The 97,371-nt window shown below is 44.7% G+C and carries 79 protein-coding genes, 1 pseudogene and 1 riboswitch; of the genes and pseudogenes, 51 read left to right on the top strand and 29 right to left on the bottom strand.

The window, feature by feature from the left end; genetic code table 11:
- The 3 genes from ACHUFN_RS16910 to ACHUFN_RS16900 all read left to right on the top strand — a co-directional run.
- On the top strand, nt 1-1,269 hold a 1,269-nt coding region (locus ACHUFN_RS16910; RefSeq protein WP_394223738.1), incomplete at its 5' end, for an Ig-like domain-containing domain.
- A gap of 18 nt (nt 1,270-1,287) precedes the next feature.
- Nucleotides 1,288-1,728 (top strand): hypothetical protein, encoded by a 441-nt coding sequence (locus tag ACHUFN_RS16905; protein ID WP_394223737.1) that lies wholly within the window; start codon nt 1,288-1,290, stop codon nt 1,726-1,728.
- 4 nt (nt 1,729-1,732) lie between these two features.
- Nucleotides 1,733-2,611, top strand: coding sequence for a hypothetical protein (locus ACHUFN_RS16900; RefSeq protein WP_394223736.1), 879 nt, complete (start codon nt 1,733-1,735; stop codon nt 2,609-2,611).
- Between the two features lie 96 nt (nt 2,612-2,707).
- Here ACHUFN_RS16900 and ACHUFN_RS16895 read toward each other — a convergent pair.
- Nucleotides 2,708-2,926, bottom strand: a pseudogene (locus ACHUFN_RS16895) (IS481 family transposase); the annotation flags it as partial.
- Between the two features lie 86 nt (nt 2,927-3,012).
- On the opposite strand from ACHUFN_RS16895, the gene ACHUFN_RS16890 reads away from it, so the two are divergent.
- Both ACHUFN_RS16890 and ccoG (ACHUFN_RS16885) read left to right on the top strand, forming a co-directional pair.
- Complete coding sequence (locus ACHUFN_RS16890) at nt 3,013-4,410, top strand: aminotransferase-like domain-containing protein (protein WP_394223735.1); 1,398 nt, start codon at nt 3,013-3,015, stop codon at nt 4,408-4,410.
- 165 nt (nt 4,411-4,575) lie between these two features.
- Nucleotides 4,576-5,949, top strand: a complete 1,374-nt coding sequence (gene ccoG, locus ACHUFN_RS16885) for a cytochrome c oxidase accessory protein CcoG (RefSeq protein ID WP_394223733.1) — start codon at nt 4,576-4,578, stop codon at nt 5,947-5,949.
- Nucleotides 5,950-5,956: 7 nt separating this feature from the next.
- Here the strand turns inward: ccoG (ACHUFN_RS16885) and ACHUFN_RS16880 are convergent, their stop codons facing one another.
- From ACHUFN_RS16880 to ACHUFN_RS16870, 3 genes are all read right to left on the bottom strand, one after another.
- Nucleotides 5,957-6,967: a hypothetical protein gene (locus ACHUFN_RS16880; protein WP_394223731.1), complete on the bottom strand. Its 1,011-nt coding sequence runs from the start codon at nt 6,965-6,967 to the stop codon at nt 5,957-5,959.
- Nucleotides 6,968-7,124: 157 nt separating this feature from the next.
- The gene (gene cysG / locus ACHUFN_RS16875; RefSeq protein WP_394223729.1) at nt 7,125-8,510 is read right to left on the bottom strand and encodes a siroheme synthase CysG; all 1,386 of its coding nucleotides are present in this window, start codon (nt 8,508-8,510) and stop codon (nt 7,125-7,127) included.
- 129 nt (nt 8,511-8,639) lie between these two features.
- Nucleotides 8,640-10,451 (bottom strand): DEAD/DEAH box helicase, encoded by a 1,812-nt coding sequence (locus tag ACHUFN_RS16870; RefSeq protein ID WP_394223727.1) that lies wholly within the window; start codon nt 10,449-10,451, stop codon nt 8,640-8,642.
- A gap of 306 nt (nt 10,452-10,757) precedes the next feature.
- Here ACHUFN_RS16870 and prsT point away from each other — a divergent pair, with 306 nt between their 5' ends.
- Nucleotides 10,758-13,532 (top strand): XrtA/PEP-CTERM system TPR-repeat protein PrsT, encoded by a 2,775-nt coding sequence (gene prsT / locus ACHUFN_RS16865; RefSeq protein WP_394223725.1) that lies wholly within the window; start codon nt 10,758-10,760, stop codon nt 13,530-13,532.
- A gap of 143 nt (nt 13,533-13,675) precedes the next feature.
- Here the strand turns inward: prsT and ACHUFN_RS16860 are convergent, their stop codons facing one another.
- Both ACHUFN_RS16860 and ACHUFN_RS16855 read right to left on the bottom strand, forming a co-directional pair.
- Entirely contained in the window at nt 13,676-15,598 is a 1,923-nt protein-coding gene (locus ACHUFN_RS16860) for a hypothetical protein (RefSeq protein WP_394223723.1), read from the bottom strand.
- A 222-nt stretch (nt 15,599-15,820) separates the two neighbouring features.
- A complete protein-coding gene (locus ACHUFN_RS16855; protein ID WP_394223721.1) occupies nt 15,821-16,651 on the bottom strand; it encodes an ion transporter in 831 nt (276 codons plus the stop codon).
- A gap of 208 nt (nt 16,652-16,859) precedes the next feature.
- Here ACHUFN_RS16855 and ACHUFN_RS16850 point away from each other — a divergent pair, with 208 nt between their 5' ends.
- A complete protein-coding gene (locus tag ACHUFN_RS16850) occupies nt 16,860-17,012 on the top strand; it encodes a hypothetical protein (RefSeq protein WP_394223720.1) in 153 nt (50 codons plus the stop codon).
- Nucleotides 17,013-17,121: 109 nt separating this feature from the next.
- Here ACHUFN_RS16850 and tolC read toward each other — a convergent pair whose 3' ends face one another.
- Nucleotides 17,122-18,495 (bottom strand): outer membrane channel protein TolC, encoded by a 1,374-nt coding sequence (gene tolC / locus ACHUFN_RS16845; protein ID WP_394223718.1) that lies wholly within the window; start codon nt 18,493-18,495, stop codon nt 17,122-17,124.
- Between the two features lie 295 nt (nt 18,496-18,790).
- Here tolC and nudF point away from each other — a divergent pair, with 295 nt between their 5' ends.
- From nudF to parE, 5 genes are all read left to right on the top strand, one after another.
- Nucleotides 18,791-19,417, top strand: coding sequence for an ADP-ribose diphosphatase (gene nudF, locus ACHUFN_RS16840; protein WP_394223716.1), 627 nt, complete (start codon nt 18,791-18,793; stop codon nt 19,415-19,417).
- Nucleotides 19,414-19,854 (top strand): DUF1249 domain-containing protein, encoded by a 441-nt coding sequence (locus ACHUFN_RS16835; protein ID WP_394223714.1) that lies wholly within the window; start codon nt 19,414-19,416, stop codon nt 19,852-19,854. Before nudF ends, ACHUFN_RS16835 begins: the two co-directional genes overlap by 4 nt.
- The gene (locus ACHUFN_RS16830; protein ID WP_394223712.1) at nt 19,851-20,714 is read left to right on the top strand and encodes a metallophosphoesterase; all 864 of its coding nucleotides are present in this window, start codon (nt 19,851-19,853) and stop codon (nt 20,712-20,714) included. Before ACHUFN_RS16835 ends, ACHUFN_RS16830 begins: the two co-directional genes overlap by 4 nt.
- Nucleotides 20,715-20,805: 91 nt before the next feature.
- The gene (locus tag ACHUFN_RS16825; protein WP_394223711.1) at nt 20,806-21,387 is read left to right on the top strand and encodes a YqiA/YcfP family alpha/beta fold hydrolase; all 582 of its coding nucleotides are present in this window, start codon (nt 20,806-20,808) and stop codon (nt 21,385-21,387) included.
- Nucleotides 21,388-21,505: 118 nt separating this feature from the next.
- Nucleotides 21,506-23,401, top strand: a complete 1,896-nt coding sequence (gene parE, locus ACHUFN_RS16820; protein ID WP_394223709.1) for a DNA topoisomerase IV subunit B — start codon at nt 21,506-21,508, stop codon at nt 23,399-23,401.
- 91 nt (nt 23,402-23,492) lie between these two features.
- Here the strand turns inward: parE and ACHUFN_RS16815 are convergent, their stop codons facing one another.
- On the bottom strand, nt 23,493-24,170 hold the full coding sequence (locus ACHUFN_RS16815; RefSeq protein ID WP_394223707.1) for a hypothetical protein: 678 nt from the start codon (nt 24,168-24,170) through the stop codon (nt 23,493-23,495).
- Nucleotides 24,171-24,415: 245 nt separating this feature from the next.
- Here ACHUFN_RS16815 and ACHUFN_RS16810 point away from each other — a divergent pair, with 245 nt between their 5' ends.
- Nucleotides 24,416-25,738, top strand: coding sequence for a YfiM family lipoprotein (locus ACHUFN_RS16810; RefSeq protein WP_394223705.1), 1,323 nt, complete (start codon nt 24,416-24,418; stop codon nt 25,736-25,738).
- A 93-nt stretch (nt 25,739-25,831) separates the two neighbouring features.
- Here ACHUFN_RS16810 and ACHUFN_RS16805 read toward each other — a convergent pair whose 3' ends face one another.
- Complete coding sequence (locus tag ACHUFN_RS16805) at nt 25,832-26,164, bottom strand: hypothetical protein (protein ID WP_394223703.1); 333 nt, start codon at nt 26,162-26,164, stop codon at nt 25,832-25,834.
- A 243-nt stretch (nt 26,165-26,407) separates the two neighbouring features.
- Between ACHUFN_RS16805 and ACHUFN_RS16800 the strand changes: the two genes are divergently transcribed.
- Nucleotides 26,408-26,599, top strand: coding sequence for a hypothetical protein (locus ACHUFN_RS16800; protein ID WP_394223702.1), 192 nt, complete (start codon nt 26,408-26,410; stop codon nt 26,597-26,599).
- 1 nt (nt 26,600) lies between these two features.
- On the opposite strand, the gene epmB is transcribed toward ACHUFN_RS16800, so the two are convergent.
- Complete coding sequence (gene epmB / locus ACHUFN_RS16795) at nt 26,601-27,626, bottom strand: EF-P beta-lysylation protein EpmB (protein ID WP_394223700.1); 1,026 nt, start codon at nt 27,624-27,626, stop codon at nt 26,601-26,603.
- A 36-nt stretch (nt 27,627-27,662) separates the two neighbouring features.
- On the opposite strand from epmB, the gene efp reads away from it, so the two are divergent.
- The 5 genes from efp (at nt 27,663) to ACHUFN_RS16770 (ending at nt 33,367) form a co-directional block, all read left to right on the top strand.
- Nucleotides 27,663-28,232 (top strand): elongation factor P, encoded by a 570-nt coding sequence (efp, locus tag ACHUFN_RS16790; RefSeq protein WP_014975647.1) that lies wholly within the window; start codon nt 27,663-27,665, stop codon nt 28,230-28,232.
- A gap of 94 nt (nt 28,233-28,326) precedes the next feature.
- Nucleotides 28,327-29,295 carry an elongation factor P--(R)-beta-lysine ligase gene (gene epmA, locus ACHUFN_RS16785; RefSeq protein ID WP_394223698.1) on the top strand — a complete coding sequence of 323 codons (969 nt, stop codon included), beginning with the start codon at nt 28,327-28,329 and terminating at the stop codon, nt 29,293-29,295.
- 200 nt (nt 29,296-29,495) lie between these two features.
- Nucleotides 29,496-31,997 carry a TonB-dependent receptor gene (locus tag ACHUFN_RS16780; protein ID WP_394223696.1) on the top strand — a complete coding sequence of 834 codons (2,502 nt, stop codon included), beginning with the start codon at nt 29,496-29,498 and terminating at the stop codon, nt 31,995-31,997.
- Nucleotides 31,998-32,099: 102 nt separating this feature from the next.
- Nucleotides 32,100-32,723: a gamma-glutamylcyclotransferase gene (locus ACHUFN_RS16775; protein WP_394223694.1), complete on the top strand. Its 624-nt coding sequence runs from the start codon at nt 32,100-32,102 to the stop codon at nt 32,721-32,723.
- A gap of 119 nt (nt 32,724-32,842) precedes the next feature.
- Nucleotides 32,843-33,367 (top strand): GNAT family N-acetyltransferase, encoded by a 525-nt coding sequence (locus ACHUFN_RS16770; protein WP_394223693.1) that lies wholly within the window; start codon nt 32,843-32,845, stop codon nt 33,365-33,367.
- Between the two features lie 48 nt (nt 33,368-33,415).
- Here the strand turns inward: ACHUFN_RS16770 and ACHUFN_RS16765 are convergent, their stop codons facing one another.
- Complete coding sequence (locus ACHUFN_RS16765; protein ID WP_394223692.1) at nt 33,416-34,024, bottom strand: peptidylprolyl isomerase; 609 nt, start codon at nt 34,022-34,024, stop codon at nt 33,416-33,418.
- Between the two features lie 49 nt (nt 34,025-34,073).
- Nucleotides 34,074-35,306 (bottom strand): methyltransferase, encoded by a 1,233-nt coding sequence (locus ACHUFN_RS16760; protein ID WP_394223691.1) that lies wholly within the window; start codon nt 35,304-35,306, stop codon nt 34,074-34,076.
- 232 nt (nt 35,307-35,538) lie between these two features.
- Here ACHUFN_RS16760 and ACHUFN_RS16755 point away from each other — a divergent pair, with 232 nt between their 5' ends.
- The 4 genes from ACHUFN_RS16755 to ACHUFN_RS16740 all read left to right on the top strand — a co-directional run bounded on the left by ACHUFN_RS16755 (nt 35,539) and on the right by ACHUFN_RS16740 (nt 38,500).
- The gene (locus tag ACHUFN_RS16755; protein ID WP_394223689.1) at nt 35,539-36,621 is read left to right on the top strand and encodes a hypothetical protein; all 1,083 of its coding nucleotides are present in this window, start codon (nt 35,539-35,541) and stop codon (nt 36,619-36,621) included.
- 138 nt (nt 36,622-36,759) lie between these two features.
- On the top strand, nt 36,760-37,401 hold the full coding sequence (locus ACHUFN_RS16750) for an alpha-ketoglutarate-dependent dioxygenase AlkB family protein (RefSeq protein WP_394223687.1): 642 nt from the start codon (nt 36,760-36,762) through the stop codon (nt 37,399-37,401).
- Nucleotides 37,402-37,405: 4 nt separating this feature from the next.
- Nucleotides 37,406-37,726: a BolA family protein gene (locus ACHUFN_RS16745; protein WP_394223686.1), complete on the top strand. Its 321-nt coding sequence runs from the start codon at nt 37,406-37,408 to the stop codon at nt 37,724-37,726.
- A gap of 174 nt (nt 37,727-37,900) precedes the next feature.
- Nucleotides 37,901-38,500 (top strand): nucleotidyltransferase family protein, encoded by a 600-nt coding sequence (locus ACHUFN_RS16740; RefSeq protein ID WP_394223745.1) that lies wholly within the window; start codon nt 37,901-37,903, stop codon nt 38,498-38,500.
- A gap of 31 nt (nt 38,501-38,531) precedes the next feature.
- Here the strand turns inward: ACHUFN_RS16740 and ACHUFN_RS16735 are convergent, their stop codons facing one another.
- Both ACHUFN_RS16735 and ACHUFN_RS16730 read right to left on the bottom strand, forming a co-directional pair.
- Complete coding sequence (locus ACHUFN_RS16735; protein WP_394223685.1) at nt 38,532-39,872, bottom strand: nitrate- and nitrite sensing domain-containing protein; 1,341 nt, start codon at nt 39,870-39,872, stop codon at nt 38,532-38,534.
- A gap of 316 nt (nt 39,873-40,188) precedes the next feature.
- A complete protein-coding gene (locus ACHUFN_RS16730) occupies nt 40,189-40,476 on the bottom strand; it encodes a hypothetical protein (RefSeq protein ID WP_394223684.1) in 288 nt (95 codons plus the stop codon).
- A gap of 394 nt (nt 40,477-40,870) precedes the next feature.
- On the opposite strand from ACHUFN_RS16730, the gene ACHUFN_RS16725 reads away from it, so the two are divergent.
- The 13 genes from ACHUFN_RS16725 (at nt 40,871) to ACHUFN_RS16665 (ending at nt 60,995) form a co-directional block, all read left to right on the top strand.
- Complete coding sequence (locus tag ACHUFN_RS16725) at nt 40,871-42,436, top strand: SulP family inorganic anion transporter (RefSeq protein ID WP_394223682.1); 1,566 nt, start codon at nt 40,871-40,873, stop codon at nt 42,434-42,436.
- A 336-nt stretch (nt 42,437-42,772) separates the two neighbouring features.
- Complete coding sequence (gene nirB / locus ACHUFN_RS16720; protein WP_394223681.1) at nt 42,773-45,322, top strand: nitrite reductase large subunit NirB; 2,550 nt, start codon at nt 42,773-42,775, stop codon at nt 45,320-45,322.
- A gap of 35 nt (nt 45,323-45,357) precedes the next feature.
- The gene (nirD, locus tag ACHUFN_RS16715; RefSeq protein WP_394223680.1) at nt 45,358-45,744 is read left to right on the top strand and encodes a nitrite reductase small subunit NirD; all 387 of its coding nucleotides are present in this window, start codon (nt 45,358-45,360) and stop codon (nt 45,742-45,744) included.
- 75 nt (nt 45,745-45,819) lie between these two features.
- Nucleotides 45,820-48,648, top strand: a complete 2,829-nt coding sequence (locus ACHUFN_RS16710) for a nitrate reductase (RefSeq protein WP_463424086.1) — start codon at nt 45,820-45,822, stop codon at nt 48,646-48,648.
- Nucleotides 48,649-48,660: 12 nt separating this feature from the next.
- Nucleotides 48,661-49,746, top strand: coding sequence for a uroporphyrinogen-III C-methyltransferase (gene cobA, locus ACHUFN_RS16705; RefSeq protein ID WP_394223677.1), 1,086 nt, complete (start codon nt 48,661-48,663; stop codon nt 49,744-49,746).
- Nucleotides 49,730-50,716, top strand: a complete 987-nt coding sequence (locus tag ACHUFN_RS16700; protein ID WP_394223675.1) for a glycosyl transferase family protein — start codon at nt 49,730-49,732, stop codon at nt 50,714-50,716. Before cobA ends, ACHUFN_RS16700 begins: the two co-directional genes overlap by 17 nt.
- 197 nt (nt 50,717-50,913) lie before the next feature.
- A complete protein-coding gene (locus ACHUFN_RS16695) occupies nt 50,914-52,434 on the top strand; it encodes a bifunctional metallophosphatase/5'-nucleotidase (RefSeq protein WP_394223674.1) in 1,521 nt (506 codons plus the stop codon).
- A gap of 1 nt (nt 52,435) precedes the next feature.
- Entirely contained in the window at nt 52,436-54,034 is a 1,599-nt protein-coding gene (locus tag ACHUFN_RS16690; protein WP_394223673.1) for a diguanylate cyclase, read from the top strand.
- 274 nt (nt 54,035-54,308) lie between these two features.
- Nucleotides 54,309-55,625: a methyl-accepting chemotaxis protein gene (locus ACHUFN_RS16685; RefSeq protein WP_394223743.1), complete on the top strand. Its 1,317-nt coding sequence runs from the start codon at nt 54,309-54,311 to the stop codon at nt 55,623-55,625.
- A gap of 606 nt (nt 55,626-56,231) precedes the next feature.
- The gene (locus tag ACHUFN_RS16680) at nt 56,232-57,641 is read left to right on the top strand and encodes a CmpA/NrtA family ABC transporter substrate-binding protein (RefSeq protein WP_394223672.1); all 1,410 of its coding nucleotides are present in this window, start codon (nt 56,232-56,234) and stop codon (nt 57,639-57,641) included.
- A gap of 86 nt (nt 57,642-57,727) precedes the next feature.
- A complete protein-coding gene (locus ACHUFN_RS16675) occupies nt 57,728-58,723 on the top strand; it encodes an ABC transporter permease (RefSeq protein WP_394223670.1) in 996 nt (331 codons plus the stop codon).
- 16 nt (nt 58,724-58,739) lie between these two features.
- The gene (locus tag ACHUFN_RS16670) at nt 58,740-59,645 is read left to right on the top strand and encodes an ABC transporter ATP-binding protein (RefSeq protein WP_394223668.1); all 906 of its coding nucleotides are present in this window, start codon (nt 58,740-58,742) and stop codon (nt 59,643-59,645) included.
- Nucleotides 59,646-59,774: 129 nt separating this feature from the next.
- Nucleotides 59,775-60,995 (top strand): alginate export family protein, encoded by a 1,221-nt coding sequence (locus tag ACHUFN_RS16665; protein WP_394223666.1) that lies wholly within the window; start codon nt 59,775-59,777, stop codon nt 60,993-60,995.
- Between the two features lie 51 nt (nt 60,996-61,046).
- Here the strand turns inward: ACHUFN_RS16665 and ACHUFN_RS16660 are convergent, their stop codons facing one another.
- The 5 genes from ACHUFN_RS16660 to ccoG (ACHUFN_RS16640) all read right to left on the bottom strand — a co-directional run bounded on the left by ACHUFN_RS16660 (nt 61,047) and on the right by ccoG (ACHUFN_RS16640) (nt 67,746).
- Nucleotides 61,047-61,637, bottom strand: a complete 591-nt coding sequence (locus ACHUFN_RS16660; RefSeq protein WP_394223664.1) for an HD domain-containing protein — start codon at nt 61,635-61,637, stop codon at nt 61,047-61,049.
- A 75-nt stretch (nt 61,638-61,712) separates the two neighbouring features.
- Nucleotides 61,713-62,345, bottom strand: a complete 633-nt coding sequence (locus tag ACHUFN_RS16655) for a thiol:disulfide interchange protein DsbA/DsbL (protein ID WP_394223663.1) — start codon at nt 62,343-62,345, stop codon at nt 61,713-61,715.
- 568 nt (nt 62,346-62,913) lie between these two features.
- Nucleotides 62,914-64,836, bottom strand: coding sequence for a TonB-dependent receptor plug domain-containing protein (locus ACHUFN_RS16650; protein ID WP_394223661.1), 1,923 nt, complete (start codon nt 64,834-64,836; stop codon nt 62,914-62,916).
- Between the two features lie 72 nt (nt 64,837-64,908).
- Nucleotides 64,909-65,139, bottom strand: a riboswitch (cobalamin riboswitch).
- Nucleotides 65,140-65,335: 196 nt separating this feature from the next.
- Complete coding sequence (locus ACHUFN_RS16645) at nt 65,336-66,319, bottom strand: serine/threonine protein kinase (protein ID WP_394223660.1); 984 nt, start codon at nt 66,317-66,319, stop codon at nt 65,336-65,338.
- Nucleotides 66,316-67,746 (bottom strand): cytochrome c oxidase accessory protein CcoG, encoded by a 1,431-nt coding sequence (ccoG, locus tag ACHUFN_RS16640; RefSeq protein ID WP_394223658.1) that lies wholly within the window; start codon nt 67,744-67,746, stop codon nt 66,316-66,318. The genes ACHUFN_RS16645 and ccoG (ACHUFN_RS16640) overlap by 4 nt, the downstream gene beginning before the upstream one ends.
- Nucleotides 67,747-68,173: 427 nt before the next feature.
- Here ccoG (ACHUFN_RS16640) and ACHUFN_RS16635 point away from each other — a divergent pair, with 427 nt between their 5' ends.
- On the top strand, nt 68,174-68,539 hold the full coding sequence (locus ACHUFN_RS16635; protein ID WP_394223657.1) for a hypothetical protein: 366 nt from the start codon (nt 68,174-68,176) through the stop codon (nt 68,537-68,539).
- 104 nt (nt 68,540-68,643) lie between these two features.
- The gene (locus ACHUFN_RS16630; protein WP_394223656.1) at nt 68,644-69,189 is read left to right on the top strand and encodes a DUF3016 domain-containing protein; all 546 of its coding nucleotides are present in this window, start codon (nt 68,644-68,646) and stop codon (nt 69,187-69,189) included.
- A 104-nt stretch (nt 69,190-69,293) separates the two neighbouring features.
- Here the strand turns inward: ACHUFN_RS16630 and ACHUFN_RS16625 are convergent, their stop codons facing one another.
- Complete coding sequence (locus ACHUFN_RS16625) at nt 69,294-71,054, bottom strand: acyl-CoA dehydrogenase family protein (RefSeq protein ID WP_394223654.1); 1,761 nt, start codon at nt 71,052-71,054, stop codon at nt 69,294-69,296.
- 251 nt (nt 71,055-71,305) lie between these two features.
- Here ACHUFN_RS16625 and ACHUFN_RS16620 point away from each other — a divergent pair, with 251 nt between their 5' ends.
- Both ACHUFN_RS16620 and ACHUFN_RS16615 read left to right on the top strand, forming a co-directional pair.
- Complete coding sequence (locus ACHUFN_RS16620) at nt 71,306-72,121, top strand: SDR family NAD(P)-dependent oxidoreductase (protein WP_394223652.1); 816 nt, start codon at nt 71,306-71,308, stop codon at nt 72,119-72,121.
- An 87-nt stretch (nt 72,122-72,208) separates the two neighbouring features.
- The gene (locus ACHUFN_RS16615; protein ID WP_394223650.1) at nt 72,209-73,084 is read left to right on the top strand and encodes an amidohydrolase family protein; all 876 of its coding nucleotides are present in this window, start codon (nt 72,209-72,211) and stop codon (nt 73,082-73,084) included.
- A 79-nt stretch (nt 73,085-73,163) separates the two neighbouring features.
- Here the strand turns inward: ACHUFN_RS16615 and ACHUFN_RS16610 are convergent, their stop codons facing one another.
- The 3 genes from ACHUFN_RS16610 to ACHUFN_RS16600 form a co-directional block, all read right to left on the bottom strand.
- The gene (locus ACHUFN_RS16610; protein WP_394223648.1) at nt 73,164-74,348 is read right to left on the bottom strand and encodes a mandelate racemase/muconate lactonizing enzyme family protein; all 1,185 of its coding nucleotides are present in this window, start codon (nt 74,346-74,348) and stop codon (nt 73,164-73,166) included.
- A gap of 49 nt (nt 74,349-74,397) precedes the next feature.
- On the bottom strand, nt 74,398-75,165 hold the full coding sequence (locus tag ACHUFN_RS16605) for a class II aldolase/adducin family protein (protein WP_394223646.1): 768 nt from the start codon (nt 75,163-75,165) through the stop codon (nt 74,398-74,400).
- Nucleotides 75,166-75,230: 65 nt separating this feature from the next.
- On the bottom strand, nt 75,231-75,656 hold the full coding sequence (locus ACHUFN_RS16600; protein WP_394223645.1) for an NUDIX hydrolase: 426 nt from the start codon (nt 75,654-75,656) through the stop codon (nt 75,231-75,233).
- 348 nt (nt 75,657-76,004) lie between these two features.
- Here ACHUFN_RS16600 and ACHUFN_RS16595 point away from each other — a divergent pair, with 348 nt between their 5' ends.
- The 5 genes from ACHUFN_RS16595 (at nt 76,005) to ACHUFN_RS16575 (ending at nt 84,062) form a co-directional block, all read left to right on the top strand.
- Nucleotides 76,005-77,054 carry an efflux RND transporter periplasmic adaptor subunit gene (locus ACHUFN_RS16595; protein ID WP_394223643.1) on the top strand — a complete coding sequence of 350 codons (1,050 nt, stop codon included), beginning with the start codon at nt 76,005-76,007 and terminating at the stop codon, nt 77,052-77,054.
- Nucleotides 77,055-77,067: 13 nt separating this feature from the next.
- A complete protein-coding gene (locus ACHUFN_RS16590) occupies nt 77,068-80,175 on the top strand; it encodes an efflux RND transporter permease subunit (protein WP_394223641.1) in 3,108 nt (1,035 codons plus the stop codon).
- Nucleotides 80,176-80,679: 504 nt separating this feature from the next.
- The gene (locus ACHUFN_RS16585) at nt 80,680-81,084 is read left to right on the top strand and encodes a type 2 periplasmic-binding domain-containing protein (RefSeq protein WP_394223639.1); all 405 of its coding nucleotides are present in this window, start codon (nt 80,680-80,682) and stop codon (nt 81,082-81,084) included.
- Nucleotides 81,085-81,120: 36 nt separating this feature from the next.
- Nucleotides 81,121-82,302: a topoisomerase IV gene (locus tag ACHUFN_RS16580; RefSeq protein ID WP_394223637.1), complete on the top strand. Its 1,182-nt coding sequence runs from the start codon at nt 81,121-81,123 to the stop codon at nt 82,300-82,302.
- A 140-nt stretch (nt 82,303-82,442) separates the two neighbouring features.
- A complete protein-coding gene (locus ACHUFN_RS16575) occupies nt 82,443-84,062 on the top strand; it encodes a methyl-accepting chemotaxis protein (RefSeq protein ID WP_394223635.1) in 1,620 nt (539 codons plus the stop codon).
- A gap of 187 nt (nt 84,063-84,249) precedes the next feature.
- On the opposite strand, the gene rpoD is transcribed toward ACHUFN_RS16575, so the two are convergent.
- The 4 genes from rpoD to rpsU all read right to left on the bottom strand — a co-directional run bounded on the left by rpoD (nt 84,250) and on the right by rpsU (nt 89,319).
- On the bottom strand, nt 84,250-86,082 hold the full coding sequence (rpoD, locus tag ACHUFN_RS16570) for an RNA polymerase sigma factor RpoD (RefSeq protein WP_394223633.1): 1,833 nt from the start codon (nt 86,080-86,082) through the stop codon (nt 84,250-84,252).
- Between the two features lie 433 nt (nt 86,083-86,515).
- Nucleotides 86,516-88,294, bottom strand: coding sequence for a DNA primase (gene dnaG / locus ACHUFN_RS16565; protein WP_394223631.1), 1,779 nt, complete (start codon nt 88,292-88,294; stop codon nt 86,516-86,518).
- A 194-nt stretch (nt 88,295-88,488) separates the two neighbouring features.
- Nucleotides 88,489-88,935, bottom strand: a complete 447-nt coding sequence (locus ACHUFN_RS16560) for a GatB/YqeY domain-containing protein (RefSeq protein WP_394223629.1) — start codon at nt 88,933-88,935, stop codon at nt 88,489-88,491.
- 168 nt (nt 88,936-89,103) lie between these two features.
- Nucleotides 89,104-89,319 carry a 30S ribosomal protein S21 gene (gene rpsU, locus ACHUFN_RS16555; RefSeq protein WP_012517258.1) on the bottom strand — a complete coding sequence of 72 codons (216 nt, stop codon included), beginning with the start codon at nt 89,317-89,319 and terminating at the stop codon, nt 89,104-89,106.
- 505 nt (nt 89,320-89,824) lie between these two features.
- On the opposite strand from rpsU, the gene tsaD reads away from it, so the two are divergent.
- Entirely contained in the window at nt 89,825-90,850 is a 1,026-nt protein-coding gene (gene tsaD / locus ACHUFN_RS16550; protein WP_394223626.1) for a tRNA (adenosine(37)-N6)-threonylcarbamoyltransferase complex transferase subunit TsaD, read from the top strand.
- Nucleotides 90,851-91,004: 154 nt separating this feature from the next.
- Nucleotides 91,005-92,291: an alkaline phosphatase family protein gene (locus tag ACHUFN_RS16545; RefSeq protein ID WP_394223624.1), complete on the top strand. Its 1,287-nt coding sequence runs from the start codon at nt 91,005-91,007 to the stop codon at nt 92,289-92,291.
- Here ACHUFN_RS16545 and plsY read toward each other — a convergent pair.
- Nucleotides 92,281-92,883, bottom strand: a complete 603-nt coding sequence (gene plsY / locus ACHUFN_RS16540) for a glycerol-3-phosphate 1-O-acyltransferase PlsY (RefSeq protein ID WP_394223622.1) — start codon at nt 92,881-92,883, stop codon at nt 92,281-92,283. The two genes, ACHUFN_RS16545 and plsY, sit on opposite strands and share 11 nt — an antisense overlap.
- Nucleotides 92,884-93,086: 203 nt before the next feature.
- Between plsY and folB the strand changes: the two genes are divergently transcribed.
- From folB to ACHUFN_RS16520, 4 genes are all read left to right on the top strand, one after another.
- Entirely contained in the window at nt 93,087-93,440 is a 354-nt protein-coding gene (gene folB, locus ACHUFN_RS16535) for a dihydroneopterin aldolase (RefSeq protein WP_394223741.1), read from the top strand.
- The gene (gene folK / locus ACHUFN_RS16530; protein ID WP_394223620.1) at nt 93,440-93,934 is read left to right on the top strand and encodes a 2-amino-4-hydroxy-6-hydroxymethyldihydropteridine diphosphokinase; all 495 of its coding nucleotides are present in this window, start codon (nt 93,440-93,442) and stop codon (nt 93,932-93,934) included. Before folB ends, folK begins: the two co-directional genes overlap by 1 nt.
- Nucleotides 93,935-93,942: 8 nt before the next feature.
- Nucleotides 93,943-94,743, top strand: coding sequence for an undecaprenyl-diphosphate phosphatase (locus ACHUFN_RS16525; RefSeq protein ID WP_394223618.1), 801 nt, complete (start codon nt 93,943-93,945; stop codon nt 94,741-94,743).
- Nucleotides 94,744-94,882: 139 nt separating this feature from the next.
- The gene (locus ACHUFN_RS16520; RefSeq protein WP_394223616.1) at nt 94,883-95,254 is read left to right on the top strand and encodes a histidine triad nucleotide-binding protein; all 372 of its coding nucleotides are present in this window, start codon (nt 94,883-94,885) and stop codon (nt 95,252-95,254) included.
- Nucleotides 95,255-95,317: 63 nt separating this feature from the next.
- On the opposite strand, the gene ACHUFN_RS16515 is transcribed toward ACHUFN_RS16520, so the two are convergent.
- A complete protein-coding gene (locus ACHUFN_RS16515) occupies nt 95,318-97,012 on the bottom strand; it encodes a dipeptidyl-peptidase 3 family protein (protein WP_394223614.1) in 1,695 nt (564 codons plus the stop codon).
- Between the last annotated feature and the right edge of the window lie 359 nt (nt 97,013-97,371).

Below are 97,371 nucleotides of genomic sequence, written 5' to 3'. Positions count from 1 at the left end.
GGCTTAACCGATGTGGCGGTAAATGCCCGAGTGAGAGTGAAGTTTAATGAAGCGGTAAATCATTTATCATTGGGTGGCATTACCCTGATTCATAACGGTGAGCAGATTGCGGTAAGTCGTACACTGGACAGCTCACATACGCTGGTAACGCTCACACCTGTGACCCTGCTTCCAGCAGGTGAGACACTAAGCCTGAATGTAAGCGGTGTGAAAGACCTAGCCGATAACGTGCAGGTAGAAGACGTCAATATCAACTTCACCACAGAGTTGGGTATCGACACACAAACCGGTTCATTGATAAGCTACAGCCCGAATAATGGTGCAAAGGACGTGGCATTAAATGCGGCGTTTACGGCAGACTTCAGTGAGCGTATTGACCCGACATCACTGACCAGTGAGTCATTCAGGTTGTATAACAATACGGAAAGGCGTAATGAAGCTGCGACACTGAGCTTAAGTGCAGACGGTAAGCGCGTGACGTTAACCCCAGATGCATTGTTAGAAGAGGGGCATCATTATTACGTGTATATCAGTTGGGGTACCTACCTGAAGGATATCGCAGGTAATAACGTGGGCAGTTATCATCAGTATACGTTTACGGCTGGTGACGTTGAAGACGCACAGGCGCCGAGTGTGTTATCAAACAACCTGTCGCAAGGGCTCACAGATGTACCAATAAATGCCCCGGTGAGACTGCTTCTGAATGAATCACTGGCGGCACACTGTGTGAATGAAGAGACGGTATCGCTTCACAGTAGTACAGGTGCAGTAGCGGGCAGCGTGACGCTGAGCAGCGACCGCCGAACGATTACGTTTACGCCGGATGCCTATCTGGTGGCGGGTGAAAACTATGAGTTGGTTGTTGCGGGCGTGTGTGATGTCGCGGGTAATGCCGTGGCAGAGTACCGCTTGGCGTTTACCACTGAAAACACGGGTGCAGTAGATAATTCTTACCCAACCCTTACATCTATGACACCAGCACATGGCTCACAAGACAACGCAGTCAATGCACCTATCGATATGACCTTCAGTGAGCCACTTGATATTAGAAATATCGCGTCTAATCATTCAGGTGGTGAGATTAGAATTTATTCGGGGTCAAATTATTTCGACGGTATTTTTTCATTCAATGGTAATGTTGTTACCTTCACGCCGACCAATCCTTTGCCGCAAGATACGCAAATTACGATTAATTTGCGATATATTAAAGACCGCGTTGGTAACTCATATTGTTGCAGAAGTTATTCTTTCACAACGCAAACCTTGTAAGTAGTTTAAGGAAAGGTAATGAAAACAAAGAAGCCTAGCGTCATAGTATTAAGTGTAGGTGTTGTAGCTATAGCGGTACTGGGTTACCTGTTTTTCAGCGAAAAGAGCGAAAAGAGCGACCATAGCGAAAATACGAATTCACTTACTGGTAATGAACTACTTGATGAACAAATCAAAGACCAAGAGAAAGACAGTAATATCGTAGATGTTACTGTTGAGTCTCCTGATTATCGTCCGAAAGTTGCAAAACAAAATACGAGAGATAGAACTGAGACGAACAATGCTAATGTCGATGAAACACTACAGGAATCTGAAGAAAAGCTTGCAGCGGCTATTATTTCCTTCAACGATGTACTAGATGATCCAACGGCACAAAGAGAAATAATAGAACAAAACAAAGAAGCACGTGAAGCAAAGAAAAAGGCGATTTTGCAGAAGCTAAAAAATGGAGACTTATAGTAGCATGAAGTTCCTGGTACTTTTTTTAAGTATTTTGCTTGGATATAGTGGTTTAGCTAGAGCAAATGACACAAGCGCATTAAATGCAAAAATAATCCCTACCCCAGAGGTTTATAGTGACTTTTTAATAGAGCCTTGGAAACCGAACGCACCCAGTGTAATTGTTTTTAAAGATCCCAATTGTGGTTATTGTATTCGTGCACTCAAGGCGCTAGATAAATACAAAGACTACAATGTCTTTATGTTTTGGTCTCCAATTTTGGGCGATTATAGTGACAAACGTGTTGCAGCTATTATGGAGTGTGATGATCCGATTAGTCAGGGAGTTTTTGATGACGTTATTACTCGCACGCCAATTGAATGCAAAAGTTCGGATGCACTCAATCTCAGACATACTAGGTTGCAAAAACTGAATAAAGAAATTGTTCAAAATTACAACCCTCAGTCGGTGCCTTCTTATTATTTCGGCGGGCAAAAAGTATATTTGAGCTCGTTGAAAAAGTTTAAGCAACAGCTCACCAATGGTATTACACCAGTACAACTGGATTGGACCCGTTATGAGACATTACGTTTAAAGCAGAGTGGAAACCAAGGGCTGGCTAACGCCATTTTATTTGTATCTGATGAGTTGTCTTCTAACAAGAGTCTTATTGCTTCACTTGAAAATGACTTTCGCTACAACTGGCATCTTGCAAAGAGTACTTGTAAAAACAAAGATTGTTCAAAAGACGAAGAATCAAATCGTTCGGCGGAGCTGAGACTCCTAATGGATGTACCTGAGGGTGCTCAAATTGCGCTAGTGATCGATGGTATGGTTATTCAAACAGAACGTCTTAACCAATATCTAAGCAACGATTCAATTAATGCAATCAACGTGCTTTAGTTAATCAATACTAGCTCACACTCGAGCTTACGGTTGCCCGGTTTTTCAGATGCCGCTGTAAGATTAGATTTGAGCTAGGTTGTTCTTGGCCCTAGTCTATTTGCCATCGATTAAAGTTTCCTGTGGCGTTCTGCCACAGCACATTTGCCCTGATGAGTTTATTCATAGTTCTAATGACCAAGCCTTCGTCTAGGACTTTCTGCAACAATTCCAGCGAATCATAAATTTTTTTGCGGAGTGTGACTTGATAAAACACTTGAGAATGGTTTTGTAGAAGTGTTCAAATATTCTATTTGTCTGTGAATGATGTGCTTTTTTTTCCTGAGGTCGATATCGTTTTTTATAACAGAATGATTCGGTCGTTGTTATACTCTGGTGGTAAGAAAACATCGGAGTGATACGTGGCTAAGTACGAGCTTTTAGCACGCCAAATCAAAGAGCAGATTGAACGCGGCGTTTGGATAGAAAATGAAAAGCTACCGTCGCTTCGAAAACAAGCTGAGCAAACAGGATTTAGCTTGATGACGGTGCTGCACGCCTACCAGATGCTGGAAAGCCAGGGCCTAGTTAGTTCGCAAGAGCGTTCGGGCTTTCTGGTGACAGCGAAGGCTAATGGTGTCTCAAAAGAGCGTGTGCAAGCCACAGACGCAGTAAGCGTAAATGACTTTGTTTATGAAGTTTTACAAGCCTCCCGTGATCCTCACATGTTCAGTTTGGGGTTTGCTTACCCCGACCCGGGCCTTTATCCAAGGCAGCATTTAAACAAATCTATTGCTGCTGCCGCACAGCGAATATCTTTAACAAGTGCTATGGATAATTTACCGCCAGGTAACCTTGAGCTAAGAAAAATTATTGCCAAGCGATACGCCGCAAAAGGCATAAACATTTCACCTGACGAAATCATTATTACCGCCGGTGCTCTCGAGGCTTTGAACTTAAGTTTGCAGGCCTGTACCATGCCTGGCGACTGGGTAGTGATTGAATCGCCTGTATTTTATGGCACATTGCAAGCGTTACAGCGATTAGGGCTCAAAGCCATTACCGTGACCGTATCGGCTGAAAACGGGTTAGATTTAGCCGCGGTTGAGAGGGCATTTAAAAACCATGACGTAAAGGCGTGCTGGTTAATGAGTAACTTTCAAAACCCTGTAGGGTACTCGCTGAGTGATATTGAAAAGCAGAAAGTGGCAGCGCTACTGAGTAAGTATGAAGTTGCGTTAATCGAAGACGACGTTTACGCAGAGCTATACACAGAAAAACGCGCGCCACTGCCTATTAAGCACTTCATGGAAGAAAGTAACAGTATGCTGTGTTCTTCGTTTTCAAAGTCGTTAGTAGCAGGGTACAGAATAGGATGGGTAGCTGCGGGAAAACGTGCCCTTGATATTCAAAAGCAACAAATTATGAGCACCCTTGCTACTAGCGCCCCCATACAGCTTGCATTGGTAGATTACTTATCGACAAAGAATTATGAGCTGCACTTAAAGCAACTTAGAAAAAAGCTTGTTTCGCGTAAAAGGGCAATGACAGCATTTCTTAACGATATTTTCGAAGGGGTAGCTACCATCCATGCGCACAAAGGAGGGTACTTTCTGTGGGTTGAGTGTCAGCATTCAATCGACACTATGGTGATCTATAAAGAAGCATTGCGTCTGCATATCACCATTGCTCCGGGTAAACTGTTTAGTCTAACCGATGAGTTTAATCATTGTTTTCGCCTAAATGCGTCTTTTGAACTCAATGATGCCAAGTGTAATCAGCTGCGAAAGTTAGCGCTTTTCATTAAAAGCATATCTTAAGTTGCGTCGCACATAACCTATACAACAAACTCGTTTTTGTGCTGCTTACTCTCTTTGCTGAACCTCAAAAGCATGACAACTGATCTATAAAGAAATCCCCAATCTGTTTCTACTCTTATGGCTTTGAAATCATACCATTAGCGCAAAATTTTTCGGAGAAAGCTAATGACTGCAGTCAAAGTTAGGCAAGAAGACATCATTGCTTGCACGCCCGTAGACAATAACAAAATCTATATCCGCGAGGAAACGGGGCACTTTCAAAAAATACGCCGTTACTTGAATGTAATGTTGGTTGCCCTTTTTGTTGCGCTGCCTTTTCTGCAATATCAAGGGCAGCAAGCCATTTTGTTTGATGTTGGGCGCCAAACGCTGACGTTGTTTAAGTGGGTGTTGTATCCGCAAGATCTCATGATTTTTGCGCTGCTTTTTATATTGGCTGCCTTTGTTTTGTTTTTAGTGACCCGTCACTTTGGTCGGGTGTGGTGTGGCTTCACCTGCCCTCAAACGGTGTGGACGCTAGCATTTAATTGGATAGAACGGCGTATTGAAGGCACGCATAATCAAAGTAAAGCCCTAGATAAGCAGCCTAATTCACTGCAAAAAGTAAGAGTGAAAATCTTAAAGCATGGTGCGTGGTTGTCTGTAAGTACTGTTACAGCGCTGGTTTTCATGTCGTACTTTTATCCAGCAACACGCCTGTATGGAGAATTTTTTACTTTCACAGCCCCTGCGCTAATATCAGGCTGGACAATATTTTTTGCCGTATGCACCTATGCAAATGCGGGCTGGCTTAGGGAAAAAATGTGTACCCATATGTGCCCATACTCACGTTTTCAAGCTGCAATGTTTGACAACAGTACGTCGCTTGTTACTTACAACGACACGCGAGGAGAGCGTCGTGGCCCAAGAAAACGCTTTTCTCAGCACAAAGAGCTGGGTGACTGTGTTGACTGCAACCTATGTGTTCAGGTGTGCCCTGCGGGCATCGATATTCGCGACGGCATTCAGTACGAATGCATAAACTGTGGATTGTGTATCGACGCGTGCGATAAGGTAATGACCAAGTTTGGTTACGCACAAAAACTCATTAACTATACCCGCGCTGGTAAGAGCGCAGGGCGCAAGTTTACCAATTACTTATATGGTGCTGCCATAGTTGCCATTTTACTAGCGATGGTTGGTTGGGCGTTAGACAGGCAAGACTTTGAGGCCTCAATTAGTCGTGATAGAAATTCACTCTACAGAGAAAACATTGACGGACATATTGAGAATACCTATACGCTTACGGTGCTTAATAAAACGCGTGTTTTCAAAACTTATGACATTGGGCTTATTGGCACTTCTGATATGCGCATACTTAACGCATCGAGTATTCGGGTAGCGCCAGGTGAAAAACGGATTGTACCTTTTTCTGTAGAAGCCCTTACACTTTCTAATATTCCGATGCGGTCACTTAGATTTGAAGTAATCGACAGGGAGAATGGGAGCGCAATTGAAAGTGAAGTTACGTTTTATTCTGGACAAAGCGCGCGAATGTAGCTGACTATCACCTTACAATTTCTACTTGGTACCGACCTGTTGCGATATAGCGCTCTGTGTCTTCTGACACTTGGCCAAAAGGAATAAGCGCAGGGCCAGTTGGGTCATAGAGTATGTAGGTGTCGCCCTCGTGCTCTATCGTTGTGTCATCGGCCTTGGCGGTTAAGCCAATGCCAAGGAGAGCATGGTTTGGCAGAAAAACAATGATCATTTTTGTAGAGGGTAGGAATGCCCTTACCATTGAAGAGGCAAGTACTGCTTTGCTATCACAGTCCCCTAAATTTTGCGTAAGCACGGTAACTGGAGGGGCGTAACCTGAACCGTTGCTCACCACTCTATCTTCTATCGTGTCGTAGGGAATACTTTGAAGCCAACTTAAAAGTAATGAAAAATATGCGCGGTAGTCTGAGTCCGATTGTACTTTTTCGTAAAAGGCTTGCGACGCTGCGACTAACGGCTTTACCGACTCTGACACGTACCTTACATGGTCAGGCTTTATGGCTTGTTGGTTGAATAGGGTAGTAAAACGAGTGAAGTAATGATCGTGCAGATACTTATCGTACTCACGCTGCTGCACTGCTTGCAAGTTATCAAGAATCTCTTCAACAACGTCTTCATTGGCCCCGCGTACGTTGATATCAATTGAATCTCGCTTAGGGGTAATCTTTACGCGGGCATCTTTAGGGTTAACTTTTTTAGCTTCTTCCATAAGCGCGACTGTAACGTAACGCTGCGCTATTTTAGGTTTGTAATTGGCTTGTCTTTTGGGGGCTTTTTTTATTGCACTTTTTGGTAGTTCGAAAGAGATAGACTGACGGGCATTATCGCTATCTAGCCATTCGTAGCTGAATTGAGTACCTGTTTCGGTTTTTACTTTCTTGTATTTAAGCTGTTCGCTTTGTGCTACTGGCGATAAAAGACAACTTGAAAGCAGCAGAAGTACGCCAGTTGCGCTCGCTTTATAATTCAAGCAAACGTCAGATAAAAAGGTTTTTTTGCACAGAGCTTTTTCAAACACTGGGTAGTGCACCGTACTCTACAAACTTGTCATGCTATTGAGTATGCGCGCCTAATCGTAAAAAACAAGGGTGAGGGATAGTTCGATAGGAGATAGCCCAAGAAGAGAGAGTTTAGTTGAAACAATTTTCAAGAAATACGTAGGCAATTAACGCCGCCTATTCTTGAAACCTGCTTAACTCATTGTGAAGGCTCACTACGCTACCTACAATAATAAGTGTAGGAGGCTGAAGCTGTGCTTTCTCTTGTTTAGCAACAATGTTTTCAAGGGTGCCGGTTAGCACCTGTTGCTTTTCTGTGGTGGCAGACTGAACCAACGCGATAGGCGTGCTGGCATCTAGTCCATGCTCAATCATCTTCTCACAAATGATTGGCAAACCCGTTAGCCCCATATAAAACACTGCAGTTTGGCCTTTTTGGGCAAGGGCTGGCCAGTTAAGATCGATAGTGCCATTTTTTAAGTGGCCGGTAGCAAACACGACCGACTGTGCGTGGTCTCTGTGAGTAAGCGGAATTCCCGCATAGCTTGATGCGCCGCTTGCAGCAGTAATGCCCGGCACCACTTGAAAGTCGATACCGTGTTTAATCAGCGTTTGAATTTCTTCGCCGCCTCGGCCAAAAATAAACGGGTCGCCGCCTTTTAAGCGCACAACACGATTGCCTTTCTTAGCCTCGTCAACCATTAGCTGGTTAATGTCGTCCTGAGGAAGCGTGTGATTGCTTTTGGCTTTGCCTACGTAGATTTTCTCTGCGTCGCGGCGCACAAGTTCAAGAATTTGAGGGGAAACCAAGCGGTCGTATACCACTACATCAGCTTTTTGCATTAGTCGAAGCGCGCGGAAGGTAAGTAGGTCAGGGTCGCCCGGGCCTGCGCCAACCAAATACACCTGACCTTCAACTTTTTTATCTTCAGCTGCCGCTTGTAGTGCAAGTTCAAAGGCGTCGTCGGCTTTTTTGTCTTGTCCTTTTTCCACCATTTCAGCAATGTCGCCGTCCAGTACGTCTTCCCAGAAGTAGCGTCTAGCGGTAACTCCGCTAAGTGTTTGCTTTACTTTTTCACGGAATTTTTCAGAAAATGCGCCAAGTCGACTTAAATTCGCAGGCAAAACCGTTTCTAACTTTTGACGTAAATAGCGCAGTAACACTGGCGCTACGCCACCACTGCTCATGGCAATAACAATGGGCGAGCGGTCAACAATAGAGGGGGTAATGAATTGGCATAGAGGCGTGTTGTCCACCACATTTACCAATACCTTGTTAGCGCGAGCAAGATCGTGAATATGCTGGTTAACATCACCCTTATCGGTGGCAATAAATACCATATCTTTTTGGGTGAGGTCGCTATTTTCGAACTCACGCTCAATAAGTGTTACTTTCTCGTTCTGGGCAAGCTGCTTTACGGTATCGCAAACCCAAGGCGCCACTACGGTAATGGTGGCAGGCGTCTTCATAATTAGCTCTAGCTTACGGGCTGCCACTTCACCTGCACCTACAATAAGTACGTGTAGTTTTCTGGCATCTAGAAATAACGGAAAGTAATCCATAAAGGTTTTCTTAGCTTCAAATACAAAAAAAGAACTGACACTATTTTGCGCCAATTCTTTTTAATTAGAAAACAACGAAAACAGCCTTCATATTGCAATTAGTTATATAAAGGCTGAATGTATTGCTATTTAGTTCTTACGCTTACGGTTTTCGCGATCTCCGCGATTGCCTCGGTCATCGCGGTTGCCGCGATTACCTCGGTCTTCACGATTTCCGCGAGGCGCTCTGTCGCCACGGTTACCGCGGTCACCACGCCCCTTAGGTGGTGGTGTGTCAGACCATTCGCGAATGTTCAAGCGTTGGCCAGCAACACGGGTGCCTTGTAGCGTATCGCGGGTTTCCTTAGGCATGCCTTCAGGAAGGTCAACCGTACTGAAGTTGTCATAAATTTCGATAGCGCCAATGTGCTTCGAGTTAATGTTAGCTTCGTTAGCAATAGCGCCTACGATATTGCCAGGCTTAGCGCCGTGAACGTGCCCTACCTCAATGCGGAAGCGCTGCATGCCTTCTTCAGGCTTACGGTTTCCACGTGGTACTTTTGGCTTTCTTTCGCGGCCATCACGAGAGTTTCTATCACGGCTATCGCGCTGTGGCTTACTATTGATATCAGGACGATCTGATTCTTTAAGAATTAGCGGCTCATCGCCTTGAGCAATTTTAAGAAGCGCTGCCATTAATACTTCTGGAGACGCTTCGTTCTCTTCCTTAATCATCTCAACAATAGGCATTAGTGATTCAATGCTATCGTCTTGGGTTGCTTCAGCAACCGATTGCTTAAAGCGGCTTAAACGGGTTTCGTTAATTTCGCTAATTGAAGGAATTGGCATTGCTTCAATAGGCTGCTTAGTCGTTTTCTCGATAGAGAACAACAAGCGCTTTTCACGGTGAGAGATAAATAGAATCGCATCACCTTGTCGACCCGCACGACCTGTACGACCGATACGGTGCACGTAAGACTCGCTGTCGTAAGGGATATCGTAGTTAATAACGTGGCTTACACGCTCAACGTCAAGGCCACGAGCAACTACGTCGGTAGCAACAAGAATGTCGATTTGACCTTGCTTAAGCTTTTCAACGGTACGCTCACGGGCTGCCTGAGGAATATCACCGTTTAGCGGCTCTACGTCGTAACCACGAGCAGATAGCTTGTCAGCCAGTTCAACCGTTGCCGTTTTAGTACGTACGAAAATAATCATACCGTCGAACACTTCCACTTCCATGATGCGCGTAAGCGCTTCAAGCTTGTGGTGAGGTGCAATTTGGCAGTAACGCTGGCGAATAGTGCTAGCAGTGCTTACCTTAGACGCAATTTTAACGTGCTTAGGATCTTTTAAATAACGCTGAGTAATTTTCTTAATTGGGCCAGGCATGGTTGCCGAGAACAGCGCAGTTTGACGCTCTTCTGGTGCGTGGCTAAGAATAAGTTCAACGTCGTCAATAAAGCCCATGCGAAGCATTTCATCAGCTTCGTCTAGCACTAGAAACTTAAGTTCGCTTAGGTCTAGTGTTTTGCGCTTAATATGGTCGATGATACGGCCTGGTGTACCTACAACAACTTGCACGCCACGCTTAAGCTGGCGAATTTGGTTGTCGTACGACTGACCGCCGTATACTGGAAGTACTTTAATTTTTTGACTAAAGCTCGCATAAACCTGAAACGCCTCTGCAACCTGTATAGCTAGTTCACGGGTTGGGGCCAATACCAGTAATTGCGGCTTACGTTGCTCAGGATCGATGTTTGCCAACATAGGCAGGGCAAACGCAGCGGTTTTTCCTGTCCCTGTCTGTGCCTGACCGAGTAAATCGTGCCCTTCAAGCAACAGAGGAATACTCTCTGCTTGAATTGGAGACGGCTTCTCGTAGCCAACTTTTTCAAGGGCTTGTAAGATAGGTTCTGGTAAATTGAGGTCTTTAAATGTCATGTCGACAGTTGTGGTCATTAAGGATCCTGGTGCATTAAGTAAGGAGGGTGCGGCATACGATTAAACCGTACTTTTTCGGTTTATTATCGCAAGACGCTATACAGCGATGAACTGGCCTTTCGGGCGAGTTTATGAAGCGTATTTTTAGCGTATTTCGCGATATGCTTGCCAGCAGTGTTGCAAAAAACCGTATTATATTCGAATAATGGCAAGGTTGCCACGAAATTGCACAAATATGATGAAATAATAAACAGTGTAAGTCGTGTTATATACTGATGGCGGCAGCATGGCATCAAAATTTATGAGCGAGGCCAAGGAATTACAATGATAAAAAACAACCCGAACAAATTTATTCAACGCACAACGTTGGCGGTAATACTGAGCAGTGTGCTGTTATCAGGATGTACAGAAAAATCAATGGAAAGCCATTTGGCTGATGCGAGGAATTATGCTTCTTCTCAACAAATTGATGCTGCCATTGTTGAATATAAAAATGCAATTCAGAAGGCCCCAGACGCCGCAGCACCTCGCTTTGAATTAGGCAAGCTGTACTTGCAAGCAAAGAATTTTCCAGCCGCTGAGAAAGAGCTCAATAAAGCAATGGAGCTTGGGCATCCGATGAGTCAGGTTATTCCACTTTTGTCATTAGCTTATCAGCAGTCGGGCGCGGAAAATGCGCTTGCCGAAGTAGATTATCGCGCAGAGGGAATGACGGCAGTTGAATCTGCTGAGGTTGGTTTTTATAAACTCCAAGCGCTAATGAAGCTTGGTAAGACCGATGAAGCTCAAGCTCTGTTAGAAGAACTTTCTACGCTAGACACTAGTTCTGTGTATAAAGGGTTGATAGAGAGTTACGCATTCGTTTTAGATAACGATATGGAAGGGGCATTGGCTGCAACGGAGGCATTACGAGTGCAGGCTCCGAACAACAAAGACGTACTGCAACAGCTGGCAAAACTCTATTTGCAAAAGGGAGAAGCCCGAGAAGCTGCCAATGTATATGCCGATTATTTAAATCACTTTCCCGACGACATAACCAGTAAGTTTGCTTATGCCGCGCTTTTAGTTGAACTAAGAGAGCTAAATAAAGCAGAGCCAGTGGTTGATGAACTCCTTTCATTAAATGAAAGCCACGCGCTACTGAACACGTTTAAAGGTATTATCGAGGCAGCCAAAGAGAATTACGCTAAAGCATTGGAGCACCTAGAAACCGCAGTGCAAAATGGTCGAAGCGATCAAGTGGTTCGCCTAGTAGCAGGGTTTAGCGCTTATCAAATACAAGATTTCGAGGCAGCGCAGCGTCACTTGACCATGATTGCCTCTAGTTTGCCAGACAATCATCCTGGCTTACGTATGCTGGCAGACAGTATGCTACAGCTTGGCGAAAATGATGAAGCGTTAGAGGTATTATCGCGAGTTCAGGGTGAACAAGGCACTGACGCAGCACTATTTTCAAAAGCAAGCTATCAATTGCTGAAAGAAGGAAACGTAGTAGGCGCTCAGCAAATGGTAGAGAAATCTCAAGCGGTGAGCACTACCGCAGAGGACTTATCTCGCTTAGGCGTACTTCAGCTGTCGCTTAACGATATTGACGGTTTAGTAAACCTTGAGCAAGCCGTGCAACAAGCTCCAGATTCAGTTACGTCTCAGGCCACCCTATTACGCGCTTATATAGCAACGAACCAGTTAGATAAGGCCAAAAGTGCGGCTAAAGAGTGGAATGAGCAAGCGCCGAAGGAGGCCACACCACTTATTTACTTGGGTAACATCGCCATTGCTGAAGGCGAATATCAAGTAGCAGCAAAGTATTTAGAAGAGGCGAGTGCGTTAAAAGGCGCTGCGAATGAAGTGGCCTATTCGCGAGCAAAGCTGTTGGTTGCTGAAAATAAGAAAACAGAAGCGACCGCGTTGATTAAAGATTTTATCAAAAGCAATCCGGCCGATATTCAAGCTCTGGCACTTTGGTTTGCTTTAGCTTCAGAGCAAGGAAGTGTGGAACCCGTTATCGAGCACACTCAGGCGCAATTCAATAACAATCAAAACGACCTTAATTTAAGGTTGATACTGTCTAGAATGTATTCGTTAAACGGACAGCTCGATAAAACGGTTTCTCTTTTGGCTCAAGTAGAGGGTGATGAAACATCGCCACAAGCGTTTTGGAATTTGAAGGGGCAGGCGTTAATTGCTACCAACAGTGTAAAAGACGCCACAGCGTTTTTTGACCGCTGGCTGTCGTTTTATCCTCAAGATAAAAACGCGGTATTAGGAAAGCTACTAATTTCCGATTCTCAAAAGCAATTTGAGCAAGGGTTGGCATTAACCGATAAAGTACTCGCAAAGCGCCCAGATGCCCAATTAACGCTATTAAAAGCATACTTCCATGCGCGTCTCGGGCAGGCTCAACCTGCGTGGGATATTATCAATGGTACAGCGGATAACGTAAAAGCATTGCCCTTCGTAAGAGGGATTATTGCTCGCTTGCACCTCATTGACAGGCAACCAGAACAAGCACTTGAGCATGCCAAAGCGGCTTATGATGCGACGGAGAATTCAGACAATGCATTACTTTTGACGGTAGCGTATGAAATGTCGGGAGGCAAAGACCAAGCCTTTACGTTTCTTGAAAAGCATGTCAACAAACACAGTGATGATGTGCAAAGTGCAATGCTGATGGCAGAGCGTCAAATTGGCAAAGACAAAAGTGCGGCCATCAAGACCTACGAGCAAATATTAAAGCAAACGCCAGATAATTTTGTGGTGCTGAACAATTTAGCGTATTTAGCATTTGAAGATAAAAATTATAACCGAGCTCAAGAGCTTGCTCAGCGTGCAGTCGATATTAAAAGCGATAACCCAGAAGCCGTCGATACGCTAGCGCAGATCCTTATCGCGCAGGGTAAAAAAGAAAAGGCATTGGCACTTTACGAAAAAGTATCTGCACAACCAATTGCTAACGATGAAGTGTATTTAAACCATGTGGAGCTGCTGCTGTCGATGGAAAAAACAGCACTGGCAAAGCGAAAACTTGAGAGTCGTTCCTTTAACAGAGAGTTATCTAAAAGCAGGGTAGCTGAACTGAAGCGGCAATTTGGTATCTAGTTTGGTAATAGCTCCTGTTTTACAGGAGCGCCGAGTTTATATGGCTATCAAGTTAATAAAGGCTTGTTTGATACAAAAATGCCACGCGTAAGCGTGGCATTTTTTATTGTCGGCTTAATATTAAGAAGCGCGCTATCACGAGCCTACTGTTCAGCAAGCTGGTAACGACGAGGACTACTTAAGATGATATGTAGATCTTCAATTTTGTACCACATGGTTCTTAGTACCGTTAATTGAGTGCTACTTAATTCGATAACTTCAAAGCGTTCACGGAACACAACATCACCAGGCAAATCATTTGCGATCAAATCATCGATATTTTGAGCGTCACACTCTTGGTAATTTTGCGCGTTTTGGCAAGCAAATGGGCGTAATATGTCGATATTCCTCTGTTCAGAGATTTGATAAAACTCAGTGTAATTTGGAGTATCAGCATATGAATGAGATCTGTCCATCATCCCACTGCCATCGAAGCTCATGTATTCAGGGAATGTATCAAAAACGTGGATAAAGCTCTCAAGTTGCCAAGTTTTAGTAAGGGCTTCTTGTGTAATTTCATCATTTCCTATTTCTGGGGTAAACAGCATGCCGCCAAATGCTGCGGTTGTGCCATTTCTTTCAAAAGGATATATCACTACTTCATTGCCAAATTCATTCAAGTATTTTTTATAGGTTGCGGGTATGTCATCAACCGTTAAAATCATATTGCCGCTGCTGATTTCAACTTCAGCTGGAATAACTAGTTCGCTTTGCATTAAGGGGTCAAGGATATCGATTATCCAGTTTGCTTCGTTAGCACTGTTGAACACGAGTTTGCCGACGCTGCTTCTTTCGGGTAGCGCCTCATGCTCTATATAATTGCGAAAATAAAGCACATCTCCTTCGGAAAAAGCAGAGAAACTACTCTTAGTTAATCGGCTGTAGTAACCATAGACGAATGTGGAAGAATCAAGAAAATCGCGTAAGCCTGTAAAATCTGATATTTCGCCATTTAGCTGGGTTTCATCAACTAGAGAAAAGCTTACTTTAGATTTAATCTGTACTAGCGAATCATCAACTGAAACCAACTCGAATGATTCAAAATTAACCCTAATATCAATATTCACAAAGTTATCGTCATTGTTTGTAAAGTTGAGAGATACCATCGGTGGAGCAGCATTTTCAGCAAGGCTGTTAAAAACGATGTTATCGTTTTCATCAACAGATAAGTCTACTGTTGCCGTAAAGTTCTGTTGTGTCTCTCTGTCATCAAGGTACATATCTAGCACTATTTGTGTGTTTTCTGGGGCAAGATCTGTATCGATAATTGTTGTTGAATGTCGTGAAATAGCTGAATATGCACCAGCTTTAGCTGGTGTATTGTTGATAGGCGAAGCTATCGCAAGCTGACGAGCTAAGTTATCGCCTTCTAATGCAAATACATACTCGCCATTGTCGTTTTCATCTACAATAAAAAGTTCTACATAATCCTCAAGCGCGCAATTTTTGAAACAGCCAAAAGGATAAAAGCTGAGTTCCAACTCACCATCAAATATTTTCCATTCAAACGGTGTGTAGTCGGCTTCTGCATTTTTCAGTAGCCCTCTATTCTCTTCAAATATCATTGTTCTGCCATCAGACAACGACCAGTTTCCAACAACGATTTGCTCATTTGCCTCAATGAAATTATATGATGATTCGGGTGAGTCAACGTTTATTGAAAGCGTGTAATTTGTTTCTTCTTGACCATCTGACAGACTGAGAGCAACGCTTTGATTACCCGCATTGAAAAGCGTAGGCGCTGCACTTACAGTTAGTTGATTGCCGTCTACGGAAACGGTTACCCAAGATTCGTTGTTTGGTAACGACGCCGAAATCGTATCGTCGTCGTCATCTTGTACATTTAGCACCAAGTCACCAGTAGTATTTGCATCTATTGATAATACTAATTGGCCTGTTAGCGTTGGCGCAGAATTTGGCGGTGGCGGTGGCGGTGGTGTAGGCGTTGGTTCGACATCACTGCTACCGCTGCCTCCACCGCACGCTGATAATAAAATTACGGCAGAAATTAAAATTCCTTTTTTCATACAACGTTCTCTTCGAGCTACTTATTAAAAGGCATTGTTTTCACGCAAATGTGTGAAGCAACGGTAAGATTAAAAATTGGTCAAGTAGTTAAGCATTTCTTAATATTCATTGCAACTGGTCAAATGAGTTAAACGCCTTACGAAGTAGTGGAAGCAAACACGCATGATTGTTCACTTTCGAAGGCGCATTGGGCTGCCGTTTAACGCGTTGTTTGCAAAATACTACTTTTGCTTATCAGCTAATGCTGCTTTTAGGCTTTTTATTTCAGCTATTACTTCTGAGAGTGTTGGTTCTGCTGTGCCTAAAGCAGCTTGCTCTGCTTTGAGTGCCGCCTCTTTTTCTTCACGCGCTTTTTCGTTTTCCCTTTCCATCACGTTAACCACAATGCCAATCACCATATTTAAAAAGGCAAATGCGGTAAAAAAGATAAACGTGAGATAGAAAATCCAACTCAATGAGTAAACCTCCTGAGTTTCATACATAACATCAGTCCAATCTTCGAATGTCATGATTCTAAATAGCGTCAGCATGGAGATGGTGATATCTCCCCACAAAACAGGATTTATATTTTCAAATAGCGTGCTGCCTACCGCTGCGTAGATATAAAAAATGATAAACATTAACAGCATTACATAGCCTAACTGAGGCAATGCTTTAACCAGAGAAACCAATAGAATTCTGAGTTCAGGAATAATAGATATCATGCGTAGCACGCGAAACACGCGCACTAGACGCGCTATGAGCGCCAGTTCGGTATCGTCTGCGGGAATAAGACTAATCACCACAATTAGTGTGTCGAACCAGTTCCAGAAACTTTTAAAAAAGTAGCGTTTACGTTTTTCTGCTAAAAATCGAATGGTGATTTCGGTTAAGAAAAACGCACTGATAAACCAATCTAAGAACAAGGTGATTGAGGAAACACCTGCCGGAAGTTCATAGGTTTTTGCGCCCACGAGCAGCGCAGAGATAACAATTACACTGATAACAAAGGCTTCAAACCATTTGTTAGCACGAATTCGTTCAAATTTGTTTTGAAGTTCAGAGGCTTGCATTTTTTCTTATCACTCAAAGGAAAATCAACTAGCCAAAATGCTTGTGGAAGGCGCTTTTGGCGTTATACTAAAAATTCATAATGGCTGCGAAGGAATGCTTATTCCGAGCAACACTAAGGGTTACAGGCGCCGCTTTAAGCTTATATAAAGCCTAAAAACGGCTAGCAAAGGCAGCTTAATACGCGGTTTTAAAATAAAGGGCATAATCATGGATGATGAATTAAGGTCGTTGCAAGAGAAATTACGCTTGGTTTCTTCACGGCTGTCGAATTTTGCTCTTACGAAACAAAACGCAGAGGCGCTGTGTTTCGAATATCGCCAGTTGTTAAGCGCATTGAAAAAGTTTAGGCCTGTAGACTAAATTTCCTTCTTAACACTCTTGAACTATCGCCTTATAGTTTCTAGTGATACTTACGCTGACATAAAAAAGGGCAGCAAAAGCTACCCATTTTATAACAACAAAAGATTAATTAACCGTTTGTATTTGTGTCTGCTGGCTTTAAGCCACGGTTGATCATTGCTACGTCTTCACCCTTCAATGTCCCTGCAGCTTGTTTTAGCGTAATTACAGACTGGATAAAGTCGTAACGCGCACCAGCTAAATTGCGGCGAGCGTCAAATAAATTACGTGTGCTGTCTAGTACATCCACAATGGTACGCGTACCCACATCAAAGCCGGCTTCTGTTGCTTTAAGTGCGCTGTCAGCTGAAACAACAGACTGCTCTAAAGCACGAATAGTAGAAATTGACGCTTTTACATTGTTGAAAGAGCTGCGAATAGACTGCACGGTTTGGCGATAGGTCTGTTCTGCTGCTTGACTTGCTGCAACATAATTGAATTTAGCTTGATCGGTTTGCGATGAAACGCGAGAGCCTTGATAAATTGGAACATCCAACGTCACACTAATTGACTGACTATCAAGGTACGGCGTTTCAAACTGCAAAAATGGGTTCGAAATATCGTCTTTGTTTCTTGAAACACCAGCCGTTAAACCAAGTGTTGGTAAGTGGCCTGAACGTGCAATCGAAATATCTTCTTTTGCAATGTCCATAGCAAGTCGGTCAACCAGAAGTGCTAAGTTTTTATCCTGTGCAGTTTCTAACCACTCATCAACGACTGCAGGAACAGGCATTGTTGCTGAGAAGTTTTCAGTGTTCAAACCAAACAAACGGTCGTGATACTTGCCAGTGATAACGCGCAGTGCTTCAAGTGCAAACTCAAGCTCGTTTTTAGCTTGTATTTCCTGTGCTACGGTACTGTCGTAGTTGGCTTGTGCTTCATGTACGTCGGTAATTGCTGTTAAACCCACTTCAAATCGTTGGCGAGTTTGTTCTAACTGGCGTTCAATGGCACGTTTTTCTGAGCCGACGAATTCAACGTTATCGCGTGCTCGCAGTACGTCAAAGTAGGCCGTAACCGTACGCACAATCACGTCTTGCATGCTAGCAGCAAGCTGGGCGTCACTTTGCTCAGCAACTTTTTCAGCACGATCTAGCCCTAGCCAGTTCGCGTGGTCATACAGTGACATTTGCATTTGTAAACCATATTCAATGGTGTCTGCGTCTGTTTCAAATACCACAATTTGAAGGTCATCAGCGTTTGCACCTAGCGTTTGCGCGCGTTCAGCTGTTGAGGTTGTATAGGCTACCGAGCCAGATATCTGTGGTAGAAGGTTTGCGCGGCTAATACTAATCCCTTCAAACGCAGCATCACGTTGCGCTTTCGCTTGGTTAACCAATGGGTCGTTCGCCAGTGCTTGTTGATATACCTGCATAAGGTCATCGGCCAGCGCACCCGTTGTCATCGAAACACCGATAACCAGCGACAGAAGTGTTCGTTTCATGCTTACGTCTTCCTGTTGTGTTCAAGTTGCGTCGTCATTTGTTCTAAGGGACGACTTAATAAAACCAAGTGTATGAAAATTCAACCACAAACCGAAAGTCCAAACTCGTAACAGTATTTGATTAACTGTAACAGAATATGTGATCTACCCACGCAATTATTATAGTAATAGACGACTTGTAATATGAGTTTTCTGTTATTCGCTCACACCCCATGGTGCTTTTTCACGCATATACATGGTAAGTGTGTAAATGTACTATGTATGATAAATGTATTTGAACCATAAGTGTCAGCAAATGAGCAAGGAATTCCTTTCATTTACCTCAAATGACGTCGAAATCATTGACATTAAGCCAGTGTATCGTGGTTTCTTTACCATGAATCAGTATCAATTTAAGCATAAGTGTTTTAATGGAGAGTGGAGTGATACCGTCACGCGAGAAATATTTGAACGCGGTCATGCAGTGGGCATATTGCCCTACGACCCTGTTCTCCAAGAGTTTGTGCTTATTGAACAAGTAAGAATTGGGGCATTACCCACATCTTCAAGCCCCTGGTTGATAGAAATTATTGCAGGCATGATAGATAAGGGCGAAACACCGGAAGCAGTATGCCATAGAGAGTCAATGGAAGAGGCTGGCATCACGTTAGATAAGTTAACGAAAGCATTAAGTTATTTATCAAGCCCTGGCGGAACCACAGAAAGATTACATATTTTTATGGCAAAAACAGATGCTAGCCAGGCACATGGTGTACACGGCCTGGAAAGCGAGTCTGAAGATATAAAAGTACACCGCATTAAAGAGAACACTGCCCTTGAATGGTTGGAAAATGGCCATATTGACAACGCCGCAGCGCTAATTGCGCTACAATGGTTCTTTATGCATAAAACACAACTTCTGGAGCAATGGCAGACATCGTGACTCAACGCAATCAACGAAAATATGTACCTCATCTTCCTTCAATGCAGGCGCTGTGCGAACTGAACTATTCGCACGTGCTGAGAATTTTGCCCGACTGTGATACGGAAGATTTGAGCTATGAATTTTCAATTGGTGTTGGCCTGTCTTACGAGATTCAGATAGTGGAATCTGCTCGCTACACCAGTACGTTAAGTATCAGGCAAACCACCAAAGACATGCCCGCTTACTTAACGCCAACCATGACAGTGCGCCTTTATCACGATGCTAGAATGGCTGAGGTAATAAACAGTCAGAACACAGGGGCATTGGAGCCGTCTTACGATTATCCGAACTTGAAAATGCGCCAGCGAAACGAAAAGCATATGGTGAATATCTTTTTGGCCGAGTGGCTAAACTTTTGTTTGCAGCATTCCTCAAGCGTTACGTCTGAAGCGTGATTACCCTTATACAGCTAAGTGACTGCCACCTACTAAAAGACAAAGATAAAGCGGCCTATAGTGGCATAGCACCCTATCATTCGTTAGAAAATGTGCTTCAAAGTGTAGTGGCCGATATCGCTCGAGGCTTTAAAAGTGTCGAACACAAACATATTGAAGAAGCGCCTTCAGGAAAAGCGGAAGATGAAGTATCGGGTGAGGCTATAACCAATACTACGCTGCTAGTTACCGGAGACATAAGCGGAGACCACTCGCCTGAAAGCTATCAGCATTTTTTAGACTTAATGGACGAATACATTGCACCGCTAAATTTGAGTTGGTTTGTGTTGGCTGGGAATCACGATAATAACCCGTATTTCGAAAAAGCATTGGGACATCGTCATCTAAAGCGTGATAAATCGCTTCAGTTTGAGCACTGGCATATTCACGGCATGGACACGCGAGTAGATGGAAATACCCATACGTCGGGTGGCGAGGTAAGTGAAAGCGATGTACAAGCCCTTGAGCATGCGCTTAAAGCGTCTTCTACTGTAAATCATGTGATTGCGCTGCATCATCATGTGCTGCCTTCAAACAGTTGGATGGATAAACACTTCTTAGCTAACGCAAAACGTGTTGTGTCGCTATCAGAGCGATATCCGCAAGTGAAAGCGTTGATTCATGGTCACGTGCATTCGCCTCTGCGACAACACATAGGGCAGGGTGCCACGCCTTCTTTTGGCAGCCCCTCAACGTGTTGGCAGTGGGAAATGCAGCAAGAATTTGGTGTCAGTCATGAACTGCCCGGATACCAAGTGATTAGTTTGTTTGACGACGGTGGTATAACGGTGTCGATAGAACGGGTAGCTCTTGCGCCTTGAAGCTTTTAACGTCTGGCAAAAGTGACGTGCTTAAATCACAACGAAAAGACAGCAATTTCAAGTGAAAACCAGAACAAAAAAAGAGAACAACATGCAGCACATACTATATCTTCACGGTTTTTTAAGCTCCCCCAAATCGATAAAAGCACAAGCTACACATGCGTACTTCCAGCAGCATCACGCTAACGTTACGTTGCATATTCCTGAACTTTCTAATTTTCCTAGTAAAGTTGAAAGTCAGCTATTAGAACTGATTGAAAGCACACCCGCGCTTTTAGAAGGCGGGCTTAAACTCATCGGTAGCTCCATGGGCGGTTATCTTTCTACTTTCTTACTGGAAAAGTTTGGTGGAAAAGCCGTGTTAATAAATCCTGCTGTGCGACCTTATGAACTACTGCAGAGCTTTATTGGTCCTCATGAAAACCCATATAGCAAAGAAAAGTTTGAAATTGTGGAAAGCGACATGGGCGTTATACAAGCGTTAGAAGCAGAAACAATCAAGCAACCTGCTAGCTATAAAGTGTTGCTGCAAACCGAAGATGAAACGCTAGACTATCGCTTAGCCGCCGAGAAATATGCGCAAAGTCACTTAGTCATTGAAGAAGGGGGCGATCACAGCTTTGTCGGCTATGAAAATCACCTGCCAGCCATTGCCGAGTTTTTGCTGAAATAAGCGCATTGCCAGTCTTCATTAGCCCTGCTAACATCATTCATACGCTGCGCGGTATTGTTTATAACTAGAGTACTGCGTGCCTCTTTCTTCGTCGTTGGCTTAAATAACAACCATAACTATGTCAAATCAATACAATTCTGATGCTATCGAGGTTTTAAACGGCCTTGACCCCGTAAAACGTCGCCCCGGTATGTATACCGACACAACCCGTCCGAACCACTTAGGGCAGGAAGTTATCGATAATAGTGTGGATGAGGCGCTTGCTGGGCACGCGTCTAACATCAAAGTTATTTTGCATGAAGACCAATCGTTAGAAGTTATTGACGATGGGCGTGGAATGCCAGTGGATATTCACCCTGAAGAAGGGATCTCGGGTGTAGAACTAATTCTATGTAAGCTTCACGCAGGTGGTAAGTTTTCAAATAAAAACTACGCGTTTTCAGGTGGTTTACACGGGGTAGGTATCTCGGTGGTGAACGCCCTTTCTACGCGGGTTGAGGTAACCATTCGACGAGACAGCAGTGTTTATCAAATAGCCTTTGAAAACGGCGATAAAGTAGAAGATTTACAAGTTATTGATACATGCGGTAAGCGCAATACCGGTACCCGCGTGCATTTTTGGCCAGATCCTCAGTATTTTGACTCGGCAAAGTTTTCTGTAAGTCGTCTTGTTCACAACTTACGCGCGAAAGCGGTGTTAAGCCCTGGCTTACGAATTCGCTTCGACAACAAAATAACCAAAGAAAGCCAAGAGTGGTATTACGAAGACGGCCTTAAAGACTACTTATACCAAGCGGTAGAAGAGTTCGAAACCTTACCGTCAGATACACCGTTTGTGGGAAGCTTTAGCGGCAATACCGAAGCTGCTGACTGGGCAGTAATGTGGTTGCCGGAAGGTGGCGATTTAGTGACAGAAAGCTATGTGAACCTTATTCCAACCGCACAAGGTGGAACGCACGTGAACGGGCTGCGTCAAGGCTTACTTGAGTCAATGCGTGAGTTTTGTGAATTTAGAAACTTAATGCCTAGAGGCGTAAAACTATCGCCCGATGATATTTGGGATCGCTGCGCCTATATTCTGTCGACTAAAATGCAGGACCCGCAGTTTGCAGGGCAAACCAAAGAGCGATTGTCCTCTCGCCAAGCCAGTGCGTTTGTATCGGGCGTAGTGAAAGATGCCTTCAGTTTATGGTTAAACCAGCATACTGAAATTGCCGAAGCATTGGCAGAAATGTGTATTAACAATGCCCAGCGCCGTCTACGTCAAACTAAAAAGGTTGCCCGCAAAAAGGTGACTCAAGGCCCTGCATTGCCAGGGAAGCTTACCGATTGTTCGTCGCAAGATATTTCTTATTCAGAATTGTTCTTGGTAGAAGGTGACTCTGCAGGTGGCTCGGCTAAACAAGCGCGGGATAGAGAATTTCAGGCCATAATGCCGCTACGCGGAAAAATTCTTAACAGCTGGGAAGTAGATTCTTCTCAGGTACTTGCGTCACAAGAAATTCACGATATTTCAGTGGCACTGGGTATAGACCCTGATTCAACAGATTTGTCGGGCTTACGCTACGGCAAGATTTGTATTCTTGCCGATGCTGACTCAGATGGTCTGCATATTGCCACGCTATTGTGTGCATTGTTTGTTCGTCACTTTAGAACCTTGGTAGAACAGGGGCACGTTTACGTAGCTATGCCGCCGCTGTTTAGAATTGATGTGGGCAAAGAGGTGTACTACGCGCTGGATGAAGGCGAGAAGCAGGGCATACTTGACCGTATTGAAGCCGAAAAGAAACGGGGCAAAGTGAATGTGCAACGCTTCAAAGGCTTGGGTGAAATGAACCCGCTTCAATTGCGTGAAACTACAATGGACCCAAATACACGTCGCCTTGTTCAGCTGACCATTGAAGATGCAGATGAAATGATGGAACTGATGGATATGCTGCTTGCGAAAAAGCGTTCGGGCGACCGAAAGACATGGCTTGAAAGCAAAGGCAACATGGCTGAAGTGGCGCTGTAATACAGCTTAGGCACTTGTATGGTAACCGTACAGAAAGTGCTAAACAAAAATGCCTTGCTACACAAACTTGAGGTTAAGAAACGCCGAGATATTACCCTGATACAGGGAGTTCTCGGCGTTTTAGTTTGTGCATTTGCAATAGAATACTACCGCGCATAATTACGCTGGTGCCGTTTAAGATGAGCAGCGGCCAGCTTTGGCTTAAGGGCATTGTTAAGCCAAACACTAAGGTACTGACGTCTTTTATTAATATATTTCTAAAAAGCGCAAACGACAGCGAGCCCACTTTTTGCCTTCGCTGAAGCACCAACCACTGATGCAGTGAGCCTTGAAATAAGATGACGGTTACAACCAGCATTAATGTGTTGGCACCCAGTTGGGCTAAAGAAGGGAACGGGCGAAAAGCGATAGACACGGTGCCGCCAATTAGGGCCACAAGGGCGATAAATGCGACATAACGGGAAACCTTCGTGCGTCTGTGTTGCCATATTTTCCAGATGATAACTAGCGTCAGTATGAGCGCGCCGAAGCGCGTCCATACCAAATAGTGGTTAAATGGCTCTACTGAAATGCCAAATAAAAAAATGGAAAAAAACGCGAAATAGCTAGAGCCAAATTGGTTTAGTGAAAGGCTATAGTTAGCATCATCGCTATTGTTATTTCCAAGAGCGACCTGATAGCGGGCCATGGCTTTTATTTGTGACCAAAGCCCTAGCCACGTGAGTAAAAATAGTGCGGCACTTGCAAACCCTAAAACATGGTAAAGCACTCAAATAGCTCCACATTCGAAAATGTACACAGCGTTAAAAGTTATGCAGTGTATCATACGCAGGCCCCAAACGTTTTAGAGACATACATAACAAAGCTTCATCCACTGATTTGTTACTTGTCTTCAAATAAGACGAATGACCATCAACTTACTATGGCCTAGTGACATGTAAGCAGATAACGTAGTATAACCAATATTTAACCCTACGAAGTATCTAGGTTTTTCACGGATAAAGCAGCGGTCTTATGATGATGCGTAGCGTAAAATGGCTTCTTATTAGTATAGCCTTCATAGTTTTCCTACTTGTTGTAGGTGTGGTTGCCGTTACTATTATGGCTGTGCAAAAAGCACCGCTGGTTGCGTCTACCGCCCCCACGCAGCTTGATGGGGCCGACAGCGTTAACGAGTTACTGAGTCAGTTACAACAAGCTTTTTCTCATCGGGAAGAGGGTCATCAGATAACGTTATCTGAAACCCAAGTTGAAAGTTTAGTGGGGGTTTTGCAGCGCGCTTTGCCTGAATTTAAAGGCTTGGTAAATATCAGTCCGATTGCCGGAACGGTAAACGTGACGTACGCCATTAACGACACCGGCTACTATGTCAACGCGTCGGCATTAGTGCTTCCAGGTGACAGCTTACGCATTGAACAAGTTCAAGTTGGCGATTTAACTATTCCTGGGCGTTTTTTGTTACGTTTTCTCGAGCGTACAGTTAACTCCTACACCAATTCACAGATTGCCACTATCGCTTTGTCGCGGGTGGAAAGAGTAACCATGCGCAGCGGTGAACTAACCCTTGATGTGGGGCGTTTAGATCAACTGCTAAGTGAACTGAATGTTGTGGCATCGAACATGGCGGTGAGTGATGAAACTGAACTTCAACGTCTGTCTGCCTACTATTTGCGTTATTTGTCAGGTAGAGAAATTGCGCTATCGAACAAGCCAGTTTCTCTTATCGAGTATTTGCGAGAGGGCATGGCAAGGGCGCGTGAACAAAGTGACACACCACAAGACGCGGTGCTGCACAATAAAGCGGTAGTGTTGGCACTGGCAGTTTATGTAGGTCACCATCGTATTGGCACCTTGGTGGGCAACATTCAGCCCGACGCCGATAAAGCATTGAAGCCGCGCAGAGGTGCAGTGCTGCACAAGCGCAATGACTTGGCTCGGCACTTTATTATTTCCGCGGCGCTAGAGTTACTTGCCGAGCAAGGTATGTCAATGGCTATTGGAGAGTTTAAGGAGCTGATGGACCGTGGAAATGGTGGTTCAGGTTACAGCTTCGTGGATTTGGCGGCAGATATATCGGGCACTGAGTTTGCCCAAGTTGCAACTAATCCCGCGACCGCTATGGCGGTGCAAAATTCAATAGCGCGCATTCGAAGTGAGCTTGAAATCATTCCACCTATAGATGGGTTGCCTGAAGGATTGAGTAAACAAGCATTTACCGAACAATACCAACGGGTAGACAGCGAGGCTTATCTTCAAGAGGTAAACAAAATTAGACGCAGAATTGATTTAATGCCGCTTTATAATCGTGAAAATGTTAGCAGGAGCAACGAAGAGTAAAAGAGCAAAACCTGTTAACGAAGCATGAACTTACCCCAGTAAAACGAAAGCCCGCTTTTTTGAAGCGGGCTTTTATTTTTATTCCTATTTATTCTAGCTCTTAGAGAGTGATTGCTGAAACTGGGCAATGGTTACTAGCGCTAGCTCTAATTTTTTTATCAACGGTGCCAGTGCTTGTTTTGCTGCATTGTCATCAAGTTCTTTCAGCGCTTGCCAGTCGTTAGCAATTTCTTGTACGTAGGGCCCGAAGCGCTTAGCTGAGGTAGTAAACCCACTGTCATCTGCAAACACGGCTGCAAACTTACCTTTTTGATCCCGCTGCAAATTATCTAAGATTTGATCAGCATCAACGGCTTTGCGGTGTAGCGTTTGAAGGGTTTCTTGAAGCTGTTGATGTACAGCTTGCATCTCTTGGCTTTGTTGCATGATCACGCCTTTTTCTTTCTGAGTGTTAGATTATTCGTTAACTGTGTAACTAGTGCGCTTGGCTTTTGCGCTACATTAATACTATTCGATAAAAAATGATTAAAGTTTCGACTATAAAGGTCGATACCCTAAAGAGTGTTGTAGTTTGCGCAACGTTATCGTTTGCGTAATACTCAACATGCGGTAAAGGTGGGCAATTCTGCCCATTTTTTTACTTTGCTACAAGCAACAAAGGAAAATGGTATGGATCTACAAGGTGCTAGTGCCTCTGGAACGTCCGGTGCGTCACTTGAGTTGGCCTCTCTTAAGTTGGCTAAAAGCCAACAACAACAAGAGGGACAAGCGTCGCTTCAGTTGCTGGAATCAGCCTCTGACGTACCAAAATCGTCATCTTCAAACCCCGCGTTAGGCGCCAACATTGATACCTTCGCGTGAGTTAGGGATGCAACTTTAAGTCGATAGGCGTTTTGCCGGGTTGCCCGCCAATTTCTCTCACAAGTTTTGGCACTAAAAAGCCCGGCAGGCGCTTTATCGCTTCTTCCATAATGTCTCGGCCCTTGTCGTCGCTGACATAAAAGTGGCTTGCGCCCTGCACTTTATCTAGCACGTGCAAATAATAGGGCAACACGCCCGCCTCAAACAGTGTCTCACTTAAGTTACTCACCGCTTCGCCTGAATCATTAACCCCTTTCAATAGTACGGATTGATTTAGCAGGGTTACGCCTTTTTCTCGAAGTACATGAAGCTGAGTTTTAAGCGACGTTGATATTTCATTAGCATGGTTTGCGTGAAGTACCATGACCTTCTGAATGGGCAGTGCGGTAAACCAATCGATAAACTCATGGCTAATTCTTTCAGGCAGTACAACAGGCAGTCGAGTGTGAATACGCAAGCGTTTTATGTGAGGTATTGCGGCAATTTCGTTGGCTAACCACGACAAATGGTCGTCTTTCGCCATGAGTGGGTCGCCGCCTGAAAAGATAACCTCGTTAATGTTGCCGTTGCCGCGAATGTAGTTGAGCACATCAACCCACTGATGTTTACTTACTGAATTGTCGGCATACGGGAAATGGCGGCGAAAGCAATAACGGCAGTTAACCGCACATCCAGTGCGTACCATTAATAATACGCGAGAGTCGTATTTGTGAAGAATACCTTTGCCGGCAGTATCGTGTTCTTCAAGTGGGTCTTCACTGTAACCAGGAGAGGTTAAAAACTCGTCGCTTAGCGGCATAACTTGCAAAAAAAGCGGGTCGTTTGGGTTACCTTTCTCCATTAAATTCACAAAATGCCGTGGAACACGCATGGGAAAAAGTCGTCTAGCTTTAATATGTTGCGCGTATTTTTCTTCGTCTAAACCTAAGTGTTGCAACAGTTTTGCAGGGTCAGTGAAACTACTAGCTAATTCTTTTTGCCAGTTATGCTCTACAGAAATCGGTTTTTTAGGTATTATTTGTTCCACGAAACTTTTTGTACCTTATGTTTAGACAGAGGAATTATGGCTAATTACAGCACCAACGAGTTCAAAGGCGGCCTGAAAATCATGCTGGACGGCGAACCTTGCAACATTCTAGAAAACGAATACGTAAAGCCGGGTAAGGGCCAAGCGTTTAACCGCGTAAAAATCCGCAAACTTATTTCAGGTAAAGTTTTAGAGAAAACTTTCCGCTCAGGTGAGTCAGTAGAAGGCGCTGATGTAATGGATACAGAGCTTGCCTACTTGTACACCGACGGCGAATTCTACCACTTTATGAACAACGATACATTCGAACAAATCGCTGCAGATGAAAAAGCAGTGGGCGAGAACAAAAAGTGGTTGGTAGAAAACGACGTTTGTACTATTACATTGTGGAACGGTTCACCTATCACAGTAACACCACCAAACTTTGTTGAGCTAGAAATCACAGAAACAGATCCTGGCCTTAAAGGTGATACAGCGGGCACAGGCGGCAAGCCAGCAACGCTTAGCACTGGTGCAGTTGTGCGCGTTCCTCTTTTTGTTCAGACAGGCGAAGTTATCCGTGTAGATACGCGCTCTGGCGAATATGTGTCTCGTGCACAAAAATAATTTCTGAAACATACGCGCTTTTTGCGCGCAGTTTGAATTTAAAACCGGTGCCTGAGCGTACCGGTTTTTTGTTTTACTTTTCAGGTTTGAAACTATGCAATCTTGGCAACCAACCACCACTCATTCAGCCCGCCAAGCTCGCGCCGAGCTTCTTCGTACTATCCGTGAGTTTTTTTATACAAGGAAAGTATTGGAAGTGGAAACACCCTTACTTTCAAGTGGTACTGTAACTGATGAGCACCTTGATGGGTTTAACACCACGTTCAATTTTGCTGCGTCAGGTCAACCCACTCAGCTATATCTGCAAACATCGCCAGAGTATGCCATGAAGCGGCTGCTATGCGCACAAAGTGGCTCTATTTATCAAATTTGTAAGGCTTTTCGTCATGAAGGTGAAGGGCGATGGCATAACCCTGAGTTCACTATGCTTGAGTGGTATCGTTTGGGGTTTGATCACTTCGCGCTAATGAACGAAGTAGATGCGCTATTGCAAGAAACCCTCGCTACGCTGCCATCAGATAAGATGACCTATCAGCAAGCTTTTCAAACATACCTCAACATCGACCCGTTATGCGCCAGCGATGATGAATTGCTTACTGCCATGCTTGAGCAAAAGATAGACATTCACGAGCCGCAAGACTTAAGTTTCGACAGTAAGCTGCAGCTGCTGTTTAGTTATTGTATTGAGCCGAAAATAGGCAGTGAAAAACCATGTTTTGTCTATGATTTTCCCGCTTCTCAAGCTGCATTGGCGAAACTTAGCGCAGCGGATAATCGTGTAGCAGAGCGGTTTGAGGTGTACTTCAAAGGTGCTGAGTTAGCAAATGGGTTTAACGAACTTAGTGAAGCAAAAGAGCAACGAGCTCGTTTCGAAGTCGACAATGAAAAGCGAAAAGCGAGTGGACTAGCGGTGAAACCCATTGATGAACACTTTTTAAGTGCGTTAGAGGCTGGTTTGCCGTCGTGCGCAGGAGTGGCGCTTGGCGTTGACAGATTACTTATACTTAAGATTGAGGCAGCGCACATTCGCGATGTAATTAGCTTTCCGGTGAGCCGCGCCTAGCTTGCTTACTCAACTACACAAAACAAATAAAAGGGGTTAAGTGAGCAAATGCCTCAATCTTGCCCCTAATTAATCACAAAACATTAAATTTTGTTGAATACTCGGCAAGTAGCTTTCCAAACGTTGACACTTCGCAACTGATACTGAAAAATGTTATAACATCTCTAGAAATACGTTATAACATCCTCAGAGGAATCATCATGAAAATGCGTTCGCTGCTAAGTTTGTCCATAGCAGGGCTGTTAAGTGCGCCAGTATATGCCACCACTGTAACAGGCAAGGTTACCGACACCGCGGGCCAGCCTGTCGAGGGAGCAGAAGTTAAAATTGAGGGCACTCGCCGCGTCGCTTACACCGATGAAAACGGTATCTATCGTTTTGACGATGTGAAGCAGCCTCATATTCATTTACATGTTTATTCATCTGATTATATCCATGGCGACAACGACCTTGGCGACGTGTCTACCGATCAAAACGTTGACTTTGTACTTAAGCCTTCTTCAATTGAAAATATCGTTGTAACGGCTAATGCACTTCAAACGTCGGTACTTGAATCAGTCACGCCTGTGACGGTTATCAGCGAAGATAAGCTTCGTAAAATTGAAGCGCCTACACTAGGTGAAACGCTTAAAAACACCCCTGGGGTACACAGCACCTATTTTGGCCCCGTATCAAGCAGCCCAATTATTCGTGGTAACGATGGCCCTCGCGTAAGAATTGTACAAAACGGCCTTGATGTATCAGACGTCTCGCGCGTAGGCCCTGATCACAACGTTGCATCGACACTTACCAGCGCTACACAAGTTGAAGTATTGCGCGGCCCAGCAACGTTGCAGTATGGCAGCGGCGCTATCGGCGGTGTAGTTAACGTGGTAGACAAGCGTATTCCTCAGTACCAAGTTGACGGTGTGGAAGGTGAAGCTGAAGTAAGTTACAGCACAGTAAACGAGGGCACTTTCACGCGCGGCGACGTAACCGGCGGCAGCGGTAACTGGGCATGGCACATAGATAGCTTCTATCGCGATACGGAAAACGCTGATATTCCAGGGTTCGCATCGGTAGAGCCTGATGACGATGAGCCAAATGGCGTGCTTGAAAGCAGCGCTATGGAAACGACAAATGTAGTTGCTGGTCTATCTTACGTAGCAGATGAAGGGTATTTCGGTTTTGCTGTTGAAAAGCTAAATAACGAGTACGGTGTGCCGGGTCATAGCCATGGTCATGGCGAAGAGCATGACGAACATGATGAAGATCACGAAGACGATATCATGGGCGAACACGACGAGCATGACCATGAAGAGCATGGCGAAGAAGGTGTATTGCTAGACGTTGATATGACTCGCTACCAAGCTGCTGGAGAGTGGCTTTCACCTATCCGTGGACTAACAAACCTGAAGTTTGCCGCATCATACACAGACTATGAGCACGCTGAGATTGAAGATGGCGAGCCGGGTACAGTGTTTTCAAACGAAGCCAGTGACATCCGCCTTTCGGCTTACCATGAGGAGATAAACGGCTGGCACGGCGTATTTGGCTTGCAGTTCAACCACAGCGACTACAACGCCGTGGGTGAAGAGGCGTTTACTCCTGCCAATACAACATCAAGTTTTGCACTTTACGTTGTTGAACAAAAGAAAGTGGGTGACGTTACGTTCGAATTGGGCGGCCGTTTAGAGCGTACCAGTATTGATGCAGACGACAGTGAAATTGAACTAGAAATTGCGCATGATGAACATGAAGGTGAAGAGCACGAAGGTGAAGAACATGACGAGCACGAAGGTGAGGAGCACGAAGAGCACGAGCTAGCCTTTAGTTTCCCTGAATACGACTTCACCAGCCTTTCATTATCAGCCGGTGCAAACTGGGAATACGTAGAAGGCCACTCTATTGCCGTAACGCTGTCACGCAGTGAACGTGCGCCAAGTCAGCAAGAGCTGTTTTCTGCGGGCCAGCATTTAGCGACTCAAAACTACGAAGTTGGCCTAGTGTTCGATATGGACGAAGAGGGCCATATTGAAGAAACGCTTAACAGCGTAGAGGAAGAGGTTAGCACGAATTTAGACTTAACATTCCGTAAGTTTACGGGGGATTGGGGCTACAGCGTGTCGTTCTTCTACAACCAGGCTGACGACTATATTTTCCAAACCAATACAGGGCTTGTTGCCCTCAGCGAGCACGGTCATGACGACGAGCATGAAGAGCACGAAGAAGAGCAAATGGAAGGGGAGCACGAAGAGCACGGGGATGAGGAAGGTTTGCCAGTGTTCTACTTCCAGCAAGCCGATGCTGATATTTGGGGCTTTGAAGCAGAAACGTATTTCGATTTAAGCGATACATTACGTCTTACTGTATTTGGCGATTATATTCGCGCTGAAATTGAAGACGACAATCTTCCGCGCACTCCTCCCATGCGTTTTGGAAGTGAGTTGAGCTATGTAAACGATGGTTTAAGCGCGGACTTGGGCTTTACTTGGTATGACGAGCAAATTCAAGTGGCGTCGTTTGAAACCACGACCGACGGCTACACCTTAGTAAATGCTAGCGTGCAATATGAATTTGGCGCGCAAGGCATCAATTGGGTAGTGTTTGCTCGAGGTGAAAACTTGACGGATGAAGAAGCGCGAGTTCACACGTCGTTCTTGAAGGATCAAGCACCACTTCCAGGTAGAAACTTTACAATGGGTGTGAGAGCGTTGTTCTAATAAACGTTTAAATTAAAATAAAGGGCGGTGTCTTGCACACCGCCTTTTGCGTTTTTAGACTAGAAGAATCATGAACAAGCTTTTTGTAGAGTAGAGGTGTAAATGAATGAACTAGCCCAATGGCTGAATTTGCAAACCGAAAAGCACATAGTGTTAGGTTATGGAAGCTTGCTAAGCAAAAATAGTCGAGAGCGCTTTTCGAACATTTATACCCAGGGTATTCCTGTTACTGTTTCAGGGTTCGAGCGAGCGTGGGTGACCAGAAGTTTGCAAGAAAAGCAGACTTATGTAGGTGCTGTGGCTAATGCCCGCAGTCAATTGAACGCTCAGCTTATTCCCACACAAATTAACCCTGCGCTGCAAGAGCGCGAAAAAGACTATCAATTTGTGGCAGTAAACCCGCAAGACCTAAACTTTCACTCACACCATGGTGATGCAACACCGTGGCTAGAAGAGCGGCTTTCTGCGTTTACTTTTTGGATTTGTGAAACCCTTGATTGCGCCCCTGCAAGCGAAGAGTATCCCGTACATCAAACGTATATCGATACCTGTATAGCAGGGTGTTTGGAACACGGTGGCAAAGAAGAGGCAGAGCGGTTTGTGGCGCATACGTCGCTCTGGGATCACCCCAGAGTGAACGACAGGGCCAACCCCAAGTACCCTCGCGCGGCATTAGTAGAAAGTGATGTTTCTAACGATATAGACAAGCTGCTGGCCGATACATAACTTGCGCCAACGGTGCGATTTTCTTCATGCTAAGTTCTTATGAATGTGCTTTCGCTTAACACGTGAACTGATTTACTCTATAAAGAGGCACTTGGCAGTTTATTGGAAGAAGGATTAGTGTGAATACTGACTCATCGACTTTCACAACCCAGCGTATATCATTGCGGCCGCTGACTTATGACGATCAGCATTGGGTACTAGCACTTCAACAAGACGCGCTTTGGAAAAAGTTCATTGGCAGCAGAAACGTAAACAGCTTAGAAGATGCATGCGATTACATTAGCAGAACCAATGCGCAGCGAGAAGAGTGGGGGTACGGGTTACTGGCGGTCGAGCTAAAGGAAACAAAACAGCCGCTGGGCGTTTGTGGGCTGTTTAACCGTTTTGCTTTTGTTTACCCAGATTTGGGGTTCGCTATGCTGCCAGAAGCAAGGGGAAAGGGCGTGTGTCTTGAAGCATGTCAGTGTGTTATCAATTGGTCAGCTGCAAGAGGGTATCGCTTTTTAACCGCAATGACCCACCCAGAAAACGTGGCCTCGCAAAACCTGTTGTCGCGCTTAGGGTTTGAAAAGCAGGGCCTATACTTTGACAAAGCTTTTCCCGGTCAACACTTATATAGGTTGGAAATGCCACCTCGTGCCTAGCACATTCACCCATCAAACCCAGCTCTTCATTTACCGGTAACGGCAAAACTACAGCGGAGGCAGCACGGTCATTTTCTTAATGATTATGGGCTCAACAGGCACGTTGTTGGCGTTTAAGTGAATAGAATATTCCGTTTCGACCTCTGACATGGCATCTACAATGTCTTCACCTTCTACAATTACCCCAAATACTGCGTAGCCCCAGTCTCTACCGGGGTTTAAGCTGGTGTTGTCGTTCACATTAAAGAAAAATTGGCGGTTCGCCGTATGCGGGTCACTCTGTCTTGCCATCGCTATGGTGTGAAGGTCGTTTAGTAAACCGTTGCCAGATTCGTTAAAAATGTCTGGGAAGTTTGACTTGCCGTTGAAGTCGGCCGTATAACCACCACCTTGCACAACAAAGCCTGGCACGATGCGATGAAAAATAGTGTCTTCATAAGCACGTTTATCTACATAGCGTAAGAAGTTATTAGCCGTTATAGGCGCGCGGCGTCTGTCGAGCTCAACCACAATATCACCCATAGAGGTTTCAATTTTAACGCGTGGGTAATAGTTATCAGGCTGAACATGAGAGCCGTCGTCTTTTTTCGCCATAGCCGACGCGCTGCTTCCTATCAACAAGACGGCAGTAAGAAGATGTAAAAGTATTTTTTTCATAAAAATGCCTTTGAATATATTGGGTGTTGTGCGCTTTTTATTTTGGTGCTTAGCGTTTCGCTGTGCCTAAGATAACGAACTTTTTGTCACTGGCAAGTACCTTGGCACCACCAAACAACTTTTTAAGTTTAATGTGGTAGTCGAGGTGTCGGTTGCCCACCACCACCAAATGACCGCTTTTTATAAGTAGGTCTCGTGAGTCGGTAAACATCTGCCACGCTATGTGGTCAGTTATCGCGTTTTGTTGGTGAAATGGCGGGTTACACAGAATTTTGGTAACAGCAGGTTTACTGTCGCGATTAAGTAGTGTTTCAAGACAATTACTTGCCACAAATTCGCACTGTTCGATTTTGTCAGGGAAATTATTCAGTACATTCAGCCTGGCACTTTCCAGCGCCATATACGATTCATCTACAAAAATCACTTTGGCATCAGGGGCAAGAGAAAGCGCGTTAACCCCTAATACGCCGTTGCCGCAACCCAAATCAACAACTACGTCGTTAGCACTCACCGTCATGTGCTCTAGCATAATGCGGGCGCCGATATCCAAAGACTGCCTTGAAAATGCATTCGCAAGGTTGTCTATGGTTAATGCCGCGCCCATGGTGCTCTTGCACTGCCATCGCGTAGGGTAAGGCGAGTTTGCGAGTTTGAGTGACGTGCGAGGAGTAGCAAAGATAAGTCGCGATTTCTTTTTGGCAAGCGATGTGGTGGTGGGGCCAATGTAACGCTCAAAAAGGTTAAGTACAGATTTTGTAATGGCTTTCACTTTTCCCGTAGCCACAACTCGCGTTTCTGGTGTGATATACCGCTGTAAATCAATAAGCTGCTGTTCAAGCAACGCAAGGGCCCGGGGCACTTTTAGTACAACAATACTTGGTGATTTTTCCGGGGTAAACGTTAAGCTTTGCACGCTGGTTAGTGTTTGAACCGGTGCTGTTTGCGGTTCGCTTACGTTATCGTTTGTTGATGCATCAAGTAGCTGATTGGCCTTTAAGTTTTCGTGAAACGAACGTAACGATATATACGAGTCCGATACCCAATACGGCGCTAAGTGTGAAAACCAACAGCCTAACGCGCCGAAATCGTCGTTAAAGATCATCATTGTGCCATCGTTTTCACCGCTGCCAATTGAAAGTGCTTCTTCACTTAGTAGGGTGTCAATATGCTCTATGAGAAGCTCATCTGCGCTATCCCATGCCTGAAGGCTGACGTGCTGATGCTTTTCAGGGTAGCGAATTAGCGAGAATTGTCGGTCGGCAAAAATAAATTCTGTGTTCATGGAAATCTGTTTTCAGGGAAAGGCTCATGACATTCACCATAGGTAAATGTGCATTGGGTTACGTTTTCGGCGCTATCTTACCATATCGACCGTGCGGCTCTAACTGTGATGATAGATCAAATGATGAATACTTAAATGCTCTTATAAGGTGAAACGTTTACTTTGTGTTAATAATGTGAAAATATTGTTAAATAAGCCTTTTCCGACCACTTAACAATGCACTGAGAACACAATGAAAAAACGCCTGACACTTATACTATCTATTGCCTTTGCAATACTCTCTCTAAATGTTAAAGCTGAAATCACTTTTCCAGATTCTGTTTTTAGCAGTTTAGATTATGGTTTGTATTGGTTTGATTATAACGACGCGAAGAAAGCGAATATTAATGAGCCCAATCCGTACTACAATGCTAATAAGAAGACAGTAATTTACATTCATGGGTGGCAAAACGGCTCTGTAACTCGCCGCTCTAGAGAAACGCTAAATCGATCAGGTACCGGCGGACCAGATGAAGATTTAGCATGGTATTGGCTAGACAGAGGTTATAACGTTGGAATTTTGTACTGGAATCAGTTCGCCGATGAAATTGAAGTAAAAGATGCTGAAGCAAAGATTCATTCTGCTACTGGACCTCGAAATATGCGCTGGAAATCGTCTAATGGCAGCTATAGTTCAGGTCCAAATTCTTCAGTAACGCAGTTACTTTACAATTCACTGACTAACGGAATGCCCAACTTTACTGGCAATGAACTTCGCATCACAGGCCACTCTTTGGGGAATCAGCTAGCACTAACTATTTCAGAAAAATTAGACGATGCGGTAAATCGTGGAGTGCTTGCATCATCATATCGCCCAAACCGTATTGCATTACTCGACCCCTTCTACTCAATTGGTGAAAAGTCATATCTCAATAATGAGTGGACCGGGGAAAGAAGTAAAAGCATTGTAGACACGCTAAAAGCCCAAGGCATTGCCATAGAAGCGTATCGCAGTTCACCAGTAACCAGCACGTTTCTTGCTGGCGACAATAACGCCAGCCTTATGAACAGCATTGCATTTTCTGAGCTAAAGCCTTGGAATTTTGCTTGGTGGCAAATTGTGGAAAAGCACGGTGCAGCAGTAACTCATTATTTTTGGTCTCGCGCGTTTAACCCGCTCACACTAGACGGCAGCAGTACACAGGTACCAAGCGCCTCAGCCAGTGATAGTGTGATTACAACATGGATGAACAAAAACAAAGGTGTCATCCAAGACAGTGGCGCGTGGAGTGCTACACCAGCAGATGACGACTTCAAGGAAAAAGCACGTTTGTAATCGTTATTACCAATCCACAATAGCAAAGCATGCGTAATTAAGGTGTAATTAAGCTAGCACTTCAGGTGTTTACAGCCCTGTTGAGGGCACTTGCTCGCAGCCAGTATTACAAAAACGAACGGAAGTACTTACTTACGCATGCAAATTTCTTTGTTTGAAACACCCAATGACAACAGTTCGTCTTACACCCTTCCTTTATCTGAGGGTGATGTCACATATTTTCCAAACGCGCTATCACAACATGACGCAGATGCTTTCTTTGAACGTCTTCAGGCCGAGTTACCTTGGCGTCAGGACATCATTCGGTTGTTTGGGAAGCCAGTAAAAATTCCACGCCTTCAAAGCTGGCATGGCGATGAAGATTGCACCTACACCTATTCAAATTTAACCATGTCTCCAAATCCGTGGACTAAAAGTTTATTGAGCATAAAAGCACGTTGTGAGGCGCTTTGTGCACAAAAGCACAGCAACAGATTCAATAGCGTGTTAGCGAATTGGTATCGCGACGGGCAAGACAGCATGAGTTTTCATTCAGACGACGAGCCTGAACTAGGTATTAACCCTGTTATTGCGTCTGTCACTTTAGGTGAGGCAAGGCCGTTCGTTTTTAAGCATAAAGAAACTAAAGAAAAGTATACTCAGGTGCTTGAGCACGGCAGTATTTTGATAATGGCTGGTGCTACACAAAGTCATTACGTGCACGGTATTGCAAAGACGGCTAAATCGATTGGTGGTAGAATAAACCTCACATTCCGACAGCTTATTCAAAGAGCGAAGTAAACCTATGCAAGTAAAAGCGTTTCTAGAAACCACAATTGAAGCCGCACTTAACCCGAGTTATCTTGACGTAGTGGATGAAAGCTTTATGCATAATGTGCCAGAAGGCGCCCAAAGTCACTTCAAAGTAACTGTGGTGAGCGATGCCTTTGAAGGCAAGCGATTGATTGCAAGACACAGAGAAATTAACGGCCTTGCGGCCGAAGCGCTACATGGGCCTGTTCATGCTTTAGCTCTTCACACATACACGCCTGCTGAGTGGGAAGCGCGAGGTGGACAGTCTCAAGTATCTCCAAACTGCTTAGGTGGCAGTAAACACGACAAATAGTGTTTTGTTTAACGCAAGTTGCGCGTTAGGCAATGTGTAAAACACTTCGCAATAAAAATGACGTGTCATTGAAGGTGCCGCTGAGTGACTGACGTGCTAAACGCTTTTTCGAATTCAGCAGAGCCAGTGTTATTAAAAAGGCTTAGCGAAATACTTAAACGCGACCCGTTTAGAATGCGTTGTCTTCAAGCTTTACGTGACCTTGATTTACCACAAGGATACATTGGAGCGGGTTTCGTGCGAAACGCCATTTGGGATGAACTGCATAATAGAGCCACAACCACACCACTTAACGATATCGACGTAGTTTATTTTCATGGCGAACGTGATGCGCCGCGAAGCTGTGCCACCACCGAGCACGCAGCTCAATCAATGTCTCAATCGGCAGTTCAATCATTAAATTACTCAATATACTTGTCTACGGCAAAGGCGCAAGAGTTTAAGTTAGAGCGCGAGCTCGCCCGGGTAGTGCCGCAGGCTAACTGGCAGGTAAAAAATCAAGCGAGAATGCACCTAGCTCATAGCCACTCCCCTTATAGGAGCTGTTGTGAAGCCATATCTTATTGGATAGAGCGGGAAACCTGTGTGGCGGTGCGACTTACCGCTAACGACGATATAGATGTGCTAGCGCCATTTGGTTTAAGTGCTAACTTTGCAAGCACTATTAGCATCAACCCCGCTTTTCCTCGCGCCGATGCTTTCAAACAACGTATCACTGCTAAAAACTGGCAGCGTAATTGGCCTTTGCTTAACGTAGTGGAGCCTACGGTGTAGCTAAGAACTTAGACGCTATACCCACTATTACCTATTTCCGCGCTACTGTTTTCGTTGTGATATCCACAATTTTAGATGCAATGGCTGCTATCGTTGTGTTTTCGCTCATGGCTTGTTTCTGTAATCGACGGTAAGCGTTATTTTCGCTTAAACCAAACTGCTCCATCACAACTAATTTTGCGCGGCTTATTAGCTTTTGTTCAACAATGGCGCGTTTGGCTTCTTCTAACTCTCTACCCATATCCTCAATGTGCTGAGCCTGCGAACGAAGTAAATCGTAAAACGAACGGTGGGCAGACAACGTCTTAGTTTGGGCGTTAAGTGAAACTGTCTTCAATTCATCTTCTTTTGAATCTTCGGCCAAGCCCGGCATAGTCGGGTCAAAAAGTAGGGTGAGCGGTGAACCGTCAGTGGCGTGCTCGTCGTTGAAACTAGTGAGTAACTGCTGATGGTTGGCCATTTCACTTTTTGCATTGGCCACTTTTGTGTTCGTTTGCTGATTTAGCGTTTCGGTTAATGCAACTTCGATATCCTGCATTGCGTCAATGCGCCGTGTTGCAACGTCGAACCACACTTCTGATATTTCCCCTGCGATAGGGCTTCCATCACTGAGCTGTGCAATCATATTTCTAAGTTGCGTAACATCCATCGCTGCGGGGCTATTGTTTAATGCATGCAGTGCGTCTTTGTGTGTTCTACAGCTAAACTCACAGAATATGCTGAAGTGATGTTCTTGCGCATGTTGAAGCGCGGTAAGTTTTTCACAAAGGCGTGCGTCGAAGTTGGTTTCTGCAAAACCGATAGCGCCCCACGCTCGCTCTTGACCTGCATATTCTTTAGCTTGAATAAAATTAAAAAGCGCAACAAGTAATCGCGTAATTGTGGGGTCGCTGGCAATATCCGCGGCTTCAAAAATGACGGTAAGCAAACTAGCAACTAAACGACTGTACGCTCTTGTCGACTCAAGCGGGGTTAACTGCTGCTTAGCGACTTGTTCCCTTAGTCTTGGCAAGTAATCAGTAGCCTGCATGGCAAGCGTAATGCTGCTGAGTAACCTTGGGTTCCCCGTTGTTATTCCATCAACAAGGTAAAGTGATTTAAGGTGGCTCTTAAGGGTAGACTCTGCTTGCTCACTCGCACTGACATACTGCATTCGTTCGGTGTTATAGCGCTCACCTTTAGAGGCAAGGAAGATATTGCTAGCCCCACGTTCTTTTTGTAGCTCATGAATTAGCTCGCGCACAGCAATAACAATTCGACAATTGCTAGATAGCTGTTCAAGCACAGTTATTTCAGCGTGTTTAGCTGCTAATAAAAAGCGCTTAGTAGCGTCGCTACAAAGTGCAATGGTAGATTCAGGTTCATGAAGCATAATAAGGCCTGCTGATCTTTGGTGTTCGCATTGTTTTTAAGGTTAACGTTTTTATTCGCGAAACACGGTTTGGTACAACCTTAGCTAAGCAACACTTATGCCCTGTTTAAGAAACATTGAAAAATAGAAAATGTTAAAGCTGAACAAGCGTAAGGCGCAATAAAACAGAGAGGTTTGTTAAGGGGGGACGTTCTATGTTTACAAATAAAGGATACGAGGCACGGCAAGTAAATCAGTTCAGGAAGAATGCGTTGCGCCAAAATGGTGCAACGCTGCGAAGTTCAAAATAAAGTAGTTTATGGGGTAGTCTGGTAAACTAGTTTCTTACTACGCGAAGAAACCATCCCACGAAAAGTGAAATTAAGAAGCCAAAAAATGCGATCATGGTCGTAATGGTAAGCATTTGCCCCGAAAAATCAGCATTTTCACCAGTATGCTCGCTAACTAGCATGCCTGAGGCTTGAAAAATGAAAAGTGCTGCAACGGAAAACAATAAAATAACCGCGGTGGACACAATGGTCGCCTTCCAATACGCCTTAGGTGACATCCAATGAATTGCGCCAGCCACTAGCACACACAAAATAGTAAGAATATAAGGTACCACTTTAACTCCTCGTAGAATCGGGGCCATGTTTGTAAGCCGCAGTTTATCATTAGCCCGCAGCGCCAGAAAGCGAGATGGGCCTACTGACATCGTGAACTAAAAACCTTAATACGATGCCATGTGCAGCGCCATTTGTCAGCATGTGCCACTAAATAAAGCACTAAGGAAAAGTAAAGACTAACTTTCAACAAAGCCCCTTTTGATGTGTTGAAAGAAACGCTTAATATGAAAAAAGCCAAGTTCTAACTTGCGCTCGTAACAATCTATTAAAAGATTTTAAGTATCAATGGTGATAGAATCGCCGAAAAATTCTCCTACCTACTGGGTGTTCTGCTATTTCGCAGCATACGCCACGGTGGGTTATTGTGTTTAACATCTTAGCTTCTGAGAGAACATGTTCGATTTAATTAACAGTAAAGACAGCAACGTTAAAAATGACGTGCTATCAGGTATTACCGTGGCGCTAGCATTGGTCCCTGAAGCCGTGGCATTCGCATTCGTAGCAGGCGTTGAGCCAATGATAGGTCTGTATGCGGCCTTCATGATGGGCCTAATTACTTCTGCTATCGGCGGTCGTCCGGGAATGATTTCTGGTGCCACAGGTGCCATGGCGGTTGTTATGGTGGCATTGGTTGCTCAACACGGGGTGCAGTACCTATTTGCTGCGGTTATCCTCGCGGGCTTGCTACAAATAATGTGCGGTATATTCAAGCTTGGGAAATTCATACGACTGGTACCGTACCCAGTAATGCTGGGCTTTGTGAACGGGCTGGCTATTGTTATTTTCCTTGCGCAGTTAGGCCAGTTTAAAGTGACTAACGCTGCAGGTGAGTTGCAGTGGATGGAAGGTACACTTCTTTACTGGATGCTGGGATTAGTGGCGCTAACTATGGCCATTATTTACTTGCTTCCTAAGCTTACAAAAGCTGTACCAGCGTCGCTTGTTGCCATTGTAACAGTAACGTTGCTAGTACACGGCCTTGATTTAGAAGCACGTACGGTTATCGACTTTGTTCGCGACCTACTTCCTGCAGACCAGCGTGATACCGCAACGTTAGCGGGTGAGCTTCCAAGTTTTGCCATTCCTATGGTGCCGTTTACCTGGGAAACCTTCATGATTGTTTTGCCTACCTCTATCATTCTTTGCTTAGTAGGTTTAATTGAATCGCTACTTACGCTATCGCTTATTGATGAAATGACAGATACCCGTGGCCGCGGCAACAAAGAATGTGTGGGTCAAGGCGTAGCAAATACCGTGAACGGCTTCTTTGGCGGCATGGGCGGTTGTGCCATGATTGGCCAAAGCATGATTAATATTAATTCTGGTGGGCGTGGTCGCTTGTCAGGTATTACTGCAGCAGTCGTACTGTTAGGTTTCATTCTATTCGCTGCACCGCTGATTGAAATGATTCCGCTAGCTGCGCTTGTTGGGGTTATGTTTGTTGTGGTTATCGCTACCTTTGAGTGGGCGTCGTTCAGAATTATTCGCGGCGTAAACAAAGAAGATGCGTTTGTATTGTTCCTAGTAACCGGTGTTACGGTTATTGCTGACCTTGCAATTGCTGTGGTTGTTGGGGTTATCGTTTCGGCTCTTGTGTTTGCATGGAAACACGCGCGCCACATTGAAGCAAAATCGCATATCGATAACGACGGTTGGAAAGTGTATGAGCTTGATGGCCCTTTATTCTTTGGTTCGGTATCTCATTTCAAAGATTTGTTTGATATTACCAACGACCCTGAAGATGTAGTTATTGACTTTAAAGACTCTCGCATTTGGGATTCGTCAGGTATCGATGCGCTAGACACGCTTGCCGACAAGTACGAAGAGCAGGGTAAGAAGTTACACATTCGTCATATTAGCGATGAGTGTCGATCGCTTCTTCGCAAAGCAGACAAGTTCGTTGAAATTAACGTGGTTGAAGACCCTCGTTACCGAGTAGCAACCGACAAGCTCGCGTAATGTGAAGCTTGGGCGTTGGTCTTCATTTTAAACTCTGCACCAAGTGAACACAGTTTTGCGTTTGTTTGGTGCAATTGTGAAGTGTTGAAAAAGCTCTTTTGGGATTAAGTTTAATAAAAACATGTTCTTACGGTTTTGGCACTGAACTTGGATAGCTACATAGGTAATTAGGTAAAGTGTGTTTTGGTGATTTCTGTCAATCACTAAAAATCGTGTGATTAATAACACTCCGTAAAATGTGTTAGTCAATTTAAAAAATTGGCAAAATAGGCAACGAAGCCCGCATCAACGCAAGTTGAAGCGGGCTTTTTTTTGTCCCGAAAAAAGGGGAATACAATGACTTCATTGGACTCAAAAACGCATATTGTTGTCGTAGGCAACGGCATGGTGGGGCATCATTTTGTTGAGCAGCTTCACCAAAGCGACGCCAATGTAGAAATAACCGTTTTATGTGGCGAGTCTCGCCTCGCTTACGACCGCGTATATTTGTCATCATTTTTTAGCGGCGCGAGTGCTGACGACCTAGCGCTTACCACGCCTCAACAATATGCACAGTGGGGTGTGAATGTCGTTACCAATGCAATAGTAACAGACATTGACCGCAGCAATAATAATGTAACGACCTCAGAAGGGCAGGTGTTTAGCTATGATAAATTAATACTGGCGACAGGTTCCTACCCATTTGTTCCCCCTATTCCAGGCAATGACCAAGAGCACTGCTTAGTATACCGAACCATTGACGACTTACTTGCCATTGAAGCATCTGCTGCAGTGAGCAAGGTAGGTGTTGTTGTTGGTGGCGGCCTGCTGGGTTTGGAAGCGGCAAACGCATTAAAGCAAGCTGGTCTAGATACGCATGTGGTTGAGTTTGCACCCCAGCTTATGGCCGTACAGCTAGATCAGGCTGGTGGCTCTGTACTGAAAGACAAAATTGAAGCATTAGGCGTAACCGTTCACACACAAAAGGCCACCCAAACCATAGGAGCGGGTGAAACATGTCGCTACAAAATGGTATTTGCCGACGGTACGGCATTAGAAACTGACATGATTTTATTTTCTGCTGGTATTCGCCCATCTGATCAGCTTGGTAGAAAGTCTTCCCTCACACTTGGCGAGCGTGGTGGTATTGTTGTTGATAACCACTGTGTTACGTCTGATCCGAATATCTACGCTGTAGGCGAGTGTGCGTTGTGGGACAACAAAATCTTTGGCCTTGTTGCACCTGGTTACACCATGGCACGCACGGCAGTTAGTCACCTAATCGGTGGAGATGCCGAGTTCACAGGTGCGGATATGAGCACCAAATTAAAATTAATGGGCGTTGAAGTGGGTTCAATTGGCGACGCCCACGAACGCACGGCAGGTGCACTTAGCTACACGTATTTAAATCAGCCTGAAGGCGTGTATAAAAAGCTGGTGGTAGATAGCGACCAAAAGCACGTGATTGGGGCCGTACTTGTTGGTGATACCAGCGACTACGACACGCTTTTACAATATGCGTTAAACAGCATTGAGCTACCAGAGCACCCAGAAAGTCTTATCCTTCCCTCATCAATTGCAGCGCCTGCGTTAGGAGCAGATGCACTACCAGAAACTGCATCTATTTGTTCATGCTTAAATGTATCAAAGGGCGACATTGTTTCAGCTATTGAAGGTGGTTGTTGCAGCGTGGCAGATGTGAAAGGCGAAACCAAAGCGAGTACGGGCTGTGGCGGCTGTGCAGCTCTACTTAAAAACGTGGTAGATAGCGAACTTGAAAAGCGCGGCGTAGAAGTATCAAAAGCAATTTGTGAACACTTCAACTATACCCGACAAGAGCTATTTCACATTGTGAAAGTTAACGGTATTCGCACGTTTGATGACCTGCTAGAACAGCACGGCGAAGGTTTAGGCTGTGAAGTGTGTAAACCTACAGTGGGCTCCATTCTAGCGTCAGTTTACAACGATTATATTCTGAACGCGTCAAACCTTCCGCTGCAAGACACTAATGATATTTACCTTGGCAATATGCAAAAAGACGGTACGTACTCGGTTGTGCCGCGCGTACCCGGTGGTGAAATTACGCCGGAAAAACTGATTTTGCTAGGTGAAGTCGCCAAAGAATACAACTTGTATACCAAGATAACGGGTGGTCAACGTATCGATTTATTTGGCGCCCGTGTGGAGCACCTTCCTGATATTTGGGAAAAGCTTGTCGCTGGCGGTTTCGAAACTGGCCATGCCTATGCAAAAGCGTTACGTACTGTGAAGTCCTGTGTTGGAAGTACCTGGTGTCGCTATGGTGTACAAGACTCTGTAGGCACTGCTATCGATTTAGAAAATCGTTACAAAGGCTTGCGCGCGCCGCATAAAATTAAGTTCGCTGTGTCAGGGTGTACGCGTGAATGCGCCGAAGCCCAAAGCAAAGACATTGGTGTTATTGCTACCGAGCAAGGTTGGAACCTTTACGTATGTGGTAATGGTGGAATGAAGCCTCGTCATGCCGATCTTTTCGCGACCGACCTAGACACTGAAACCCTTATCAAATACATCGATCGTGTGTTGATGTTTTACGTTAAAACCGCCGATCGCTTACAGCGCACGTCGGTGTGGATGGACAATTTAGAAGGTGGTTTAGCGTATCTACAAGATGTCGTAATAAACGACGCACTGGGCATTAATGCTGAACTTGAAGCACAAATGGATGACGTGGTTGATGCATATCAGTGCGAATGGAAAACCACCATTGAAAACCCTGAGTCGCGCAAGCGTTTCCGTCAGTTTGTTAACAGTAATGCAAGCGATACCAACATCCAATTCGTTTCAGAGCGCGGTCAAGTTCGCCCTGCTACAGACGCGGAAAAAGTGGCTGGGAAAGACCAGTTCATTCCTGTCTCTATGGTGTAGCAACTGACTTTTCAACCTATTAGGAGAAACACATTATGGCAGCTTCGCAAAACGCACTAGCGTCAGAACAACAAGCCGTGCAATGGCACTATGTATGTGAGACGAGTGACTTGGTAACCAATAGCGGAGTGTGTGCCCTTGTTGATTCGCAGCAGGTGGCTATCTTCTGCTTGAAAATAAAAGGTGAACTTCAAGTTTTTGCTATTAGTAATTACGACCCTATCGGCAAAGCTAACGTGTTATACCGTGGACTTTTAGGGTCGATAGGCGGCGCTCCTGTTGTGGCATCGCCGTTGTATAAAGAACATTACTTTTTAGAAAGCGGCCTGTGCAAAGAGCACGATGACGTGTCGGTGACGGCATACCCTGTGAAGGTAGAGGGCGATAAAGTTTTTATTGGCAACGAAGGAAGCGGCGTTTAATAACAAAGTCGTCCAAGTGTAAGGCCTTCAGTCAACACGGCTTTCACATGCTTTGAAAACGAAAAAGGTAATGAAATGAATATGGCTACACGACAACCCAACATGATGTCTGAACAACTAAGACAAACAACGTGCCCTTACTGCGGCGTGGGTTGCGGTGTAGATGTTAGTTGCAACGTAAGCACGCGTGCCATAATCCTGGACACTGTTAAAGGCACGCCAGAGCATCCCGCCAATTATGGTAGATTGTGTGTTAAAGGAACAAACCTGCTTGAGACAAACGACCTTTATGGGCGTTTGCTTCACCCAACCATGGCAGGTCAATCGGTGGATTGGGACACGGCCACCGATGTAATTGCGGAAAAAATCACGTCTACCATTTCGCAGTATGGCGCGGATGCCGTTGCTTTTTATGTGTCAGGACAACTTCTAACAGAAGACTACTATATTGCCAATAAGCTGATGAAAGGCTTCATCGGCAGTGCAAATATTGATACCAACTCTCGCCTTTGTATGTCATCAGCAGTGGCTGCTTACAAGCGTGCATTCGGTGAAGATGTGGTGCCTTGCGATTACACTGACTTAGAGTGCACAGACTTGTTAGTGATCACTGGCAGTAATACAGCGTGGGCGCACCCTGTGCTTTTCCAGCGCATTCAGCGAGCGAAGCTGAAGAACCCGAACATGAAGGTGATTGTTGTTGACCCGCGCAAAACAGAAACCTGTACCATTGCCGATTTACATCTTCCCATAAAACCCGGTAGCGACGTGGCGCTTTTTAACGGTTTACTTAGCTATGCAAATGCACAAGGTAGAATAGACAGGGCTTGTGTGAACGCCTTTGCCGACGGATTAGAAGATGCAATTGAAAGTGCAAATACGCTAACGCTTAGTGACGTTGCAGATATTTGCGATGTCGACATAAATGGTATTAAGGCCTTTTTTGATGCGTTTTGCACAGCCACTACCGCTATTACCTTTTATTCCATGGGGGTGAACCAGTCTTCCGCTGGGGTAGATAAAGCCCAAGCCATCATTAATTGTCATTTAGCAACCGACTTAATTGCGAAAGAAGGCTGCGGGCCGTTTTCAATTACAGGTCAACCGAATGCGATGGGAGGCCGTGAAGTGGGCGGGCTGGCAAACATGCTGGCAGCACATATGGACCTTGAAAACGCTTTGCATATTGAGGCGGTCAAAACTTACTGGGATGCTCCTGTTATGCCAAAAGGGCAGGGGCTTAAAGCGGTTGACCTTTTTGAAGCAATTGAGCGTGGTGACGTAAAGTTCATTTGGATAATGGGCACCAACCCTGTGGTAAGTATGCCAAATCGCAGCCAAGTAGAACGCGCACTGTCAAAATGTGACATGGTGGTAGTTTCAGACATTGTTGAATCTAACGACACGCTCACATATGCACACATTGCGCTTCCAGCGACGGGATGGTCAGAAAAAGACGGCACCGTAACCAATTCAGAGCGCCGTATTTCACGCCAACGTGGCATGTTACCCCCGCCAGGTAGTGCAAAACACGATTGGCAAATAATGTGTGATGTCGCCGCTAAAATGGGATTTGCCAAGGCATTTAGCTTTACTCATCCATCGCAAATTTTTTGTGAATATGCTGGGCTTACAGGTTACAAAAATCACGGTAAGCGTCAGCTAGATTTATCGCCGTTACAACACTTAAGTGAAGCTCAATATAACGCACTATCACCACAACAATGGCCGTTTCAGATTATTTATAATGGTGTGAATTCGCCTGCACCTAACAGTAGTCTCAAGACTAGCTTAAGCAGCAAGCGCCCTTTTGAAGATAAGCAGTTTTCAACGCCCAATGGCAAAGCTAAACTGATTCCGGTTGTTTACAAAGCGCCATTGCAGATTACGTCAACGGCCTATCCCTTTGTTGTAAATAGCGGGCGTGCTAGGGATCAGTGGCATACAATGACGCGTACGGGCAAGGCCGCAAAGCTACTTGCTCATATGCCGAGCGCTTATGTTCACATAGCGCCTTATGATGCCGCAGGTTTGCGTGTTGAAAATGGCGATTATGTTTCCCTAGCCAGTGCTGTCTGCAAAGATGTACCAGTAATTTACCCGGTGAAAGTAGATACGGACATGCGCAATGGCGAAGTTTTCATTCCCATTCATTGGTCAGCGCAGTGGGGGTCTCACAGTAAGCTTGGTGCCCTTTACGCCAGCGCCGTTGACCCTATTTCAGGGCAGCCAGAGTTAAAACACGCAGCGGTAGCAATAACACCTGTAAGTTTCGCTACTTATGGACAGGTGTTCATTGCTTCATGTGAAGATGCTAATGAAGCACAGCTAAAAGCGGCGTGTGATTATTGGGCTAAAGTACCGCTTGAAGGCGAGACGCTTGATGTAAGCGCGGCTGCTCGTGCTCAGACCGCCGCGGTTTTTAATATTGCGTCAAACCAAAATCGTCGTGAGTTCACCCAAGTATTTTCACGCCTTACCGATTTGGTGCCAAGTAACGCGGTTGTCTTGCAGTTTTACCACCACAGCTACTCGGTTTTTCTGGCCTTTGTAGACAGTAAGCTGAGCATAGCCATGTTTTTAGGTGAAACACCGTTAAAGGACGAATCGCAATGGGCAGTGCCAAGCGCATGGATTGCCAGTGTGCTTAATACTGAAGTTGATATCGACACACAGCGTATGCTGCTGCAAGGTAAGGTCGACGAGGTATTTTTAAATGGTGACGTGGTGTGCAGCTGTTTCGAAGTGCGCGAAAAAACTATCACAAACGCGTTAAATATGGGCTGCTCATCGGTGACTGAGCTTGGCGAAAAATTAAAGTGCGGTACGAACTGTGGGTCGTGCAAACCCGCCTTGTCTCAGCTTATTGAAAAGCATTTAGTCATTGAAACTCAATCTGTTTAGGAGCGTTAAACTATGTCGTTAGCATCAAGCTGGTCTTTACCGTTTTTGCGCACCTTTTTTAAACCGGTATCTTTCAAAGCAAAGCTTTTTAAAACAAGACTTTTAAAATTTAAGCACTTTAAAAAAGACGCTTCTAACACAGAATTACGTAAGACTGACTTAGCTAACGCGGCATTAGTTAGTACCCACGCTTTTGAAAGCTTAACGAACGTCATTAAAAATACAGCGCCTTCCACTAAAAAAACTAACTACGCGGGTGCTTCAGAAAAAGACACCTATTTGAGCAAGTGGTTTAAGTCACTGAAACGAGAAAGTAAGGCTAAGGGCGAGGGGCAGGTATTCATAGTGGGCGCTGGCCCGGGAGACGCAGAGTTACTTACCTTAAAAGCCCTTCGTTTATTACAGCAAGCCGATATCGTACTTTTCGACGCATTGGTAAGCGAGGAAATTCTTGCGTTAATTCCTTCTTCGGTAGTGAAAGAGTACGTGGGCAAGCGTTGTAAAAAGCACAGTTTTACTCAAGAGGCAATTTGCAAGCGAGTGGTTGAATTGGCAAGCAGCGGTCACAATGTCGTGCGGTTAAAAGGCGGTGACCCAGCCCTATTTGCAAGAACCTGCGAAGAAACCGATGCACTCACAAAATCCAACATCCCTTTTGCAATTGTTCCAGGTATTACGGCGGCGTCGGGCGTGTTTGCTTATACGGGTATACCATTGACCGATAGGCGTTGTGCTCAGTCGGTTAGCTTTATGACAGCGCATTTTAAAGACGTTGACCAATGGCCTGATATGGCCCCTATGGCGCAAAATGTATTAAAACAAACCATGGTGGTTTATATGGGGCTAAGCCGACTTGAAGGTCTTTGCAAAGGCTTAGTTCAACACAAGGTGCCACGTACGTGGCCAGTGGCGGCAATTGAAAATGCTACCTCTGCTCAACAGCGTGTCATAACTGGTGTGCTTGGGGATATTCATAGCAAAGTAGAGGCTGCGAATTTAAGTGGGCCTACGTTACTTATATTTGGAAAGGTGGTAGAGTCTCGTCAACAGGTTAATACACTTCTACTACATCCTTCTAAGCATGCAGCAACCATTTAGTGAATACATAAAAATTATCGGTAAGGGCCAAAAAGGGGGGCGTAGCCTTACCCGAGATGAAGCTTACCACGCCATGAAGATGGTACTGGCGAATGAAATCACAGGTGATCAACGCGGGGCTTTTCTTATGTTGCTTCGCACCCGTGAAGAAACACCTGAAGAAGTGATTGGCTTTGTTGACGCGTGCAGAGAACTCATTGAACCAGAGATTAAAACCCTAGCACCTACGCTCGATATTGGGTGTTATGCAGGAAAGCGTCGTCAATTGCCTTGGTATTTATTAGCGGTCGCTGTGCTGGTTAATAATGGTTATTCAATTATGCTACACGGCGCTCACGAACCTGGCTCTGGACGCCTTTACGCTAGTATAGCGTTACCCCAGCTAGGCTTACCTGAAGTTAAAAGCATTTCAGAAGCAAAACAGCAGCTTACTGATAAGGGTGTTACTTACCTAGATTTGTCGTATTTGCTACCCGCCCTTGATACCATCATCAAGCTTCGAGAAGTGTTTGGCTTGCGCTCGTGTGCGAACACGCTAGCAAGGCTGTTGAACCCTACGGCAGCCCAGTTTTGCGTTCAAGGTGTTTACCACATGCATCTTGATCACAAGCACTGCCGCGTAAATGAAAACTACCCTTCAATAGACGCACTCTGTTTTCGGGGAGATGGCGGCGACCCTGAAGTAAACGGTGAACGAGAAACTGAGCTATTCATAACTCGAAACGGCAAGACCGACGAGGTAATAATGCCGGTGGTTGCTGATAAATGGGCACTTAAAGATAAAGACATGAACATAAATGACATGCTTGATGTGTGGTCGGGAAAAGCGACTAGCCTTTACGGTGAGCAGGCTGTTTTAAGTACACTTGCAAGCTATCTAGTGCTTCTTCAAAATTGTGATGTAGCCGAAGCGCTTTCTCAAGCTAGACAGCTATGGGCTCAACGCAACAAAAACAGTTTGCCATTTTAGCGCCAAATTCACAGCATGCATTTCTGTGCTGAACACGCCTTTGTATGAAGCACCAGTCCTGCCAATGATGCTTACTTTGGTAAGCATTATCCATTCATTAAAATCGTACTAATAACGTAAACATAGCCTATCGTAGCATTGACTAAATCGTTGCTATACTCATTAATAATATCAACTTTCTTTCCCTAAGCGATGCTATGCGATTTACTGTAAAGCTTATACTTTTTATAGGAACGTTGCTCGCTTTTAAGGTGGGCGATGCGCTAAGTGATGAGCAAGTTTCGTCTGCACAAGAAAGCGTAACCTTCGTGCTGACCGCAGACATGCCTAATATTAGCGACGCTCGTAGCGGCCGATACGCAAACCTGCAAACACTCGTAAAACAACAACGACGAAGTAGCGATACGGTGTTTTTCATCTTCGGTGGTGGCTCAATTGGACCAAGTGCACTGGCTTCATTTGACCGTGGGTCACATATCATAGACATTTTAAACTCACTTGAACCCGACGTGATGGGCGTGACCAAAAGGGAATTTAGCTTTTACGAAGACGAGCTTTCGCTTCGCTCTTATGAGGCCGCTTTTCCCTTAGTTGCCAGTAACGCATTAGATAAGCGTTTTGGTCGCTCTCCTGACGGCCTTCACACATCGGTAATTATTGAGAAAGACCAGTTAACGCTGGGGGTTATTTCTGTTCTTCACGAGCGCGTTATTGAAGAGTATCAGCTATCTGATATATCGATAACACCCCCTCAAAAAGCTATAATGGAGGAGTCTAAACTGCTGCGTCAGCAGGGAGTAGATATTATATTACTTCATTATTCTTATCCCTTCCGATTTATCAACAGCATGCTCAATAAGCGTGTTATCGATGTTGCGTTTATAACAGATAGCCGCATTGAAGAAGAAAGCCTTTTCGAATCTACTCGCCACCCCAATAATATGGTGCTTACTCAACAAGGAACCGCAATTATTGCGAGCTTCAAAAAGGATATCGCATGGAAAGCGGTTTCTTATGTTGAACAGCCTCTAGATGAAATTACCACCGACGCACAGATAGACCAGCAGCTAATAGAATATGAAGCGCGGCTTAAGCGCCTGCTCAATATTCAAATAGGCGAGTGGAAAGTTGATGTGTCGACAAGGCGAAATAAGGTTAGAAGTGAGGAGAGTCCGTTTGTCAATTTTGTAACCGACGCCATAAAACGGTATGCCAATACAGACATTGCGCTTATAAACGGCGGGAGCATAAGAGGCGATAAGTCTTATACTTCTGAGTCGCCTATCACCCGGCAAGACGTTATCATTGAATTGCCTTTTCGCTCACATGTTGTTTCATTGGAAATGACTGGGGCCCAAATTATTCAAGCGCTCGAAGAAGGACTTTCTCAATACCAAAGCTTAAAAGGCGGGTTCCCCCATGTTTCTGGTATGTCGTACACCTTCGATTCTACGGCTAAAGCTTTTCAGCGTGTAAAGAAAGTTACAATAAATGGTCGGTCAATAGATAGAACGAAGCTCTATTCGCTTGCAACAAGTAATTTTCTTGCTAATGGAGGTGATGGTTATTATGCCTTAAAAAACTCCCAGCGTCGTAATGCGCAAAGTACTAGGCCTCCACAAATTTCTGATCTAGTCATGCAAGCGATTGTTGAGCAATACGATATAAAGCCCACTGTGAACAATCGCATACGCGATGTTTCAAGAGACGGGAAGTAATATGCAGCACAAGAAAAAGACCCTTTTTCTTTTCATTATTGCTCAAGGCAGTGTGATGGGCTTTTTCTTACTTATCCTTTTGCTATCTTTACTTCGGTTAAATGATGTAAAAGAAGTGCTTGATGATGTTACTTCTTCTTCAATTCCAACACTTAATCAGGCCACTGAGATTACGCGGGAAGTTCAACATCTTATTTCTTTAACTGCGCAATTGACATCATCTGAAAACCAGTCATCCCGACGTATCGTAAAAAGCCAGCTAGATGAAACCATAGAGCGGTTGAACTCTCCTTATTTAAGCCTTGAACACGGTGATAAGTATCTAGCAACGCAGTTAAAAGTACTTGCGCAGGAACTCGAGGAGCTCGATACACTTGTTCGTCAGCAAATTGATTTGGAAAAAGAAATGCGGGTAGAAAGGGAAGTGCTTTTTAGCTACCTCAACGACGTATTTATTGGCAGCCATTCACAGTATCCCAAGCTACAGTCTTCACAAGTACTTATTCCCGTCATCTTGCAAATCGCGCAGGTAAATCAACAATTTCAACTGCACGAATTGCGAAAGTTAGAAGGCAATATTGAAAAGAGTATTCAAGCTCTTCGCGAAGCGTCTATACAAGATAAACTTAGCGATGAACTGGTGACTGTGCTTGAGGAAGGGGTTCTCGGTCAGGAGGGAATGATAGATAAACAAGCTAATGTAATGCGCACTCGCGGTCGTTCTCGCGGAAGAGGAAGCTTCGTAGAGCATTTAGCACAAGAGGTAGCATCAAATATAGAATTTAGGGCGTCTTCGATAACAAAAGGTACGTCAGAGTATGCTTCTTCTACTAATAAAGCGGTGTCTGAGCAAATAACACTGTCGCTTGGCCTGTCGCTGGTAGTAATGACAATATGCTGTGCCATTATATTCTATATCTATAAGCGAATCATTCTGAGGCTTATAGCGCTAACGAATATGGTAGAAACTAACAGCGATGAAGTTGCTTCTTTTGAGGGGAGTGATGAAATTTCTAGGTTGGCTAAAACTTTTGCGCTGTATTTTGAAAGGGTAAAAAGCCAAGAAACAGAGCTTATTCGGCTATCGCTCAGCGATCCATTGACAAATATTCCCAATCGACGTGCTTTCGAAATGGAAATGGAAAAGGCAATCGCTTTATCGAAGCGATACGGCTGGTCTTTGACAATGGTTATTTTAGATATCGATAACTTTAAGTCGTACAACGATAATTATGGACACCTCAAAGGTGATGAATGCCTCAAAGCTGTGGCAGAAGGATTGAACGAAGTTATCACAAGAAATACTGATTTTTGTGCGCGTTATGGTGGAGAGGAATTTGTTGCCATACTGCCTAATACTGACGCCGTTGGGGCGAAAGTTAAAGCTGAAGAAATTAGGGAAACCATTGAAGGGCTGGGCATTGAGCATGTTAAAAGCAGTATTTCAGGGGTGGTGACGGCGAGCCTAGGCGTGGCAACCTTTAACTTCGAAAACCGCAAAAATTGGACATTAACTTCAATTTTGAACACTGCAGACAAGGCCCTTTATGATGCAAAGACCGAAGGGCGAAATCGATGCGTTTTTGCTTCCAAACCTTAATTGCAGATAACGCATCTAGGCGATGAGGTACACACCATTTCGACGTTGCATTCGTGTAGCGCCCCGAAAACCACGACTTTATTTTGAAATTCGCCAATAAACCTTTTTTCCTCTGCTATCTTTAATCAAATCAAGAAAAAATCGCATGTCGTTTCATACCACAAATAGTAATGCCAATTGATGCGCCTTTGGTCCATCACGCGTGGATAAATACGCCTCTTATAAGGTGCTTGCTACAGACAATAAATGAAACGAAGTTCATAAGGAGCGTATGATGTTTTTCAGAAACAACGAGTTGATGGCAGAAAATCAGCGGTTAGTGAGGGAGCTTAAAGCGTACCAGACAGTTCAGGAAGAACTGCGTGAGGAAATGTTATTCATTGAGTTAAGTGCAGATGGGCGAGTTTCTGCAACGAATAATTTGTACGCACAGGCAACGGGGTTCAAGATTGAAAACATCAAGGGTAAAACGCTAGAAAGTTTACTGAATCCAAAGTCGCTTAAAAAGACCGACACACAAAATATGCTAAGTGCTGTAAACAAACACCGTCATTGGCATGGTGCTGTTAGCTTCTTAAACCCCAAAGGGCAAGAAATTTGGGTTAGAGGAATAATTCAACCTGTTGAAGATACACAGGGGAACGTTAAGCACATCGCTTTCTACATGGCTGAGCAGACCCGGAATATAACTTACAGTAACGAGTTACGTGACATGATTGCGGCGCTTCATCGCTCTTCCGCTGTCATCGAATTTAACTTGGATGGCACTATCATAAAAGCCAACGACAACTTTTTACAGGGAATGGGATACACCTTAGATCAAATTGTGGGCAAACATCACCGCATGTTTTGTACACAGCAAGAAGCGAATTCGGAGGAGTACAAAAACTTTTGGCGCGAATTAGCGCAAGGTCAACTTGCATCTGGGCGATTCAAGCGACTTGACAGCAGAGGAAACGATGTTTGGTTAGAGGCATCATACAACCCAATTAGAGATGAGTCGGGGAAACTCTACAAGGTGGTAAAGTTTGCAACGGTAATCACAGAGCAGATGCAAAGAGAGGTCGCTATTTCTGAGGCAGCTAACGTCGCTTTTAAGATCTCACAAGAAACGGGTGAACAAGCGCGAAAAAGTAACCAAGTGCTAGACGCTACCGTAAAAGCCATGACTGAACTGACTGTGCAAATGAAAAGTGCCAGTCAGGGTATTAAAGATTTGGAAGAGCAGTCACAAAAAGTAGCAGATCTTGTAAAGAGCATTAGTGGTATTGCCGACCAAACTAACTTACTTGCGCTAAATGCTGCTATTGAAGCTGCTCGCGCTGGCGACCAAGGACGAGGTTTTGCCGTGGTTGCGGATGAGGTAAGGCAGCTGGCATCTCGTACAAGCAGCACCACAGAAGAAATTGTAAACGTTGTGGTAGAAAACAGAAAGCTTACAGAAAATGCAGTGCATTTAATTGAGGCGGGACAAGATAAAGCACGCGAAGCTTTGGAATATTCCACTCAATCGGGGACAGCTATTGGGGAAATTCAAAGTGGAGCAGATAAGATCGTCAATGCAATAGGTCAGTTCACTAAACGTTTATAGCTAACTAGTTGTGTTAACATATTGTAAAAAAAGGAATCAAACTAATTTTGACAGAAACTACAACGAAATTTTAGGTGTTTTAAAGCGCACCATGCGAGAACATTCCCCCTGTTTTGGTGCACGAAGTCACATTTATGTTCTTTCTTTTTGAGTTGGGATTCTTCTTTTTATGGAAAATTCAATGGCTTACGATTATGGCATGATGAGTGCTATCTATCTGCGTGTGCTCTGAAGCAAATTCGTACAATAACGAATGTGCTTTATCTAAAGCATCAAGGCAAGACACAATTTACATAACTAATATGTCATTGTGGACTGCACATCACTACCATGAACAAAAAATAGGATTAGCGAAGAGCGGTATGGAAGCTTCGACATCTTCTTTCTTGGCAAGTGAATAATAATAAAAAACGGTTTAAAAAGCCTAGAGCTTGAGATAAATCATCTCTCAGATATGAGGTGTGTGAGCGGGAATTCCTGACTTACCATTAACAATTTGAAGCGTTTGTAAGAACTCCGATATTACAAACACGGCAACGAAGCCCACCATGCTCGACGGTAAACGTCGAACGCTGGTGGGTTTTTTTTTGGCTACGAGGAACACGTATGACTGGGTTAAAGACAACATCATTACTAAAGCGCTTTCGAACAGTAGGCGCTGGAGTATGCGCGGCAGTTGCCGTATCGATAGCGAGTTTTTCAGCTAGCGTTGCAGCACAAGCGCCTGCAGTGGGCTGGCCAGAAAAAGAAGAGCTCAAATTTGGTTTTATAAAACTCACCGACATGGCACCACTGGCGATTGCCTATGAGAAAGGCTTCTTCGAAGACGAAGGGCTTTACGTTACGTTAGAAGCGCAGGCTAACTGGAAAGTGCTATTAGATCGCGTTATTGACGGCCAGTTAGATGGTGCGCATATGCTTGCGGGTCAGCCTTTAGGCGCGACAATTGGCTTTGGTACTGAATCTCATGTTGTCACCGCATTTAGTATGGACCTCAACGGTAATGGCATAACGGTTTCGAATGAAATCTGGGAGAAAATGAAAGCATATATCCCTGAAGAAAATGGTAAACCCGTACATCCCATTAAAGCAGATTACTTAAAGCCTGTAGTTGATGAATATCGCAATGCTGGAAAGCCGTTTAACATGGGCATGGTCTTCCCAGTTTCCACCCACAACTACGAGCTTCGCTATTGGTTAGCGGCAGGTGGTATTCACCCGGGCTATTATGCGCCGCACAAAGGTGATACTGCAGGTCAGATAGACGCTCAAGCGCTTCTTTCGGTTACGCCGCCTCCACAAATGCCAGCCACCATGGAAGCCGGCACCATTTACGGCTATTGCGTGGGTGAGCCATGGAATCAACAGGCTGTATTTAAAGGCATTGGTGTTCCAGTGATCACAGATTATGAGATTTGGAAAAACAACCCTGAAAAGGTATTTGGTGTTAGCCAAGGCTGGGCTGATAAATACCCCAATACGCATATTCGCGTGGTTAAGGCACTAATTCGTGCAGCAATGTGGCTTGATGAAAACAACAATGCCAACCGACCAGAGGCAGTGAAAATCCTGGCAAAAAGCAACTATGTCGGTGCAGATGAAGACGTACTTGCAAACAGCATGACGGGCACGTTTGAGTACGAAAAGGGCGATAAGCGCGACGTGCCAGACTTTAACGTGTTCTTCAGATACAACGCGACTTATCCGTATTACAGCGATGCAATTTGGTATCTCACACAAATGCGTAGATGGGGCCAAATTTCTGAAGCCAAGTCTGACGACTGGTACAAAGAAACTGCGAAAAAAGTGTACAAACCAAAAGTATATGCACAGGCTGCCATGGCGCTAATTGCTGAAGGTAAAGCCAAAGCTTCAGATTTCCCAGAGTTTGCCACAGAAACAGGTTACAAGCCTGCGCAAAGCGAATTCATCGACGGTGTAACGTTTGACGGAAGTAAGCCAAATGCATACCTAGAGCAATTCAATATTGGCCTAAAAGGTGACACTGTTCTTTAAGTGTCTAAGTTGATTGCCCCGTTGAAGCCTTAAATGCAACGGGGCGCTAATGCGCAATAGCGCTTAATAAGTGTCAGGAGCAAGCAATGAGCAAGATGACAACCATTCTTCGCCTTCCATCATCGCCATCAAACGCTAACTCAATGGCTAGCCGTTTGTATCAATCAGCACCTGCGTTGCTGCTGCCCGTCATCGGTTTGCTAATGTTCTTGGCTATTTGGAATGGCGTAGCAAAAAGTATCGACACCTCGCTAGGTCAATTTCCCGGCCCAGCGCAAGTATTCGAACAGGCGGGCGCATTAATTAACGAGCACGTTGCACAAAGAGAAAAAGCAGAGGCATTCTACGAACGCCAAGAAGCGAGAAATGCAGCGCGCGTAGCGCAAGACCCAACGTATACCCCTAAAATTAGAGAGTTTACTGGCGCTCCCACTTTCTTTGATCAGATATGGACCAGCCTGTATACCGTTATGGTCGGCTTTTTCATTGCCTCAGTGGTTGCTGTACCCGTGGGGATTATGTGCGGACTAAGTAAGTCGGCGTACACAGCAATTAACCCTTTAATTCAATTGTTTAAACCTGTGTCTCCATTAGCTTGGCTGCCTTTGGTTACCATGGTAGTGAGTGCACTTTATGTCAGTGAAGACCCTGCATTCTCAAAGTCTTTTGTTACCTCTGCGTTTACTGTTTCTCTTTGCTGTCTATGGCCAACCCTTATCAATACGGCTGTGGGTGTCTCGAACATCGATAAAGATTTAATAAACGTGAGTAAAGTGTTACGTCTTACACCGTTCGCTCATCTTACCAAGATTGTTTTACCTTCATCTATTCCAATGATTTTTACCGGCCTTCGTTTGTCTCTTGGCATTGGTTGGATGGTACTGATCGCCGCTGAAATGCTTGCGCAAAATCCAGGTTTAGGAAAGTTTGTGTGGGACGAGTTTCAAAACGGAAGTTCAGAGTCATTGGCAAGAATTATGGTTGCGGTTCTTACCATCGGTGCCATCGGCTTTGTACTAGACCGCTTAATGTTATCAATTCAGCGAGCTGTAAGCTGGGACAAGTCAAGCGTACTTCGCTAATTTTGAGGAGAATTTTATGCACACTAAACACTTAGAGTTAGAACAAGTTGGTATTGACTTTCCTACACCCAAAGGGCCATTCACTGCGCTACAAGATGTGAATCTTAAAATTGCCAAGGGCGAGTTTGTTTCGCTTATTGGGCACTCTGGCTGCGGTAAGTCGACGGTATTGAATATTGTTGCAGGCCTTCATCAAGCTACCACAGGTGGTGTGATATTAGATGGCGCAGAAGTTAAACAACCTGGTCCAGAGCGTGCTGTTGTGTTTCAGAATCACTCGTTATTACCTTGGCTCTCCGTTTACAAAAATGTTGAGCTGGCAGTGAAATCTACCATGCGTGGCAAGAGTAAAAGCGAGATGCGAGACTGGATTATGCACAACTTAGAACTTGTGCATATGACTCACGCCCTCGATAAACTACCCAGCGAAATCTCTGGTGGTATGAAGCAGCGAGTTGGGATTGCTCGCGCTTTGGCTATGGAGCCCAAAGTACTGTTAATGGATGAGCCTTTTGGTGCTTTGGATGCACTCACTCGTGCCCACCTTCAAGACTCACTGATGGAGATCCATGCCGACCTTGGTAACACAGTTATTATGATTACCCACGATGTGGATGAAGCGGTGCTGCTATCAGATCGCATTGTAATGATGAACAATGGCCCAGCTGCAACTATCGGTGAAATATTAAACATTGCGTTGCCACGTCCTCGCGACAGGTTAGCGCTAGCTGATAACAAGCAATATAACCACTACCGACATGAAGTATTAACCTTCCTCTACGATAAGCAGAAAAAGGTAGAAACGGTCACATCGAGAGTGAGTCAATCAAGTTCCACAGGCACGCGAGCCGAGCAGCAGCAACATAATAGTAATGAGGTGAATTCTGAAAAAAAAGACGCTAAGAATTCAGATGCCGCCTAACACTATCGGCACCTGAGCCCAGCGGTAGCTTAACCGCCTTCCAAATACAACACACACTTTTCAACTGGCATTTCGGTGCCAGACGGGAAAGTGTTGACCAAAAGAAATTAAAATCGATAGGGAAAACACATGAGCACGTTACGAAACTTTAGCATTAAGATGCTAGCGGCATCTGTATTGTCGGTATTGGGTACAAGCGCCATGGCGGATGATATTCATAGCGCATTAAGCAACTCAAAAGCATGGGCAGAACTTAATTTACGCTACGAGACTGCCGAGGAAGATAACGCACTGGAAGATGCCAGCGCACTTACGTTGCGCACACGTATTGGCTTTAGCTCGGGTAGCGTTAATGGTTTTTCATTTACCGCAGAGGCAGAAGACAGTCGCATTGTTCTGGGCCAGGATGAGTTCACCGTGGGGCCGACTGGATTTAATGTTGGCGAATACTCGGTCATTGCAGATCCTGAAACGACAGAAGTTGATCAAGCGTTTATTCAATATAAAGCAGATAAGTTTACGGGCCGACTTGGACGTCAGGTAATTGCTTTGGACGACCATCGTTTTATTGGTCACGTTGGATGGCGTCAAGACCGTCAGACATTTGATGCTATAAGCGCTAAATATAACCTAAGTGATAATTTAGAGCTGTTTTATAGCTATATGTACAAGAGAAATCGTATTTTTGCTGAAGCGGCAGATTTAGATTCAAAAGACCATATTGTCCATGCCAGCTATATGTCAAAAGTGGGTAAATTTGTGGGCTATGCCTATTTGTTGGAAGTGGATAACGACACAGACAATGCGTTAGATACTTACGGAATGAGCTACGACGGAAAAGCGAAAGGAGAGGGCGTTAGCTGGGCCTATGGTGGCGAGTATGCTATTCAATCTAGTGAGGCTGGGTCGGGTGAAACCGCAACAGACTTCGACGCGTCTTACCTTAATGCTTATGTCGCAGCAACGATTTCAGGTATTACAGCGAAAATAGATTATGAGATATTGGGCTCTGACGATGGGCTTTACGGGTTCGCTACGCCGCTTGCAACGCTGCACAAGTTCAATGGTTGGGCAGATCTTTTCTTAAAAACGCCAGAGCAAGGCCTTAAAGACTTAAGGGTGTCGTTGTCTGGCGGTTTGGCCGGAGGTAAATGGCTGCTGGCGTACCACGATTTCTCAGCAGACGAGAGCAGTAATGGTATTGACGACCTTGGTAGTGAAATTAACGCTCAGTATACGAAGAAGTTTGCAGGAAAATATAATTTCGGAATTAAGTATGGTACTTATGATTCAGGCGATACAAAGGTAGATACCAACCGCTTCTGGATGTGGATTGGAACACGTTTTTAACGCGAGTGCCGCTAGGCTATATCAATAAAGAGAAAATGACTGGCTGAGTCACTATTGACTTAGCCAGCCCTTCTCAGCAGCAATATTCAGCTGCTGCATCACGTAATCCCAAAGCGCTGGTGCACAAGACTTTAGATGTACATTTCGTTTTTCAATTTTTTCTCTTGCTATACCGTGGCGTTTCCAACTGCCGCCGTTGTCTTTCATGTTTTGAAACACAGGCAGTACGCGGTCCATAGATTTAGCAAATTCGGCATCTGCTGTTTCCGCGGCCTCAAACTCAAGCCATAGCGCAAGCATCTCGCTATCTAAAGGCGATGGCAACAAGCCAAAGATTCGTTTAGCGGCAGCGACTTCTTTTTCGGCCTGGGCCTCGTGGTCGTTTTGATGGTTAAACGCAAACATGTCGCCGGCATCTATTTCAACTACATCGTGAATAAGGATCATGCGAATAACACGGGCTACATCAATAGGTTTTACAGCATATTGGCTTAGCATGTTAGCCATTAATGCTACATGCCAGCTGTGTTCAGCAGAGTTTTCTTGACGATAGTTTTCACAGGGAAGGGTAATCTGCCTTTTAACGGCTTTTAAATGATCAAGCTCACAAATAAAGTCAGCAAAATCGCTTACTGCGTGCATGAGGTCTCCAAGGAATAAAAATGGGCGCCCGGGCGCCCATTGCGGTGTATGTGAATAACTTACCTGTGTGGAAAATTATTTTTGTTCAGATAGCCAAACAATCAAATCAGCAATGTCATCGAATGTCATATCGGCAGTGAACGTTGGCTGGTATTTACCGTTGATAATAAACGTAGGTACGCCAGTTAAGTGCTCGCGGTACGCTTCAATTTGCTGTTGGTTTTTACGAACCATACTGTTAACGCCAAAGCTGTTTGCTAGCTTATCAAACTCTTCACCGTCAACACCGTTAACAACGAAGATATTGCGAAGGTCTTTTAAACCGGTAATCGATGCACGTTGTTTGTGGATATAGTTGAATATTGCTGCGTTCATAGCATCTTCTTGCTTAAGCGCGCGAGCAATAAGCATTGCTTTAGTTGCATCGTCTTGAACATCAGGACCAGTAAAGCGCATGAAGTTCACATGTACTTTGTTGAACTTAGTAGCGTCGCTTTTCTTCTCTTTTATTTGTGCAACGATGGGCTCAAACTGGAAGCAATGTGGGCACCAAAATGAGAAATATTCATTAATTACTGGCTTATCGGTGGCTTCTTTATCTAGTACGTTGTAATGCGTACCTTCTTTCCATTTAGACGCTGACTCTTGAGCGCAGGCTGTTAAAGGCAAAAGCATTGCCATGACAAACATTACTGCTAATTTTTTCATGGAATATAATCCTATGTTTAAAAAATATTATCGATGGTGAGATTATCACAGGCTTGTTCGCTTAACTAGGACCTGTTGTTCTTCAATGTCTTAGTACGCGATAAGCTCACCAAAAAATGCGATTCAAAGAGGGTAAAAGGCCTGGAAAACCGAGCCAAGTGGTGACTTGAGGTATTTTAAATGCAGATGGACCAAGCGTTATATTAGACAAGTTTATACCAATCCGCATAGAACATTGCCCACTCAGAAGGCGCTGGCAAGTTACCTAGCGAAGCGTGGGAATGCAGGAATGGCTGCTCCCTTTCAAATTCCCAGAATGAAGCTAGGAAGCTTGCCAGACCTTCCCGAAGGGCGAGTTTAAAATGTCCGTACTCTTTGTTGTGTCACCTTGATGTAGAACCACTATACCTGCGGTAACACGCCGTGATTACGAACATTTTAAATCTCGCTGAGTGGGTAATGAGCTATGCGGACTGGTATTACTGTGTAGCTTGGCAACAGCATGCATAAAAAAGGGTTACGCAGAATTTGTGTAACCCTTTAAAAATAAAATAATTAATACTGATAGCTACATGCTGTAATTAACAGAAAGCAGTGCGCGTCGCTCTTGCCCTGCATAACCGACAATGTCTTCGTAATCGGTATCAAAGGCGTTATCTATGCGCAGTGAAACCTGCCACTGCTGGTCAATTTGGTAGCCTAAATTAACGGTTGCAAGCGTGTAAGCCGACGACGTCAGTGTTTGCGAAGGCTCAGGGAAGGGCGGGAAGAAAGTGTCATTACGGCTACCTGTATAAGCAAGCTTGGTGTAAAAACTGAAATTGTCAGTGCCAAAGTCGCTAGTGAAAGTCAGAGAGCCTTGATGACGTGCTCGGCGTAGCTCTGTTGTAGTTACGCCGCTATCCGTTTGTTCTGCGTCCAAATAGCTGTATGAGGCAGTTAGATTACCAAAATCGTGACGCCAATTAAGCTCTACATCTAGGCCATCACGTGTACTTTCGCCATCGATATTGCCTGCACTGAATGCACCTAAATCAGAAATAAACACAAAACCATTTATCTCATCTTCTAGGTCAGCCGTGTATACGCTAATTTGCCCTGATAATGTTTGCCAGTTTGCTTTAACGCCAACTTCCCATTCTTCACTGGTTTCTGGCTCAAGGTTAGGATTACCAATAAAGCTTGCGGGGAAAAAGCCGAAGCGCTCGGTAAACGTTGGTGTTTTTACCGCTTTGCCAAAGCTTGAAAAAACAGCGTATTCTTTATTTACCTGCCATGTAAGGCCGCCGCGATAGCTAACTGCATTGTCAAATTCGCTGTTATTGTCATAACGGCCGCTCACAGTGGCGGTTAGCGTTTCGGTTAGCTGCCCGCTACCCTCAGCAAAAAAGCTATATGTATTGTCATGCTGTTGCTGGTTTGGATCGCCAAAGGTCAGAAGCCCGCGCTGATCGAAAAGGCGCTGAAGATATTCAACACCACCAGCAACATTCCATTTGTCGAAGGAGTAAAAGTTAGTCCAATTTAACTCTATGCGTTCGCCAGTGGTTCCACTGTTTTCAATGCCCGACACTGTATTGTCGTTTTCGTCTTTTCTATAGTGGGCACTTAACGCAGAGCTGTAGCGCGTGTTTTCAGGTGTATATTCCCATCTAAGTCTAGCGCTTAGCTGATTCCCGTCGGTGACATTGTCGGCATCTGCTGGTAGTCCAGTGGTAACAAAGTCTGTTCCGTCGTATTCATTTTGAAAATAAACAGTCCGCAGGTTGGTAATGAATGTGTGCTCAGTGCTTGCGGCATAATTAATATTAATGCCCGCTGTCATATTATCGTAGCCATCGTCTTCATTACCTACGCGCGACACGTTGTCACCGTCGGTTCTAAGGTAGCTTGCGTAAGCAGAAACACCTACATTGTCATTTTGCGAATGCGCGTTTATGTTGCCCTGCAGCGTACCTTGATTTCCCACCGCAGCTGAAAAATCGACGTGAGGCTGTTTGCTAGCAAACTGTCCAGCTTTTGTGGTTATGCTAAGCACACCGCCTACTGCGCCGCTGCCCCATCTCGCGCTTTGCGGGCCGCGAAGTAATTCGATACGCACTACGTTTGCACTGGTAAGGTGCGCTAGGTCAACAAGGCTTCCTTGGCCAACATCATTGGCCACAACCCCGTCAATTAAAATCAATAAATGATTTGTTTCGCTTCCTCTAACACGCAGTTCTGTAAGACCACCTGGGCTGCCAGATTGGGATAAGCTCACGCCGGGCAAACCGCGAATAAGGTCGGTTAGCTGCAACGCGCCAGACGCTTTGATATCACTTTCGGTTAACACCGATACAGAACCTGGAAGTTTTGTTAGCGATATCGGTAATCGAGTGCCAGTTACCGTAAGGGTCTCGATGTCTTGGCTGGTATTTTGAGAGTATGAAGGTGTGCTTAAGCACGAGATAACCGCAGCGGCTAGGGCTGCTTTTGTAAAATGTGTACGCATGGTTTTTTATTGTCTTTGATGCGCTCCGCCCGAGCACATGATTAAGGGAAGTGTGCGTTAATGCAAAGCATACGACACCGCAAAGCATAGGCCGGTATCCGGGCTTACTCACCATTAACGTAAAGTAAATGGCTCTTTTGCCTTCCCATCTAATGGCGCGTGTTTACGCGTGTAAAAGACAGTGGCGTTTGAAAAGAAAACGACGATGCGTTGAGTTTACCGTTGCGGGGGCAGCATCAGTATTTCACTGATTTCCCGTTTAACCTTTAGTGCTTCGCTAAAAGTGATGGCTTGATGAAAAGCGCAATAACTTTAAATGAGATAAAGGCACCTACACGCGGGCGATTATATAGAACTTAAAAAATGATAGCGAATACGGTTTATTATACCTTACGCTTTTTGATGAAAGGCAAGGGCGTTTACATCGAAACGCCCATAAGTGCATGTGTGCTTAAGTTTAAAAGCAGACGCTCAAAAGCCTAGCTTTCATAAAGCAGTGTTAATAACCCAGTTTAAGAGCAGGCTCTTGAAGCACGGAAAGTTGCTCTTTAAGCGCAAGTATTTGCCCTTCCCAATATTTGTCTTCTGCAAACCACGGAAAGGCGCGAGGAAACGCAGGATCTTCCCAGCGTCTTGAAAGCCACGCCATATAATGAACCATTCTCATTGCGCGAAGTGGCTCAATAAGCACAAGTTGCGATGAATCGAATGTGTGGAATTCTTCATAGGCCTCCACCAAGGTATCTAGCTGAAGAAGCTGCTGTTGACGGTCGCCGCTTAACATCATCCACAAGTCTTGAATCGCAGGGCCCATACGACAATCATCAAGGTCGACAAATGTTGGACCGTCGCGCCACAAAATATTGCCAGGGTGGCAGTCACCGTGTAAACGAATGTTGGACGTGGGTTTGTAGGCTTTTTTAGTCGCTTCAATTACGGGTTCAAGTATGGCAAAGAAAGCCGTTTTCAGATGTCCAGGTAGCAGCGTGCTTTGTTCAAGTACGTGTTTAGGTTCGTTAAGGTAGCTTTCAATGTCGATAGAAGGGCGGTGAGCAAAGCCCTTTGAATGGGCCACGCGATGAATGCGACCAATAAAGCGCCCCATCCATTCAAGCTGATCTAAATTGTCGTTTTCAAACTGCCTGCCACCTACTGAAGGAAATAGAGCAAAGCGGTAATCGGTTTCTTCAACTTTATGATGGTGCAGCGTACTACCGTTCAGCGCGATAGGCGCAGCAAGGGGTATTTCATTTTCCAACAGCTCGGTGGCGAATGCGTGTTCTTCCAGTATTTGAGCGTCAGTCCAGCGTCCGGGGCGGTAGAATTTTGCTACATAGCGCTGACCGTCCTCAGCCAAAAATTGATAAACGCGGTTTTCATAGCTGTTAAGCGCTAACAGGCCGCTTTGAAGAAAAATGCCCTGACTTTCCAGGGCATCTAAAATAGTGTCTGGGCTAAGGCCAGAAAAAGAAAAATCTGTCATCGATAAAGGAATTTCGTTGGTTCATCAACAGTAACCGTTTCCCCATCAATTGTGGTGGTTACACTGATAAAAATATCGGTAACCGTATCTTCCAGATTATAGGCGTCAGTTGCAACTGAAATTGGCGTGCTGTAAACCGCACCACCTGCAACCGTTACCTCTTGCTCGCCAATATATTTGTAGTCAGGCAGGCCCTTTATTGCAATAAAGTAGGTTTGAGTTTGCTGCGTTTTATTCAGAACTTTAATGGTATAAACGTTCTCAATAAGGCCTTCATTAGTTTCGCGGTACAATGAATTTCTATCGCGAATAATATCTACCTCAGTTGGGCTTCGCATCCAAATGTTTGCAAACAGTAAGCCTATCATGACAACAAGCACAACAAAGTAGCCAATAAGTTTTGGACGAATCACATGGGTTTTTCCACCGGCCAGCTCTTCCTCTGACGTAAAACTAATAAGTCCTTTGGGATAACCCATTTTGTCCATCACACCGTTACACGCATCGACACATGCACCACAATTAATACACTCGTATTGTAGACCGTTACGTATGTCGATACCTGTCGGGCATACTTGCACACATAAATTACAGTCTATGCAGTCGCCCAACCCTTTTTCTTTAACTTGTTCGTGGCTAAGCTTTCTAGGGCGGGGGCCACGCTGTTCACCGCGTTGTGCATCGTATGCCACCGTAAAGGTGTCTTTATCAAACATGGCAGACTGGAAACGCGCATACGGACAAATATGGGTACACATGATTTCTCGCATGTAGCCCGCATTCCCGTAGGTACATACGGCAAAGAAAATAATAGAAAAACCTGCCCAAAAGCTGGTGTTGAATGTGACGAAATCGATAAACAGCGCGTCAATTGGCGTGAAGTAGCCAACAAAAGTCAACGCGGTTAACAGCGCTACCACTACCCAAGCCGTATGCTTAGCAGTTTTGCGCAGAAATTTATCGAGATCCATTTTGCGCGCATCAAGCGCTATTCGCTTGTTTCGAGGGCCTTCACACTTCTCTTCAAACCAAGTGTAGATATACACCCATGTTGTTTGCGGACACATAAATCCGCACCACACACGTCCAGCAAAGGTGGTAACAAAGAAAAGCGCAAATGCAGATACGATAAATATGTACGCCAGTAACGTAAGGTCTTGAGGCCACAGCGTGAGCGAGAAAATAGTGAAGCGCTGTTCGCCAATATCAAGCAGTACCGCTTGATGGCCGTTGTATTGAATCCACGGAATTACGGCAAAAAGGGCCAGAAAGAAAAGGCCAAACATTCTTCTGAATGTTTCTAGAGGGCCCTTAACAGCGCGCACGTAAACACGGCTGCGAGAATCATGGCGTTTTCCCTCGGTATTTCCCTTCGGCTTATGTACTTTTACCGGTGTTACGGTCTTTACCGGTATTTGTTCATTCATAGCTTAACCTTATATGACGTAACGAACTGCCTGCACAGTATAACTGTGTTCGAAATATCAATTTTAATGTAGATCAATAATGAGGCGTATGTTGAATCTTTTTAAAGTTTCAGTCAATACTGAAACTTCAGAATGTTAGGCTGGCGCTCATTCTATGCCGCTCATGTTTAAATAGACGAAACAGTCCATCGAAAACCAAGAAAGCATAGGCACCAGTATACATGAGTATTAATTACTGTATTTACAGGTAAACTAAATTCGCATTACTATCGTCAACGTTATTGTGGTCAATTACTGTCTTAGTCGCGTAAATTAAACAGGGATAAAGCGTAAATTAGCAAAGAGCAGTAAAGGTCCTTTCTGTTAGGCGTGCTTACAAAATTTGGCGCTGTTTGTTTTAAATGTCGGTCCGGTTAGCTGAGAAGTCATGTTGAGGTTTTTTATTATCGCCGCTGAAATCATTGTTCTGATTTTAGTGTTGCGTTCTCCATTCGTTCAATATCTTTTCCAAGATATTCAAAACTCTGTGTCTGATTGGCTTGTTTCCATCGCGACTTTTCCAGAACGTGAAGAGTTAAGCCGTTTACAAGACAAAATAAACACGCAATTGGGCCCGTTAAAGCCCTACCAGCAAACGTACGCGAATCAAATCACCGCCAATGGTGCTAGTGTTAAGAAGTTTTATAACACTTACTGCGAAAATGATGATATCAATCCGAATTTTACGGGAACTAAACGGACACAGCTGTGCCTAATCATAAAGCAGTCCTCAGTTATGCAAATTGAAGATTAATTCATCTGAACTAAGATGTTTAATTTGAAACAATAACGCAGACAAGTCGACACTTTCGCGCCTTGTAGAACTACAGACTGATGACCGAATTTAGGAGCACAAAAGTGAATAAATTACGTACTTTATCTTGTTTGAGTTGTGCCACTGCGGTGGGGTTACTTGCGGTTTTAGCGCCCTCGCAAGCGGCGGAAGTTAAAATTACATGGGAAGAGCCTGAGTCTTACACCGATGTAAGGCCTTCGAATGAGTCTCGCAAACGATTTCGTGAACGTACCCTTAAACAACTTGAAGCGCATATTGTGGAACTGTCGAGCGAGCTTCCTGAGTCTCAGGTTTTATCGATGACGGTAACAAACGTAGATTTAGCGGGTGAAGTATGGCCAAGTCAATTTGTAGGGTTTGCTCAAGGCGGCGGTAATGACGTTCGTATTATTAGACGAGTTGACATTCCTAGAATGACATTTAGCTACACGCTTTCCAATGCCGAAGGGCAAGTTATCTTAAGTGATGAAGACGTTAAGCTTAAAGACATGGATTTCATTGATTCGCATGTACGTCACAGACGTGGAGAGGCCCTATCTTACGAAAAGGCCATGCTTGATGATTGGTTCTCAGATACTTTCTCACAGCAAGTCGCGACGACTAACTAACGTTGTTAGCAAAAATATATACACATAAAAAAGGTCACTATTGAAGTGACCTTTTTTGATTTTTAGCCCATGTTACACAGGCTAGAGTCATCTAACTAATACTATTAAAGATAATCGAATTCGTTACCAGAAATAGCTAACGTGCTTTCAGGGCCAGCTTGGTAAGCCGCTTTATGTGCATCGCGGCGTACAAGAATTCGTTCCATGTAGAAGTCGCGAGTTTTCGCTTTAGAGGCCGCTAGTACAGCATTGTCTGACTGCTGCGCTTTATCTGCCATGCTATACCACAACACACCAATTAGCGAGTAAGCACTGTAGGCTAGGTAATCGCACGCAGCAGATGCCGCTGTTGTTGCGTCCATACCTAGGCAGTCAGCTGATGATGCACGCCAGTCGTTTAGAATGCCCTGCGCTAAACCTTGAGCTTCACTGTCTTGAATGTCGCTTACTAGCGCATTAAACGCTTTGTAGGTAGCTTCCATCATCTGACCACCATCACGCGTAAGCTTGCGGCCAATTAGGTCTAGGGCTTGAATTCCGTTGGTGCCTTCATACAACATGGCAATTCGCACGTCGCGCATTAGTTGCTCCATGCCCCATTCGCGAATAAAGCCGTGGCCTCCAAACACTTGAACGCCAAGGCTGGTAGTTTCAAGACCCATGTCAGTCATAAAGGCCTTACAAATTGGCGTTAGGAATTGAAGAATCTTATCTGCATCTTCTTTTTCTTGGCCTTCACCTAGCTTTTCTACGTCCATAAATTTAGCGTAGAAAAGCGACAGTGCACGACAACCTTCAATCAGTGATTTCTGAGTAAGCAGCATACGTGCAACATCAGGCTGAAATACGATTGGATCGGCTTTACCGTCTGGGTTTTGAATGCCTTGCGGCGCGCGAGATTGTACACGTTCACGAGCGTAAGTCAGTGCACCTTGATAAGATGCTTCCGCTGCACCTAGGCCTTGCAATCCTACTTGGAAACGCGCGTCATTCATCATTGTAAACATGCACGCTAAGCCTTGGTTTTCTTCACCAACCAAGTAGCCAGTTGCACCGTCAAAATTCATCACACAAGTCGGGCTCGCTTTAATGCCCATTTTGTGTTCAATGCTGCCTACAGACAAGCTGTTCGCTTCACCTGGTTCATTGCTGGCATCTGGAAGGAATTTAGGTACTAAGAATAAGCTAATGCCTTTTACGCCTTTTGGCGCGTCTGGTAGTCGTGCCAGTACAAGGTGAATGACATTTGAGCTCCAGTCGTGGTCGCCGGCAGTGATAAATATTTTATTGCCCGTCACTTTATAGCTGCCGTCGCCTTGTGGCTCAGCTTTCGTGCTAAGCAAGCTTAAATCTGTTCCAGCATGCGGCTCGGTCAAGTTCATGGTGCCAGTCCACTCACCGCTAATTAATTTAGCTAGGTAGGTGTCTTTTAACGCTTTGCTTGCGTGTTTAGTAACGGCAAGCGTTGCACTTTCGGTAAGCATGGTGGTTAAACGCCAGCTTAAGTTCGCCGCGTTTAGCATTTCGTGAACGGGCACAGCCATGGTGTAAGGTAACTCTTGGCCATCGTATTCGGCTGTACCTAGCATGGCGTTCCAACCGTTTGCGACATACTCTTGATAAGCGTCAGCAAAGCCTTTTGGCGTAGTAATTTTACCGCCTTCTAACTTACAACCTTCTTCGTCGCCTTCGCGGTTTAGCGGTGCTACAACATCAAGGGCAAACTTTGCGCCTTGTGCAATAATTTCATTTGCCAAATCGCTATCGAAGTCGCTAATTCCTAGCTTTTGGTAGTGAGCATCAAGTCCAAGCCAGTCTTTTAATAAGAACTGAAAATCAGTTGTTGGGGCGTGGTACAGAGGCATGGAAGACTCCTTTTTCAAACAAGTGTTTTAATTTTGTCTATTATAGTCACAAAAAGCGTAGTCCGAATAGCCCGCTAACGGAAACTTAATAATAAATTTGGGTGATGTGTGAGTGCTGTTTTCAGATAGCTTGAACCAACTAGCGCTGAACATTATTGGCCATCAACTATATGTTGGCTTGCATTTCTTGTTCTCACTGGCATCCTTAGCCTACATTCTATGAACGCAAACACTACGTGGTATACAACGAAATGGCTTCAGATAGTTCAACTCACACTGCCGTGAACACGATAAATAAAACTGCTCATGACACATTTGAAAACAAGCAACGCCCAGTTTGTATTGTTACTGGTGGAAGTTTGGGTATTGGTTATGCGGTGTGTAGGCTCTTTAGCGAAAACGGCTACCAGGTCGTTAATCTAGACATAAGAGATTTTGAACAAGGCCTACCCAATGCAACGTGGAAGCACTGTGATGTTAGCGTGGTAAGCAATATTGAAGCGGCCATTAGTGAGGTTGTTGACGCTTATCAGCGAATAGATGCGTTAGTATGCAACGCGGGAATTCATGTTTCAGCAACTATTGAAGATACCGATGAAGCGCTGCTTGATAAAGTATTCAACTTGAATGTTAAAGGGGCCTATGGCGCAATTAAAGCGTGTTTGCCATTAATGAAAGAACAGGGCAACGGTGCCATCGTTGTGATGGGCTCAGATCAGTCTTTTGTTGGCAAGCGCAATTCGTTTGCTTACGGTGTGAGTAAAGGGGCGTTAGCTTCTATGGCAAAAACCACGGCGCTTGATTACGCCGCGTTTAATATTCGGGTGAATGCGGTGTGCCCCGGCACAATTGAAACGCCGCTTTTCCACAACGCCATAGATAATTATGTGGCTCGCTCTGGCGCAGATAAAAATGAAGTTGTTGCAGAAGAGGCCGCGGCGCAACCCATAGGGCGCTTAGGGCAGCCTGAAGACGTGGCAGAAATTACCTACTTTTTGTGTAGTGATAAAGCGTCGTTTATTACTGGAAGTCTGTATGCGGTTGATGGGGGCTATACGGCACAATAGAGAGTGCACAATAAAGCGCGCACCATAAAAAATGCTCGATTAAAAATACCGAACCCAAAGCGCCTCATCAAATGCGGAAAAATAAAAGTGAGTGAAACCTTACAATCTTGGATTGATCCACACATTCATTTCTTTGCCTTACAAGAGGGGCATTATAATTGGCTAAAACCATATAACCCGCCTTTTTGGCCTGATAAAACTGCCATTGCTACGTGCACTACAGAGCAAAATCTCGTTCGGGCCTCCCAAGGTCAGATTGCCGGGTTTGTGCATATAGAAGCTGGGTACGACAACATAAGGCCGTGGCGCGAAGTCGCCTTTCTAGAGCGTCACTGTACCCTGCCTTTTCGCTTTGTTGCAGGCATAGACTTAACACAGCCTTCTGCTGGTAGCCATATCGATAAATTAAAAGGCTATAAGTCTGTGCGCGGGCTACGCCATATACTCGATGATGATGCCGAGACACTGCTACGCTCGCCAAAAGTGAAATGGGGGCTAGGGCACATAGCAGCGCAAGGGTTAACCTTTGATGCGCAGTTTAACCTTGCAGATAGCGCTGCCGTAAATGCACTACTTGGTGTACTAGAGAAAACCTCAACACTTAATATTGCTATAAACCACAGTGCAATTGCCCCGCACGATAAAAACGGTTTGGTATTTAAAACGTGGCGAAAAAACATTTATAACCTAGCTGAAACCGGCCAAGCTGTGTTTAAGTTTTCGGGTTTGGAAATGCAAAACCGCAATTGGCAGTGGCAGCGAGCGTCTTTTGTTTTTGAAACCTTGCTAGATACTGTGGGGGTTAACAAGCTTATGTTTGCCAGTAACTTCCCACTTTGTCAGTGGCGCATGCCCTATGCGAAGCTGTGGCAGGGGTTCTTAGATATGACAACGCCGCTTAATAATGAGCAAAAAGCGGCGTTAATTTCTTTAAATGCTAAGCAATGGTACGACATTGCGTAGCCGTTAGTATCGATAAAAATGAGCGAATAAACGGTATCAACCCCACGCAGTAATAATGTAAGTAGTCAAATTAACCGCACTATTTCAGTGCGGTAACTGTCATGTGCGGCGAGCGATAAACAATCTCGTCGTTCAAATCGATACCAATTCCCGGCGTGTCAGGTGCTTCAATGAAGCCATTTACCGGCTGAGGGTCTTGAATACACAGCTCACGGTTCCAGTCTTTTATGGCATAAGTGTGATGCTCGTGAATTAAAAAGTTGGGAATGGCTGTTTCTAAATGCAAGCTAGCAGCTGTGGCAACCGGGCCACCGCAAACGTGGGCTTGAACACGTACATCGTAGACGTCGGCGTAGTCGCACACTTTTTTCGCTTCAGTGAAGCCACCACACAAACCAACATCAGGTTGAAGTACGTCAATTGACTGATCTTCAAGGTAAGGACGCACATCCCAACGGTGGTACAAACGCTCACCGCCAGCAATGGGCACGTTCACGTTTTTGGCGACCTTGTCGTGCAGCTTTGAATTAAGGTAATTCACGGGCTCTTCGTAATACAAGCAGCCTATTTCTTCCACGATATCACCAAGTTGAATTGCCGTTGATGCGCCAAGTAAGCTGTGGCACTCAAAGATAATGTCACCATCTTCGCCCATGGTGTCTCTAATAGCCTGAAGACGAGCTTTGAAAAGCTTTAATTCTGGCTTAGTGAAAAGCTTGGTTCTATCGAAGTGCGTGTTACCGTCTTTGTCATACACGATAGGGTCAACTTTAACGGCGTCATAACCATCTTTAAGGGCTTTTTCGGTTGCACGGGCATAGTCTGCTGGATCGTTCAGCTTGGTTACTTCTTTATCCCAGTCGAATTGCAGCTGACTGGCGTAGCTACGAAGTTTGCCGTTGGTCTTTCCACCTAGCAGTTCGTACACAGGCAGGCCCAGCGCTTTGCCTTTAATGTCCCAAAGGGCGGTGTCTATTGCGCTCATCGCCGCATATATTACTGGGCCGCCGCCTAATCCCCAGAAACCTTCACGCAGCATTCTTGACCACAGTAATTCAGTGTGAAACGGGTTAAAGCCAATAAGCATCGCTTCCGCAATTTCTTTAATCATGTGAGCCGCAGCGCTATGGCCCCAGTCATAAGCAAGTCCAGCTTCGCCCACACCCGTAATGCCCTCGTCTGTATACACGCGCACGAAGACAGGGTTCCACTGTGGGCGCTTGGGGCATTCAATATCAAAAATTTCTACTTTGGTGACTTTCATAGTGTTAAAACAATTCCTGTTTAAAATTATTGGCGTGTAGCGGCGTGACTTATTCGCAAAAGCTTGGGTCTAATCTATACGCTTTGCGCAACATTGCAGGCCATGCTTTTTGACCGCCTGTTTCACCGCTGTGAACTACGTTGGCTTGTGCGTATATGCCATCAATAATGCGTTGTGGTATTTCAATAACCTCTTCATTTGATTGCATAAGGGCAAGTTGAATCTCGCACGCGCGCTGTAAATCGTAAAACCGCATAAATGCATCGCCTACGGTGGGGCCGAGCGTTAGGCCACCATGGTTAGGCAATAGCATGTGATTGGTGTCGCCAAGGTCGTCTTGTAAACGCTTCTTTTCACTATCATCTACGGCCAGACCTTCGTAGCCGTGATAAGACAGTGAAGGTAGAGAGAACATAGAGTATTGACTCCAAGGCTTAAGTCCACCTTTCACTGACGCCACAGAAATTGTGGCTAAAGTGTGTAAGTGAATAACGCATTGGGCGTCGTGACGCACTTCGTGAATTGCACTGTGTATGGTGAAACCTGCAGGGTTTATACCGTACGGAGTGTCGTCAAGGATGTTGCCTTGTAAGTCAACTTTCACCAAGTTTGAAGCTGTAACCTCGTCGAAGGTAAGCCCAAATGCATTCACTAAATAATGATCTGTACCCGGCACTTTAGTTGAAATATGGGTATATATAAGGTCACCCCACCGCATATCGGCCACTAAGCGGTAGCACGCGGCTAAATCGACGCGGGTTTGCCACTCTTGCTCAGATACTTTGCCTTTAAGGCTTTGGGTTGGCAGTGAAAACAAGCCATTTCTCCTTTTTGAAAAGTGCAGTCAATTTACCAATACCCGCAACAATGAACAATGCTTTGTCAGTTCGAGTTTATAACGAATTGGGTATAACCATTGCGTAAGGGAATAAGATCGTCTTTAAAGCGCATTGAGTCTTGGTTCAGCGAAAACGGGTCCGCCTTAACCAGTTTTTTGACTTCTAGTTTTGCCCATGGTGGAGCATCAAACTCGTTAGGTAGCGCTTCGATTCCTGCATTCAAGTTGCAGCCAAATAGTACTAAGCCATTAGGAGTTGTAGATAAATATTGCGCAATTTCAACGTTAAACCCAGTCTCTTCCCAAGTTTCTCTGTGTGCTGTGCAAGCTATTGACTCGCCATCTAACAGTCCACCTCCTGGAAAATCCAGTTTACCTGACAGCCTGTGCTCAATCAGCAATACATGTTGGTTAGCTTTGATAAGACAGGCGGCACCAATAGGGGCAACCTGCCCGTTCAACTCTGCCATTGTTTTTCTATACGAAAGTGAATCTGAAACACGGCACATAGGTGCGTTTTGCGATGATTGCGAACAAGCAAAAAGCGTTAAAACAGCGAATAAAGCTGATAAGCGAAATAAGATGACCATCGATTTGGGTAAAATACTATAGAGCCTGTTTGTTAAAATTGTGAAAGTAGACAATAGTAAACGACAGACCCGAAGCAAAAAACAAAAATAAAACAGTAATTACACAGTGCACAATTAAACGTTTATCGATGCTAACAGCGAATCGTTAGCTTGCATTGTGTACTTAAGTACTCCCGCAATCTCAAAAAGCAGTTTTCGACGGGAGACTTTTTACCCATAGGAATGGTTATGTCTTCACGATTATCTTTATCGCCCCTGTTAATTGGTGTGGTGTTGCTTGCTGGTGTATTAATTTATTTGAACTTGCCCGAAGAGAAAAGCGCAAGAAACGGCAATGCACGTGCGACCCCCGTTAAGACCGCGTTAGTGTCAACACAGGCTTTTCCCATCACTATTGAGTCTCTTGGCACCGCTATCGCTAATGAGTCAGTCAACATCACTGCGCAAGTGACCGACACCGTCAAAACAATCAACTTTGAAGATGGCGATGAAGCAACAAAGGGCGAATTACTCGTTCAATTGAATAACACCGAAGAACGTGCGAGGGTTGAAGAGCTTAAAGCAAATATCAATGAAGCCAAACGCCAGTTCGATCGCATCGCCGATTTGCGTCAATCAAACGCCACGTCAGAACAGCTTCTTGATGAACAACAGGCGCGGGTAAAAGCGCTTCAAGCCCAGCTAGATATTGCCTTGGCGCAACTTGATGAAATGCAAATTCGCGCCCCTTTTAGCGGTCTTTTAGGTAACCGAGAAATAAGTATTGGTTCGTTAGTACAGCCGGGCGACACGATTACTACCTTAGATGATATCAGCGTTGTCAAAGTTGACTTTAATATTGCAGAAAACCACTTGGCAAGTGTCGCGAAGGGACAAACTCTTAGTGCATCTTCAGTGGCTTACCCTGGCGTAGAGTTTGAGGGAAAAATTTCAAGTATTGATACTCGCCTTGACCCAATAAGTCGGTCTATTCGTGTACGCGCCACAATCGATAACGAAGATAATCGCTTGCGCCCTGGCATGTTACTAACCGTAATTGTTGAAAAACGAGTGCTAAACACCTTAGTGTTGCCAGAAAAGGCACTGGTACCTGTTCAAGACAAGCAATTTGTTTATGTTGTTAAAGACGATACCGCCCATCAAACCGAAGTGGTCATTGGTGAGCGCCGCCCGGGGCTTGTACAAATTGTCAGTGGTTTGAATGAAGGAGACGAAGTGATAACCGAAGGTACGCTTCGGGTGCGCAATGACTCTCCGGTTAACGTATTAAACCGCTAGGGAGCATACAGCTATGTTACTGTCAGACGTGTCTGTAAAGCGCCCGGTTTTTGCAACCGTAATTAATCTACTGCTGATCATTTTCGGCGTTGTCGCGTTCACGATGTTGAGCTTGCGAGAATACCCCGATATTGATCCACCCATTGTGTCTGTTAGCACTACCTATACCGGTGCATCAGCAAACATTGTGGAGACCCGAATCACACAATTATTGGAAGATAGGATTTCGGGAATAGAAGGAATTAAAAACGTCACATCAACCTCTCGTAACGGTCGCTCAGACATTACGATAGAGTTTAAGCTTTCTCGAGATATTGACGCGGCGGCAAATGACGTGCGAGAACGGGTGAGTCGCGCGTTGAACAACCTTCCCGATCAGGCCGATCCTCCTGAAGTGTCAAAAGCGAACTCCGATGAAAGTGCAGTAGTTTGGTACAACCTACGGAGCACCAATTTAAACACTATGGAGCTTACCGACTACGCCGAACGCGTTTTAGTAGACAGACTGTCTATAGTAGATGGCGTTGCTCGCGTACAAATTGGTGGTGGCAGGCGCTATGCAATGAAAGTGTTTCTAGACCGCAATGCAATGGCTGCAAGAGGCATTACGGTTAACGACGTAGAGCAAGTTATTCGTGCAGAAAATGTAGAGTTACCAGCTGGTGAGGTGGAAAGCACAGACCGTAACTTTGAGGTAAGAGTTGCAAGAACGTTCCTTTCTCCCGATGACTTTGCTGCGCTTACGGTTGCGGTAGGCGACAACGGCTATTTAGTTCGTCTTGGTGAGATCGCCAATGTTGAACTGACCGCTGAAGACGACGAAACTGAGTTTCGCGGCGACGGTGTTAACATGATTGGCCTTGGCATTATCAAACAGTCTAAGGCCAACACACTTGATGTGGCACGTGCTGCCAGAGCACAGATTGAAAGAATAGAAGCTACGCTGCCTGACAATATTTTTATTGTACCTAGCTACGACTCGTCTGTTTTTATCGAAGCCTCTATCGATGAAGTATATAAAACCCTTGGTATCGCCATGTTGATGGTTGTGATTGTCATTTACCTGTTCTTGGGGAATATCAGGGCCACGTTAATTCCAGCGGTAACCGTTCCCGTATCGATAATTTCAGCATTCATCGTTATGTATGCTTTGGGCTTTTCAATCAACTTGCTTACGCTGCTGGCAATGGTATTAGCCATAGGTCTGGTGGTCGATGACGCTATTGTAGTGCTTGAAAACATTTATCGTCGCATTGAAATGGGCGAGCCTCCAATTCTGGCTGCATATCGAGGTGCAAAAGAAGTTGGCTTCGCCGTTATTGCCACCACCCTTGTGCTTATTTCCGTGTTTGTTCCCCTAGTGTTTTTAGAAGGGAATATCGGCAGATTGTTTACTGAATTTGCCTTAGCGATTGCCGCTGCGGTGGCATTTTCAAGTTTCACAGCGTTGACCTTATCGCCCATGATGGCGTCGAAAATTCTTAAAAAGCGCACTCGCTCTTCTGGTTTTGGAAGTTGGATGGATAACCGATTTTCAAAATTAGAGAATGGATATTTCAATACGTTAGGTAAAACCCTTCATCAGCCTCTTTTAATGTTACTCATGCTTGTCATTGCCGTTATCGCGCTGGTACAGCTATCAGAGAAAGTACCTAGCGAGTTTGTGCCAAAAGAAGACCGAGGTAACTTCTTTATTTTGATGAACGCTCAAGAAGGGGCAAGTTTTGAAAGTAACGCGAGAAACCTTGAAAAGATAGAAAGCATATTAATGCCTTACCGTGAAAGCGGAGAAATTAGCCGTCTATTGGTAAGAACCCCCGGGTTTGGAGGTAATGCAGGCATTGCTATCGTGGGCTCAGCTGATTGGGATGAGCGAGATTTCAGTACGTTTTCACTTATGGATGAAATAAGCGCAAAGCTAAATACGGTGCCAGACGTTCGCGCTTTCGCCATCATGCGAAGTGGAATATCAGGCGGCGGTTTGGGCCGTCCAGTCCAATTTGTGTTGCAAGGCGATACGTATGAAAACTTAGTCGAATGGCGGGATATCGTGCTTGAGAAAGCTGCGCAAAATCCAAGACTCATTCGTCTTGATTCAGACTACAAAGAAACCTCGCCGCAGCTGTTAGTTAATATTAATCGAGATAGAGCGGCAGACCTTGGCGTTTCAATTAGCGATATAGGCGGCACGTTAGAAGTAATGCTTGGTCAACGTCGTGTTTCTACTTTCCTTGACAGGGGAGAGGAGTATGACGTGATAATGGAAGGCATAGAAGAAGACTTCAGAAGCCCAAACAGTATAGAAAATCTATACGTCCGCTCCAATAGAACCGGCGAGTTGATCCCTATGGATAACTTACTCACGTTCGAAGAGCAGGCAACGTCGGCGCAGCTTAACCGTTATAATCGAATGCGCGCAGTGACTATTTCAGCTAACTTGGCCGATGGTTACACGTTAGGGCAGGCACTTGAGTACTTAGAGAACATTGTAAGTACTGAACTGCCAGACAATGTGTCTATTGACTATAAAGGCGAGTCGCAGCTTTATCAGGAAGCGGGTAATTCGTTTGTTTATGTTTTCATGCTCGCATTGGCGGTAACCTACTTGATATTGGCTGCTCAGTTTGAAAGTTGGGTTCATCCTTTGGTTATCATGCTCACGGTACCCTTGGCACTGGTTGGTGCCTACATTGGGCTGTTTTTTAGCGATATGACGATTAACATTTACAGTCAAATCGGCTTGGTAATGCTAATTGGTCTTGCTGCCAAGAACGGCATACTTATTGTTGAGTTCGCTAATCAACTGAGAGACGCTGGTATGGAGTTTGAATATGCACTCAAGCGCGCTGCGACGCAGCGCTTGCGCCCTATCGTTATGACGGGGTTTACTACGGTATTCAGTTCATTGCCTTTGGTATTGGCATCAGGGCCTGGCGCAGAAAGCCGAATGGTGATCGGTATGGTCATATTTTCCGGCGTGCTGGTATCTGCTTTTATGACACTTTACGTTGTTCCTACCGCCTACAGTTGGCTTGCTCGCAACACTGGCTCTCCGCTTAAACGGACAATGGAGATTGAAAAACTAGAGCAAACTATCGAGTACAAAAAAGGTGAATCTTGATTTCGGGTAGAGCGAATGCTCTACCCAACTTTCTGTTTCCTAGTCGAAAAATAGATTGAAATTTAAGCGCTGCGAACACGTTTCAGGTATTTTTTTATATACCTAAATATTGTGGCTTATTCGTAACTCGATTTCATCTTTTTTTATAACGCATTGAAAAGTATAGTTAAGCTCCTGTTTTTCGTTGGTTATTAACATTTCTTATTCCACTTATAACGCTAAAAAGTATGGATTAGACAATTGTATAGTTGCTTAACTTTCTACTTCCTCTAAACTTCGCGTCACAGTCGGACGCTTGCATAAGTCGTTCATTTATAGAAGTTAAATTTTTTTGCTCAAGTTGGCGAATATGGCAATTGTGACTAATACTTATTTCGTTGTATGAGTACACAATTACATGTTTGTTCAAGACCGTTTAAATACTCCACTACCGATTTACTCGGTGAAAAAGAAGATTTCAATAAACGAAGAGCAAGCATTTCAATAGACTCTAGAGGACATACCATGAAGAAATGGATACTTGCAGCAGGTTTATGCTGTAACGTAGCTTTTGCCGATGTAGCCGTTATTGTTCATCCAAGTAACGCAGACTCTCTCGATAAAGATAGCATCAGCCGCCTATTTTTGAATAAGGCAAGAGCCTTCCCTGGCGGTACACAAGCAGAACCAATTGCTTTAGCGGAAGGCCAAGCAGCCACCGATGAGTTCAATGGGAAAGTATTAAACAAAACAGCAGCACAGCTTACTGCGTTTTGGTCAAAATTAGTTTTTACCGGTAAAGGTCAGCCACCAAAAGCGATGGGCAGCGACGCAGAAGTTTTATCTGCAGTGGCAGCCAACCCAAGCGCTATCGGATATGTTGATGCCGGTGCGGTAAACGACAGCGTGCGCGTTGTCGCTACTTTCTAACTTACCGCTCATACAAAAGAATTTAAAGGAACACGCATGAAAACCAAACTTGCTATCTTATCTATGGCTGGCCTGTTAGCTACTCCGGCAATGGCAGACATTCAAATTAACGGCTTTGCCAACCTTGTTGGTGGTATGACACTGGATGACGATGAGTCGTTATACGGTTATGACAGCGATTTCAATTTTGACCCAGCTAGCGTATTCGGACTACAAGTGCGTGGTGAAGTAAGTGATAAGCTTTCTGCCACCGCACAGGTAGTAGGACGTGGCAGAGACGATTACAGCGCTGATTTCGAGTGGGCTTATCTAACTTATATGGTCAATAACAACATTAGTGTAAGTGCTGGTCGTCTTCGTTTGCCATTATTTAAATATTCTGCCTCGTTAGATGTTGGCTATGCTTACCATTGGATCACACCGCCTAACGCAGTATATGGCATAGACTACAACAACCTAGACGGTGTTCGCATAGACTACCAAAACTTCGCGGGCGACTGGGAATACGGTGCACAGCTTACCGTGGGTCGAACAGAAGAAGAAACGGTAATTGGCGGGACACCTGCTGATCTTGAGGTAAAAAACATCGTTACATTATCAGTAGAGTTAACGCGCGACTGGTTTAGCGCTCGCTCGTTGGTAGGTACAGGAAAGGTGTCGGCCACTAATGATGATTTCGACAACTTTATTGATGGCTTTAGTCAGTTGAATGCTGTTGTAAACGGTGCTGCAAGAGCGGCAGACCAATTAAGCGTGAATGAAGACTCTGGCTCATTTTTCGAAATAGCCATGGATGTTGATAAATACGATTGGTTTGTCGGTGCAGAGTATACTCGTGTAGAAGTTGAAGACTCGATTATTGCAACTAACGATGCGTGGTACGTAACCGCTGGCATGCGTTTTGGTAAATTTACTCCACATATCACATATGAAGTTGAAGAGGGTGATATCAGCGATAGAGTTGGTTATCTTTCTGGCCTTCCATCTACTATTGATTCTGGAAGTGCTGCAATAGATGGAACTTGGGCTACCGTGTTACAGACTGCGCAAGGTCTAGTGGCTCAGCAGAAGAATGAGGTATCGGCAGTAACGCTAGGTCTGCGTTACGATCTTGAGCCTGGCTTCGCTCTTAAGACCGATGTAACTTGGTTCTCTGACGATTTGAACGACCTAAATGATGCGACGTTACTTCGCGTAGCGGCTAACTATACGTTCTAAGAAAAATGGTTGGTCTCTCTGCTTAGAGAGACCAACTCACTAAAGAATTTATTTATTTGGCAGATATATACTGGAAAGGGTTTAGATTTACGATAATCTATAGTTGTAAAACCCAACAAATATAAACAGTGGGATAGCTGATGAATTTTTTAAAAAAAATGCCAATTGCGACTAAAATTTTTCTCATACCGGGTATAGCGGCGCTAAGCTTTATCGTCTATTTGCTTATTACTGTTTATACAGCGTTAAATAATGGCGCTACATTAGAGAAAGTTCAGAAAGTCCAATTTCCAGCATTACAGCTATCTGCTTCTACGTTAGTGGAAATGCAAAAAGTACGCGACACACTGTCTAGTGCCGTGACCACTGGCGATCAAGATACGCTAGCTGTAGCGCAAGACCTTGCTGAGGGTGCAAAGAGCGGTCTTAATCAAATTGCTTCTATAAGCCCAGAATTCCGTTCTGAAATATCACGAATTTCATCGGGTTTTGACGACTATTTCGATGTTGCTTTTGATGTTTCAAAGTCAATGGTTAATGGTACGGCTGATTTCAGTCGCTTAGGTGAATTGTCTGCGCGAATGAATCAATCTTATGATGGGGTTATTGCGGCCATGTCTCAGTTCAGAGACGCGCAGCAAGCGGCATTCGAGAAAGCATTCGAAAACACAGACAGTGCAAACAATTCACTTATAAGTACCGGCGTTATACTGGCAATTGTTGTCACCGTTTTACTCTTCGCTACCGCCGTGCCAATTGTTCGCGGTATCAAGCAAAGCATTGATGATGTAGTACGTTCGCTTAAAGACATTGCGCAAGAAAATGGCGACCTGACAGTGCGCATTGAAACTAAAAGCGAAGATGAGATTGGCGAGTTAGTTTACTGGTTCAACCAATTTATGGACAAGCTTCAAGGCGTAGTACGCGATGTAGTAGAAGCGAGTTTACCGCTTTCAAACTTGGCCCAAAACCTACGTGGTGTTACAGAAGAGACGCAACGTACTATTGATGTGCAGCAGAAATCTGCAACTAACGCCAAGCGCGCAGTAGACACTATGAGTGGTTCAGTTGACGGTGTTGCACACAGCGCTGCACAAGCTGCCAACGATGCTAATGAAGCTACTACGGCTGCTGGCGAAGGCCGACAAATCGTTCAACAAACGGTTACTAGTATTCAACAACTTGCTGAAAACGTACGCGAGACCGCTGATGTTATAGCACGTCTTGAATCAGACTCTAACAAAGTGGGGTCAGTTCTAGACGTTATTAAGGGCATTGCAGAGCAAACTAACTTGCTGGCGCTTAACGCCGCCATTGAAGCTGCAAGGGCGGGTGAGCAAGGTCGTGGCTTTGCGGTTGTAGCAGACGAAGTAAGAACGCTAGCATCGCGCACGCAGCAATCTACAGAAGAAATACAAAGCACTATCGAGCAGCTACAAAACGCTGCGCACTCTGCGGTAGAAGTGATGGCACGTGGTACTGAACAGGCTTCGAGCAGTGTGGAAACCGCGAATAAAGCAGGTAGCAGCCTAGAGACTATCACCAGTACGATAGGGCGCATTAATCAAATGAACGAGCAAATTGCTCACAATACGGAAGATCAACGCTCTGTTGCGGTAGACATTGTTCGACATGTAGATGAAATTCACGAGCGCACCGAGCAAACAGCAAGTCGTTCAGGTGAGCTTGGTACAATGTGTAATGAACTTGCCGACCTAGCACAGCACTTAGAATCAATTGCTAAACAGTTTAGGGTGTAACTGGTAACGTTCATTCATTCTAAGTTGTAATGGAATACTGAGCCTCCGCAAGGGGGCTTTTTTGTATGCGCCGATTACGTAAAAGCTACTGTTAGTGGCGCTAGGTAAAACAGAATTTGGATAAAACGAAGACATAAAAAAATCCCCAGCAGAGCTGGGGATTTTTAATATCAGTGTTGCCTTACCACTATTCGTCTAAGAAGCTGCGTAGCTGCTCAGAACGGCTAGGGTGGCGAAGCTTGCGAAGTGCTTTTGCTTCAATCTGACGAATACGCTCACGGGTTACGTCAAACTGCTTACCTACTTCTTCAAGCGTGTGGTCGGTATTCATGTCGATACCAAAACGCATGCGAAGTACTTTCGCTTCACGGGCTGTTAGGCCTGCTAGCACTTCTTGCGTTGCGTCTTTTAAGCTACCGCCTGTTGCTGAATCGAGGGGCTGAATAATGGTGCTGTCCTCGATAAAGTCGCCAAGATGTGAATCTTCATCATCACCGATAGGAGTTTCCATCGAGATTGGCTCTTTAGCAATTTTAAGTACCTTACGAATTTTATCTTCAGGCATTAGCATGCGCTCTGACAATTCTTCAGGTGTAGGCTCACGACCCATTTCCTGAAGCATTTGACGAGAGATACGGTTAAGCTTGTTAATCGTCTCAATCATGTGAACAGGGATACGAATGGTACGCGCCTGGTCAGCGATTGAACGAGTAATTGCCTGACGAATCCACCACGTCGCATAAGTTGAGAACTTATAACCACGACGGTATTCGAACTTATCAACCGCCTTCATTAGACCAATGTTACCTTCTTGAATAAGGTCAAGGAATTGAAGACCACGGTTGGTGTACTTCTTCGCAATTGAGATAACAAGACGCAGGTTAGCTTCAACCATTTCTTTTTTCGCACGGCGTGCTTTTGCTTCACCGATAGACATGCGACGGTTGATGTCTTTAATATCTGCGATAACCAGGCCAGTTTCCTGCTCAACCTGATTCATCTTGCTAATGCAGCGTTCAATTTCTTCTTGGTTAACAGCAAGTTCAGCGGCGTAAGGCGCACCTGATTTAACTGCATCGTGCAGCCACGCGCTCGATGTTTCGTTACCAGCAAACGCTTTGATAAAGTCTTTCTTTGGCATCTTCGCGTTAACAACGCAGAACTTCATCACAAGACGTTCTTGAATTCGCACCTTGTCCATCATTTCGCGCATGTTCTTAACCATGCGATCGAATTGTTTTGGCACTAAGCGGAATTCTTTAAACACGTCGCTCAAAGCGTTAATTTGTGCGCGAGAGTCGGCGTGAGCACGGCCTTTCTTCTCAATCACTTCACGAGTTTTGAGATACTGTTCACGAAGTTCTGCAAAACGTTCGCGGGCTAGCTCTGGGTCTACACCGCTATCGTCTTCGTCGCTATCGTCATCATCTTCGTCGTCATCTTCATCATCTAATTCTTCTTCAGACAATTCAGAGCCGACGTGGGTAGCTGTTGGAGCAAGATCTTGCTCATCGTTAGGATCAACAAAACCAGAGATGATGTCGCTTAAGCGAATCTCTTCTGCTTCGTATAGATCCCACTGGTCCAATAGATAAGTGATTGCTTCTGGATATTCTGCAACTGAACACTGTACCTGGTTGATACCATCTTCAATTCGCTTAGCGATTTCAATTTCGCCTTCACGAGTAAGAAGTTCAACGGTACCCATTTCACGCATGTACATGCGAACAGGGTCAGTCGTGCGGCCAATTTCACTTTCTACAGTTGCAAGTGCTTGAGCTGCTGCTTCTGCAGCATCTTCATCAGCATTCGCTTCTTGCATGAGAAGTTCGTCTGCATCAGGAGCTGATTCAGAAACTTGAATTCCCATGTCGTTAATCATGCGGATTATGTCTTCGATTTGATCAGAATCGACAATATCTTGCGGCAGGTGGTCGTTTACTTCTGCAAAGGTTAAGTAACCTTGCTCTTTACCTTTTGCAATCAGGAGTTTAATCTGAGACTGCTTGCTTTGCGCCATATAACCTACACTTCTCACATTCAATTAGTTTGCAATAGAAAAGACAACATACGTATAGGTATGTTCCCTGTTCTGCTGTAGTACTGCTTTTGTATCAAGGCCGTTAATGCTCGATGCCACGCTGGTTTAAACCATTATGTTGCGATGCACATCTGCTCGGGTTCGGTTCTGCCCGTTATATTCGGCTATATCTTTGCTACTCGTGCTGCTGCAAATTTGTTCACTTAAACATGAACATTGCACTTATATCTATGCTTGCAGCGAATTAGCCAGTATAGCAGATCAAGCGGTGGTTTTACCAGATTGATGGCCGATTTTTTAGCCAGTAATATTTACAAAGGCAAACTCAAGAAACGAGTAAGGCCTTTGGGTAGCAACTACGTTAGAACAGATTAACCTTTTGGTCAGAAATTTAATATTCTGACACGCAAGGTTAACTTTTCTGCCTTTCCCTCATAAGCAGGTTCAGTTCCTGTTTTTCCGCTTGGGTAAGCGGCTGAACCCGAGAGCGTGAAATTAAGGTTTCAATGCGGCTATCGAAATGCCCGTCCAGTAAGCGAGCGAAGCTGTCGTTATAAACCCGTTCAGCATCCTCGTCTTTAACTAAGTGTTCTTGTAACAATAATTTCGCGATAGTAGATGAATGGGGATGGTCGCGGAAATTTTCAACAAGTTGCGCGGTTTTTGCCTGAGGATTGCCCACACAATAGCGATGAACATCTCGCAGTAAGTCCATACCAGCAGCATTGCTTCCTGCAAAAATGTCAACTTGCACGTCTTCACACGTTGACGCAAGTTCTGGCTTATCAAGCAGTAAGCGTATCAGCATGCGAAGTGGTGATAGTTTTGGCTTATTTACTTGATTGCGATTCGGCGAATAAGCTTGCTTCGACCCCTGATTGGCTTTGGTAATATCTTGTTGAAGCTTAAACCGGTCAAATTCGCCGGTGTGTTTAGCCAGCTCTTCCAAAAGCATTTGTTTCTGGTCTTCACCCAAGGTACTTTCAATTAGCGGCATCGCCGCTTTTTTAAGGGCAATTTTGCCCTCTGGTGTACCCACATTGTGCGTTTTTAACAGGTTTTCAAAGAAGAAACGGGAAAGGGGCATGGCGTCATCAAGCATTCCCATGAACGCATCTTTACCCACCTGACGCACCATGGTATCTGGGTCTTCGCCGTCGGGTAAAAATAGAAACGATAGACGCACCCCGTCTTTTAGCGCGGGTAATGCATTTTCTAACGCACGCCATGCAGCTTCACGACCGGCTCTGTCACCGTCGTAGCAACAAACAATGTGTGATATTGCACGAACCAGCATTTGAATGTGTTCAGGCGTCGTTGCCGTGCCCAGCGCTGCTGTAGCAATATTAATGTCGAATTGACTTAGCGCCACAACATCCATGTAGCCTTCCACTACCACCACGGTATCTAAACTACGGTTCATCTGGCGCACAGAGTGAAAACCGAATAGCTCACTACCTTTGTGGAAAATACGGGTTTCTGGCGAGTTTAAATATTTAGGGCCGCCGTCATCAAGTACACGACCCCCAAAGCCAACAACACGACCACGTTTGTCGCGAATAGGAAACATGATGCGGTCGCGGAAAAAGTCGTAGGTACGTCCTTGGTCGTTTTTATTAACAAGTTTCAAATCGACCAGCTGTTTGATGCGCTGGGGGTCTTTACCGAAAGTGTTTAATAGGGCGTCCCAGCTGTCGGGCGCGTAGCCTATTTCCCACTGCTTTACTATGTCGCCACTGAGCCCGCGATTTTTCAAATAATCGATGGCTTTCTTACTATTACCATTTTGGCGTAACTGATGCTGGAAAAAGCGAGCAACTTGCTCCATTACAGCATAGTCGTCTTGCTGTTGCTGCTTTTTCTCTTCGCTCATGGCAGGGCGACTGCCTTTTTCACGAGGCACTTCTAGCCCGTGATAGCGCGCCAACTCTTCAATGGCCTCAACAAACTCTAAACGGTCAAATTCCATGATAAACGAGATGGCGTTGCCGTGAGCGCCGCAGCCGAAACAGTGATAAAACTGTTTATCTTGGCTCACAGTGAAGGAAGGCGTTTTCTCGTTATGGAAAGGACAGCACGCTTGATAGTTTTTGCCTGCTTTTTTAAGTTTTACTCGGCTATCGACTACTTCTACCACATCGGTGCGTGATAATAAGTCATCTATAAAATCGCGAGGTATTTTTCCAGCCATGAGGTTTTTTCAAAAAAAGGTACGTAAGCGTGCGCTGTAATTGTCGCGTCAAACGACAAATCACAACATGATTAAAACAGTGAAGTACTGTAACAGCGAAGACTAAAAATGAGAATAACGAAGGCGCGGCAAATGCGCACCTTCGCTTTGCTTACACTTTGTAGTGCGAAGTCACTTATACAGCGTATTTTATTTTAGGCGTTTAAGCGCGCTTTAATTTTTGCACTTAAAGCGCCCATGTCGGTGCGGCCTTGCACTTGAGGCTTTAATGCGCCCATCACTTTACCCATATCTTGCATGCCCGATGCACCTGTAGCTGCCATCGTTTCATCGATAAGTGCATTTAGCTCGTCGTCAGTCAAAGGCTGCGGTAGGAAGTCTTCAATATACGTAATTTCTTCACGTTCTTTGCTAGCTAGGTCGTCGCGGTTTGCTGCGTCGTACTGCGCCGCTGCATCCTGACGCTGCTTAACCATTTTGGTTAAAACCGCTAAAATTGCGCTATCGTCTAGCGTAATTTGTTCATCGATTTCTTTTTGCTTGATGGCAGCCATTGCCATACGAATAGTACCAAGACGTACTTTTTCTTTTGCGCGCATCGCATCTTTTTGCGCTGCTTTCAAATCATCAATTAGTGCCATGATGCTTCCTGATTTTTATTAGTAAATGGGCCCAGGTTGAAAATCAAATGCAACCATTTGAAAAGGAAAAAATGGAGTCGTTAAAATCAAGGCCAAAAAAGTAGAGGCCCAGAAACGCGAAAGGTGCTGCAATTGCAACACCTTTCAGACTCGTTACTTAACCCTATATTAGTAGAGTTTTACGCGACGTGCGTTTTCACGAGCTAGCTTCTTAAGATGACGCTTCTTAGCGGCAGCTTTCTTGCGCTTGCGTTCCCAAGTTGGCTTTTCGAAGAATTCACGACGACGAACTTCAGAAAGAACACCTGCTTTTTCACAAGAACGCTTAAAACGACGCAGCGCCACATCAAACGGCTCGTTTTCTCTAACTTTAACGATAGGCATTAAACACTCACCTCAAAACTTTTACTGTGTAAATCCGGGTAAAATTGTGCGCTAAAAAGGCCACCCGGGTTAAAAATGGTGCGAAATTCTAATCATATCTACAGAGAAAGTAAAGGATGAATTGCCAAAAAATAGCCAATATTGTGCATTTACCGTTCATTTACCTGTTCACTGGCATTCCATGAATGCAGGATTAAAGGTAAACTCTGCGCTCGTTAAGCATCGTGTAGTTTAACTCGGCTCATACAAGCGCCCTTATCAGAACGTTTCCTGAATGATTTACTCTTTTGATGTAGATAGAGATCAAAAGTGCAAAATCGGATGATCCTGTTTAGGGTAGTGTTATGATCGCGGCAAGATCATAAAGATGATCGCCACAGATCGCCAGAATTATTTACTCAGTTTTTGGTATTGCGACCTTCACAGCTGCGCATCGCGCTGTAAACCGTGTAATACGCATTCAAAAGCTAGGCACAGCAGTTAGTAGTAAAAAGGGTAGCTCCCCATGAGAATTTTAGGAATTGAAACATCTTGTGACGAGACCGGCATCGCAGTTTACGACGATGAAAAAGGTCTGTTGTCGCACGAACTTTACAGCCAAGTTAAGCTTCACGCCGATTATGGCGGCGTTGTACCTGAGCTTGCTTCACGAGATCATGTTAGAAAGATCATTCCTTTAATCGAAAAAGCAATGGAAGATGCTAATACGCAGCCGTCTGAAATTGACGGGGTTGCCTTTACGCAAGGCCCAGGTCTGGTTGGTGCACTTCTTGTAGGTTCATCAGTAGGACGCTCGTTAGCGTACGCATGGAATGTTCCGGCGGTAGGTGTGCATCATATGGAAGGGCACCTGCTAGCGCCAATGCTTGAAGCACACGCGCCTGAGTTTCCTTTTGTCGCGTTATTGGTGTCTGGCGGCCATTCAATGCTAGTAAAAGTTGAAGGTATTGGACAGTACGAAGTACTTGGTGAGTCAATTGATGACGCAGCGGGTGAAGCGTTCGATAAAACCGCTAAACTGCTTGGCCTTGATTATCCAGGCGGCCCACTGTTGGCGAGGCTGGCTGAAAAGGGCGAAGCTGGGCATTACAAGTTTCCTCGCCCCATGACAGATAGACCTGGACTTGATTTTAGTTTTAGCGGCCTGAAAACATTCGCGGCCAACACTATTCGCGACGCCGACTTAACAAGCAGCGATGCAGAGCAAACGAAAGCTAACATTGCCTATGCGTTTCAAGAGGCGGTGGTTGATACGCTTATTATTAAATGTAAGCGCGCTTTAAAACAAACTGGCATGAAGCGTTTGGTCATTGCTGGCGGGGTAAGTGCGAACACAATGCTGCGAAGCCAGATGAAAGCCCTGATGCAAGAATTAAAAGGCGAGGTGTTTTACCCTAGCTTGGCTTATTGTACCGACAACGGAGCGATGATTGCCTATGCAGGTATGCAGCGTTTGAAAGCAGGGGAAACCTTAACCTTGTCTTCTCAAGCCAAACCTCGCTGGCCGCTTGATACGCTGTCGGCTATTTAACTTGCAGAATCTTATGTAAGTACAGCGCTTTATTTTATTTATAAAGATAAAAGGCAATGGAAGAATATTCCATTGCCTTTTGTTTTGATACCAAAGAACTAGGAAATTAAAAAGCATGCGAACAGATTCGCTAAAAACACAACGAAAGACGTCAATGAAACAATCAGCGTCAATAGTAAAGCTAGCTAGGTTTTTATTTTCTTCGTTTATATTGTTAATACTAACTACGTTTAAGCTATCTGCTGATGAGCAAATTCAGGCTAATGAAAACGGAAAGCCGTCAAACCGCGAACAGTATGTTGTGCTTATTTCTCTAGATGGCTTTCGCTATGACTACATTGAACTGCACAATGCAAAGCAAATAGGCGCTATCGCTAAGCAAGGCGTTAGAGCATCGTCAATGACGCCAGTTTATCCGTCTAACACCTTTCCCAATCATATCTCGTTAATTACGGGGTTATTGCCTAAAAACCACGGCATTGTTAACAATCGTTTTTACGATAAATCGCGTCTTACAAAAGAGGGCTATGCACATTACCAACTAGGGTATGGCCGTATGGATAGCACGTGGATAACCGCAACGCCGTTGTGGAACTTGGTAGAATATCACGGTATGAAAGCAGCCACGTTTTTTTGGCCTGAATCCGATGCGCGCATTTCAGGTTCACTTCCCAGCTATTTTTACCCATATTCTAAGTATGCCGATTATCAGCAGCGTATCGATCAAATTGTAAATTGGCTGAAGCTACCCGAGGTTGCACGCCCACGTTTTATTGCGGGCTACTTTTCATTAATTGATACTATTGGGCATGATGAAGGGCCATTTGCCGACAAAACTAATGACGCAGTACAAGAAATCGATGCACTTATAGGTCAGCTTTATAAACGCATTCAAGCGTTAGACTTGCCAGTGAACTTAGTGATTGTCTCTGACCATGGAATGACGCCCGTCGGAAAGAGTCAACTGATAACGGTGGAATCTCTTTCTATTCCAGATAGCTTTATTATAGAAAACGAAGGGGCTCAAATTCACCTGTATGCAAAACCAAGCGTTGAAGATGAAGAGATTGACGATGAGATTGCGCGACTAAATACACTCGCGCAAAAGCGTTTTACCGTGCTTAATGACAAGCAACGCAGTGAACGCTCCATGGAGTTGGGGAATAGAACAGGCGACATCATTATTGAAATTGCACCACCAGCACGCTTTATTAGCGCTAACAGTATGCACATTAGCAAAGGTGGGCATGGATATTTGAACACCTTACCCGACATGGGGGCGACGTTTGTAGCCATTGGCCCTGCGTTTAAAACACAAACAACGCTACCTTCTTTTAGCAATTTAGAAGTGTATCCTGCCCTTGCAAAAATTCTAGGATTAGCGCCTGTTACACCAATTGATGGTGAACTTGATGTGCTGGCAAAAGGCCTTACTCTTTAACTTTTCCTTTATCCCAAACCTTACTTTCATTGCCCGCCAAAAGTCGGGCAATGTTGTCTTTATGGCGCAGGATAATGAGCAGCGAAAGCATTGCTACTGGAACGGTATACAGCGGCTTTATAAGAAACGTAAATAATGGGGCAAGTGATACCGCAATGAGAGCGCCCAACGACGAGTAGCCCGTAAGAAATACCACTACCACCCAGCTAAGCACCAGTAGCCCAGCCAAGTCCAAACCAATAGGAAGCATTGCACCAAACGCGGTAGCCACGGCTTTTCCGCCTTGAAAACCGAAATAGAGTGGAAAAATGTGGCCCAAACACGCTGCAATGGCAATAATGCCCAGCATGATGGGGTCTATCCCAAGAAAAAAGCTGCCGTATACGGGAATGGTGCCTTTTAAAATATCCATAACCAAAACCAACAGCGCTGGTATGCGCCCGCCTAGACGATAAACATTGGTAGCACCGGGGTTCTTTGAACCAGCCGTTCTTGGGTCAGGCAATCCAAACAACTGGCTTATTACTACTGCACTTGATAAAGAGCCGAAGAGGTACGCAACAGCAATCATTAAAAGAGTTAACGAATTCATTTAGTCATACTTGTTATTAAAATTAAAAACCTTGGTTGCTCCCAGTTGTCATACAGCGGTATAGTTGTGCCACACAAGCGTAAAGCTACTCCATCCAAACGCGATATACCACCGTTTACCAGTAATATGTGGGTGAAAGCGCAGTAGTAAGACCAGTAAGGCAACAATAAACTGGTTGATAACAGTACAAGATGAAAAATTCCATGGGCAAAATTTATATAACAGGGCTTGAAGTTGACACCCTGATTGGTGTTTATGACTGGGAGCGAGTACAAACCACGCAACTGCTTCTTGATATAACACTAGATGTCGATTTACGAGCTGCAATGCAAAGTGACGATGTGGCTGACACGGTAGACTATGCCAAAGTGGCCGAGTGTATTGTAGAAGTAGGCAAAGTCAGCACATTTGAGCTATTAGAAGCATTTGGAAGCCGTGTGATGGACGTTGTGCTTGAAAACTTCGCGGTGGCATCGATTACCGTTAAAATTGTAAAACCTAATATTCTTCCCAATGCGAAAACCGTTGCTGTTGAAATGAGTAAAGAGCAGGTTTGATGTCTGAACACACTATTTTAATTAGCATTGGCTCAAACATTGAACGAGAGCATTATACTAGGCAGTCATTAATTGCGCTAAAACAGCAATTTACTGACGTAAGCGTATCATCTGTGTATGAAAGCGAAGCGGTAGGCTTTAATGGCAGCCCCTTTTACAATGCAGTAGCACGAGCTAAAACGTCTAAAAGCATTGAAGAAGTTTGCGCAGTGCTTAAAGCAATTGAAAAAGACAATGGTAGGGTGCACACCGATAAAAAATTCTGCGCTAGAACGCTTGATCTCGATCTGCTTACCTATGATAGTAAGATAACGACATCTCCTGTAGTACTGCCTCGCGAAGAGATTTGCTACAACGCGTTTGTGCTTTGGCCGCTAGCCGAACTTGTTCCAAACGATATTCATCCTGAAACACAAGAAACCTATGCCCATATGTGGCAAACATTCGATAAACAAAAACAGCAATTATGGCCTATTGACTTTACTTGGAGTTAAGCAAAGGAATGACACTTTTCGAAATTATTATTTTAGCCATTATTCAAGGCGTGACGGAATTTCTCCCTATTAGTAGTTCTGGACATCTACTGCTTCCTGCAGAGCTTTTAGGCTGGGTAAGCCAGGGGTTAGCTTTCGATGTTGCCGTGCATGTAGGAAGCCTACTCGCCGTTATGATTTATTTTCGCCAAGAAATTGGTCAAATGACGGTGGCGTGGGTAACGCAAGGGTTTAGCAAAGAGCAATCCACAGACAGCAAGCTGGCGTGGTACGTAATTGTAGCAACTATTCCCGCGGTTATTATCGGCTTTTTAATGAAGGGCTGGATTGAGGAAAATGCCCGTACTGCATTGGTGATTGCAGGCACCACTATTATTTTTGGCTTATTGTTGTGGTATGCCGATGCCACGGCGAAACGTGAGCAAGAACTTGAGGGATTAACGTTAAAACAATCTATTTATATTGGTTTAGCACAGGTACTGGCATTAATTCCTGGCACGTCCCGTTCAGGTATCACCATGACCGCAGGGTTAATGTTAGGGCTTAAGCGCGAGGCGTGTGCGCGTTTTTCATTCTTGCTATCTATTCCAGTAATCTTAGGCGCAGGGCTTCTAGCGACCCTCGACTTACTAAAAGCAAACGAAGCCGTTGATTGGTATGCCTTGCTTTATGGTGCTGCTTTTTCTTTTGTTAGTGCTTACCTGTGTATTTACCTTTTCTTAAGCTGGATATCGCGTATTGGCATGCTACCGTTTGTTATATATCGCCTAATGTTAGGTGCAGTGTTGCTGTGGTTTGTATTTGCATAATCGCACAGCGACAAAGCTAGAAACAAAGGCTCGCGGTGTTATTGGGTTAAAAGGCAGTCATATGGGTAGTTGCGTTATTCAAGCTACCTGATGGGTTTAGAAAAAGATAGATAAACGTTTAATGGAAAGGGAGTGAAACATGGCAGAGACAATTTTTGACAAAATTATAAATAAAGATATTCCAGCAGACATCATTTATGAAGACGACTTAGCCCTGGCGTTTAAAGATATTAATCCTCAGGCACCTACTCACTTTCTCGTCATTCCGAAGAAGCAAATTGCAACGGTGAATGACATTACAGAGGAAGACCGTGAAGTGGTGGGGCACTTGTCTTTTGTTGCGGCTAAAATTGCCAAGGAGCAAGGGTTTGCCGACCAAGGTTTTCGTACGGTAATGAACTGCAACGAGTATGGTGGACAAACGGTGTACCACATTCATTTACATGTATTAGCGGGTAAGCCGCTAGGCTGGCCTCCGTATTCAGAAAATATGAAACAACACGTTGAATAGTGTTGAATTATATAAACCAAAAAGGCCGCTTTATGAAGCGGCCTTTTAAATAAGCATCAATAGTTAGTCAGAAAGCCCAAGCACTTTCTTGCCTTGGTTGAAATGAATATCTACTGGAATATTCGCCGCTTCTAAACGGGCCAAGTCTGAACCTAAGTCAGGTTTAATTACGCCCATGGTCTCAACTAGCTGAGCTACGCCGTCGTAATCGCCATCGCCTTGAAGCGTTAAGATTAGCTCAGACAGGGCTTCTACAGACTCGCCCATTTTTTCCATGTTCACGCGATACAAGCCGTCTTCTGTTTTTTCAAAAGCACCTTGCTGTGCAAAGAAGTTAAAGCGAATCATGTTTGCTTTACCGTGAGCAGAGCTAGCGCCAAAACGCACTGAGCGGAAGACACCTGCCATGAAAGTCACGTAGTAATCTTCTAGTGTACCTTGCGTAATTTCACCTTTTTCAAGAAGGCTTTGTACCATGTACAAACCAAGAATATCGGCTTTGCCTTCTTCAAGGGCTGATGCATGTTCTTTTAACGCACCACGCACGGTACCTGAACCATCTAAGGTGTTCTTAATTCCTAAACCATGCGCGACTTCGTGGAACATAGTGTTCGCGAAGAAAGCGTCGAAGGTAATGTGCTTGCGCTGTTCCGGCACAATTAACGTATCTGCAATAGGCACCAAAATAGTGTCAAATTTAGCGCGCATGGCGTTTTTAAGCTGCAGGCGACGCGTGCCTTTTTCTAGCTGCACACGCTCGTCATTGGGCAAGTTAATGGCAATGGTTTTACTACCCGCATTGGAATGCCCTGCGTAATAAATTACGTCATAGGCGTTAAGGTCGGCGTCAGACCCTGGCATTTCTGCTTTGTATGCTTCTGCAACCGGCAGGCCTTGTTGCAGTTCAGGCAGGAAGGCTGCGTACTTCGCAAGCTTTTCACTCCACGCTAGGTCTTTGATAAGCACATACGCTTCAAATGCCGCGCGGTAACCAAACAGCTGGTCTTCATAGGTTTCAATTGGCCCAATAACTAGCTCGATAGGGTTGGTTTTCATATCCATCCACGCCATATCAGATGCCAAATAATCATCTGATAACAACGCGGCAGAGCGCAACTGTAGATATTGCTTGAAGCTTTCATCTTCAGCTAATTCTGACGCTTCTTTCAAAATATCAGATGCTTTCATCAATTCGCTTTTGAAAGCTTCAGAATAAGGCACTGAATACAAATTGCCGGCTTCATCGCGTTTAACCATCGAGTAAAGACTTTTTTTACCAGCAAAATCCGCAGTAGCGAACGCTTCTTTTTCCATATCGTGAGGATAAAACTCAGCGCCTAATGGCTTGTCTTCGTAGCCGCTGATGAAGGGGGTATCGCCGTTTAAACGATCCCACGGACCGTAGTTGATTGAAGCAAAGTGTCGTACTTTCTCGTCACTAATTGAAGAAAGAAACGTATCCTTATCATCGAAAAATGCTTGCTTCCAAAACAAATCGTCCATGATTTTTGACGCATCAATCAACAGTGAAAGCATTTTATGTTGATTGTCACTAAGGTGAGACAAATCGCTGGTAAGGTCTACGCCGTGATAAATAGATAATCGCGACTCGTCGACTAACAGAGTTTGTGCTACATCGGTTTCGGGCTTTGCTGTTTGAGTTTGTGTGGTATCTGCACTTTTGCTACACGCTGTTAGCATAAGTAACCCTGCTACTGCCGCAGCTATGGGAGAGTATGTTGAAAGTGTTTTTTTCATAATTACGTTTTACCGTTTGGTTGACCGTATTTTTACAGTATATAGGGCGGTGTTTAGGTAGCTCACTATAGCTATGCTTTTGATTTAATACAAAAGTATGAGAGTTATTTGTTTAATATCAATAGTGCTTTGTTACCAATTGTCTATACTAAGTGAAAGCTCTAGAGGCTATGCTTTTGTAATCAATTCTCTTCGACGCTGTCTTTTTTAGTTGGTCGAAACTCTAGAGCTACTATAGTATGGTTATAGAAATTACATAAGAAAACAACAAACGTCCTGTATTTTTGCGTAACACTTGGTGGCTTATGCTTACAAAGCAGGGAATGCATCGCTCAATCAACGTCGGTTCTTGCTGTTTG

Source organism: Alteromonas gracilis (assembly GCF_043642145.1).
Taxonomy (GTDB): domain Bacteria; phylum Pseudomonadota; class Gammaproteobacteria; order Enterobacterales; family Alteromonadaceae; genus Alteromonas; species Alteromonas gracilis_B.
This window is presented reverse-complemented; position numbering and strand designations above follow the sequence as displayed.

Bases quoted from the DNA above. Each gene is read 5' to 3' on its own strand.
- rpoD (WP_394223633.1), bottom strand. From the start codon at position 86,082: ATGGCGCAAAGCAAGCAGTCTCAGATTAAACTCCTGATTGCAAAAGGT.
- dnaG (WP_394223631.1), bottom strand. From the start codon at position 88,294: ATGGCTGGAAAAATACCTCGCGATTTTATAGATGACTTATTATCACGC.
- ACHUFN_RS16870 (WP_394223727.1), bottom strand. From the start codon at position 10,451: ATGACCACAACTGTCGACATGACATTTAAAGACCTCAATTTACCAGAA.
- nirD (WP_394223680.1), top strand. From the start codon at position 45,358: ATGGCAGCTTCGCAAAACGCACTAGCGTCAGAACAACAAGCCGTGCAA.
- ACHUFN_RS16810 (WP_394223705.1), top strand. From the start codon at position 24,416: ATGATGATGCGTAGCGTAAAATGGCTTCTTATTAGTATAGCCTTCATA.
- ACHUFN_RS16520 (WP_394223616.1), top strand. From the start codon at position 94,883: ATGGCAGAGACAATTTTTGACAAAATTATAAATAAAGATATTCCAGCA.
- ACHUFN_RS16645 (WP_394223660.1), bottom strand. From the start codon at position 66,319: ATGACAGATTTTTCTTTTTCTGGCCTTAGCCCAGACACTATTTTAGAT.
- rpsU (WP_012517258.1), bottom strand. From the start codon at position 89,319: ATGCCTATCGTTAAAGTTAGAGAAAACGAGCCGTTTGATGTGGCGCTG.
- folB (WP_394223741.1), top strand. From the start codon at position 93,087: ATGGGCAAAATTTATATAACAGGGCTTGAAGTTGACACCCTGATTGGT.
- epmA (WP_394223698.1), top strand. From the start codon at position 28,327: ATGCAATCTTGGCAACCAACCACCACTCATTCAGCCCGCCAAGCTCGC.
- ACHUFN_RS16905 (WP_394223737.1), top strand. From the start codon at position 1,288: ATGAAAACAAAGAAGCCTAGCGTCATAGTATTAAGTGTAGGTGTTGTA.
- ACHUFN_RS16855 (WP_394223721.1), bottom strand. From the start codon at position 16,651: ATGCAAGCCTCTGAACTTCAAAACAAATTTGAACGAATTCGTGCTAAC.
- ACHUFN_RS16755 (WP_394223689.1), top strand. From the start codon at position 35,539: ATGAAAAAACGCCTGACACTTATACTATCTATTGCCTTTGCAATACTC.
- ACHUFN_RS16580 (WP_394223637.1), top strand. From the start codon at position 81,121: ATGAAAACCAAACTTGCTATCTTATCTATGGCTGGCCTGTTAGCTACT.
- ACHUFN_RS16590 (WP_394223641.1), top strand. From the start codon at position 77,068: ATGTTACTGTCAGACGTGTCTGTAAAGCGCCCGGTTTTTGCAACCGTA.
- ACHUFN_RS16665 (WP_394223666.1), top strand. From the start codon at position 59,775: ATGAGCACGTTACGAAACTTTAGCATTAAGATGCTAGCGGCATCTGTA.
- ACHUFN_RS16805 (WP_394223703.1), bottom strand. From the start codon at position 26,164: ATGCAACAAAGCCAAGAGATGCAAGCTGTACATCAACAGCTTCAAGAA.
- cysG (WP_394223729.1), bottom strand. From the start codon at position 8,510: ATGGATTACTTTCCGTTATTTCTAGATGCCAGAAAACTACACGTACTT.
- ACHUFN_RS16575 (WP_394223635.1), top strand. From the start codon at position 82,443: ATGAATTTTTTAAAAAAAATGCCAATTGCGACTAAAATTTTTCTCATA.
- ACHUFN_RS16525 (WP_394223618.1), top strand. From the start codon at position 93,943: ATGACACTTTTCGAAATTATTATTTTAGCCATTATTCAAGGCGTGACG.
- ACHUFN_RS16760 (WP_394223691.1), bottom strand. From the start codon at position 35,306: ATGAACACAGAATTTATTTTTGCCGACCGACAATTCTCGCTAATTCGC.
- efp (WP_014975647.1), top strand. From the start codon at position 27,663: ATGGCTAATTACAGCACCAACGAGTTCAAAGGCGGCCTGAAAATCATG.
- ACHUFN_RS16735 (WP_394223685.1), bottom strand. From the start codon at position 39,872: ATGCTTCATGAACCTGAATCTACCATTGCACTTTGTAGCGACGCTACT.
- ACHUFN_RS16675 (WP_394223670.1), top strand. From the start codon at position 57,728: ATGAGCAAGATGACAACCATTCTTCGCCTTCCATCATCGCCATCAAAC.
- ACHUFN_RS16660 (WP_394223664.1), bottom strand. From the start codon at position 61,637: ATGCACGCAGTAAGCGATTTTGCTGACTTTATTTGTGAGCTTGATCAT.
- ACHUFN_RS16850 (WP_394223720.1), top strand. From the start codon at position 16,860: ATGGATGATGAATTAAGGTCGTTGCAAGAGAAATTACGCTTGGTTTCT.
- ACHUFN_RS16595 (WP_394223643.1), top strand. From the start codon at position 76,005: ATGTCTTCACGATTATCTTTATCGCCCCTGTTAATTGGTGTGGTGTTG.
- ACHUFN_RS16670 (WP_394223668.1), top strand. From the start codon at position 58,740: ATGCACACTAAACACTTAGAGTTAGAACAAGTTGGTATTGACTTTCCT.
- ACHUFN_RS16825 (WP_394223711.1), top strand. From the start codon at position 20,806: ATGCAGCACATACTATATCTTCACGGTTTTTTAAGCTCCCCCAAATCG.
- ACHUFN_RS16900 (WP_394223736.1), top strand. From the start codon at position 1,733: ATGAAGTTCCTGGTACTTTTTTTAAGTATTTTGCTTGGATATAGTGGT.
- ACHUFN_RS16860 (WP_394223723.1), bottom strand. From the start codon at position 15,598: ATGAAAAAAGGAATTTTAATTTCTGCCGTAATTTTATTATCAGCGTGC.
- ACHUFN_RS16620 (WP_394223652.1), top strand. From the start codon at position 71,306: ATGGCTTCAGATAGTTCAACTCACACTGCCGTGAACACGATAAATAAA.
- ACHUFN_RS16745 (WP_394223686.1), top strand. From the start codon at position 37,406: ATGCAAGTAAAAGCGTTTCTAGAAACCACAATTGAAGCCGCACTTAAC.
- ACHUFN_RS16600 (WP_394223645.1), bottom strand. From the start codon at position 75,656: ATGGCAGAGTTGAACGGGCAGGTTGCCCCTATTGGTGCCGCCTGTCTT.
- ACHUFN_RS16685 (WP_394223743.1), top strand. From the start codon at position 54,309: ATGTTTTTCAGAAACAACGAGTTGATGGCAGAAAATCAGCGGTTAGTG.
- ACHUFN_RS16690 (WP_394223673.1), top strand. From the start codon at position 52,436: ATGCAGCACAAGAAAAAGACCCTTTTTCTTTTCATTATTGCTCAAGGC.
- folK (WP_394223620.1), top strand. From the start codon at position 93,440: ATGTCTGAACACACTATTTTAATTAGCATTGGCTCAAACATTGAACGA.
- ACHUFN_RS16765 (WP_394223692.1), bottom strand. From the start codon at position 34,024: ATGAAAAAAATACTTTTACATCTTCTTACTGCCGTCTTGTTGATAGGA.
- ccoG (WP_394223733.1), top strand. From the start codon at position 4,576: ATGACTGCAGTCAAAGTTAGGCAAGAAGACATCATTGCTTGCACGCCC.
- cobA (WP_394223677.1), top strand. From the start codon at position 48,661: ATGTCGTTAGCATCAAGCTGGTCTTTACCGTTTTTGCGCACCTTTTTT.
- ACHUFN_RS16740 (WP_394223745.1), top strand. From the start codon at position 37,901: ATGCGTTGTCTTCAAGCTTTACGTGACCTTGATTTACCACAAGGATAC.
- ACHUFN_RS16800 (WP_394223702.1), top strand. From the start codon at position 26,408: ATGGATCTACAAGGTGCTAGTGCCTCTGGAACGTCCGGTGCGTCACTT.
- ACHUFN_RS16625 (WP_394223654.1), bottom strand. From the start codon at position 71,054: ATGCCTCTGTACCACGCCCCAACAACTGATTTTCAGTTCTTATTAAAA.
- ACHUFN_RS16725 (WP_394223682.1), top strand. From the start codon at position 40,871: ATGTTCGATTTAATTAACAGTAAAGACAGCAACGTTAAAAATGACGTG.
- ACHUFN_RS16695 (WP_394223674.1), top strand. From the start codon at position 50,914: ATGCGATTTACTGTAAAGCTTATACTTTTTATAGGAACGTTGCTCGCT.
- parE (WP_394223709.1), top strand. From the start codon at position 21,506: ATGTCAAATCAATACAATTCTGATGCTATCGAGGTTTTAAACGGCCTT.
- tsaD (WP_394223626.1), top strand. From the start codon at position 89,825: ATGAGAATTTTAGGAATTGAAACATCTTGTGACGAGACCGGCATCGCA.
- ACHUFN_RS16655 (WP_394223663.1), bottom strand. From the start codon at position 62,345: ATGAAAAAATTAGCAGTAATGTTTGTCATGGCAATGCTTTTGCCTTTA.
- ACHUFN_RS16710 (WP_463424086.1), top strand. From the start codon at position 45,820: ATGAATATGGCTACACGACAACCCAACATGATGTCTGAACAACTAAGA.
- ACHUFN_RS16560 (WP_394223629.1), bottom strand. From the start codon at position 88,935: ATGGCACTAATTGATGATTTGAAAGCAGCGCAAAAAGATGCGATGCGC.
- ACHUFN_RS16700 (WP_394223675.1), top strand. From the start codon at position 49,730: ATGCAGCAACCATTTAGTGAATACATAAAAATTATCGGTAAGGGCCAA.
- ACHUFN_RS16680 (WP_394223672.1), top strand. From the start codon at position 56,232: ATGACTGGGTTAAAGACAACATCATTACTAAAGCGCTTTCGAACAGTA.
- nudF (WP_394223716.1), top strand. From the start codon at position 18,791: ATGAGCAAGGAATTCCTTTCATTTACCTCAAATGACGTCGAAATCATT.
- ACHUFN_RS16650 (WP_394223661.1), bottom strand. From the start codon at position 64,836: ATGCGTACACATTTTACAAAAGCAGCCCTAGCCGCTGCGGTTATCTCG.
- ccoG (WP_394223658.1), bottom strand. From the start codon at position 67,746: ATGAATGAACAAATACCGGTAAAGACCGTAACACCGGTAAAAGTACAT.
- ACHUFN_RS16780 (WP_394223696.1), top strand. From the start codon at position 29,496: ATGAAAATGCGTTCGCTGCTAAGTTTGTCCATAGCAGGGCTGTTAAGT.
- ACHUFN_RS16515 (WP_394223614.1), bottom strand. From the start codon at position 97,012: ATGAAAAAAACACTTTCAACATACTCTCCCATAGCTGCGGCAGTAGCA.
- ACHUFN_RS16610 (WP_394223648.1), bottom strand. From the start codon at position 74,348: ATGAAAGTCACCAAAGTAGAAATTTTTGATATTGAATGCCCCAAGCGC.
- nirB (WP_394223681.1), top strand. From the start codon at position 42,773: ATGACTTCATTGGACTCAAAAACGCATATTGTTGTCGTAGGCAACGGC.
- plsY (WP_394223622.1), bottom strand. From the start codon at position 92,883: ATGAATTCGTTAACTCTTTTAATGATTGCTGTTGCGTACCTCTTCGGC.
- ACHUFN_RS16635 (WP_394223657.1), top strand. From the start codon at position 68,174: ATGTTGAGGTTTTTTATTATCGCCGCTGAAATCATTGTTCTGATTTTA.
- ACHUFN_RS16585 (WP_394223639.1), top strand. From the start codon at position 80,680: ATGAAGAAATGGATACTTGCAGCAGGTTTATGCTGTAACGTAGCTTTT.
- ACHUFN_RS16750 (WP_394223687.1), top strand. From the start codon at position 36,760: ATGCAAATTTCTTTGTTTGAAACACCCAATGACAACAGTTCGTCTTAC.
- ACHUFN_RS16775 (WP_394223694.1), top strand. From the start codon at position 32,100: ATGAATGAACTAGCCCAATGGCTGAATTTGCAAACCGAAAAGCACATA.
- tolC (WP_394223718.1), bottom strand. From the start codon at position 18,495: ATGAAACGAACACTTCTGTCGCTGGTTATCGGTGTTTCGATGACAACG.
- prsT (WP_394223725.1), top strand. From the start codon at position 10,758: ATGATAAAAAACAACCCGAACAAATTTATTCAACGCACAACGTTGGCG.
- ACHUFN_RS16545 (WP_394223624.1), top strand. From the start codon at position 91,005: ATGAAACAATCAGCGTCAATAGTAAAGCTAGCTAGGTTTTTATTTTCT.